Here is a 98490-nt window from a genome sequence, read left to right on the forward strand (position 1 = left end):
AGCGGAAAAACCGTCAAGGCCGAAGAAGCGTTGAAGGGGTAACCGCTAGAACAAAAAGTTTGGTGCGAAACTGCTACAACTATGACTGTCCAAGGTGATGGACCTTTAAGTATGAAAACACGTGAATTTTAATCGCCATCGGCAACCACTGTCAATTTCGGCTCGCCGGGAAATCGTTAAATTTGGCTGTAAAGCTGGTAGCCGTTGCGCCCGGACTCCTTGGCACGATACATTGCCGTATCCGCATTTTTCATCAGCGTCTGGGTTTCCTCGCCATCTCTCGGGTACAGCGCGATCCCGACGCTGGTGGTGATGTGCAACTCATAGGAGCCGATCGAGAGTGGGAGGTTCACCGCCTCGATCACCTTGCGCGCCACGATCTCAGCATCGCCTGCTTTCGCCGTTTCCGGCAGCAGGATCACGAACTCGTCGCCGCCCATGCGCGCCACGGTGTCTGCCTCGCGTACGCATTCCACCAGTCGGGCGGCGACGGCCTTGAGCAGTTCATCCCCGACATCGTGCCCAAGCGTGTCGTTGATCTGCTTGAAATGGTCCAAGTCGAGAAAGATCAGCGTTAGCAACCGGCCGTAGCGCCTCGCCTGGGCCAGCGCAAGTACTAGTCGGTCGGCCAGCAAAATCCGGTTCGGCAGACCGGTCAGCATGTCGTGGTGCGCCATGTGATGGATGCGCGCCTCGGCCTGCTTGCGCTCGGTGATGTCCTGGAACGCTGCCACCGAACCGGTGATCTCGCCGCCGCGGTGCAGAGGCGCCGCAACGAAGGAAACCGGGAACAGCGTGCCATCCTTGCGGGTAAAATAATCCTCCAGGATACGGTAGGTTTCGCCCGAGTGCATGGACTGGTACACCGGACAATCACACACCGGAACATGGCTGCCGTCCGGCTTCTGGTAATGGAACACCTCGTGGGCGTTCTGGCCGAGCAGTTCGGCCTCGGTCCAGCCGAGCAGGTGCTCTGCCGCCTTGTTCATGAAGGTTAGCTGGCCGTTGCGGTTGAGCACGTAGACGCCGTCGCCAAGTTCCGAGGTGATCTCGCGCAGCTTGGCCTCGCTCTCGCGCAGCGCGGCCTCGGCCAGTTTGCGCTCGGTAATATCGCGGGCGATCGACAGTACGACCGGCCGGCCCTTCAATTCAAACAGGTGCGCGTTGATTTCGACCGGGATTCTTCGCCTGTCGCGGGCGACATGCACGCTCTCGAACAGCGCATGGCCCTCGACCTCGATCTGACGGGAAATTTTTGGAATATCGATGGCGGAAACCGCGTCGTCGATATCGAGTGGCGACAATTGCTGCAGTTCCTCCCGACTATAGCCGAGGCGCCGGCAAGCGAGGTCGTTGACTTCAATGAATTTACCCGGCATTTCGCCCGGCGATATCGGATGGACCAGGATCGCGTCGTTGCCGTTGTTGAACAGCATGCGGAAACGCTCCTCGCTATCGCACAGCGCCGCCTCGATCTGCCGGCGCTCGGTCACGTCTATGCCGGTAGCGATGACAAACTCCACCTCGCCGTCGGCGTCCAGCAATGCCGTATTCGACCAGGCAATCATCCGGCGTGTGCCGTCTTTCGTCAGCCACCAGTTCTCGAATTCGCTGGGAAAATTTCCCGCCACCAGCCGGTCGAACGTTGACCTGACCGGCTGGATCTCCTCCGGTATCAACAGCCGCTCCCAGATCGGCCTGCCGATCATCTCGGCGGCGGAGTAACCGGTCAATTTTTCACACTGGCGGTTAAAGCGTATCACACGGCCATTGCGGTCGAGCACCACCACCAGGGCGCCAATCGTATCCAGTACTGCAGCGATAAAACCATGTTCGTTTTCCACGGCGCCCTCTCTAAATCTCATTGCAGCCTGCAAACGGTTTAAGGTCAAGCACATTTTATCTTAGAAACGGCTTTTGGTAATCCGTGGGCAACTGCTTTTCCAGGTTTATCCCACAACGAGCCAGGAAACGTAACACACCCGCAGATGGAAAACGTAAACGCTGTGCAGGGCCCTGACGAGCAAACTCTATGGCGCCTGTACCTGACCCATGCGCGCCAGAATGATGCCGGTTTTCCGCTCCAGACCACGTGCATTGGGATGGCTGTCGTAATAGCGCGGATTGGGTACCATCGAAGCGAGCCGGGCAGACTGCTCCGCGGACAGGCTGGACGCGCTGGACTTGTAGTAATGGCGCGCCGCCGCTTCGGCTCCGAACACACCGTTGCCCCATTCGATGACATTCAGGTAGATCTCGAGAATGCGGCGCTTGCTCATCATCTTTTCCAGCATCACCGTGATCACTGCCTCCTCTGCCTTGCGCCAGAATACCTTCCGGGAAGAGAGAAACAGATTCTTGGCCAGCTGCTGGCTGATGGTGGAACCGCCGGCGACGATCTTGCCCTTTTTCAGGTTCTTTTCGTAGGCCTTCTGGATGCCCTCCCAGTCGAAGCCTTCATGGTCGAGGAATTTGGAGTCTTCTGCGGCGATCAGGGCGCGCTTGAGATTGTTGGAGATACGGCTGTACGGCACCCACTGGTGGCGCAGTTCGGCATCCGGCTTCTTGCTTTGCAGGACTTCCAGTCGCTGCTCCATGAAGGCGCTGGCGGAGGGATTGTGGTCGACCCACCACCAGATGTGGGCGAAAATCCACAGCTGGTAGACCAGCACCACGGCGACGAACAAGGCGATGCCGCGCCACAGCCAGCGCCATAAGAAACTCAGCATGACTTCAAAAGCGTGATGACGGATAGTGTTTGTGGCCGCACGCCGCGCCACAGGAAAAACGATTCCGCCGCCTGCTCGACCAGCATGCCGAGACCGTCGGCCAGATGCGCCGCGCCGTTAGCCTGGGCGAACTGCAGAAAGGGGGTAAGCCCCTTGCCGTACATCATGTCGTAGGCCAGCGCCCCCGGCGCGAACACGCCCTGCGGCAAGGGAGGCAGGGCATCGCTCAGGCTGCTGGAAGTGGCGTTGATCACGATATCGAACAGGCCCTCCGCCAGTCGCGCATAATCGCCACCCTCGATCCGGCCATAAGCGGCGAAGTGCCGCTCCAGTTCGATGGCCTTTTCCGGTGTGCGGTTGGCAATGATCAGCCGTTCCGGCTTCTGCAGCAGCAAGGGCAGCAGCACGCCGCGGGCCGCGCCGCCTGCGCCCATCAGCAGCACGCGCTTGCCCGCCAAGGAAATCCCCAGGTTATTCCGAATATCCCGCGTCAGTCCGGCGCCATCGGTGTTGTCACCGAGTATCGTGCCGTCCGGCTCGAACTTCAGGGTATTTACCGCTTCCGCCAGACGTGCGCGATCGGTCAGGATGGTTGCCAGTTTCCAGGCCTCCTGCTTGAATGGCACCGTCACATTCAGTCCCTTGCCGCCTTCCGTCTGAAACTTCTTTACCGTACCGGCAAAGTCTTCCAGCGGCGCAAGCATCGCGGTGTAAGCCATATCCTGGTCGGTCTGGCGGGCAAACTCGGCGTGAATTAGCGGGGACTTGCTATGGGCGATGGGGTTGCCGACAACGGCATAACGATCGGTCATGAGTATTCTGCATTTTAAGGACGTCGAATTATAAGGCAAAAGCCCTCTGATTTGCGTATCATAACGTCCCGAACCTATTGCTTCTTAATCCGAATATTCCCGATGCCCCACCACTCTGCCAAACCACACACTGAAATCCACCCAGACCGGATCGGACGCTTTCAAGCCGCACAAAAAGTGACCTGGATCAGCGTCGCGGTGAACGTGGTACTGACCGTACTGCAGATCGTTGTCGGCCTGATCGGAAAATCCCAGGCCCTGGTCGCCGACGGTTTGCATTCCCTGTCCGACTTGCTGTGTGATTTCCTGGTGCTGTTCGCCAACCGCCACGGCGCGCGTGACGCGGATGAGGAGCATCCCTACGGCCATGCCCGCATCGAAACCGCCACTACCCTGGCGCTCGGGCTGATTTTGCTCGGCGTCGGTGGTGCCCTGTTCTGGGGCGCGGCGATGCGCCTGCAAGATCCCTCCGCGCTGCAAAAAGTCCATGTCGCCACGCTGTGGATTGCCATTCTGACCCTGGCCGGCAAGGAAACGCTGTTCCGCTACATGCTGCACGTCGCACGCAAACTGCGCTCGCAGATGCTCGAAGCCAACGCCTGGCACGCCCGCTCCGACGCCGCCTCGTCGCTGGTGGTGGTGGCGGGCATCGGAGGCAACCTGCTCGGCTTTACATCGATGGACATCCTGGCTGCGGTACTGGTTGCCGTCATGATTATGCGCATGGGCTGGAAACAGGCATCTCAGGCGATTTCCGAATTGATCGACACCAGTCTGGACAAGAACGAAGTGGAAGCGATACGTGCCACCCTGCTCACCACCCCCGGCGTTCAGGGCGTACATGAATTGCGCACTCGCCGCATGGGCGACCGCGCACTGGTGGACGCCCATGTGCTGGTAAACCCGCATATCAGCGTCTCGGAAGGGCACTATATTGCCGAAAGCGCGCGTGCGCGCGTACTCAAACAGCACCATGCGCTCGATGTGATGGTGCATATCGACCCGGAGGATGATTCTTCTGCCAAGCTCAACCAGCACCTGCCCGATCGCGAAACCTTGATTGCCCACCTGGAACAGCTGCTAGGCCAGGCGCTGCCTAGTCATGAAAAAGTGGTATTGCATTATCTGGATGGAAAAGCGGAAGCCGAAATCTTCCTTGCCAGCGATGTCAGCCGCGAACAGGTCGGCGCACTCAAAACCGTAATCGCCGATCTGCTCCGGGACGACCCATTTTTTGTCGCTATTCATCTGCACCAACGTCATGCACCATAATGGTGCAATCAGCACCCTTTTTGCACAATTCCGGTGCGTCAAATAAGGGGTGCCGATTTATAACCAGTTATGGCACAATGCTTTTTTTATGTTTTTGCCTGGCATGTTTCATGCTAATTTGCCTCCCAGCAGCAAAAACCCAGAATTCGAAGTCATTATTTTTTGCAAACTTGTAGATAGTTAGGAGATAAACATGGCAGTCGCCGACGTTTTGAAAATGATCAAGGACAACGACGTTAAATTCGTTGACCTGCGCTTTACCGATACCCGCGGCAAGGAACAGCACGTTTCCATTCCCTCCCACGTAGTGGACGAAAACTGGTTCGAAACTGGCCACGCTTTTGACGGTTCCTCCATTGCTGGCTGGAAAGGCATTCAGGCTTCCGACATGCAGTTGATGGCTGATCCGGATACCGCCAACATGGACCCGTTCTTCGACGAATCCACCCTGATCATGTCCTGCGACGTGGTGGAGCCTTCCGATGGCAAGGGCTATGACCGCTGCCCGCGCTCCATCGCCAAGCGCGCTGAAGCCTATCTGAAATCCACCGGCATCGGCGACACCGCTTACTTCGGCCCGGAACCCGAATTCTTCATTTTTGATTCCGTCACCTGGCATGCCGACATGTCCGGTGCCTCGGTCAAGATCGAGTCCGAAGAAGCTGCCTGGTCCTCCAGCGAGAAATTCGAAGGCGGCAACGTCGGTCACCGTCCCGGTATCAAGGGCGGCTACTTCCCGGTTCCTCCGGTCGATTCCTTCCAGGACATCCGTTCCGCCATGTGTCTGGCGCTGGAAGAAATGGGCGTGCCGGTCGAAGTGCATCACCATGAAGTGGCGACTGCCGGCCAGTGCGAAATCGGCACCCGGTTCAGCACCCTGGTAAAACGCGCCGACTGGACCCAGATCCTGAAATACGTGGTGTTCAACGTCGCCCATGCCTACGGCAAGACTGCCACCTTCATGCCCAAGCCTATTGTTGGCGACAACGGTTCCGGCATGCACGTGCACCAGTCAATCTGGAAAGATGGCCAGAACCTGTTCGCCGGCAACGGCTACGGCGGCCTGTCCGAAACGGCTCTTTTCTACATCGGCGGCATCATCAAGCATGCACGTGCCCTGAATGCGATTACCAACCCCGGCACCAACTCCTACAAGCGTCTGGTACCCGGTTTCGAAGCTCCGGTGATGCTGGCCTACTCCGCCAAGAACCGCTCCGCTTCGATCCGCATTCCACACGTGGCCAATCCTAAGGGCCGCCGCATTGAGACTCGTTTCCCGGATCCTTCCGCCAACCCGTACCTGTGCTTCTCCGCTCTGCTGATGGCCGGCCTTGACGGCATCCAGAACAAGATCCACCCGGGCGAGGCGATGGACAAGAACCTGTACGACCTGCCGCCAGAAGAAGAGAAACTGATCCCGACTGTGTGCTCGTCTCTTGATCAGGCGCTGGAATACCTGGACAAGGATCGCGAGTTCCTGACCCGTGGCGGCGTGTTCTCCAACGACTGGATCGACGCCTTCATCGAACTGAAAATGGAAGAAGTTACCCGCTTCCGCATGACCACTCATCCGGTCGAGTTCGCGATGTATTACAGCCTGTAATTCTCGGTGTAGCAATTCAAAAGGGCGGGGTAACCCGCCCTTTTTTATTTTCCTGTCAGCCCATTCATCGCCGAAACGTTGATAAAATTTGACTAATCCCTTAATCTGAACCCCATCACAATTATCGAATCGCCTTATGAAAACCAAGCTGCTGATTTTTATTTCGCTATTCCTGGGGCAGGCCGCCCACGCCGACATCTACATGTCGGTGGATGAAAACGGTCGAAAAACCTATACCAACTTCCCTAAAAAGGGCGCCAAGAAGCTTAATCTCGATCCGCCCTCCACGATTGCAGCCCCCAAGCCTCGAGCCCCGACTGCAACACCGCCCGGCTTCCCTCGCGTTGACGGCGAAACCCAGAAACAGCGCGATGGAACGCGCCGCGATATTCTGGAGCAGGAGTTGGCGACAGAGCGGAACTTGCTGGACGAGGCAAAGAAAGCCCTGGCCGAAGGCGAAGCCACGCGCCTGGGCGGCGAGCGCAACTACCAGAAATACCTGGATCGGATACAGTCCCTGAAGGACAATATTTCTCTGCACGAAAAGAATGTCGAGGCGCTGAACAAGGAACTGGCCGGCGTGAGGTAACCTCCTGCTATCCCTGGCGCGACTCTTGCTTTACTCGTAGCCAACTACCCAGGGATGATGCATCCGTGACGACCCAACTCTTTGCCGGACTGGAACACCTGACTACCGCCGTGATCCTGCTCGACCAGAATCTGCGTGTCGCTTATCTCAACCCGTCCGCGGAAAATCTGTTCAAGCTTAGCCGCAAGCATGTTGCCGGTATGCCTCTGCAGCAGGTTTTTGGCGATGCCGAGTCGCTTCCCAGGGCCGTTGAATCGGCGCTACTCAACCAAGCCTGCTTCACCGAGCATGAAATTCTCCTGACAGTACCCGGCAACCATAGCCTGTCCGTCAGCTGTACCGTCACTCCGGTTAATATCGGCTCCATCAGCCTGATACTGGAATTTCACCAGATCGACAAGCAGCTGAAAATCGCACGGGAAGAGCGCATGCAGGTACAGCAGCAGGCCAACCGGGAATTGCTGCGCAATCTTGCCCACGAAATCAAGAACCCGCTGGGCGGCCTGCGCGGTGCGGCGCAACTCCTGGAACACGAGTTGCCCCGCACCGGCCTGCGCGAATACACGCAGGTGATCATCCAGGAAGCCGACCGCCTGCAGAAACTGATGGACCGGCTGCTTACCCCCAGCCATCTGCCGCATCTCCGCGCCACCAACATCCACGAGGTACTGGAACGGGTGCGCAGCCTCACTCTGGCGGAAACACCCAAAGGCATTACCATCCGGCGCGACTACGACACCAGCCTGCCGGACCTCGTGGCGGATCCGGAACAACTGATTCAGGCGGTGCTCAACATCGTGCGCAACGCGGTGCAATCCATGCAGGGAAAAGGAGAAATCATCCTGCGCACCCGCATCGCACGCCAGGTCACGCTGGTGAAAAAACGCTACCGTCAGGCCATCCAGGTACAAATCATCGACAACGGCCCCGGCGTTCCCGATGCCATCCGCGAAAAAATCTTTTACCCATTGGTTTCCGGACGAGAGGGGGGCAGTGGCATGGGGCTGACCCTAGCGCAAACCCTGATCAACCAGCATCAGGGTACGATTGAATGTGACAGCCGACCCGGTCACACCTGCTTTACGCTGCTGCTGCCGCTTACCAATACCGAAGGAGCTTACAAATGAAAGCCGTCTGGGTCATCGACGATGACCATTCCATCCGCTGGGTGTTCGAAAAGGCGCTAGCGCGGGAACAAATCGAGTTCCGCTCCTTCTCCACCGCCCAGGATGCCCTGTCCGCGTTGGAAACTGACACCCCGCAAGTGGTGGTGAGCGACATCCGCATGCCCGGTACCTCCGGACTGGAGCTGCTACAACAGATCAAGGAACGCCTGCCGGAGGTGCCGGTGATCATCATGACAGCCTACTCCGATCTGGACAGTGCCGTTTCGGCCTTCCAGGGTGGCGCCTTCGACTACCTGCCCAAACCCTTCGATGTTGACCATGCCGTGACGCTGATTCGTCGCGCCCTGGACGAGAGTGTTCGCCAGGCAGCCAAGCCGGAAACCGCGGAATCCGTCACCGAAATCCTCGGCCAGGCGCCGGCGATGCAGGAGATTTTTCGCGCCATCGGCCGCTTGTCCCAATCGCATGTCACCGTACTGATCAACGGCGAATCGGGTACCGGCAAGGAACTGGTGGCGCGCGCCCTGCACCGCCACAGCCCGCGTGCCGACATGCCGTTTATCGCCCTCAACACCGCAGCCATTCCGAAGGATCTGCTCGAATCCGAGCTGTTCGGCCATGAGCGCGGCGCCTTTACCGGTGCGCAGGCCCTGCGCCGCGGGCGCTTCGAACAAGCCGACGGCGGCACCTTGTTCCTAGACGAAATCGGCGACATGCCGCCCGATCTGCAGACCCGGTTGCTGCGCGTGCTCTCCGATGGCCAGTTCTACCGTGTTGGCGGCCACCAGCCGGTCAAAGTCAATGTGCGCGTCATCGCCGCCACCCACCAGAACCTGGAGCAGCATGTCAGGCAGGGGCTGTTCCGCGAAGATCTGTTCCACCGTCTGAATGTCATTCGTCTGCGCCTGCCCCCCTTGCGTGAACGTGGTGAGGACATTCCGCTCCTTGCCAAATATTTTCTGCAAAAAAGTGCACGCGAACTGGGGGTTGAACCGAAAATGTTGTCACCGGCCGCGATGCGTTATCTGAGCACGCTCAGCTGGAGCGGCAACGTGCGCCAACTGGAGAACGTCTGCCACTGGCTGACGGTAATGGCGCCAGGACAGAACATTGAAATCGCCGACCTGCCGCCGGATCTGCGTGAAGATCAGGCGGCAAGCGTCGAGAGAAGCTGGCAGGAAGCTCTAGGACGCGAAGCGGACAAGGAATTCAACCGCGGCGAGCGGGGCGTGATGGACAAGTTCTCCCGCGATTTCGAGAAAATATTGATCACCTGTGCGCTGAAACACACTGCGGGCAGGCGCATCGAAGCCGCCACCCTGCTGGGCCTGGGACGCAACACGCTGACACGCAAGATTCAGGAACTGGGGCTGGAACAGGGCGGGATGGTTGAATAACCGTGCTTATCCGTGGCAAGCGGCAAGACAGCGCAATGCGTCAAGATCCTTCAGCAATATGGTGTCGTTATGCGTTTCGATCATGCCGTCGCTGCGCAGGCGCGCCATGATGCGCGAAAAAGTCTCGGGCTGAATGCCGAGGCGGGAGGCAATCACCAGCTTGGGCACCAGCAGGCGTATGCAGGATGATTGCATCACGCCTTCGGGCACCTGTTCAAGCAGATATTCGGCAAGGCGCTGCGTGCCGCTGTGCAGGGTGAGGCGGTCGATTTCGTTGATCATGCCATTCAGACAATGGCTCATGCTCGACATCAGGATGAAGCACAACTCGTTGTTGTTCTTCAGCAGGGCAATGAAATTCATGCAATCGAAAGCAAACACCGTCGATGGCTCGATTGCCGCGGCATGGAGAGGGTACTTGCCGGTGAACATCACCGCTTCGGCAAACAACTGCTTCGGGGCGGCCAGGTCCATGACCTTTTCCGTGCCATCCACCGAGAGCCGGTAGAGCTTGATCATGCCGCGCTGCACCAGGTAGAACTGGTGGCAGGATTCGCCCTGGGAAAAAATTATTTGGCCCGCATTCAGTTCCACCAAATGCCCATGACTGGCGACCTGCTTCAACTCCGCGTCGGAGAGTGGCGCAAAAAGCGTGCATTGCCTGATTTGCTCGATGTGCTGTTGGGTTAAAGCCATGGCCGAATTATATGTGATATTTGACATACATCAAGGCACCTAAATTTATAGGAACCGATAATTTCAGGTTCATGAGGAGCGTCACATGCATAAACGCAACCGCCTGTTTGTCTCCATAGCCCTGGTCTATGGACTGCTCGGCGGCCTGATTGCCATTGTCCGACTGATAGACCCTAGCCTGATCCCTGGCAACGTGCCCCGCGCCCATGGCCACATCATGCTGCTTGGGTTCATCCTGATGACAATTTATGGCATTGCCCTGCACGTTTTGCCACGCTTCGGCGGCTTCCCCCTGTATTCCGAACAGATGGCCGACTGGCAGCTGTATTTGGCCAATGCCGGTCTGCCATTGATGATTGCAGGATGGCTGGGCTGGCGCGACATGCTGGTAATGGCCGGGGGAGTGCTTACTTACGGCGCAATCGTGCTGTTCGGCCTGAACATGATTCTCACCGTCCGTGCCGGAGGGCGGGGCAGAGCTCTTCACGTGCAATGAAAATCGAATTGATCGTTTCCGGCTCCTGTCCGTTCTGCCTGGAAGCGGAAAAAGTCTGGCGTGCCGCGGCAGCCGATCACGGTTTCGAATTTTCTGTAGTGGATATTGTTCAACCGGAAGGCGCAGCGCTGGCGCAGCGTCTCAATCTGCAAACCGTCCCGGCGCTGCTGATCGGCGGCAAACTGCGGGCAGTCGGCGTGCAAAGTCCAGAGGAAGCACTCACTCTGCTCCTGCCCGCCCGCCAGGAAGCGCACGACCGGATGCAGCAGATGGGGTTCGCCTTTTCCCGGGACAACCGCTGGTTTATCCTGGCAGCTCAGGCTTACCTGATGCTTGCCGGTCTGGGACTGCTGATGAACGGCAGCTTCCTCAGCGACAATGCCGCCCGCCCGGCATTCCTGCACCTGTTTACCCTCGGCTTTATGCTGTTTATGATTTACGGCCTTGCCAGTCACATGCTGCCACGCTTCACCGGTAACCCGATCCGCGAGGGCGCCTGGCCCTGGCTACAGATGGGTCTGGCTCATTGTGGGGTAATCGGCTATGTCGTTGGCTATCTAGCCGGCCGACACACTCTGATTGTCGTGGGGGCAGTGCTAACGTGGCTGTCGCTGGCGACATTCACGTTCAGGGTCTGGCCGGTGCTGTGGCCAGAAGAAGCCTAGAGCTCGACCACCACCGGGGCATGATCGGAGGGACGTTCCGCCTTGCGCGCCTCCTTGTCGATCGTGCAGGACTTGCAGGTTGCAGCCATCGGAGGGCTCAGCAGGATGTGGTCTATGCGCAACCCCATGTTGCGTCGGAAAGCGTTCATGCGGTAATCCCACCAGGAATAGATCTTTTCCGGTTGTTCGAACAAGCGAAAACTGTCAGCCAGTCCTAAATCCACCAGATGCCGAAACGCCTCGCGCTCAGGCCGGCTGAACAACACCTGACCCTCCCAAGCCTTGGGGTCATGGACATCACGTTCATCCGGCGCGATGTTGAAATCGCCCAACAGCGCCAGTCTGGGGTGACGCTCCAGTTCATCGGCCAGCCAAGCCGTCAGGGCCTCCAGCCAGCCCAGCTTGTACTGGTACTTGTCGGAATCCACGCTCTGGCCGTTAGGAATGTAGAGGTTGATGACCCGTACGCCATCGATGGTCGCAGCCAGCACGCGTTTTTGCACGTCAGCAAAATTCGGGATACCGGTCACTACATCAATGGCTGGCGTCTTGCTCAGTATCGCCACGCCGTTGTAGGTTTTTTGTCCGCTGAACTGGACCTGATACCCGGCCGCTGCGATCTCTGCAACGGGGAAATTCATATCCTCCAGCTTGGTTTCCTGCAGACATAGCACTTCCGGCTGATGTGCCGCCAGCCAGTCCAGGACTTGGGGAAGACGAACCTTGAGGGAATTAACGTTCCAGGTAACCAGTTTCATGGAGATTTACGGTTTGCCCTCAGCGCCCACCGTTGCAGGTTTCTGCTCGCTTTTGACGTCGGTTATTGCTGGTTCTTTCGGCTTGGGCCGCAGGAATGGGACGCTCTTGGGGTAGCCGGCCTCGTCCAGCGCCGCATTCCAGGCTCCAGGCTCGTACCCTTTCAGGCGGGTTACCGTGCCAACCACCAGTACCGGCACTTCCAGTGCGCCAATCAGCTTCTTCAGCTCAGCCTGAACCTCCAGCGTGCCGGCGTCTTTTTCGTTGAACGGAACGCCGCGCTTGGTCAGATGTTCACGCGCCTTGGTGCAGGCATCGCCACACCCGGAATTATACAAGGTGACTGGGAAATTCTTTGCCGCCCGGCGGGAAGCATAGGGGAGCTGGCCGTCATCCGCCGGTTGGGTACCGATGTCCTTTTCCTCGATTACCCTGGCCGCAGACGGTGGCGGGGGCTGTTCGGTGTAATGCACCTTGCCCTCGGTGTCCACCCACCGGTAAAGGGAGGCGGATTGCGCTGAATACACTGCAAACATGCAGAGAAGGCAGAAAAAGACAGCGAGTTTCATATTCGAAGTCCATGCAAACGTTTATGGTAGTAAGCCCTGAGAGCCAGGATACCGATCACTACTCCGCCGGCAAAGGCGCTGAAGACCAACAGCAGCAGAAAGGAAGTCGGCACGCTGCCTCCTGGTTGATTATGCTGTTGCTCCACCTCGTGCTGCAGATTCGCCAACTCCACCCGTGCAGTTGCCAGCTCTTTTTGTGCGGCTTCAAGTTCGGCCTGGTTTTGGCTGGAGTTTTCGGCCTCCTTCTTGCGGGTAGCCAGGAATTTGCGTAGCACCCAGCCAGTCTCTCCGTCAGCGGCTTTGACTTTCGCGTAATCCTGATCGATTTCGATCACTTGCACTTCAGTGAGCGGAGGCAACACCCTGATGATGCGGTAATTCTCTGCCTTGCCGCTACGCATGTTGACATTGGCGGTATCGACCACCAACGCCGTTTGCGCCGTTGCCATCCCGCCCCACATCAGCATCGTCAGAAACAGAAAAAGCTTCATCTGCTCAACTTGTTATATGAATATGTTTAAGTAATATCACAGATAAAAGCAATAAATCAAGTTTTTTTTGGGTTGTTTAACCCCCAGCTCAAATCCCGCTCATGCCGTTATGCCTTAACAGCGCATCGATATTTGGTTCACGGCCCCGGAATGCGGTGAACGATTCCAGCGCCGAGCGGCTGCCTCCCACGCCGAGAATCTCGCTCCAGAAACGGTGGCCGGCCTCCGGACTGAGCACGCCGCTTTCTTCGAACAGACTGTAAGCGTCCGCCGATAGTACTTCCGCCCACTTGTAGCTGTAGTAGCCCGCGCCATAGCCGCCGGCGAAAATGTGCGAGAAATTGTTGGGAAAGCGGTTGTAGTCGGGCGGGAACATTACCGCGACGCGGCGGCGGATTTCGTCCAGCAGTTGCAATGCCGTCTTGCCGCTATCCGGGTCGAAATCGTAGTGCAGATGCATGTCGAACAGCGAGAACTCGATCTGGCGCACGGTCTGCATGCCGCTCTGGAAATTTTTGGCGTCTATCATCTTGTCGAACAGCGGCCGCGGCAAAACCGCTCCCGTATCCACATGCTTCGTCATGTGACGCACCACCTCCCACTCCCAACAGAAATTCTCCATGAACTGGCTGGGCAATTCCACCGCATCCCACTCCACTCCGCTGATGCCGGATACGCCCAGATCCTCGATACGGGTGAGCAGATGGTGCAGGCCGTGGCCGAACTCGTGGAACAGGGTGATCACTTCGTCGTGGGTGAACAGCGCCGGCTTGCCGCCGACCGGAGCGGAAAAATTGCAATTCAGATAGGCTACCGGCACCTGAACCGCACCGTCTTTCCTGCGCCGGGTGATGGCATCGTCCATCCAGGCGCCACCACGCTTGTGGTTGCGGGCGTAGAGGTCGAGGTAGAACTGGCCGACCGGCTCACCTTTGCTGTCGCTCAGGGTGTAGAAACGCACATCGCCGTGCCACACTGGCGCAGAGGTTTGCTTGATGCTCAGGCCGTAGAGCGTTTCCACCACCTTGAACATACCAGGCAAAACGACGGTTTCCGGGAAATACTGCTTTACCTCGTTATCTGAGAAGGCATAGCGCTTGAGGCGCAATTTTTCTGCCGCATAGGCCGCGTCCCATGCCTGCAGTTCGACCAAGCCCAGCTCGTCGCGGGAGAATTCCATCAGCTCTCTGAAATCCCGTTCGGCGTAGGGTTTTGCCCGCGTGGCCAGATCATCGAGAAAATCCAGCACCTGCTGCGGCGACTGCGCCATCTTGGTGGAGAGCGAAACATCGGCGTAATGATCGAAGCCAAGCAGTTGCGCCGCCTCCCGGCGCCGCCTGAGGATATCTGCTATCAGCCCGGTGTTGTCCCACTCGGCCTTGCCGAACTCGGAAGCGCGCGTCACATAGGCACGGTAGATCTGCTCACGCAGGCCACGGTTTTCCGCGTACTGCATCACCGGCATATAGGACGGCGCATGCAGGGTGAACTTCCATCCCGGCTTGTCGTCCTTCTGTGCCGTTTCGCGCGCCGCCTGCAATGCATCGGCGGGAATGCCGGACAGCTCGGACTTGTTTTCAACAAACAGGCCGAAATCATTGGTCGCATCGAGCAGGTTTTCCTCGAACCTGGCGGACAGCGCCGACAGCTCCTCCTGGATCGCCTTGAAGCGCGGCTTCTTGTCCTCGGCCAGTTCCGCGCCGCCCAGACGGAAATCGCGCACTTCGTTGTCGATAATCTTCTTGCGCGGGGCGGACAGCGCCTCGAATTCCGGGGCGCTGCGCAACGCCTTGAATTTCCCGAACAGCGCCAGGTTCTGCGACAAGTCGGCGTAGTAGGCGGTGATCTTTGGCAGATTCTCGTTGTACACCTCGCGCAGCTCCGGGCTGTTCACCACCGCATTCAAGTGGGAAACCTGGCCCCAGGCGCGAGACAGACGCTCGTTGGCATCTTCCAGCGGCTGCACGAAACTGTCCCAGCCCGGCGCACTGGCTTCTGCCGCCAGCCTGTCCACCAAAGCGCGGTTTTCCGCCAGCAGGGCGTCCACTGCAGGAGTGACGTGTTCGGGTTTGATTTCAGGGAAACGGGGCAGGCCGGAGAAGTCGAGCAAAGGATTCATGGGTAAGGTCTCTGGTTAGGCGAAACGGGAACGGATTATACTATGGGCATTCACCCCATATTGGCCCGGTATCATGCAAAATCAAGTCGGCTCCAACATCGCGCCCTATCAGGGCAGCACCCCAAAAATCGCAGCCTCGGCCTGGATCCACCCCAGCGCTCAGGTCATCGGCGACGTGGCCATCGGCGAACGCGCCTCGGTGTGGTGCAATACGGTCGTGCGCGGTGACGTCAATTTCATCCGCATCGGCAACGAGACCAACATCCAGGATCTGTGTACCCTGCACGTCAGCCACCGCCGTGCGGACAGCCCCGGCAGCGGCGCAGCGCTGATCCTCGGCGAGCGGGTAACCGTGGGCCACAATGTCATCCTCCACGGCTGCGAGATCGGCGACGAATGCCTGATCGGCATGGGCTCGATTGTGATGGACAAGGTCGTGCTGCAGCCGCAGGTGCTGCTCGGCGCGGGCAGCCTGGTGCCGGAGGGAAAAATACTGGAAAGCGGTTATTTATATCTGGGCCGCCCAGCGAAACAGTTGCGACCGCTGACCGCAGAAGAACTGGCCCACTTTGCCTATTCCGCCGCCCACTATGTCAGGCTGGCGAACAACCACCGCCAGGGCTGATCCCGGAATTTCGCTCGAACCAACAAGGAAAAAATCATGAGCATCAAGACCATCGCCACCACCCCGTTCACCGACCAGAAGCCCGGCACCTCTGGCTTGCGCAAAAAAGTCACAGTTTTCCAGTCGGCGCACTACCTGGAAAACTTCGTCCAGGCGATTTTCGACACCATCTCCGCACCGGCCGGCAGCACGTTGGTACTGGGCGGCGACGGCCGCTACTACAACCGTGAAGCCATCCAGATCATCCTCAAAATGGCGACGGCGAACGGCTTCGGCAAAGTACTGGTGGGCCAGGGTGGCATCCTGTCCACTCCGGCTGCCTCCGCCGTGATTCGCAAATACTCGACCTACGGCGGCATCATACTGTCAGCCAGCCACAACCCAGGAGGGCCTGACGGCGATTTCGGCATCAAGTACAACACCGCCAACGGTGGCCCCGCACCGGAGAAAATCACCGAGGCGATCTATGCCCGCAGCAAGACCCTGACCAGCTATAAGTTGATTGAGGCACCCGATATGGCGCTCGACCAGCCCGGCTCGTTCACCCTCGGCGAGATGCAAGTCGAAGTCATCGACCCGGTAGCCGACTACGCCGAGCTGATGGAATCCCTGTTCGACTTCGCAGCCATTCGCGCCCTGCTCGGCGGCGGCTTTCGCCTGTGCTTCGGCGCCATGCACGCGGTCACTGGCCCCTACGCCCGCGAGATTCTCGAACGCCGTCTTGGCGCACCGAACGGCAGCGTCATCAACGGCGTACCGCTGCCTGATTTCGGGGGCGGCCACCCCGATCCCAACCTGACTTACGCCCATGAACTGGTGGAAATCATGTACGGCGCCGAAGCGCCCGATTTCGGCGCGGCCTCCGACGGCGACGGTGACCGCAACATGATTCTGGGGCGTAAGTTCTTCGTCAACCCGTCCGACAGCCTCGCCATCATCGCCGCCAACGCTGCGCTGGCTCCCGGCTATGCCGCCGGACTGGCAGGCGTGGCGCGCTCCATGCCGACTAGTGCCGCCGCCGACCGGGTCGCCGCCAAGCTCGGCATCCCCTGCTATGAAACGCCCACCGGCTGGAAATTTTTCGGCAACCTGATGGATGCAGGCAAGGTCACCCTGTGCGGCGAAGAAAGCTTCGGCACCGGTTCCAGCCACGTGCGCGAAAAGGACGGCCTGTGGGCGGTGCTGTTCTGGCTGAACATCCTCGCAAAACGCGGCCTTCCGGTGGAAGAAATCGTCTATCGCCACTGGGCGGAATACGGCCGCAACGTCTACTCGCGCCACGACTACGAAGGCCTGCCGTCCGATGCTGCCAACGCCCTGATGGCCCACCTCAAGGCCCAGTTCGAAGCACTGCCGGGCCAGCGCTTCGGCAGCTATCAGGTGAAATTCTGCGACGACTTCAGCTACACCGACCCGATCGACGGTAGCCTAAGCACCGGTCAGGGTCTGCGTATCGGCTTCGAAGACGGTTCGCGCATCGTCTTCCGCCTCTCCGGCACCGGCACCGAAGGAGCCACCCTGCGGATATATCTCGAAGCATTCGAACCTGACCCTGCCAAGCATGGGGAGGATGCTCAGCAGGCGCTGGCCGAACTGATATTAATCGCGAACGAGTTGTCGGAGTTGAAATTGCGGACGGGTCGCGAACAGCCAACAGTGATTACTTGAGCCATTTTACTGCTCCCTCGCCCTATGGGGCTGGGGTGAGAGGGAAAAGTCAGTGCGCTGCGCGCGATTTATTGGATGCCGGGGGCAGCCATACCGGGCAGTTAGAGTTGAAATTCATTTGGGCTACCCTTGATCTCTTCCCGCTGAATGACTGCACCACCCAGTTCAATGCCGCTACATGCCAAATTGCGATGTACTCGCTTCTCTTCACCTTGGATACATGTAAAAAACTATGAGCTCGCCTCAGCCTTAATCATAGGGGGCCGAGCTGAACCGGCCTCTTGCTTAAGTTACATTATCAGTCTCTTCAGTCTCTTTATCTGCCGGATACTGATTGTAGATCGCAACAAACTCATCGATATCGGCGAGAAACATATCCACCAGCCGTGGATCGAAGTGTATGCTGCGCTGTTCACCAAGCCATTCAACCACTTTCTCGAGTGACCACGCTTCTTTATAAACACGTGGTGAATAGAGCGCATCAAAAACGTCAGCCAGCGCCACGATGCGACCAAAGATATGGATGTTTTCACCGGCCAATCCCTGCGGATAGCCGCTGCCATCCCACTTCTCCTGGTGCTGGTAAGCAATAATGCCGGCTGCAACCAGAATATCACGCCGCGAGTGCCGCAACATGGCGTAACCGATAGCAGGGTGGTTCATCATGATATGCCGCTCTTCATCGGTGAAGCGTCCGGGCTTCAGCAATACCTCATCGGGAATCCCAAGTTTGCCGATATCATGCAGTGGTGACGCAGCGGTGATTAACTCCACCTCTCTCGGCGTCAACTGTGACTTCTGCGCCAGCAACTGACTGTAGAGCGAAACACGCCGGGTATGATTAGCGGTCTCCTGGGATCGCTTCTCTTCGATAACGCCCATGGTGTAGATCGTTTCGCGCAGCGTGCTTTCGATTTCGTCATTGAGGGACAGCAGCTCCTCATTCTTTTTCTTAAGCATGTCCTGATGGGCAAGGATCTCAGTATTGAAGAGGTTGATCTCATCGGCGACGTTGGCAAATTCGCGACTATTGAATTGCTCGGAACTTACCGGCTGATGCTGCCTGTAGGCAGTCATGGCGTGATCAATGAGCGTCTCCAGCGGCTGCTGAACATGATTCTTGATGGTGCGAGCGGTATTCACGAAGACCAGAGCAAAAGCCACTATGGACAACACCACCAGCCCCAGCATTACCCAGAGGGCATGATTTCGATACTCTTTGACATCAAGCTCAATATCTATCGCACCAAGCACTGTCCCCTCGGTAACTTTATGGCATGTGAGGCAGTTGAGTCCTCCCTGTCGGGATGCAATATAGGGAATGATGACGCGAACGGTTGGCTGGAGTGAAAACTCATTAAGGATGAATACCGGTTTTTTGGCATCGAAGGCCTGTTTGGTGATTGGATCCGCGACCCGCTCCCTGGCCTTGCCCGGGCCAAACTGCTGCGTAACCGCATCACCACGAATAATATTCAGGGCATTAACATGGTGCAGCTCTTTGATCTCATCCAGATAGTAATCACGCCGATCCATAATGCCCGCCTTCATGTGGGCGGTCAGGCCAGCTTTGACCAGTTCGGCATGTGCCAGTGCCTGATTCTCGATGGCTTGTGTGGAGAGAGAACGGAAATTAAGGCCTGTGATCAGCAGCAATGCCAGCGCCAGAATCGACAGGACATTGATCAGACTTTTAACGGTGATGGTTTTTATACTTGGTTTTTTTATCATCAACGACTACCTCACGCTCAATATCTGGAAGCGCGTATCTCACATGCAGGCATTGCATTATCCAGCAGGGAAAATTCGCGTCCAGAAATTTAATGGACGCGCACATCATAGACCACAAAGATGTTTAATAGGCAACAAACAGAGGGACTTAGTAGCAGATGCCGGAGGTATTTCCTGTCTTCACCTGGCAGGTGGCTGCCAGCTGTGACCAGTATCACTCAAAACAGGGGGGCAGGAATGGGTCGAAAATGGGAGCTCCCGTTCTGAAGGTGCTTGCCAAATCAAGTCTGAATTCTACAGATCAAACTTCTTAAGCCCCATCGTTTTTCGCCTCTACAGCATTTCAATCACCCATTTTGTGACCGTGCCGGTCGCATGGGCGCACTGTTTACCGCGGGCATCATCGAACGCCTTGTATTCTTCGGCATTCCACATGTCGTAAGTACGGCCGGTGAATTGTTGCTGGAGTTCCGCACAGGTTATTCCGCCAAACTCCGCGCTGAAGCGCTCTACCAGTTCCTTGCTTTTTTTGAAGTTATTGATGCAGCGCCCTTTGTCGAGCTTGTCCCGGTCGCGGCCGAATTTGGCGCTGAGCGCCATCAGTCCACCGGTCAAGGCGCCACAGGTTCCTTGCGCCATCAGGCCGCCCCCGCCGGAGAGTCCGTGGCTGGCCTTGATGGTGCTGTCGTCGATGATCCCGACGGTTTCCTGCACGGTGGCGAGCACGCATTGCGGGCAACAGCCGTAATCCAGCTCGTATTGTTGCGCTTTCTCATAGGCCTGCTCGGCCAGCGCACGTTTTTCTTCCGGAGTCATATTGAGCCTCTCATTTCACCGGCCATGCCGGCACTTGCGACAGGTGCCAGATGTCGCGGTTGTAGTCTAGGATGGTGCGGTCGCTGGAGAATTTGCCGCTGGCGGCGGTATTGAGGATGCTCATGCGTGTCCAGTTTTCCTGATCGCGGTAAGCTCGCGCCACTTGCTGCTGCGCATCGACATATCCACGGAAATCCGCTGCTGTCAGCCACGGGTCGTGAGGGCTGGTCACAGCGTGGATGATGGGGTCGAAGATGCCCGGCTCGAACAGATTGAAATGGCCGCTTTCCAGCAATTGCATCACACGGCGCAGGTCTTCGTCGGCAGCGATGATCGCGGCGGGATTGTAATTTGGTCTGGTGGCGTCCACCTCTTCGGCGGTGAGGCCGAACAGGAAGAAGTTTTCCTCGCCTGCTTCCTCGCGGATTTCGATGTTGGCGCCATCCAGCGTGCCGATGGTGAGCGCCCCGTTCATCATGAACTTCATGTTACCGGTGCCGGAGGCTTCCTTGCCGGCAGTGGAAATCTGCTCCGACAGGTCGGTGCCGGGGCAGATCACCTCCATCGCCGACACCCGGTAATCAGGGAAGAATGCCAGTTTCAGCAAGCCCTGCGCGGCGGGATCTTCGTTGATCACTTTTGCCACCGAGGACACCAATTTGATGATGCACTTGGCGATCATGTAGCCGGGGGCGGCCTTGCCGCCGATCAGCACGCAGCGCGGCGTCCAGTCTGCCGTGTCACCACGCTTGATGCGGTCGTAGAGGTGAATCACGTGCAGCACGTTTAGCAACTGCCTCTTGTATTCGTGGATGCGTTTCACCTGTACATCGAACAGTGCCTCCGTATCGAAGGCGATGCCGCAGTCGCGCTGCACCATCTCTGCCAGCCGCACCTTGTTAGCCTGCTTGACGGCGCGCCACTCGGCGCGAAATTTCGCCTTGTCAGCATGGGGGGCAAGTTTTTTCAACCGGGTCAGGTCGGTAACCCAGCCGTCGCCGATGGTGCGGGCAATCAGGTCGTTCAGGCCGGGGTTGCTCCAGGCTATCCAGCGGCGCGGCGTGACGCCGTTGGTCTTGTTGTTGAACTTGCTCGGCCACATTTCGTAGAAATCATGGAATAGATGTTGCTGCAGCAGGTGCGAGTGCAGTTCGGCCACACCGTTGACCGATGCGCTCGACACTACGGCCAGATAGGCCATGCGTATCTGGGCTTCGTCCCCTTCCTCGATAATCGACATGCGCCGCTGCCGGGCGGTATCTCCCGGCCAGCGTTGCGCCACTTCAGCCAGGAAGCGGGCATTGATTTCGTGAATGATGTCGAGCAGGCGCGGCAGCAGTCGGCCGAACATACTCACTGGCCAGCGTTCCAGCGCTTCCGGCAGCAGAGTATGGTTAGTGTAGGCGACGGTGCTGCGGGTGATGGCCCAGGCTTGATCCCAGTCCAGAAAGTGTTTGTCCATCAGCAGCCGCATCAGTTCCGGCACCGCACAGGTAGGGTGGGTGTCGTTGAGCTGGAAACAGTTCTTTTCGGCGAAGTTTTCAAAATTGCTGCCATGGATGTTGACCCAGTTGCGTAGCACGTCCTGGAGGCTGGCGGACGCCAGGAAGTACTGCTGGCGCAAGCGCAGCTCCTTGCCGTTTTCGCTGGCGTCGTTGGGATAGAGCACCATGGTGATGTTTTCGGCGCCGTTCTTCGCTGCTACCGCTTCGGTGTAGCTGCCGGCATTGAATTCGGACAGGTCGAATTCGTCGGTGGCCGCCGCCGACCACAGGCGCAATGTATTGACAGTGCCGTTGCGGTAGCCGGGGATGGGAACGTCGTAAGGCACGGCCACCACGTCCTGGGAATCTGTCCAGCGGGCGTGCAGGCGGCCGTCTCGGTGATAGTATCTGGTGTAGCCGCCGAATTTGACCCGGACGGTGCGCTCGGGACGCTCTATTTCCCATGGATTGCCATCGCGGAGCCAGTGGTCAGGTTCTTCCAGCTGGCGACCGTTGTCGATTTTCTGGCGGAACATACCGTACTCGTAGCGGATGCCATAACCCACTACCGGCAATTGCAGTGTCGCACAGCTGTCCAGGAAACAGGCCGCGAGGCGGCCCAGGCCCCCGTTCCCCAAACCCGCATCGTGCTCCTGGTCGGCGATTTCCTCCAGCATCAGGCCCAGGTTCCTGAGCGCCTCCTCGGTCGGCTTGTCCACGTCGAGGTTCAGCATGGCATTACCCAAGGCGCGGCCCATCAGGAATTCCAGCGACAGGTAATAGGTACGCTTGCAGTTTTGTTCTTCGTAGGCGTACTGGGTGTTCTTCCAGCGCTCCACCAGGCGGTCGCGCAACGACATCGAAAGTGAAGTGTAAACCTGGTAGGCCGCCAGACACATCTTGTCCTGCCCCAGTGTATGACTGAAGTAGCGGATGAAATCGTTGACGATGCTGTTGGCGTCCATGCCCAAGGCGGGCAGATCGGCAATGCCCTGCACAGGCTTGCTGATGATTAGTGGTACGGTATGAATGATAGTTTCTCCCTGGCGGGTAATGGGTTGTCGCAACGAATACGGGAAAGAAGCAGATTATTCCAGTCTGCGTTCAGTGCGCAATAATTCGTGTGACTCAGGCGAAGAGGTTTATATGGTATTTTACTAATATTCATCAATTGGATACAACCTAATTGCGGTTAATTTATCAAAAACGGATAAATAACTTTCTGGTTAGTCCAGGACAAGATGGCGGAATGTGCTGCACAGCGTTATTCTTCGGGGTGTCGCGGAGGGAATCTATAGTGAATCGGAACGCAACTGCTCTTATATTTCTTTTTCTGGGCATGCTGGTTTATGGCTGTGCTAAGCAAGAACAGGCCGCGGAGGGCGTTCGGCCGGCGCGGGTGGTGAAGGTGGCGCTGGGCGTGCAATCGCATCAGGCTAACTATTCCGGCGAGGTGCGCGCGCGCTTTGAAACCGCGCTGGCATTTCGCGTCGGTGGCAAGATCGCCAAACGCCACGTCGAGGTGGGCAGTCTGGTAAAGGCAGGCCAGGTGCTGGCCGAACTCGACTCTCAGGATCTCCGGCTGGCCGAAGCGGCAAGCCGCGCCCAGTTTGCCGCCGCGCAGGCGGATTCCGCGCTGGCCGAGCGCGACCTCAGGCGTTACACCGATCTGCTGGAAAAGAAATTCATCAGCCCCGCCGATTACGAACGCCGCAAGAACCTGTTCGACACTGCCAGGGCGCGGCTTGCCCAGGTTAAGGCGCAGCATGAGGTTAGCGCCAATCAGGCTGATTATGGCCAGTTGCGCGCGGACCACGATGGCGTGATCGTGAGTATCGAAGCCGAGGCTGGCCAGGTGGTGGCAGCGGGCCAGCCGGTGATGCGCCTGGCCCGGCCAGAGGAAAAAGAGGTGGCCGTCAGCGTGCCGGAAAATCGCCTGACCGAGCTGCGCGCCACGCAGGACATCCGCATCAGTCTGTGGGCCGAACCGGGCAAGTTGTATCGCGGCAAGGTTAGAGAAATTTCGCCCGCCGCCGACCCGGTGACGCGCACCTACACGGCCAAGGTGACCGTACTGGATGCCGCGCCGGCCATGCAGCTCGGCATGACTGCCAATGTCCTGCTGGGGGGTAGTGCAGCCTCACCGGCGGCGGAGTTGCCGTTAACCGCGCTGTACCAGCAGGCCGGTGGGCCGGCCGTCTGGCTGGTTGAACCGGCCAGCGGCAAGGTGCGGCTCATGCTGGTCCGGGTGGGGGAATATCGGGAGAAATCTTTTACCGTGCTGTCCGGCCTGAAGGATGGCGATAGCGTGGTGAGCGCCGGCGTGCACAAGCTGGTGCCGGGCCAGCAGGTGCGGGTGGTTCAGTGATAAAAATACACAAGCCACAGAGATGGTGAGATTTCAAACATGAACCGCTTCAATCTTTCCGAATGGTCGCTTAAACATCAGTCGCTGGTGCTGTACCTGCTCATCGTCCTGATGATCGCCGGTTCCTTCGCCTACACTAAACTGGGCCGCGCGGAAGACCCCAACTTCACATTCAAGATCATGGTAATGCGGGTCTATTGGCCCGGAGCCACGGCACACGAGGTGGAGCAGCAGGTCACCGACAGACTGGAAAAGAAGCTGCAGGAAGTGCCCTGGCTCGATTTCTTGCGCAGCTATTCCAAGCCCGGCGAGGCGCTGATTTTCGTCGTGCTGCGCGATTACACGCCGCCCAGGGAAGTGCCGGAGGTTTGGTACCAGGTGCGCAAGAAGATCGGCGATATCCGCGATAGCCTGCCGAAAGGTGTGCGTGGGCCGTATTTCAACGACGAATTCGGCGATACTTTCGGCAATATCTACGCATTTACCGCCGACGGCTACACCCATGCCGAGCTGCGCGACTACGTCGAGCAGGCACGCCAGGATGTCCTGAGCGTGCCCGGCGTGGGCAAGGCGGAGCTGCTGGGCGTGCAGCCGGAGAAAGTCTACATCGAGGTCTCGCACAAGAAACTCGCCAGCCTGGGCATTGATCCGATGCTGATCGCCGCCACCCTGGAAAAGCAGAACACCCTGAGCCCGGCCGGCAGCATCGAAACCGACAGCGACCGCATCAACCTGCGCGTGTCAGGCGATTTCGAGTCGGTGGAGAGCATCCGCGACATCGGCCTGCGTGCCAATGGCCGGCTGCTCCGTCTCGGCGATATCGCACGGGTTTACCGAGACTATGCCGATCCGCCGTCACCGAAGGTGCGCTTCATGGGCCAGGAGGCCATCGCGCTGGGGGTGTCGATGGAAAAAGGCGGCAACGTGATGGACCTGGGCGCAGGACTGGATGGCGCCGTCGCGCGCATTCAGGCGCGCCTGCCGGTGGGCATCGAAGTGCATCGGGTGTCCGACCAGCCGGGGGTGGTGAAGCGTTCCATCAACGAATTCATGAAGTCGCTGCTGGAGGCAGTGGCAATCGTTCTGGCCGTGAGCTTTCTCAGCCTGGGATTCCGCACCGGCCTGGTGGTGGCGCTGAGCATCCCGCTCACGCTGGCGATTACCTTCCTGTTGATGAAAGCGTTCGGCATCGACCTGCAGCGGATTTCGCTGGGTGCGCTGATCATCGCGCTGGGCCTGATGGTGGACGATGCCATCATCGCGGTGGAAATGATGGCGGTGAAGATGGAGCAAGGCTGGGAAAGGACCAAGGCAGCGTCCTTCACTTACACCTCGACGGCTTTCCCGATGCTGACCGGCACCCTGATTACCGCCGCCGGTTTCATGCCGGTGGGCTTCGCCAAGTCGGCTGCGGGTGAGTACACCTTTTCGATTTTCGCCGTGGTGGGGATTGCCCTGATCGTGTCCTGGATAGTGGCAGTGGTGTTCACGCCCTATCTCGGCTACAAGCTGCTGCCGGATTTCAAGGCGCATCCCACGCATGGCCACAATGTTTATCAGAAGCCTTTCTATGTGCGCTTCCGCAGGCTGGTGACCTGGTGCGTGGATCGCCGCAAGACGGTGATCGTCGCTACGCTGGCAATTTTCATCCTGGCCCTTTTCGGCTTCCGTTTCGTCGACCAGCAGTTCTTCCCCTCTTCCAACCGGCCCGAATTGCTGGTCGATCTGTGGCTGCCTGAGGGCGCTTCGCTCAAGGCCACCGAAGAGGAAGTAAAAAAACTGGAGAAGCACCTTGCCGGTGACAAGAATATCGTCAATTTCGTCAGCTACGTCGGCAACGGCTCGCCGCGCTTCTACCTGCCGCTGGACCAGCAGATGGCCCATGCCAATTTTGCCCAGTTCGTGGTGATGACCCAGGACAAGGAGGTACGCGAAGTGGTACGGACCCGGTTGCTCACGCTGTTTCAGACCGATTTCCTGTCGCTGCGCGGGCGCGTCAGCCGCCTTGAGAACGGCCCGCCGGTCGGCTTCCCGGTTCAGTTCCGGGTTCTCGGTCCCGATCCCGCAGTGCTGCGCATGATTAGTGCCGAGGTGGCGGCGGTGATGCGCGCCAATCCGCACGCCAAGGATGTGCATCCCGACTGGAACGAGATGGTCAAGGTGGTGAAGCTCGATGTCGACCAGGACAAAGCGCGCGCCCTGGGCATCAGCTCGCAGGAATTATCCAACTTCCTCAATTCGATTCTGTCCGGCTACAGCGTGACCTACTATCGCGAGCGCGACCAGTTGATCGAGGTGCTGGCGCGGGCTGAGGCGATTGAGCGTCTCAACCCCGCAGCACTCAAGGACATCAATATTTACACCCACGATGGCCGGCATGTGCCACTGGCCCAGATCGCCCATATCAATTACGACTTCGAGGAAGGCATCATCTGGCGACGCGATCGGGTGCCGGTTATTTCAGTGCGTTCCGACGTGGTCGGCAACTATCAGGCGCCCGCGGTGACCAAGGAAATCGAACCGAAACTGGCGTCTATCCGCAGCAAGCTACCACCGGGCTATAGCCTGGAAACCGGCGGCACAGTGGAGGAAAGCGGCAAGGCTGAAGCATCGATCAAGGCGGTAGTGCCGATGATGCTGCTTACCGTGATGACGCTGCTGATGATCCAGATGAAGAGCTTCCGCCGCATGGCGCTGGTGCTGCTCACGGCGCCCCTGGGCCTGATCGGCGTGGCGCTGGCGCTGCTGGTATTCCAGCTGCCGTTCGGCTTCGTCGCCAACCTCGGCTTCATCGCCCTGGGGGGCATGATCATGCGCAATTCGGTGATCCTGGTGGACCAGATCGACCAGGATATTATTGCCGGGCATCCACCCCGGGAAGCGATCATCGAGTCGGCTGTACGCCGCTTCCGGCCCATCATGCTGACTGCGGCAGCGGCGATCCTGGCCATGATCCCGCTCACCTTCAGCACCTTCTGGGGGCCGATGGCGGCGGCCATCATGGGCGGGCTGTTCGTTGCCACGATGCTGACCTTGCTGTTTGTGCCGGCGTTGTATGCGGTTTGGTTTAAGGTGCCGCGGGCGGGTTAAGCTGATTTAGTTGGTTTTGTGCGCTTCGCGCGAATATTTAGGTACCGGGGCTGCCCGGCGGCAGGTCACTTTTCTTGCTTCGCCAAGAAAAGCTAACCAAAAGAAGGCGACCCAACTCTGCCGCCCTTCGCTACGCTACGGGTTCCCTGCGCTGCTCGCCGAACCGGGCGGCTGCGGAACTCGCGCAAGCGCTCAGACAGTCCTCGCCGACTGCCCCCGGCCCGGCTGTGCTGCTCGGCGGCTGAGCAATGGGAAGCCAAACAAAACACCCCATCCCCATCCTGGCCTTCCCCTTGAAAAGGAAGGAATCACAACAACACACAACCACCACAACACCATCCCCTCGCCCCACCGGGGAGAGGGCTAGGGAGAGGGGGAGCAGCGGCGAGACCTCGCCCACAAAACCCAAATCCCCTTCTGCACCGCTTCGGTTTGACGGCCAAATTGGGATGAAGGCGAGCACTGTTCGAGCTCCGCGGTGGGGTGCGGAGTGTGCACCCCGCTAGGGCGAGTTCCCCACAAGGGGATTCCGACTTTCTATCCGCTAAAGCGGATGAAAGATCGTATACCGCAGCCGCCCAATTTGGCCGTCAAACCGAAGGTAGCCCGCAGGGCCGGTGCGGCAGGGTGTCTTTTTGTTTGGTTACTTGTATTTTGGACAAGCAAAATAAAGTAACCTGCCGCCGGGCAGCCCCCGGCATTTAATCATTTTCGCGCAGCGCACCTTAATGCAGTACCTTTTTCCCCGGATTCCATTTCACTCCATCCGGGCACTGCTCTCCTCTAATTCGGATGGTGCTTGTCAAAATGACAAATAAATCGTCTAATCCAATCTAGATATAGCTGTTCAGCACGGGTTATGTAATGCTTTAAACGAATTTTTCCGCGCACCTGATCCAACAAGTGCAGCGAAGCAAACAAGACGGTAGCATCAGTCATTTTTAGGATGCCCACGTTACGTTAGCAGTCAATACATAGGAGCCTCTATGCCAACTCGCTTATTACTGATTGTGTTTTCAATTGTGGCCTTACTGGCAGGCTGCGAGCAAGAATCCAACTTGGATGCGCCAAGGAAGTTCTTTAGCAAAAACAAAATTGGCGGTTCTGCTGATTACGCGGTGATCAAGTGGAACAACCCGGATGATCACGTTGCCACAGTTCACGGGTTCATGGATGACATGAAAAGTTGTTTGATTTTTGCTGAAGCACTTAACAAGGATGCGTGCAACGAAACAGGCGGCCGGGGTTGTCACAATCCATTCTCATGCCAGCCACTCAACAAGTGACCGCTAACCCTACGCTCAAGTGGGACTGCGCAAAAGCGCGCAGCCCCTTAGCTCCACTTCGTTAGCAATCACATATGACACCGGATGACGAAGCCGAAATTCTGGCCCTCATGCGGGCCGCGAGAGCACGGTCGCGCGGATACGCAGATTTCTTTGGTTGGGCTACGGACAGAGATCTCGAAGAGTTGGGCGTAATATCGGCGTTAGCTGAATCACTTGAGGCTGATGGTGCTTCCTTCTTTTCCGGCCTCAAACGGCGCGGGCGGCCGAACGATCCACCCGATTGTGAAGCCCTCAATCCGAATGACTCACGAATTGCCATCGAAGTTACGGAACTCGTGGACGGTGAGGCGATTCGAGCCTTCAAAGAGGGGCGCGTCTACGACTGGGCAGAATGGAGCAAAGATAAGTTCCTGTCAGCGCTTGCTGAGCGCGTAGCTGTGAAGGACAAACGCTTCCCGCACTTAAAGGAACCACCGTACGACGGCGGCTACATAGTGGTCGTTCATACTGACGAACCGGAACTATCACGGCCCACGGTTGAGGGCTTCTTGAATGGCCACCGTCTTGTGAGGCCTACCTACATTGCTAGGGCTTTTCTTGTCCTCTCGTACGACCCTGCGATTGGCCGTTGCCCGTACTTTGAGTTGGCGTTCAATGGCTAACCCATCCATCACACGGACGCAAACGATAAAGCCGCTTGCGCCGGTTATGTCACACGTAATGCGTCATGTAAGGAGTGAACACACATGAAGCCACGCATCAGCATGATCACCCTCGGGGTTCGAGATCTCGCAACAGCGGTCAAATTCTACGAGGCCGGACTGGGCTTCCCGCGCATGGAATCGCCGCCCGAGGTTGCGTTCTTCACACTTAATGGCAGCTGGCTGGGTCTGTATTCTCGTAACGCTCTTGCCGAAGACGCCACTGTTCCGCCTGAAGGAAATGGGTTCGAAGGGTTCACGCTTTCCCACAATGTTTCTTCGGAAGAAGAAGTGGAAAAAGTCATGGGCCAGGCGCTTGCAGCTGGAGCAACGCTCGTCAAGACTGCACAGAAGGTCTTTTGGGGCGGATACTCCGGCTATTTCAAAGACCCGGACGGTCATCTTTGGGAAATTGCACACAACCCTCATTTCTGGGTAGGCCCCCGCGACGATGAAGCATAACCAGCCCGCGCAGGGCGCTTACCCCCTGGTTGATCCAATGGCCTGTTGATTACTACGGTGTGAATGAAAACAGGAGCACAGTAAAATGAGCAGGAGACTGAAATCATGGTTTATTGCCCTTGTGTTTGCCGTCACACCTCTCGCTGCAACCGCTGAAAATAGCGATGCCGTGACTGGTGACAAGGCCACGGATATGGTGGTGGATCTGGTGGTGGTGCGGCCACTGGGATTGGCTGCCACTGTGATTGGAACTGTGATGACGGTGGTGGCACTGCCCTTTACCCTCCCCAGCGGCAGTGTAGAAAGTTCGGCTCGGGAGCTGATTGTCAGGCCAGCTGAATATACCTTCAATCGGCCCCTTGGCGAGTTCCACCGATGCGGAGCGGATCGTCACCCCTGCGGCATGTCTGACCGCTAGCATTCCCGATGCGTGTCTTAATGGATGAATTATTAAACGATGTCATCGAATAGCGTACACGCCCGAACGGTGGCGGTCATCGGCGGCGGCCCTGCCGGACTGATGGCGGCTGAAATATTGAGTCAGAACGGCGTGCATGTCGATCTCTACGACGCCATGCCCTCTGTGGGGCGCAAGTTTCTGCTGGCCGGCAAGGGTGGTCTGAACCTCACCCATTCTGAAACGTCCGAGCTATTCCTGTCACGCTACGGCGCGCGCCGGGCACAAATCGAACCCTGGCTAGCAGCTTTCGGACCAGAAGCCCTGCGGCTATGGGCGCACGGGCTCGGCGTCGAAACCTATGTCGGCACCTCCGGTCGCGTGTTTCCCACCGAGATGAAGGCGGCGCCGCTGTTGCGCGCATGGCTGCACCGCTTGCGTGTAGCCGGGGTGCGCTTCCACATGCGGCACCGCTGGCACGGCTGGAGCGAGGATGGTGCGCTGCGCTTCTCAACACCGGAGGGAGGGAAGTCGGTACACAGCGATGCTGTGGTGCTGGCGCTGGGGGGCGGCAGCTGGGCGCGCCTCGGCTCGAATGGCGCGTGGGTGCCGCTGCTTGAACAGCGCGGGATTTCTGTAGCTGCGCTGCGACCTTCCAATTGCGGTTTTGATGTCGGCTGGAGCGAGCACTTTCAAACCCGCTTCGCCGGCCATCCCTTGAAGTCGGTAGTTGCGACTTTCACGGATAAGGAAGGCGTCACGATTCGCAAGCAGGGCGAATTCATGGTCACGGCAACCGGTGTCGAGGGCAGCCTGATCTATGCGCTGTCTGCGCCTCTGCGCGACGAGATCGAGAGCGCAGGCGCCGCGGTAATTTATCTCGATCTGCTTCCCGACAGGGAACTGTCATACGTGATCGCAGAACTGGCGCGACCGAGGGGTTCGCGGTCGATGGCCAGCCACCTGCAAAGCCGGCTGGGGATCAAGGGAGTGAAAGCCGGCCTGCTGCGTGAGTGCGTGCCGGCGCAAGATTTCTCAGATCCTGCCCGCCTGGGAGCGGCGATCAAGGCGCTGACGGTGCGGCTGATCGCGCCGCGCCCTCTTGATGAGGCGATCAGCAGTGCGGGTGGCGTTACGTTCGAGGAGCTCGACGAGCGCTTGATGATCCGCTCCTTGCCGGGTGTGTTCTGTGCGGGTGAGATGCTGGACTGGGAGGCGCCGACCGGGGGCTATCTGCTTACCGCCTGTTTAGCGAGTGGTCGTGCCGCAGGCTTGGGGGTGTTGGCTTGGAAAGCTGAAAACAATTAGCCACAGAGAACACAGAGAACACAGAGAACACAGAGAACACAGAGAACACAGAGAACACAGAGGCGTCACATGTAGGTTGGGTAGCGGCAGATCGAAACAAGCGCCCTTCACCATTGCCCCCTCTCCCGCTTGCGGGAGAGGGTTGGGGTGAGGGCTGGCGTAACCCAACAAACCCCATTTTCCTTCTAAATGTTGGTTTCGCCTAGAGGCGCCTACTTTTGGTGATGTTTGGGTTTGTTGGGTTACGGCGCAAAAAACCGCGCCTAACCCAACCTACATGTCTAGGATAAACGACGCAGGTAAAGCGAGTTAGTAGGATTCGGGCAACAACAGGCTGAGCCACGGCAGCAACTGTCCCAGCAGGACCAGTGCCAGCAATACGGCAATCACCATCATCCAGCGCCGTTCGCGCGCGTCCCGCGCGCGCAATTCTTCGCGCAGTTGCTGAACCTCGCTATTCCCTTCGCGGCTCAAGGCGCGGTGCACCAGGCGCGGCAGCTGCGGTAGCAGGGTTCCCCATTGCGGTGCTTCGGTCTTGATGGTCCTGATCAGGCCGCGCCAGCCCAGCTGCTCGCTCATCCAGCGTTCCAGGAAAGGCATGGCGGTTTGCCACAGGTCGAGGTCAGGATCGAGTTGGCGACCCAGGCCTTCGATGTTGAGGAAGGTTTTCTGCAGCATGACCAGTTGCGGCTGGATCACTACGCCGAAGCGGCGCGAGGTCTGGAACAGGCGCAGCAGGAAGCGGCCGAAGGAAATTTCCTTGAGCGGACGGTCGAAGATCGGCTCGCACACCGCGCGGATCGCCGCCTCGAACTCGTCCACACGGGTCTGCGGAGGAGCCCAGCCGGATTCGATGTGAGCCAGGGCAACGCGCTTGTAATCGCGCTTGAAGAAGGCGAGGAAGTTCTGCGCAAGGTAGTTCTTGTCGCTGTCGGTAAGGGTGCTCATGATGCCGAAGTCGAGCGCGATGTAGCGCCCTTCCGGGCTGACCAGGATGTTGCCGGGGTGCATGTCGGCGTGGAAGAAGCCGTCGCGGAACACCTGGGTGAAGAAGATCGTCACCCCCTCCCTGGCGAGCTTGGGGATGTCTATGCCCTGTGCGCGCAAAGCATCGACCTGGCTGATCGGCGTGCCAGCCATGCGTTCCATCACCATCACGCTGGTGTGGCACCAGTCCCAATAGATTTCCGGCGCCAGCAGCAGGTCGGAATCCTGGAAATTGCGCCGTAGCTGGCTGCCGTTGGCGGCCTCGCGCATCAGATCGAGTTCGTCTTCAAGGTGCTTTTCGAATTCTGCCACCACCTCGCGCGGGCGCAGGCGCTTGCCGTCCTCCCACAGGGACTCGACCAGGCTGGCACCGGCATAGAGCAGCGCGACGTCGTGGGCGATGACGTGGGCGATGGCAGGGCGCAGGATTTTTACTGCCGCCTCGCGGCCATCCTGAAGCCGGGCGAAGTGAACCTGGGCGACGGACGCGGAAGCCACCGGCACTGGGTCGAATTCGGCGAACACCTCACTGGCGGGCTTACCGTAAGCTTTCTCTATCGCCGCCAGGGCGATTTCAGGCGCGAACGGCGGTACCCGGTCCTGAAGTCTGGCGAGCTCGTCGGCGATGTCGGCAGGAATCAGGTCGCGCCGGGTCGAGAGCACCTGGCCGAACTTGACGAATATCGGCCCGAGCGCTTCGAGAGCCTGGCGCAGCCTTACCGCGCGCGGCTCTTCGAGCGGTCGCCAGAATAGGGCGACCACGACCAGCGGCCTTAGCCAGCGGAAGCGCTCATGGCCGAGGATGAATTCTTCCAGGCCGAAGCGCAGGGTGACATAAACAATTTTGGCGAGACGCAGGAGTTTCATTACTTGGCTGAGAGTTGTTTTATTTTTTGTTCCAGTTGTTCCACCCGGTCATGCATTTCACCCACTTCCTTGAAGAAGGCATGCACCTGCTCGGGTTGGGCCAGCATTGGGCTTTCTTCCTGCCAGTGCTCGGCCCAGGACTTGGCGATGGTTTCGGCGGCGTTCCTGTGCCACTCGAGTACATCGGCTGCGGTGGAAACCAGCTTGTGCGCGGCAATATCGCCGAGCACGCGGCTCAGGTCTTCTTCTGCGTCCCAGCGCATTTTGCCCAGGGTTTCAGCGAGCTCCTTGGCCAGAGCAGTGTCTTCCCCGTCGGCGATGAAGCGTGCATCCGAGGAGATCAGCCAAGCCAGGGGGTTGGGGATCAGCGTGGCATCTACCCGTGCGCCCGGCACGGCGAGTGTGAAGCTGCCATCGTCCTGGATGGTAAAAGAGGCAGATGTCAGCGGCAGTCGCAGTTGCAGGGTTTTACCGGCATGCGGGCGCAGACGCACCATGGCCCAGGAGTGCTGGCTGAGGAGATGATTGAGAAGCCCGGCCAGCGCAGTTTCGGGCAAGGCCGAAACTGCGCTGCCGGGCTGTTTGCTCGGCGTTTCAGGAATCAATTGGATCAAAACAAGCGTCTTTCTCGTTTGCCTCCTCTCCCGCCTGCGGGAGAGGATTGAGGAGAGGGGTTAAACCTGCTGTATGCCCGAGATGAACCAGGTGGCGTTGGGCAGCGACTGGGATTTCTGGATGTGCCAGATTTCGCTGAAGGCTTCAGCCGGGCCGTTGACTTCTTCGCGGATCATGCCGGAGTAGCGCACGCTGGCGATCACCAGGTCGCCTTCAGTGACCACATCGGCGATGTCGGCGTTGAGGGTGACCACTTCAGTTTTATTTACCCGGCCGTTGCGTTCCTGAATTTGCATACTGATTTCGGCATACATTTCCGGCGTGACGTACTCGCGGATGTCGTTGATGTCGCCGCGGTCGTTGGCATCCTGCAGGCGGAGGAACTGCTTCTTGGCTTCGCGCAGGAAGGGTTCGTCCTCGAACCAGGCTGGACGCGTGCTGCTTGCCTGCATCGCTGCGGCGGGCACGGAAGAACCGCTAAGCGTAGCAGAACCGTTAGGCGCGGCCATGTCGGTCACGGCAGTCCGTTCCGTGTGGCCGGCGTACTGCACCGGCTGCGGCTGTGGCTTCTTCAGCATGCGGAAAATGAAGAATGCGCCGCCAACCAGAGCGAGGATCATCAGGATATTGCCCATGCCACCAGCAAGGCCGCCCATGCCGCCGCCCATGAACATGGAGGCGAGCAAGCCGCCCGCTGCCAAACCTGCCAGGGGTCCGAGCCATTTGTTGCCGCCAGCCGGGGCCGGCGCCGGCGCCGCTGCAGGGGCTTGCGCCGGCTTTGGCGGCGTTGCCGTCTGCTGGGATGTGGTCGAGCGCTGCTTGCCGATACTGCTGCCGCCACCCAGGCGCCTGGCGTCGGCATCATGGGCGGTCAGGCCGAAGCTGATCAGCGCAACGAAAAACAGGGTGAAAAATTTGCTCATGGAAACCTCTTGTAATTTGGCTGTTAGCTGAAAGGTTATTTTCTTAAAACTTGAAGCCTTTGTGCAGGGCGACAACGCCCGCGCTCAGGTTAAAATATTCGACACGCTCGAAGCCCGCTTGTTCCATCATCTGCTTCAGCTCTTCCTGTCCGGGGTGCATGCGGATGGATTCGGCGAGGTAGCGGTAGCTCTCTTCGTCGTCCGCCACCAGCTTGCCCATCACCGGCAGCGCCTTGAATGAATAGACATCATACAGGGGTTGCAGCGGTTTCCATATTTTGGAGAATTCCAGCACCAGGAGTCGCCCGCCGGGGCGCAGGACGCGATACATCTCCTTCAGCGCTGCATCCTTGTGGGTCATGTTGCGCAGGCCGAAGGCGACGGTGACACAGTCAAAATGGTTGCTAGGGAACGGCAGCTTTTCGCCGTCGCACTGTGCCGCCAGGGGAACGATGCCATCGTCCAGCAGCCGGTCGCGGCCGACCCCGAGCATCGAGCTGTTGATATCGGTGAGGATTACCTGTCCGCTGTTGCCGACGCGCTTGGCGAAGGCGCGTGCCAAGTCGCCGCTGCCGCCGGCGATGTCGAGTACCCGGCTGCCCTCCCGGGTGCCGCTTTGTTCGATGGTGAAATGCTTCCACAGCCGGTGCAGCCCGGCCGACATCAGATCGTTCATCAGGTCGTAGCGCTCTGCCACGGAATGAAACACTTCCGCGACCTTCTTCGCCTTTTGCGATTCCTCGACGGTCTGAAAACCGAAATGGGTGGTTTTTTCCATGCTGTTCAGGGGGCGCGGCTTGTTAATTGTAAAGTGGAAATCATAACCGACTTAAGGTAAAACATAAACCGGCCTGAGGCAAGTCACGACGGTCGCCGATTTTTTGTCATCAAACTGTCATAATGGCGACATAATATCTGCAATTTTATTCGATCGGTTACGCAGGAATATCTATGTCGGCAATGATACTGGTGGTGGAAGACGAGCCCGCGATTCGGGAACTGGTGGTGCTCAATCTGCAACAGGCAGGGCATCGCCCCATGGTCGCCGATAGCGCCGAGCAGGCGCTGGCCTTGGTGCGCGAGTCGCTGCCCGACATGATTCTGCTCGACTGGATGCTTCCGGGCATGAGCGGGGTGGAGTTGGCCCGGCGTCTCAAGGCCGACAGCCGTACCCGGGGCGTGCCTATCATCATGCTGACGGCGCGGGGCGATGAGCAGGACAAGATCACCGGCCTGGAAACCGGCGCCGATGACTACATCACCAAGCCATTCAGCCCGCGCGAGATGAACGCCCGCATCAAGGCGGTGCTGCGCCGCCGTGCGCCGCAAATGGCGGGCGATGCGGTGGAAGTGACAGGCTTGCGCCTCGACCCTGCGACGCACCGGGTAACCGGCAACGACAGGCCGATCGAACTGGGACCGACGGAATTCCGCCTGCTGCATTTCCTCATGGCCCATCCCGAGCGGGTGTATTCCCGGGCGCAACTGCTCGACCAGGTTTGGGGTAACCATGTGTTTGTCGAAGACCGCACGGTTGACGTACATATCCGCCGTTTGCGCTGTGCGCTCGAAGTGACCGGGCACGACGGCCTGGTCCAGACCGTGCGGGGCTCCGGCTACCGGTTGTCGGTGCATCCCGAGGGATGACGCGTTTTAAGTTGTCAGCACGAAGTTTTTACTGAAAACTGACGGCTGATAACTGAAAACTCATCTAAAATACCCTCGTTCCCATGTTCAGATTCCACACCATCCCTCATGCTTAGTTTCTGGTGGCGCTCATTAATGACGCTAGGCCTGATGGCGGTCGCTCCGCTCGTCCTGTGGGCGGCGGTCGGCGCGGTTCCAGCCTTGATCCTGATGGTCATCCTGCTGTTGTTTTACCTTCTTCATCATTTGCGCAATCTGAACGCACTGGATGGCTGGTTGTGCAAGCCCGATGTCGGAACGGTGCCGCACGGATCCGGGCTGTGGGAAGAAGCCTTTTCCGTGCTTTACCAGCTGGAGCGGCGGCAATCCGATAGCCAGCACAATCTTTCCAATGCGCTGGAGCGTTTCCAGCAGGCTGGCGAGGCGATGCCAGACGGCGTCGTGATGATGAACAGCAGCGGCCAGATCGAGTGGTGCAATCCGGTGGCCGAGACGCAGTTCGGCATCAATCTCGAGCGCGACCGCGGGCAGTGGATGACCTATCTGATCCGACAGGCCCAGTTTACCGATTACCTGGCGGCGCAGAACTATCGCGAACCGCTGATATTCAAATCCACCCGCAACCGCGAACTGGTGCTGTCGATTCAGTTGATCCCTTTTGGAGACGAACAGAAGCTCCTGATCAGCCGTGACATTACCCAGATCGAACGGGTCGAGACCATGCGCCGCGATTTCGTCGCCAACGTTTCCCATGAACTGAGCACGCCGCTGACAGTTGTTGGCGGCTTTCTCGAAACGCTGGTGGACATGGAGCATCTGGACGAAACCCAGACCCGGCACTACCTGAACCTGATGTTCGACCAGACCAACCGCATGCAGCATCTGGTCAAGGATCTGTTAATGCTGTCGAAGCTGGAAAGCACCCATACTGCCCATCGGGAAGAAAAAGTCGACGTGCCACGCCTGCTGCGGGATCTGTTGAGAGATGCCCTTTCCTTGAGCGCTGGACGGCATCGGCTGCGGCTTAACCTGGCTTCGGAGTGCTGGCTACTGGGCAACGAGGACGAATTGCGCAGCGCCTTTGGCAACTTGGTCAGCAATGCCATTCGGTACACGCCGGACGGTGGCGAGATCGTGCTGCAATGGGAAGAGTGGGAGGGGGAAGGAGTATTCAGCGTGCAGGATAGTGGTGTCGGGATCGAGCCGCAACACATACCGCGTCTCACCGAGCGTTTTTACCGGGTGGACCGCAGTCGCTCGCGTGAAACCGGCGGAACCGGCCTGGGACTGGCTATCGCAAAGCATGCCCTGACACGCCATCAAGCTCGGCTCGAAATCGAAAGCACGCCGGGCAAGGGCAGTACCTTCAGCGCCTGTTTTCCAGCGCGACGTTTAATTGCTGGCGAAGCGACCAATTAAGAGATTGTGGAAAATAGCGCTTACCGATCTGGCGTAACCCTGACAAACCCCACCCGTTCATAATCGCTGCCTTTTTCAATCAGGCTGTTCAGCTTGACGGTCATGGACTCTTCGCCGGTACGGATTTCCACCAGTCTGCCCGGAGCGAACCAGCCTGGCGGCAGCACCAGGCTGGTGGTTTCTTTCAGCACAGGCATGTCCGGGAGCAGAAAGGCCTGGACGAACTTGCTGGTGGCGTTCGTCATCAGCGACACTGGACGTACTGCGATGGCGAGTGGTGCGCCGGGCAGGACACGAACGCCGATATTAAGCCCATCGCTCGAGGGAAAGATCAGCCATTTTATAACGCCCAGCGCATAGGTGTTGCTGTCTGCCGGACGTATGGCGATGGGCTGTTTCAGGCTGCTGCGTATGCCACCCTTGTCTGACCGGGCCAGGCGGAAGCCGAGCGCGCCTTCATCCTGAATCTGCCAGGTTTCCAGACCGAATCCCAGCTGTGAAATATTCATTTTTTCCGTCTGATCGCTGATGCGGCCAAAGAATTGCAGATCCTCGATTTCGCGCTTGCTGAGCTTTTCTGTTTCACCCGGCTGCTTGAAAGGTTTTTCTCCGCCCAGGAAAAAGTGGATTGCCGCCATGCCGAGCGCGACTTGCGCCTTGTCCGCACCCGGCCGACGGGTAAAGTTCCTGCGTTTCGGCGCGGCCTCGCACCAGTGCTGGTAGAGTACGGTCAGCAGGGCTTCGCAGTCGGGCTGCACGCAGTCTTCGCCCAGTCCCAGCGCGAAGGGATCTTCATTCTTTCTGAGCCGCTTGATGCGCCGGCGGAAAGAGCTGGCGAGCCGTTCGGTGTCGAGATAGCGAGGGTTGGCCAGTTTCACGTCATCGCGCACAACGACGGGAGGCGCTGACGAGGCGAGATCCACTCCAATCAGAGACAATGAAGAATCTTTCGGCGGAGTGGTAGTGATCGTTACGCGCCCCCCCCATTTGTCCAGCCACCTGTCTACCAATAAGAGCTGTTTAGACGACAAACGGTAAGGGTCGGCCAGGTGGGTGAGCAGAATCTGGGCATAGGAGGCCGCGCAGGTGGCGCTATCGGTTTGCTTGTTCAGGCTGTCTCTCACCGCATCCATGGCGTATCCCCGCTGTTCGGCGAGAGCATACAACTCGTGCGCCTGTTGCCACAAGCGCTTATCGACTTCGCGGTAGATGCGGTAATATTCCAACAACTGCAGGCCCGTGTAGCGCAGGCAACGCTGGGTGATCAGGGCGGAGTGCGCGGCGACGCTGGAATCACCTTCCAGGCAGGCCTGGAGGGAAAGTCGGTAGGCTGCGCCCAGCGCAGCCCAAAGACCGACTACGCTATTCCAGTTATTGAGCTGGACGATCTCGAGTGGCAGGGGCTTGCCGAGGTATTTCCTGGCCATCTCCAGCTGTACAAAGGCGATCGGCTCACGCAGCAGCTCGCTGATCTTGAGACGTTCCAGGGGAGTGAAGGAAGTCCGGTTGAGCAACTCCATCTGGGCGGTGAGGGCGGCGTGTGCCAAGGGTGCATTGGTCAGCGGCAGCGTTTTCAGCCATTGCTTGCAGGTAATGGCGTCGCTGAACTGGGGCGATAGCGCCGGTTCAGGAAGCACAGGTGAGTTCATGGAAGCCTCCTTAGATTCGATCAGCCTGAGGCGGGATGCATTGCCTCATGGATTACAGTACGCAAGCCTTCCGCCAGATTCTCGGGCGTTGCTGGCTGCGCATCACGCTGCATTTCACCCCAGATCGGGCTGGGGAAATGCCGGTCGCCACGCCAGCGCGGAATAACGTGCCAGTGGAGATGCGGAGTCAGGTTTCCCAGGCTGGCCAGATTGATTTTGTCCGGTTGCAGCATCTGCCGAACCGCACTCTCCACTACGAATACCACATCCATCAGGTGCCGGCGCTCCACTACTGGCAGGTCGGTCATCTCCTTGACATGGTTCATCCAGATGACGCGACAGAAGCCGGGGTAGTCACGATCTTCGACCAGCACCACTCGGCACAGTGCATCCTGCCACAGGGGTGTTCCGCCCACATTTTCACACAGCTCGCACATGAATGGCTTGTCTACAGCAACACCCGTTCGATACCACCGTTGTTCGCATTGGTGATGTAGTCTTCCATCCAGGTCGACCCGAGAAGATGCCGCGCCATTTCCACTACGATGTAATCGGCCTCAATGCCCGTATCATCATTGTAGCGGTGTAATCCCTGCAAACAAGAGGGGCAAGATGTCAATAATTTAATCTTCGGGTTTTCATCAGACCCGGTTTCCCGGTTTATTTCGGCTGCTACCTTAATGATTTCCTCCTGCTTGCGGGAGCGGATCTGGGTGGAGATGTCGGGCCGCGTTACTGCCAGCGTGCCGGATTCGCCGCAGCAGCGGTCGGACAACTTGACGCCGCCGCCGAGCAGATCATTGGCTACCTTGAGCGGGTTGTAGGTCTTCATCGGGGTGTGGCAGGGGTCGTGGTACATGTAGCGTGTACCAGTCACGCCTTCCAGTTTCAGCCCTTTTTCCATCAGGTATTCGTGTATGTCGAGCAGGCGGCAGCCGGGAAAGATCTTGTCGAACTGGTATTTCAGCAGCTGATCCATGCAGGTGCCGCAGGACACGATCACGGTCTTGATGTCGAGGTAGTTCAGGGTATTGGCGACGCGGTGGAACAGCACGCGGTTGGCGGTGGTGATGGCCTGTCCCTTGTCGTCGTTGCCGGCCGAGGTCTGCGGGTAGCCGCAGCACAGGTAACCCGGCGGCAGCACGGTCTGCGCGCCGAGATGAAACAGCATTGCCTGGGTGGCGAGCCCCACTTGGCCGAACAGCCGTTCCGAACCGCAACCGGGGAAGTAGAACACCGCATCGGAATCCTCGTTGAGCTTGGCGGGGTCACGGATCACCGGCACGATGGCGGCATCTTCCAATCCGAGCAGGGCGCGCGAGGTTTTCTTCGGCAGGTTGCCCGGCATCGGCTTGTTGATCATGTGGATGATCTGCGCCTTGAGCGGAGGCTTGCCGACGGTGGCGGGCGGGTTCCGGGTCTGTCCGCCGATCAGGCCGAAGCGCTTCGCCAGCTGGTAACCCAGGCGCTGTGCGGCGTAGCCCCACTCGATCATGACTTTGCGGATTGCTTTGATGGTGGTCGGATCGGTCGCGTTGAGGAACAGCATCGCGGCGTAGCTGCCGGGATTGAATTTCTTCTTGCCCTGCTTGCGCAGAAAGTTGCGCATGGCGATCGAGACGTTGCCGAAATCGATGTCCACCGGACAGGGAGCGAGGCATTTGTGACAGACCGTGCAATGGTCGGCAACGTCGTTGAATTCGTCGAAATGCTTGAGGGAAATCCCGCGCCGGGTCTGCTCCTCGTACAGAAAGGCCTCGATTAGCAGGCTGGTGGCGAGGATCTTGTTGCGCGGGCTGTACAGCAGGTTGGCGCGCGGGATATGGGTATTGCACACCGGTTTGCACTTGCCGCAGCGCAGGCAGTCCTTGATCGAGTCGGCAATCTCGCCAATCTCGCTCTGCTCCATGATCAGCGATTCGACTTCGAGCAGGCTGAAGCTGGGAGTGTATGCATTGCGCAGGTCTGCCCCCGGCAGCAGCTTGCCGCGGTTGAAATGGCCATTCGGGTCGACTTTGGCCATGTAGGCGGCGAAGGTTGCTATCGCCTCGGGCTCGAGGAACTCCAGCTTGGTGATGCCGATGCCGTGTTCGCCCGAAATCACCCCGCCCAGATCGATGGCCAGCCGCATGATGCGCGCCACCGCCTGATTCGCTGCCTGAAGCATCTCGTAATCATCGGAGTTGACCGGGATGTTGGTATGCACGTTGCCGTCGCCGGCATGCATGTGCAGCGCCACGAACACCCTGCTCTTCAGTACTTTCTGGTGGATAGCATCGCAGCGCTCCAGGATCGGCAGGTACTCGCGCCCGGTAAAAATGCGGTGCAACTCGGCGCGCACTTCCTTTTTCCATGAGATACGCAGGGTGTGATCCTGCAGCGCATGGAAAACGGATTCGAGTTCGGGATTGGGCGCCTCCGGCTCGAAACCGGAGCCGGCGTAGGGTGCGTCCAGGTTTTCCAGCAGCCACTGCCAACGCTTGCGGGTGTCGCGCAGCAGCGCCAGGGCGGTTTCACGCCGTGTGACTAGCAGTTCGGCGTCAGGCAGCGCTTCTTCGTCGCGGTGCAGCGGCAGATCGCCGCGAATGAATTCTTCCAGCGCATCCAGCAGCTTGAGCTTGTTGCGTGTCGAAAGCTCGATATTGATGCGCTCGACGCCATCGCTGTAATCCGCCAGGCGCGGCAGGGGAATGACCACATCTTCGTTGATCTTGAAGGCATTGGTATGGGTGGCGATGGCGGCAGTGCGGGCACGATCGAGCCAGAATTTTTTGCGGGCTTCGTCGCTGACCGCGATGAAGCCTTCGCCGCCGCGGGCGTTGGCGAGCCGTACGATGTGCGATGCCGCTTCGCCCACTGCGGCTTCGTCGTCGCTGGCGATATCGGCCAGCAGCAACATTTTCGGACGTTCCGCCCGGTTTGCCTTGGTGGCGTAGCCGACCGCCTTGATGTAGCGTTCGTCGAGATGCTCCAGTCCGGCCAGTATGGTTAGAGGGTGGGCATCCAGATAGCTCTTGATCTCGACGATGGCCGGCACGGCCCGGTGTAGCTGGCCGAAGAATTCCAGGCACACGGTGCGGATGTGTTTGGGCATGGTGTGCAGGATGAAACGAGCCGAGGTGATGATGCCGTCGCAGCCCTCCTTCTGAATGCCAGGCAAGCCGGAGAGGAACTTGTCGGTAACATCCTTGCCCAGCCCGGTTTTGCGAAAATGACTGCCGGGAATCTCGAGGATCTCTTCGGGTTTGGCGGATTTGCCGTCCGCACCGAGGCGGTTGATGCGAAAGCGCGCTGTTTCGACGTCGTGGATCTTGCCGAGGTTGTGGTCGAGGCGGGTAATCTCCAGCCAGTTGCCATCGGGGTCGACCATCCGCCACGAGGCCAGGTTGTCGAGCGCGGTACCCCACAAGACCGCCTTCTTGCCACCTGCATTCATGGCCACATTGCCGCCGATGCAGCAGGCATCCGCCGAGGTCGGGTCGACTGCGAATACATGGCCGGCGTCATCCGCCGCCTCCATCACGCGCCGAGTGACGACGCCCGCGCCGCAACGGATGGTGGGCACGGGTTCCGCCACGCCGGGCAGACTAAGCATTTCCACGCCGTTGTGGTAGTCGAGTTTCTCGGTGTTGATCACCGCCGACATTTTGTCGAGCGGCACTGCGCCGCCGGTGTAGCCGGTGCCGCCGCCACGCGGGATCAGGGTCAGGCCGAGCTTGATGCAGGCGCGCACCAGCGGCGCGATTTCATCCTCGGTGTCGGGGTTGAGCACGACGAAGGGATATTCGACGCGCCAGTCGGTGGCGTCGGTGACGTGCGACACCCTCGCCAGGCCATCGAACTGGATATTGTCGCGGCGGGTGTGGGGCAGCAGCAGCTTCAGCACCTTGCGGCGCAGGCGCGCGGTATGCTCGAAATCCGTTTCGAATGTATCAACCGCACGGGCTGTGCGTGCTAGCAGCTGCCTGACTGCCTCGTTGTCCTGGCGGCGCGCCTCGATTGCCCGCAGGCGATGGCGTAGCGCCTCGACCAGCGCCTTGCGGCGCTTGATGTTGGCGAGCAGATCGTCCTGCAGGTAGGGGTTGCGCGAAACCACCCAGATGTCGCCGAGCACTTCGAATAGCATGCGCGCCGAGCGTCCGGTCTTGCGTTCGGCGCGCAGCGTGTTGAGGATTTCCCAGGCTTCCTCGCCGAGCAGGCGAATGATGATTTCGCGGTCGGAAAACGAGGTGTAGTTGTAAGGAATTTCTCTGAGGCGTGCTGTCGTCATGGTCGGTCAGTGCTGCCGTAAAGGGCAAATTCTAGCGCAATTCTGGGTTGAAGTCTTATGTCTGACCAATGCGCTGTAACCGGGTTCACTGAGTGCCCACAAAAGACAGGTCAGCCACAGAGGACACAGAGGGGAACTAAAAGTAGGCGTCTCCAGGCGACAATCGGTTTTAGTAAGCTGACCCTGGGTCTGCATGCCGGCCATCAGAAAGTCAATAACTGCTCCGCATGCAGCTATAGCGACTACAAATCCAGATTGAACAAGGAACTACCGAAAGAATTCTTTGGCCTGAACGGTCGGCCTAGCGTATAGCGATACCAATGCCAACAAAGAAGCGTGGACGATCCGGGGACAATTACCTCGTTAACAAGGCATGGATCCTGTCAGTTAACAAAACCTTCTAAAGCCATTGATCTCTTACGGACCGCCAGTCGTTTCGCCATTCAGAAGGACTCACTCATGAAACTGGTCACTACAATCAACGCACCATTTGGGTAGGGGTGGTGTCAACCGCCATTTTATGACTCATCAGAATTCTGCTGCACATATTTGGTGCAATTTGATACGGTATGCACCACTTTTGCATGAACCCGTTCCAGTCAGACTCCTAATGTGTCTATATCTATATGATTTACATAAATTGACAAGGCTGGCACGGTAAATGCTCTTACTTCTAAACAGAGAGGTGCAGCTTTCACTGCATTTTATGGCGGCTAGGGTTCCGATCCCATTCAGGGATGTCTGGTCCGAGAGCTGCCAGGCCCGCGCTGTTGGTCGGGCTCCACGGAGGGATAAAAGCCCGGGAGGTCGCGCTCAGTAGTCGCTGCGCCCTCTCGATTGTTTTTAACTTTCCAGAAGGAGCTATGACTATGAACCTCAAACATTTTCTCGGGCATTCACTCGCCGCAATTACACTTTCTGTCGGTCTGCTAAGTAGCGCCCACGCAGCACAGCCTTTGAAGATCGGTTACAGCGATTGGCCTGGCTGGGTGGCATGGCAGGTGGCAATCGACAAGAATTGGTTCAAGGAAGCGGGCGTTGCTGTCAATTTCGAGTGGTTCGACTATTCGGCATCGATGGACGCTTTCGCTGCCGGCAAGATTGACGCAGTAACCATGACCAACGGTGATGCTCTGGTAACCGGAGCCAGCGGGGGCAAAAGCGTGATGATCATGTTGACCGACTACTCCAACGGCAACGACATGATCGTTGCCAAGCCCGGTATAAAAAGCCTGAAGGATCTCAAGGGCAAAAAAGTGTCAGTCGAAGTCGGCCTGGTAGAACATCTGTTACTGTTGAACGGGCTGAAGAAGGCCGGCATGAAGGAGTCTGACGTCACCTTGGTCAACGCCAAGACCAACGAGATGCCGCAAATGCTGGCGTCTGCCGACGTGTCTGCGATTGGCGCATGGCAGCCTGTTGCCGGGCAAGCGATGACGGCGTTTCCCGGTGCTCGCCCGATCTACACTTCTGCTGACGAACCCGGTCTGATCTACGATGTGCTCGCAGTGAACCCGACCAGCGCCAAGGCCAATCGCGCCGAGTGGCTCAAGGTCGTTAAGGTGTGGGATCGCGTGGTCAAGTACATCAACGACCCGAAAACCCAGCCAGATGCGGTCAAGATCATGGCGGCCCGTGTCGGCATCACGCCGGAAGCCTATTTGCCGCTACTGAAAGGCACCAAGCTGCTGGATCTCAGCGAAGGCAAGAAAATTTACGTCAAGGCTGCAGGCTTCAAATCCCTGTATGGATCGTCCAAAACGGCGGATGACTTCAACGTCAAGAATGCGGTTTACAAGACAGCCCAAGACCTCAACAGCTACATTGACCCTTCCTTCACCAACGCCAAGTAATTGTTTCTCTCAAGAGCAAACGGAGCAAGAATGAGCAAGATATCCAAATGGTTTGCGGTGCGTGCCGAGTTGGCTTCACGCAAGCGCACACTCCTCGGGATCGGCTCGTTCCTGCTGCCTTTGCTGGTTTGGAGCATCATCAGCTACACCCCCTTCATCTGGCATCCGAAGATTCAGGTCGAGGATCCAGGTGGAGTGGATTATTTCCAGGTCGGCATGCTGGTCGACAAGTCGGTATTCCAGGACGAATTCACCAGCATGCAGGCGCAAAAACTGGCCCTGCCGCGCGGCGAGCCAGCCAACCCAATCTACCTGCCGGCACCACATCAGGTAGCCAAGGCTTGCTATACGGCATTCACCACGGCGCCAGAGCAGAAGGACTTGCCCTGGCTGCATGAAAGCCTGTGGCACAGCATCCAGGTGATATTCTGGGGATTCGTGATCTCTTCGATAGTTGGCGTTCCACTCGGCATTCTCGCAGGTACTTACGCCGCCCTTGGCCGCCTCAGCGAGCCCTTCGTTGAATTCTTCCGCTACCTGCCGGCACCCGCTTTCGGTGCCTTGGCGGTGGCAGTGCTGGGCATCTATGACGGCCCCAAGATCGCCATCATCGTCATCGGCACCTTCTTCCAGCAGGTGCTGATTATTGCCAACACCACACGTAAACTCGACGCCACCATCATTGAGGCGGCGCTGACCTTGGGCACGCGGCGTCTTCAACTGCTGACGCGGGTGGTGGTGCCGGGAATCATGCCCGACCTGTTTCGTGACCTGCGCATCCTGCTTGGCTGGGCTTGGACCTACCTGATCGTCGCGGAGCTGATCGGCACCAGCACCGGCATCACCTGGTTCATTACCCAGCAAGCCCGCTACCAGCATTTCGACAAGGTCTACGCGGCCATCATGATCATCGGCATCATTGGCTTCGGCACGGACCTGGTGTTGGCCAGGCTCGAACGCCATCTGTTCCCATGGGACCGCGGCTTGCGCCGGACCTAGAGCGCAAGTACGAAAGGACACATCAATGAACCGTGAACATAATCTTCCCGACTACCTGCAGCAATCGGAAGTCGTACGCGCTCGTTTTGACAGCCTCAAGCAACGTGAAAAGATTCTCGAAGTGCGTCATCTCGGCAAGCGCTACACCTCGACCCAGGGCGAGGTGGAAGCGTTACGCGACGTCAGCTTCAGTGTGCACCGGCGCGAATTCGTCTGCGTGATCGGACCCTCCGGCTGCGGCAAGTCCACGTTGATCCGCATCCTTGCCGGGCTGGAAAACCATAACGCAGGAGATGTGCTGCTCGACGGCAAGCCGGTCGCCGGCCCTGGGTACGACCGCGGCATGGTGTTTCAGGGCTATTCCCTGTTCCCCTGGCTGACAGTCAAGAAAAACGTGATGTTCGGCCCGGAAGTGAATGGCAGAGGCCGTTACGAGGCGGAACGGGATGCCTTGATGTGGCTCGATTTGGTGGGGCTTACAAAGTTCGCGGACAACTATCCCCATCAACTCTCCGGCGGCATGCGCCAGCGCGTCGCTATCGCCCGGGCGCTGGTCAACGAGCCGCGCATACTACTCATGGACGAGCCCTTCGGTGCACTGGACGCACAGACCAGGGTAAAGATGCAGACGCACCTGATCGACATCTGGAGAAACATCGACATCACCATGCTCTTCATCACCCACGATCTGGATGAAGCAATCTTTCTCGCCGACCGCATTCTGGTACTCAAGGCGCATCCGGGCGAAGTGCAGGAACTGATCGAGGTGCCCGTTCCACGGCCGCGCACACCTGCGCAGTTCATGTCGCCGGAATTCCGTGCCACCAAGGCGCGCCTGGAAGAGCTGATCCACCCTGCCCCGCTTCCAGAGACCGAGGAAGAGCTAGCGGTCAAACCGCACATGATTCGCTTCACCAATGTGGCCGACAATGTTGAATAAGGAAACGCCCATGCGCTGGTCCGAGCTAACCTGGTCAGAAATTCCTGCGGTGCTGGCCAAGGCTGGACAGGCCGCCATCCTGCCGGTGGGCGCCACCGAGCAGCATGGCCCCCACCTTGGCTGCGGCGTGGATACCGTGATCGCGGAGGACCTATGTGCTGCCGTATCCGCCGGTACCGGCGTGCCGATGCTGCCCACGCTGCCTTATGGCTGCTCCCTCGGGCATAGCCGGCGCTGGCCTGGGACCCTAGCCTTGCAGCCGGTCACCTTGATCGAACTGGTCAAACAGATCGGTGACTGGGCTTATCACAGCGGCATCCGCCGTCTGTTCATCGTCAATGCCCACGTAACCAACGCGGCACCGCTGCGTTGCGCCCTGGAGATGTTGCGCGCCGAGCACGATGACCTGATGGTAGCGGTGCTGAATACTGCCACCATCAGCGAACGGGTGCGCCACTTCCATTTCGCCGATGCGGACGACTGGCACGCCAATGATGCCGAAACTTCCCTGATGCTTGCCATTGCCCCGCAAGTGGTTCGCCCTGACAGACTGGCGCAGGTGGACGACCCTGACCGCACCGGCGGTTGCATCTTCGCTCATCCGGTAAACCGCACTAGCCTGAATGGCGTCACCGGCAGCCCGAGCCTCGCCAGCGCCGACAAGGGCAAGCTCTGGTTCGACTGGCTGGTGGAAGACCTCAGCGCGCTGATTCTCAATGGGATCAGTGAAACTCCACCATTGAGCCACTCTTATTTCGGAGACAGTGCCTGAACACTGCCCCCACCAACCCCAACGCATGACTCAAACAACAAGGAACTGCCATGAACTCAACTGAAGAAATCGCCGTATTGGAAAAAAAGCTGTCCGATCTGGGAGTACAACCATCCCCCGGTCAGCCTGTTCCCGGCATCAAGGGAACAACCGTAAGCTACTCGGCGGATGAAGTCGCCCGCCTGCAGAAGGAATTATCCGACAAGGGCGTGAAATACTGCATCGGCGCCTACGTGGATATTCACGGCGTGCCCAAGGCCAAGGTTGTGCCCATCCACCATCTGGGGCATATGGCCAAGGGATCGGAACGCTATACCGGCTATGCGCTGGATGGCCTCGGCCAGGCACCCAACGACGACGAAATCACCTCGGTACCGGATTTCAGCCGCCTCATCCAGTTACCCTGGGAGCCGAAAATCGCCTGGATACCCGCCGACAATCACTTTCAGGGCAAGCCCTATGCGCTGAACACCCGTGTCGCGCTGCAGAACCAGTTAGCCAAGGCGGCGGAAATGGGCTTTGGTCTGAATCTCGGCATCGAGTGCGAAATCTTTCTGCTACGGCAGAACGAGGACGGCAGCCTTACGGTGCCCGATGCCGAGGACAAGTTGACCAAGTCCTGCTACGACGTGCGCGGCTTCACCAACAGCTTCAGCTGGCTGGACAAGATGGCCAGCGCCATCAACGGCCTGGGCTGGGACCTGTATTCCTTCGACCACGAAGACGCCAATGGCCAATTCGAGTTCGATTTCAACTACGCCGACGCCCTCACCACCTGCGACCGACTCACCTTTTTCCGCTTCATGGCCAAGCACTACGCCAAGGAGGAAGGCCTGCTCGCCACCATGATGCCCAAGCCCTTTGCCGACAAGACCGGCAATGGCGCTCATTTCAACATGTCGCTCTACGACCTGGATGGTGGAAGCAACCTGTTCGCTTGCGACCCCAAGGACGATCCGCGCGGCATCGGCCTCACCCCGCTAGGCTACAGCTTCATCGCCGGCATTCTCAAGCACGGCCGCGCTTTGTGCGCCGTGTTTGCGCCGACCGTCAACAGCTATAAACGACTTGTGCGGCGCGGCGCGATGAGCTACTTCTCATGGGCGCCGGTGTTCAATTCCTACGGCTCCAACAACCGCACCAATTCGGTACGCGTTCCTGCCGGCGGTGGCCGCTGCGAATCGCGCAATGCCGACGGCGCAGTGAATCCCTACCTCGCCGCCACGCTGGTGCTGGCTGCCGGCCTCGAGGGTATTCGCGAGCAACTGGATCCGGGCAACCCCAACGAAGACAACCTGTACGCCATCAGCGACGACGAGCGGCGCGCCCGCGGTATCGAATTCCTGCCGCAGACATTGCAGGAAGCAGTGGCAGACTTCGCAGCGGATCCTCTGGTGGCAAGCGCGCTCGGCAAGGAGCTGCGCGACGAGTTCATCCGCTACAAGACCGAGGAATGGGAGACATACCACCTTTCCGTCAGCAAATGGGAAGTGGAACGCTATAGCTACATGTTCTAAGAGACAGATTGCCAAGGAACCACCATGGAAAAACTCGACATGACAATAACTGATCCTCTATCCAACCCGCCACTGGCCGACCCGGTCGACACGCCGCCCCACTGGCGCCGCTTCGCCCCAGATCTGGCGGAAGACAAAGTGCTGTTCTCCGAACTGGTGCCCGGCGGCGGGCATTGGTCTTACTCGCTGCCGCGCGGTACGACCCTGCGTATGACCGCCTTGGAGAATGGCGCCAACCTGAGCCTGGTGCTGTATTCAGCGCGGGAAAAACTGGAACGCTACAACATGCCCGACTCACTCAAGGCTCAGCACACTGCCCACTACACCCGGGGCCATGTATTGATGAGCGACATGGGCCGGTCCATGGCATCCATCACCGCCGACAGCCTGGGCTGGCACGACTCACTCGGGCTGCTGCTGGACAGTCGGCTGCTGCATGAGAAATACGGCGATCACTCCTACCAGAACCACCGCAACGGCATGTACCGCTCGGGCCGTGACGGCCTGCTGATCGAGATCGGCAAGTATGGTCTGGCCAAGCGCGACCTGGTAGCGCCGGTGAATTTTTTCTCCAAGGTCAGCGTCGATGAGGAAGGTCGCTTCAACTTCGTGCCTGATCATGCCAAAGTCGGTGACTACGTCGACCTGCGCATGGACATGGACGTTCTAGTCGCCTTCTCCACCGCGCCGCATCCGCTTAACCCGTCGACGACTTATTCGGCAAAGAAGGTTGGCCTGGCCGCATGGCGTTCCGGCCCAGCGGGCAAGGACGATTATTGCCGCCATTTCCGCCCAGAGAACGCGCGCGCCATTCATAACGCCGACATGCTCTACCTGGTTTAGGAGACAGGACATGACCGCTACCGCCATACGTATCCAGGAAAGCAATTTGAATCCGGCTACTGCCGTGCTTGATCATACGCTGTCTGCTGGCGAACCTTACCTGCTGGAAATTCAGCAGGGGCAGACGCTGCGCATCATCGATGTGGCAGGCAATCAGGCCGTCGACGTAATCTTCTACAACCGTAACGATGGTGCCGAGCACTATAGCGCGACGCAAACCCTGCTCCGTCAGGGCGGCATCTATCTGACTACAGGTTCGGTTCTCTACAGCGACGATGGCAACCCCATGCTCACCATCGTCGCCGACACCTGCGGTCGGCACGACACCCTCGGTGGAGCCTGCGCCGCCGAAAGCAACATGGTTCGCTATGCTCTGCAGAAAAAGTTCATGCACAGTTGCCGCGACAACTACTTGTCCGTGCTACAGCATGCCGACATCGGTTTGGGCAAGCGTGATCTGGTGCCCAACGTAAATTTTTTCATGAACGTGCCGGTCACCGCCGACGGTGAATTGACGTTTGCCGATGGTGTGTCGGCGCCGGGCAAATACGTCGAGCTGCGCGCCGAGATGGATCTGTGGATGCTGGTCTCGAATTGTCCCCAGCTCAACAACCCCTGCAACGCCTACAACCCAACACCAGCCAGGTTTTTGTTGTGGGAGTAATACCAACCCATCGCGGGACGACCCGCGATGTCGCAACAAGAACGTGGGACGTCCCTATAGGAAAGCTATGTTCAACAAAGTCCTGATCGCCAACCGCGGCGCCATCGCCTGCCGTATCATCCGTACCCTGAAAAAGCTGGGTATCAAATCGGTGGCGGTGTATTCAGAGGCCGACGCGCACTCGTTGCATGTCGTGCAAGCCGATGAAGCCGTGTGCATTGGCCCTGCGCCTGCTGCAGAAAGTTACCTGCGTGCCGAAAAGATTCTGGAAGTCGCCAAGCAAACTGGTGCTCAAGCCATCCATCCCGGTTACGGCTTTCTTTCGGAAAACGCCGACTTTGCTGCCGCCTGTGCCGAGGCCGGGATCGCCTTCATCGGCCCGACACCCCAGCAGATGTTAGCCTTTGGCCTCAAGCACACGGCGCGCGAACTGGCACAACAGAACAATGTGCCGCTGTTGCCCGGTAGTGGCCTGCTGGCCGATGTGGGCCACGCCCAAGCCGAAGCGGCGCGCATCGGCTTCCCGGTGATGTTAAAAAGTACCGCCGGTGGCGGCGGCATCGGCATGCGTTTGATCTGGAGCGCGGACGAACTGGTGGAAGCATTTCAATCAGTGGAACGCCTGGCGCGCGCCAACTTCAAGGACGCTGGCATCTTCCTTGAAAAATACGTAGAAGAGGCGCGCCACATCGAAGTGCAGATCTTCGGCGATGGGAAAGGCCAGGTGGTAGCGTTGGGCGAACGTGACTGTTCGGTTCAGCGCCGCAACCAGAAAGTGATCGAGGAAACCCCTGCGCCTGGCCTCAGCGACTCGCAACGTCAGAAGCTGCTGGAAACTGCCGTACGTCTGGGTCAGGCGGTGAACTACCAGTCCGCCGGCACGGTGGAATTCGTCTATGACGCAAGCAACGGCGAATTTTACTTCCTCGAAGTGAACACTCGATTACAGGTAGAGCATGGCGTCACCGAACAGGTTACCGGCATCGACCTGGTCGAATGGATGGTGCGCCAGGCATCAGGTGATTTGTCGCCACTTGACAGTTTTTCCATTGCACCTCAAGGCGCATCGATCCAGGTGCGGCTGTACGCGGAAGATCCGGGCAAGAACTTCCAGCCCTCCAGCGGCGTGCTCACGGCAGCCGAGTTTCCTCCAGACATCCGCGTGGATACCTGGGTGGAGCGTGGATCCGCCATCCCGCCGTTCTACGACCCGATGGTGGCCAAGCTGATCGTCACTGCCGAGACCCGAGCAGCAGCCCTGGAAAAGATGCATGCGGCACTCGAGGAAACCCGTATCGCCGGTATTGAAACCAATCTGGATTACCTGCGCCAGGTACTGCGTGATCAGGTATTTACCGAAGGCCGCCAGACCACCCGCTACCTCAACGCTTTCCACTATCAGCCTGCCACCATGGATGTACTGGAGCCGGGTGTGCAGAGCAGCATTCAGGATTATCCCGGACGTGTCGGCTACTGGAATGTGGGAGTGCCGCCATCGGGGCCGATGGATGGCTTGGCCTTTCGTTTGGGCAATCGCCTGCTGGGTAATCCGGAACGGGCCGCAGGTCTGGAACTCACTGTGGCCGGACCGACCCTGCGCTTCAATTCGAATACAGTGATCGCCCTGACCGGTGCACCCATGACTGCTGAACTGGATGGTTCCCCAGTTAGCTTCTGGCAGGCTGTGCCGGTAAAAGCCGGCAGCGTGCTGCGCCTGGGCAGCATACAGGGCAACGGCTGCCGCAGCTATCTGGCCATAACGGGCGGGTTTGACGTGCCGGATTACCTCGGCAGCAAATCCACCTTTACCCTCGGCCAGTTCGGCGGCCATGCAGGCCGTACGTTCAGGGTAGGCGACGTGCTCCATCTGAGCTCTGCATCTCCTGCGCAAAACGGCCAAATAATCAGCCCGGCACTGATCCCCCAATATCCGAACCACTGGGAAATCGGCGTGCTGTATGGCCCTCACGGCGCGCCGGATTTTTTCACTGACGCTGACATCGAGATGTTCTTTTCCACGGATTGGGAAGTGCATTACAATTCCAGCCGTACCGGGGTTAGGCTGATCGGACCCAAACCGGAGTGGGCGCGCAGCGATGGTGGCGAAGCCGGCCTGCATCCGTCCAACATCCACGACAACGCCTACGCCATCGGCGCGGTAGATTTTACCGGCGACATGCCTGTGATTCTCGGCCCGGACGGACCCAGCCTGGGCGGTTTCGTTTGCCCGGCCACCATCGTGCAAGCCGAACTATGGAAGATGGGCCAGTTGCGCCCCGGCAACACGGTACGATTCTGCCGCATCAGTCTGGCGCAGGCAGAAGCGATGGAAACGGCGCAAGAAGCCACCATTACCACGCTTGAGCCGCTGGAAAACGAAACAGCGCTGACTGCTGGAGTTAATCATTCCTCAGCCAGTCCGGTGTTGCACTGCGTTCCGGCGTCTCAGCAGAGCGTGGCCGTCACCTATCGCCCTGCCGGCGACAAGTACCTGTTGGTGGAATACGGTCCGCTGGTGCTCGATCTCAACCTGCGCTTCCGCGTGCATGCATTGATGGAATGGCTCCAGCAACAACAACTGCCGGGCATTCTCGACCTCACTCCGGGTATCCGCTCCTTGCAGGTGCATTACGACAACCGGGTGTTGCCGCTCAATAACTTGATGACTGCGCTGCAAGCTGCCGAGTCCGAATTGCCTGCCATCGAAGACATGACGGTGCCGACCCGCATCGTGCATCTGCCGCTTTCCTGGGATGACCCTTCTACCCGGCTGGCGATTGAAAAATACATGCAGTCGGTGCGCAAGGATGCCCCCTGGTGCCCGAGCAACATCGAGTTCATCCGCCGCATCAACGGTCTGGATAACATCGAGCAGGTGAAGGACATCGTGTTCAACGCCAGCTACCTGGTGATGGGCCTGGGCGACGTATACCTGGGCGCACCAGTGGCCACACCGCTGGATCCACGTCACCGTTTAGTGACCACCAAATACAACCCGGCGCGCACCTGGACGCCGGAAAACGCGGTTGGCATCGGCGGCGCCTATATGTGTGTGTACGGCATGGAAGGCCCCGGCGGCTACCAGTTCGTCGGCCGCACCATCCAGATGTGGAACCGCTACAAGCAGACCGCCGAATTCAAGGACGGAAAACCTTGGCTACTGCGCTTCTTCGACCAGATTCGATTCTTTCCGGTGTCAGAAAGCGAACTGCTCAAGCTGCGCGAGGATTTCGTCGCCGGGCGCTTCCAACTGAAAGTCGAGGAAACCACGTTCAGCTTGCGCGAATACAACGCCTTCCTGAACGCCAATGCGAGCGAGATCACCGCGTTCAAGGACAAGCAACAGGCATCCTTCGACGCCGAGCGAGAACGTTGGAAAGCCAGTGGCCAGGCCGATTACGCCTCCGATGCCACCGTCGCGGAAGCTGCCACGGACAGCGAACTGGATTTGCCACCCAACAGCCGCGCCGTGGCCAGCCACGTGGCCGGGAATATCTGGAAAATCGAAGTGGCAGAAGGTGACACCGTGCGGGAAGGGGATACCCTGCTGATCATCGAATCCATGAAAATGGAAATCAACGTCACCGCCCCGTCTGCAGGCAAGGTGTTGCGCCTGTTCTGCAAGGAGAGCAGCCAGGTCTCGGCTGGACAGGATCTGCTGATAATTCAGGGGGAATAGGCCATGGACAAATTTTCCCTCGACATCACCACCCTGCGCCGTCTCTACCTGAATGGCGAACTCACCCCGCGCAAGCTGGTGGACAACCTGCTGGCGCAGCATGACGATAGCGACAACCCGATCTGGATTCATCGCCTCTCCCCGGCGGAACTATACCGCTACGCCGATGCCCTGGTGGGCAAGGACATGGCGACCCTGCCCCTGTATGGCATTCCCTTCGCCATCAAGGATAACGTCGACCTGGCCGACGCGCCCACCACGGCAGCCTGCCCTGAGTTCGCCTTTCTGCCGGAACGTAGCGCCAGCGTTGTTCAGCGCCTGATCGACGCAGGAGCGATCCCACTCGGCAAAACCAATCTCGACCAGTTCGCCACCGGCCTCAATGGTACCCGCTCGCCCTACGGTGCCTGCCGCAACGCCTTCAACCCGGACTATATCTCGGGTGGATCGAGTTCAGGTTCCGCAGTAGCGGTCGCCACCGGGCAGGCAAGTTTTTCCTTGGGCACCGACACTGCCGGCTCCGGCCGGGTGCCGGCAGCCTTCAACAACCTGGTTGGCCACAAGCCCACCCTGGGTTACCTGTCTTCAAGTGGCCTGCTACCGGCCTGCCGCTCGCTGGACACGATTTCCATTTTTGCCTTGACAGCCGAGGATGCAGAGCAGGTGCTGGCGGTTGCTGCAGGTTTTGATGAGGCTGACCCTTATTCCCGTTCCGTGCAGGGCCATGGCTTCGATTTTGGCCGGGCGAAGGCATTCCATTTTGGTGTGCCACGTGCGGAGCAACTGCAATTCTTTGGCAACGAAGAGACCAAACGCCTGTTCGGCGAGGCGGTATCACGGCTGCAGGCGCTGGGGGGCGAGGCGCTTGAAATCGACTTTGCTCCTTTTCTGGAAGCCGCCCGCCTGCTCTATGAAGGGCCATGGGTGGCGGAGCGTTACGTTGCCCTCAAGGATTTTTTCGATAACCAGGCAGACCAAATTTTCCCCCCGGTGCGCGACATCATCGCTGGAGCCAGCCGCTTTTCCGCCGCTGATGCCTTCGCCGGGCAATACCGTCTGCGCGCGCTAAAGCAGAAGGCTGACCGGGTATGGGACACGATCGATTGTCTGATCACACCCACCGCCGGTACCCTCTATCCCATCGCCGCCATGCAGGCCGATCCGATTCGGCTGAATTCCAACCTGGGTTATTACACCAACTTCATGAACCTGCTGGATTATGCAGCGACCGCCGTACCCGCCGGATTCCAGGCTGACGGCCTGCCTTTCGGGATTACTTTGGCGGCGCCTGCCCATCAGGATGCCCCGCTGCTCCACTTGGCGGCGCGCATGCAGGCAGCTGCCGCAACACCCTTGGGCGCTACCGGCCTGCCTCAGCCCGAACATGCTGCGCTCAACCCTCTGCCATCCGGCCAGGTGCAAATCGCGGTAGTGGGCGCCCACCTCAGTGGTCTGCCACTGAACTGGCAACTCACAAGCCGCAAGGGACGCCTGATCAGAAGCACCTGTACCGCACCCTGTTATCGCTTCTACGCGCTCCCCGACGGCAAGCGCCCGGGACTGATCCGGATGGAAGAAGGTGGCGCAGCCATCAAATGTGAAGTCTGGGAACTGCCGGCCAGCGAATTCGGCTCCTTCGTAGCCGGCATCCCCGCACCTCTGGGTATCGGCAAACTGGAGCTAGTCGATGGTAGCACGGTGAACGGCTTCATCTGCGAAGGCATCGGTATAACGGGTGCACGGGACATCACCGGGTTTGGAGGATGGCAGGCGTATCTTCAGCAGAAGGCAGGCAACTGACAACCCTACCATTCCAGTGCCTGAACTTTACACCGCCGTCCAGGCAATCACCAGATAGCGCGCCAGCTTGCCGACAGCCATGAACAGCGCGACGTAAACGGCGTTGATCCGTAACCAGCCCGCTGCAACACACAGCGCATCGCCGATCAGCGGCGCCCAAGCCAACAGCAGCGCCGGGCTGCCGTAGCGATGCACGAAAGCCAGCCATTTCGTCGGTTTGCGCTCAGGCAGAATGCGCCCGAGCAGGTAGGAACTCATGCCGCCCAAAGTGTTGCCCAGCGTCGCCAAGGCCAGCGCCGGCCACAACAAGCCGGGATTGAACTTGAGAACGCCGAACAGCACCGCCTCGGAGCCGCCCGGCAGCAGGGTGGCGGCGAGGAAGCTGCTGAGAAACAGGCCGCCGAGGCTGAGTTCGTCGCTAATCAAGGGGCATTCCCTGCGGGGGTGACAAGGCGGGTGAAAATCCAGACAATATCGGCAGTCATCATTAAGAATTTAAAATTCAGGAATACCGGATTTCGCCCAGCGCCATGCCTTGATCGAAAGCGCACTGTAATTCGCGATCAGCGGACCGCGAGACGCCAGAGCGACGTTACCTCCGCTGCGCGCGCAGCATGGAGCGGGTCTGCGGCGTCGGAAGCGCGGGGGTGGGTCGGCCGGGCATCCAGCCGGCCCACGACCTTCAAGCCCGCCCCGTCGAAGAGAGCAAGCAACTCGGCCCGCGTGCGCAAGCCCAGATGCTCGGCCAAGTCCGAGAGCACCAGCCAGCCCTCCCCTCCCGGCTCCAGATGTTCGGCCAGCCCGCTTATGAATCCGCGCAGCATGCGGCTCTCGGGATCATAAACCGCGTGTTCGATGGGGGCGTTTGCCCGCGCTGGAACCCACGGCGGATTGCAGACCACGAGCGGAGCCCGTCCTTCGGGGAAGAGATCCGCCTGCACGACCTCTACCTGCTCGGTCAACCCCAGTCGCGCCAGATTCTCGCGGGCGCACGCCAGCGCGCGCGGGTCCTGGTCGGTGGCCACGACATGCGCGACGCCCCGGCGAGCGAGCACCGCAGCCAGCACTCCGGTGCCGGTGCCGATATCGAAGGCCAGCGCCCGCGAGGGCAGCGGCGCCTCGGCCACCAGCCCCACATACTCGCCGCGGACTGGGGAGAATACGCCATAGTGCGGGTGGATGCGATCTCCGAGCGCCGGGATCTCAACGCCCTTCTTGCGCCACTCGTGGGCGCCGATCAGTCCCAGCAACTCGCGCAGCGAGACCACCGAGGGGGCTTCACCCAGACCGTAAGCCTCCGCGCAGGCTTGCCGCACGTCGGGCGCACGTCGCAGGGGGATGCCATAGTCTTCCTCTAACGGCAGCAGCAACAACCCCAACGCGCGTGCGCGCTGGGCCTGAGTCATGCGATGCAGATGGAATGCCTCGGCAGGCGTCGCGGATGTCTTGAGGGGCTTGCGGTCGGCGCGCCGCGCCATCGACTGCAGCAACTGGCGTGCATTCTGGAAATCACCGCGCCACAGCAGCGCAGTGCCATCGCAGGCCAAACGATAGGCGGTGTCGGCCGTCATGCGGTCATCGGCAATGACCACACGTGTGGGCGGTGCCATCCCGCTCTCCGAGCGCCACAGGGCGGAGCGGGTCTCGCCGGCTTCGGTCCAGGTCACAACCGGGTGGCCGCTCACAGCAACCCCTTCGGTTTGCAGGAACAGGTCTGGAGTTGCGCCATGGGCTCCTCGATAAGCAGGAAAAGTACCACTATGCCATCACCAGCTGATTGCGGCCCCGGTGTTTGGCCTTGTACATGGCGGAATCGGCTTTGGCAATGAGTTCGTCGCTGTCGAGATCCTGATCGGGAAACAGGGCAATGCCGATGCTGGCGCTGATGTGTAACTGCTTGCCCGCCACCTCGAAAGGTGCAGCCAGTAAAGCACAGATTTTTTCGCCGACCAGACGGGCTTCTGCTTCAGCCTCGGCGCGGGCCTGGCTCAGGCGCGGCAGCAAAATAATGAATTCGTCCCCGCCGATGCGCGAAACACTATCCTCAGCACGCAACAGCTGTTGCATGCGTCGTGCCACCTCGACCAGCAAACGGTCTCCCACGTTATGGCCATGGTTATCATTAATGGGCTTGAATTCGTCCAGATCGACAAACAGTAACGCCCCCAACTGGTCGCGCCGCTGGTTGGTCGCGTTGCTGTGTTGCAGCATGTCGAGCAGGCTGCGGCGGTTGGGCAGACCGGTGAGTTGATCCATCATGGCGATTTGGGCGATTTTTTCCTGATGTGAACGCGTTTCGGTGATGTCGCGCATGGTGCCTTCAACACCAGTCACTGCACCATCCGGAGCAAAGGTGTAATGGGTATTGACGGACACCCAGCGCGCTTCCCTCTGTTTGTTGAAAACCTTGATTTCATAGTTGTGCAAGGTGCCGCCTGATTCCTTCAGCGCATTGAATAAATCATTCGCCGAATAGGGCGGCACGAAATAGTCCGCCATTTGCGTGCCGATGACCTCCTTCGGGGTGTAGCCAAAGATGCCCTCAGCGGAGGGCGATATTTGCAACAAGGAGCCATGGGTGTCCGCACGATAGTAAACATCCTGCAGGTTTTCAATGATGCTGCGAAAGTGTTGCTCCGACTGTATCAACAGATGCTCGGCCTCGCGGCTGTGAGCAATCTCGCGCGCCAGGCGCTGATTGAACCGCCACAGGATGAACGCGACCAGACCCGCCAGCACAAACAGGATGGCACTCACGCTGACAGCCTGCCAGAAAGTCGACAAGGCAATTTTTGGATTGGGATCATAGATAAAATCGTCCAGCTTGCGGCCTGCAGCAACCACCTTGAATTGCACCAAGGTGTCGGCCATGCGCTGGAAACGACCGGGATTGATGTTTCCAATCGGGATGAGGGTGGGCTGAATCAGCGATTCCATGGCAGCCGCTTCAAATTCCAGATGGGCGCGGCTTTTTTTCGGACGATAGTGTTTCTCGATCAGATCGATAATTTCCTGCTTGTGCTGCATGGCGTATTCCCAGCCGCGTAACGAAGCTTCGCGGAAGGCTTTAACCTGCTCCGGGTGCTGCCGAATTTCATGCTGTGTGGTAAACAGGATGTCACTGTAAAAGTCCACGCCGTAATTGATGGGCTGGATGGCACGGCCTTCGACATGGTGCTCCCGCAGAAAGTACGGCTCATTGGTGAGATAGGCATTAAAAACATCGGTTTTTCCGTTGATCAGATCATTAATATCGTAGCTGCTGGGCAATATCCGGAGTTTTTTGGGATCCACACCTTCATTGGATAGCATGGCGAGAAAATCTACATCCTCCGTGCCACCGACCATCATGATCTGTTTGCCGATCAAATCCTGTGGAGTCCGAATCCCGCTATCCTTGCGCGTCAGCAGCACCGAGGGCGAATGCTGAAAAATGGCTGCAAGTGCCACCAACGGTTCGCCCTTGAGGTAATGGAATAGCAGTTCGCTATTGGCTTCGCCATATTGTGCCCGCCCTGCCAGCACTTCTTCCACCGGACGACGATCGGGAGCGCCCGCAACGATGGTGACATCCAGTCCTTTTTCTCGATAGTAGCCCTTGTGCAAAGCAGCGTAGTAGCCGGCAAACTGGAATTGGTGCAGCCAGCGAATCTGCATGGTCACTGGCGTAAGGGGTTTGTCGAGTGCAACCGCATTCGCGGCGTGGAGCGCCGGTACTGAAAACAGTAACAGGCTGGCAACGGCTACTATGGCGATGATTCGGGTGAAACACCTCATTCATTTCCCTTATCTGGAACAAACGGTAAATCAGGCTTGGTATTCGATGATGGCCGGACGAGACATAGACCTGTTCTAAAAGGGCTTTATATCAGAAAACCAGCTGTCTCGGGGCGTTTTTGCTGGCCATCTTCGACAGTGGATTCCGGACCCTAATAAAAAAGGGGTGCCCGCAGGCACCCCAGAATCCTACTCAGGATAGTTATCGTTATTCGACGTGCTCGCCGTGCAGGGCAACGTCCAGTCCTTCACGCTCTTCTTCTTCGGAGACGCGCAGACCGATGGCGATGTCGATCACCTTGAGAATGATGAAGGTCATCACCAGACTGTAGGCTACCGTGGCGCCGACGCCCAGCAACTGGGTGACAACCTGACCGCCGTTACCTTCCAGCAGGCCGGCGGTTCCGCCGATTTCCTTGACGGCGAATACGCCAGTCAGGATTGCGCCGACGATGCCGCCTACGCCGTGCACACCGAAGGCGTCGAGCGAGTCATCATAGCCGAGCATTTTCTTGAGGCTGGTTGCGCCCCAGAAACATGATACGCCAGCGACCAGGCCGATGATCAGCGCGCCCATCGGACCGACGAAGCCGGATGCGGGGGTGATGGCGACCAGGCCGGCGACTGCACCGGAAGCGATGCCCAGCACGCTAGGCTTACCCTTGCCAATCCACTCCGCGAACATCCAGGAGAGCGCGGCAGCAGCTGCACCGATCTGGGTCACCGCCATGGCCATGCCGGCACGACCGTCAGCAGCCACCGCAGAGCCGGCGTTGAAGCCGAACCAGCCTACCCACAGCATGGCGGCGCCGACGACGGTCAGTACCAGGTTGTGCGGCGCCATCGGCTCACGGCCGTAGCCAAGGCGCTTGCCGAGGACGATCGCTGTCACCAGGCCGGCGATACCGGCGTTGATGTGCACCACGGTGCCGCCGGCGTAGTCAAGCACGCCCTTGGTGACGAGCCAGCCTTGAATCGCCGGGTCGGAGCTCGTGCCCCACACCCAGTGAGCGATTGGGGCATACACTGCCAACGACCAGATAGCCATGAACCACAGCATCGCCGAGAACTTCATGCGATCGGCAAAGGCGCCGGTGATCAGGGCTGGGGTGATGATGGCGAAGGTCATCTGGAACATCATGAACACGGATTCGGGGATGTTCTGCCCGTCAGTGCCAGCCATTCCATTCAGCCCCATTCCGTTAAGAAAAAGTCGGTCGAGGCCGCCGAGCCACGGTCCGCCATCTCGGAAGGCAATGCTGTAGCCCGCGATCATCCATATTACCGTGATCAGTGCGGTGATCGAGAAGCTTTGCATCAGCGTGGCGAGCACGTTCTTCTTGCGCACCATACCACCGTAGAACAGCGCCAGACCAGGAATGGTCATGAACAGCACCAGCGCCGTGGAGGTCAGCATCCAAGCGGTGTTGCCGCTATCCAGTTTCTGTGCCACCGGAGCGGGTGCAGCCGCCGGTTCCGTTGCCGGGGCTACAGCCGGTTCTGCGGCAGGTGCGGCAGCTTCAGGTGCAGTTACAGCCGGCTTGGCGTCAACCGGAGCGGCCACTTCCTCGGCCAGGGTCAGGCCGGAGAATCCCAGCATCCCCAGTAGGGCGAGCATACTCAACAATCTTTTCATTATGGCTTGCTCCTTTTAAAGCGCATCCGGGCCGGATTCACCGGTGCGGATGCGAACCACTTGTTCCAGATTGAAGACGAAAACCTTGCCGTCACCGATTTTGCCGGTCTTGGCGGATTTTTCGATGGCCTCGATCACCTGGTCGACCATGTCTTCCTTGATCGCTGCCTCGATTTTGACTTTAGGCAGGAAATCGACGACATACTCCGCACCCCGGTACAGCTCGGTGTGACCCTTTTGCCGACCAAAGCCCTTGACCTCAGTGACGGTAATGCCCTGTACGCCTATGGCGGACAGCGCTTCACGCACCTCGTCGAGCTTGAACGGCTTGATGATTGCGGTTACTAGTTTCATGTTGGCTCCTTGAGGTTCACGCAGCGGGCAAGCCCGCTGTGGGGATTAGAAGGTCTTGAGGAATGACAGGGCTAAACGTCCGTCAGCAACATTCTTGGGTGTGCCGGTGCCAAATATGTAGACATTGTTACCGCCAGCGTCGTGCAGCTTGCCGTTTGTATCGGTGTAGGCCAGAGTTACGGTGCCGTAACCCATATCTTTGCTGACGCCAAGTTTCCAGTCCGTGTAGGAGGCGTCGGTGTAGTTTTTGATTTTCTGATGGCCGGCATGAGCCAGGATAGTCCAGCCCTCTGCCACAGGATAGTTCACCGACAGGTCGAGGTAATCGCTGCCCTTGGTCTTCTGGTTGGCGCTTACACCAAAACCGCTAGGCCCACCCCAGCCAATGAAGTAGTCGGATACGGCACGGCTGTACTTCAGTGACACATATTTCCAGCTCCCGCTTAAATAAACCTCAGTGGTATCAGGATCGGTTGCACCCGCGACTTGGTCGCCGGGGTAGTAGTAAGTGATGACGCCAAGATCATAGCCGAAATCACCCACGGAGGCTTTGTAGCCGCCATACAGATCGACTTCCAGGCTGCTGTTGTTCTTGAAGCCGTTCTCTTTCACCCAGCTCACATTGGAAAGCCAGGTTCCCACGTAGAGGCCGCTAGCGTGGCTGTAGTCGAAACCGCCCTGGACAGCCGGCGTGTGTTGGGTTTGGGTTACGCCGCGAAAAATGTAATCGGTGGTCAGACCAAAATTGCCGGTAAAGGGAGAAGCGGCTGCCGGTGCATCCTCCGCGCTAGCGGTCGGAGTGAACAGAAGGGAAGCCGGCAGTGCGACAACACCTGCCAAGACCAGTGCTTGAGAAATTTTACGCATGATATTTTCCTTTCAATTGAAATGAGATAAGCCTCGTGATTTACCTTAGCATTTGTCGTGCCAGAATAATAATTATTAGTATATTCAAGATGATATAATTTTATTGAGTGGCTTGCAGGTGGGCCAGGCACCGCTTTGAGTCAACCAGGCGTTTAAGTGCACCAAAAAAGTGCGTATGTTCGGATAGTCTCATTTTGGTACACTGAGAAAATTCAAGTTCATACAAGGGGTGATTCATGATGTTGGGCCAAAAGATGTTTGAAGAAATCAGCGGCAAACTTGGCCAGGCGCTGGCCGACAGTCCGGCCAAGGATCTGGAAAAAAACTTGCGTGCCGTGCTGCAGGGCGTGTTCGCCAAGCTGGATCTGGTGACGCGCGAGGAATTCGACGTGCAGCAGGCGGTGCTGCTCAAGACCCGCGAAAAACTGGAAGCACTGGAAGCCAAGGTCGCCGAGCTCGAAGCCCGGCACGGCGGCGAGGCTAGCGAGGAATCAGGGAACCTGGCTCTGTGAGGCTCGTTCCCGCAGCATTTCGCATGATTTTCCGCTGACGCGGATGGCACTGGCCGTTCTCTATAGCCGGGCATTGACTGGCATGGAAGCGCCGCTGGTGACGGTCGAGGTGCACCTGTCGAATGGGCTGCCCAGTTTCAATCTGGTCGGATTGCCCGAGATCGAGGTGAAGGAGAGCAAGGACAGGGTGCGCTCTGCCCTGCTCAATGCCCAGTTCGAATTTCCCGCCCGCCGCATTACCGTTAATCTTGCACCCGCCGACTTGCCCAAGGAAAGCGGCCGTTTCGACCTGCCGATTGCGCTTGGCATCCTGGCAGCGTCGGGGCAGATTCCCTTAAATGATCTGGCTCAGTACGAGTTTGCCGGCGAGCTTGCCCTGACGGGCGCACTGCGCCCGATACGCGGGGCGCTGGCGATGACTTGCAAAGCCAGCCAGGACGGGCGCGCTTTCGTTCTCCCCACCGAGAATGCCGCCGAAGCTGCCTTGGTGGAAGAAGCGATAATTTATCCAGCCAGTTCTCTGCTCGAAGTCTGCGCTCATTTGACTGGCCGGCAGTTGCTTGCCCGATGGCAAGAGGTTCCCGAGGCAAGTCAGCGGAGCTATCCCGATTTCAGCGAGGTGAAGGGGCAGACCCATGCCAAGCGCGCTCTCGAGATCGCTGCCGCCGGAGGGCATAGCATTTTGATGGCGGGACCGCCAGGCACTGGCAAGACCATGCTGGCAGCAAGACTGCCCGGCATTCTGCCCGGCATGACCGAGATCCAGGCGCTGGAATCCGCGGCGATTCAATCGCTGAACGGAGGGTTCAAAATCGAGCACTGGAAGCAGCGGGCTTTTCGCTCGCCGCACCATTCCGCTTCCGGTCCGGCGCTGGTGGGAGGCGGCGGCAACCCACGCCCCGGCGAGATTTCCCTGGCGCACCACGGGGTGTTGTTCCTCGACGAATTGCCGGAGTTTGCGCGCCCTGTGCTGGAGGCGCTGCGCGAACCGCTTGAATCGGGGCGCATCACCATTTCCCGCGCCGCTCGCCAAGCCGATTTCCCGGCCCGCTTTCAACTGGTGGCAGCGATGAATCCCTGCCCCTGCGGCTATCTCGGCCACCCTGGCGGGAAATGTCGCTGCACCCCGGACCAGGTGGCACGCTATCGTGGAAAAATCTCCGGCCCGTTGCTCGATCGCATCGACTTGCAAATCGAGGTCCCTGCCTTGTCGGAGAGCGATCTTACCCGCCAGGGAGCGGGCGAGCCCAGTGCGGCGATTCAGGCCCGAGTGGAAGCCGCCTATGGCAGGCAGCTGGCGCGGCAGGGCAAAGCCAATGCCCTGTTGACCACGCAGGAGATCGACCAGTTCTGTCGGCCCGATGCGGCTGGGGAAGGATTGCTGAAGCAGGCGATTGCGCGTTTGAATCTCTCGGCCCGTGCCTATCACCGCGTGCTCAAGGTGGCGCGGACCATCGCTGACCTTGCAGACAGCGAGGGTGTCAGCAGCGGACACATTGCCGAGGCAATCCAGTACCGGCGTTTCGCGCAGGGATAGTCAAAAACCATCTGCTACAGAGACACGTCTATCATGTAGGTTGGTTTACGCGGAAAAAGCCGCGCCTAGCCCAACCTATGTTCATCTGCGTAACCGGTAGAAAGTGACGCCGTGGCCAGGTTTTTTGCACGATCCCTAAGTGCCTGCCGGATGCTGGCGGCTGCTACAGGTTCGGTATTTTGGGCGAGCATCCGGGCTGCGCCTGAAACTCTGGGTTGTCTATACCATTAACGGCAATCCTCGATTCCCAGGGGGAAACCGTAAAGCTGATCGACCGCTTCCCGTCTTTGACCCCGAAGCTATACGAACTTGACCGTTCCATGCCGTAACGGGCGGCAATCTTTTGCTGGAGTTCCTTGACGCCCTCTGCCGAAAGAAACGGATCGAATTTCACGGTGATGCTGCTGATGCGGAAATATTTCTCGGGCTGGGCATTCGGGCTGCCCGGGTCGGCAAGCAGGTAGATGACCCCTTGTGTGCCATTTCTGAATTTAACATCCCGCAGATACACCGAGGCATCCGAACTGTTGCAGATGGGAATCTTCTTGTAACGGGCCGCTTTTCTTAATGCTTCGCCTATCTTCAGCTCAGGGTGGTCTGCGTCCGCTTCGCCAAGACAGATATCCCCCAGGCAGTATTTTTTTAACAAGCCGAAACCGAGCGGCTCACCAGCCAGGATGGCCGTTGTCCAGACAAGACCGAGAGCTAAAATGAGGAATTTGAGCTGTTTCATATTTTATAATTTATCGGCATATCCTGATTTTCGCAACTCAACCCCTGTGGCGAAGAGTAAGCCCTTTCAGGAAAATCGCACACAACAACGATGGGTATCGTTGCGCTCCATCTATCCTGATTTTGGCTCCGGCTCGTCTGGCTTAGGTGAATGCTCAAATGCTTCTGTTTTGCGAGTTGGGGGATAAAACCGCCCATTCTTGCGAGCTCCATTTCTCGATACCTCTGCGGTTAAGCAATAGCTGTTTTATTTGTCGGCGTCGAACTTGAAGTCGCCGAAATTGGACACCGTGCCCGCGTCGACCGGCGATCCTGCGGTAACGACGGGTTCCGCCGGGTCCCGTCTTTCGTTGTTGATCAGCCAGGACAGATTGGTGCGGGAGTCGGCATTGGCGAGTGCCTCGTCCAGGCTGATTTTCCCCTCCCGGTAGAGGGCGAACAGCGCCTGTTCGAAAGTTTGCGAGCCGGCCGTGAGGCTTTGCTCCATCGCTTCCTTGATTTTGTCGGTTTCCCCGCTCTTGATCAGCTCTGAAACATAGGGCGAGTTCACCAGAATTTCCATCGCCGGCACGCGCTTGCCGTTTACCCCCCGCACCAGCCGCTGGGAAATCACCGCCTTCAGGCTGATCGAGAGATCGTGCAGCAGATGGTTGCGCGCTTCGTGGGGAAACAGGTTGATGATGCGGTTCAGGGTGTGATAGCTGTTGTTGGCGTGCAGGGTGGACATCATCAGGTGCCCGGTTTCAGCGTAGATCATCGCCTGCTGCATGGTGTCGCGGTCGCGGATCTCACCGATCATCAGCACGTCCGGCGCTTCGCGCACGGCGTTGAGCAGGGCCGTGGAGTAGGAGTTGGTGTCGAGTCCCACCTCGCGCTGGTTGACGATGGATTTCTTGTAAGCATGCAGGTACTCGATGGGGTCTTCGATCAGCAGGATGTGCCCGGTCCTGTTGGTGTTGCGGTAATCGATCATCGACGCCAAGGTGGTGGATTTGCCCGACCCTGCCTGGCCTACCACCAGGATCAGGCCACGTTTTTCCATCACCAGCTCTTTCAGGATCGGCGGCAGGCCGAGCGATTCTATCGAGGGAATCTGGTTGCGGACAAAGCGTGCGACCAGGGCAACATCGCCGCGCTGGTGAAAGACATTGATGCGGAACTTGCCGGTATTTTCCACCAGGAAGCCGAAGTTCATCTCGTGTTCAGCTTCAAACGCCTTGATTTCATCCGGGGTCATCAATGAGTAGGCGATTTTCTTGGCTATTTCTGCATCCAGTATCTGGCTGTTGAGGGGCAGGGTTTCGCCCTCAATTTTCATCAGCACCGGCGCACCGGCGGAAATGTACATGTCGGAGGCCTGTTTTTCAGCCATGAATTTGAATAGCTGAGTGAGATCCATTATTGCGTCGTCCTTTGCCAGCCGGAAATGTCCAGGGCGGTTTCGAATGCCGGAATTTCATGTATGAACTGCGCCAAGGCAAAGGCGGCAGTAGGTTGCATATGGATACACACCATCCTGACGTTGATTGCGATTGCGGTGCCCGCCAGCGCGTTGAGCCAGGCGTAGTAAACCGGATCTATGATCGCCTGTTCGGAAAGGTCGTAATACAGGCGCGACGCACGCGCCTGCAGCAGGCGCGCGGCGATGCGTTCGATCAGTTTGTCCCGATCGCAGATATTCAGGCTGCGCGACGGTTCCAGCAGAAAATCGCCGCTGCCGATCTGGGTCAGGTGCAGACCAGGGATGGACATGCCGGGATTAGGGCGGCGCCCTAAATGGCCTTGTGGCTGACCTGGATGCCCATGCGGCGGAATGCTTCCTTCAGCCCGTCGGACAGACTGGCGCGGGTGGTGACGCCGCTCAAGTCGATGTTCAGGCTGGTCAGGGCACGGGCGATTTCAGGGCGGATGCCAGTGATAATCGCATCGGAGCCCATTAACTGTACGGCGCGCACCATCTGGATCAGGTGATGGGAAACCTGCGAGTCGATGTTCTTTACGCCGGTCAGGTCCATCACCACGGCGCTGGCGTGCTCCTTGGCGATGCGGTTAAGCAGCGCCTCCATCACCAGCATGGTGCGATTGGAGTCAAGCGTGCCGATGATAGGCAGGGTGAGCACGCCGTCCCAGATTTCGGTGATGGGCGTGGCGGTCTCACGCAGCTCCGCTTCCTGCGCGTTGATGGTGCGCTCCTTTTCATCGAGGTAGGCCTGGAATACCGCCAGGATCAGTTCGTTGAAGGTGCTGGAGAGAAACAGCAGGGCATCCCGCGTGTCGTCGACCGTGATGTTCTTTTTATCATGGGCCAACGCTTCGATCAGGGTGCGTTGCATGAACTGGATGTAGCGCACCAGGTCTTCCACCCGGCCGCCGCGCACCAGGATTTGCTTCGACAAACTATTGAAGAACATTTCCAGTGCGTGGAATTGGGGCGAGCCATCGTTGTGAGGATCCCTGGATTCGAGCAAGGCAACCAGGAGTTGTAAAAACTCGATGCAGAAGTCGGTAATCTCGTCGGTGCCGAGCAGATTATTGCTGCCACCGAAAATGGTGCGGCCTTCTTTTTCGATGGTCTCCGAAATGCTGCCGACCTGGAGCTTGAGCAGTTCCGTCAATTTGGTGCTGGCGGAACTGGATTTTTCTTGTGCCATTGTTTTTCCTCCGTTCAAGGTGATGCTTAATTATTTTTAATTAGTTGATGCTGGCTACGCAAAGCGATTGGTCGTCAGAGATTCTGCCCATGATATTCCCCAGCGTATAGGCAATCAACTGAGGGTGCTGGTGGAACAGGCCGGGGAAGTTGGAGGTGTCCCAGTTTCGGCGGATGCCGTCGGTACAGGTGATCACCAGGCAACGCTTGCCGAAGCCGAGGTGAAACAGGTCGGGTTTCTGGTGCTCCTTGCCCAGTACGCCGGGCGCAAACGACAGGTTGTGCATTTCCTCTCCGTCCATAATGTGGGCGTGCATGTCCCCGACACCGAGGATATTCAGTGCCTGTCCGGACAGGCCGAGCTCGCCGGTAATGGCCACCGCGCCTCGCGTGCCCTTGAGCTGGCGATCGACGGCCGCCAGAATCGAACCGGCGCAGTCGCAGTGGGACAGGTGCGCGGCGAGATTGGCGGTAGCTTCATGAGCCAGCTGGCCGTGACCCAGGCCATCCAGGTGCAACCAGCGCAGGGTGTCGCCGGTCTGCTGCAAATAAATGCGGTCGCCGTTATAACGATCATCAGACAGCGAGCGGGAAAACAGGCCTATTTCCAGCCCTGAAGCTGGGCTCTTGCCAGAATCGAAGTCCCGTTGAGGGGCAGATTTGCGGCCGGGGTGGAAGCGCGACAAAAAGACGGTCCCGCTCCATTTTTTTACCGGGGCAATGCTTTCCTGCTGGGTATACACGAACGATTCATCGCTGAGGCGGTAGATGCTGCCCAGACCCTTGCCCAGGGTGTTTACGGAAGAGTAGCCGTCCTGCTGGGCCTGGGAAAGGGAGGAAATGCCCGGGCCGAAATCCAGCGCGACGATGTCAAGAATCGGCCCGGGCTGCTGCCAAACCTGGAACAGGCCGCGTCCGTTGGCATGCTTGACCTGATTGCTGACCATTTCCGAGGCGACCAGCAGCATGTTTTCCCGCTTTCCGTCTGGAAAGCCAAGGCGCTGCGCGATTGCCGACAGCCTCGAGCGTAGCAGGATGAGCGCACTTTCGTTCTGCACCGGGCTGTTGTAAAGCAACCGGCAATCCGTTGCGCTGTCGTAAACCTTAGCCATGGTTGGAATTTGCCAGTTTCATGCAGGGGAATTGGCACTCGCCGCTGTCTGGTGTAGAGCAGAGGTCGACCACGGCCCGCCCGCGCCCGGAATTTTTTGCCTCATACAATGCATTGTCGGCGTGGAGGATGAATTCCTCCACGGTGAAACTGTCCGGGGTGCTCGGGTTGATGGTGCTGATGCCGATGCTGACCTTGGTTTCCATCAAACGCAGGACTTGCGTTGCCTTATTGCAGGCTTGGGGGTAGTCGGCAAACAGGACCATGGCAAATTCATCCCCGCCGATTCGGAAGGCGAAATCCACATCTTCGCGGATGACGTGTGTCAGCGTGTGCGCCATCTTGCTGAGATAGGCGTCGCCGAACTGATGTCCGAAGTGATCGTTGATGTCCTTGAAATGATCAAGGTCGAGCATGATCAGCGACAGCGGCGAGACTTTTTGCCGCATGATGTGGCGGAAGGCCTGGCCAAGTTTTTCATCGAAGGCGCGCCGGTTGAGAAGGCCGGTGAGCGGATCTGTTTCAGCCTGACGCAGGGATTCGTGCAGTTCGCTCTGGCGTTTCGCCAGGCTTTGCTGAAGAGTTTCCAGCTCTTTTTCGGTACGGGCGCGGGTCTCGTTGAAGTGGCGTGTCATTTCCGCATTGCGCTGGAACAGGAGGGCTGGGTCCGCAGACTCGGTCGAATTCAGCAAATGTTGGCGCAATTGTTCAATGATTTCGGCTTGCGGCGGTTGAGCGAGAGTGGCCAGCGGGGCGTGCGATTTCGGGTCTTCTCCCCACTGTACCCCCAGTTGCCTGCCCTGAAGCAGCAAGCTGGCCGACAGGGGGTAGCCAGTGCCGGCACCGGCACCGCGCAACTTCTGCAACAGGTTGAGCGCAGCGATGGAGGCGGCAAAGGGATTGCCACCGAGCCGGGTTACGCTTTCCAGAACAAAGCCGATAAAGTTCTGCAGATCGGGTTCGATCGCCAAGTTCTGTTTCAGAAGTTCCGCAGGTTCCACTGAGTCACGCAATTATTATAGCCAAGCGGAGCATTATGCATTTGTTCGGCAAAAATATAAATCGGATTCGAGGTGGCGCCTTATTGGGCAGGCAAAGCCGCGGAGGGCGGCTAGATCCGCCATTGCCCGTGTGCCGTGCGGAAATGTTCCATGAACCAGGTGACTTTTTTGCTGCTCAGCACTTCGTCAGGTTTGCGCCCAAGGCAGGCCGTCGAAGCGCCAGCCATTGTGGGAGTTGCGGTGGTGATGTTCGTCCAGATCACCCTCGAAGCCGTGGAGCACGTTGTACACTTCCTGGATTCCGGCTTTTTCCAGCGCCGCTCCGGCATCCACCGAGCGCCGGCCGGAGCGGCAAATGAGCACCACCGGGCGGTTCACGCTGGCGGCCTTTTTCACATGGCCGACGAAATTAGGGTCGATTCCCCAGTCGGGGCCATCGACCCATGGAATCAGCATCGAACCCTCTGGATGGCCGACGAACAGGTATTCCATTTCGCTGCGCACGTCGACGAACACTGCTTCGGGATTGGCCTGCAGGAATTCGTGCGTCTGTTTAGGTGTCATGTGTTGCATGTTGTGCTCCTTGATCTTTACGGGTTTCCCTCACCTCAATCCTCTCGATCATGGCCAGCGCCTTTTACCATTGCCCCTTCTCCCCTTGGGGAGAAGGTTGGGATGAGGGCAGCCCTCACCTCAATCCTCTCCCCAAGGGGAGAGGAGGCAAACGTGAAAGGCGCTTGTTTTGATCGGCGCTTGTTTCGATCTGCTGATGTTATTATAGGCATTATCACCATACCAAGACATCTTTTGCCATGAGCCACCAATACCGCACCGCACTGCTCCACGCCCAACTCAGACAGCGCATCCTGATCCTGGATGGCGCCATGGGCACCATGATCCAGACCTACAAGCTGACGGAGGCGGATTACCGCGGCGAACGCTTCGCCGGTTACGGCAGCGACCTGAAGGGCAACAACGATCTGCTGGTACTGACCCAGCCGCAAATCATCCGCGAGATTCATTCTGCTTATCTGGAAGCGGGGGCGGACATCCTCGAGACCAACACTTTCAACGCTACTTCCATCGCCATGGCGGATTACCACATGGAAGGGCTGGTGTACGAGATCAACCTCGCAGCGGCCAAACTGGCGCGCGACGCGGCGGACGAATTCGAGGCGAAGAACCCGGCCAAACCGCGCTTTGTTGCCGGCGTACTCGGCCCGACCAACCGCACCGCCTCAATCTCTCCCGAGGTCAATGATCCCGGTTTCCGCAACACCAGCTTCGATCAGTTAGTAGAGGCCTACACTCAGGCAATCGCCGGTCTGGTCAATGGCGGTTCCGACATCCTGATGGTCGAAACAATCTTCGATACACTTAACGCCAAAGCTGCGTTATTTGCTATTGAACTGTATTTCGAGACCCATCAAATTCAGCTGCCGGTGATGATCTCCGGCACCATCACTGACCTGTCCGGACGCCTGCTTTCGGGGCAGACCGCCGAAGCATTCTGGAACTCGGTAAGCCACGTCAAACCGCTGTCGATCGGCCTGAACTGCGCGCTCGGCGCGAAAGATTTGCGCCAGTACGTAGAAGAGCTGTCGAATATTGCCAACACCTATGTGAGCGCCCACCCCAACGCCGGCCTGCCCAACCCCTTGTCGGAAACCGGTTACGACGAAACGCCCGAGGCGATTGCGACAGACTTGCGCGAATGGGCGGCTAGCGGCTTGCTGAACATCGTGGGCGGCTGCTGCGGCACCACGCCCCCGCATATCAAGGCCATTGCCGAAGCGGTTAAAGACTTGCCGCCGCGCGTCATTCCCGAAATCGAGAAAAAGCTGCGCCTGTCCGGCCTGGAGGCGCTCAACATCGGTGAGGACTCGCTCTTCGTCAACGTCGGCGAACGCGCCAACGTCACCGGTTCGAAGATGTTCGCCCGCCTGATCATCAACGGCGAATACGACAAGGCGCTGGAAGTAGCCAAGGCCCAGGTGGAAAACGGCGCCCAGATCATCGACATCAACATGGATGAGGCGATGCTGGATTCCGAGGCGGCGATGGTGAAATTCCTCAACCTGATCGCTTCCGAGCCGGACATTTGCAAAGTGCCGGTGATGATCGACTCTTCAAAGTGGTCGGTGATCGAGGCCGGGTTGAAATGCGTACAGGGCAAGTCCATTGTCAACTCCATCAGCATGAAAGAAGGCGAAGCCGAATTCATCGAGCGCGCAAAACTGTGTCGCCGCTACGGCGCAGCGGCAGTGGTCATGGCTTTCGACGAGCAGGGCCAGGCCGACACCCAAGCGCGCAAGATCGAGATCTGCACCCGTTCGTACAAACTCCTCACCGAGCAGGTCGGCTTCCCGGCCGAGGACATCATCTTCGACCCGAACATCTTTGCGGTGGCCACTGGCATCGAAGAACACAACAACTACGCGGTGGATTTCATCGAAGCCACGCGCATCATCAAGCAGACCCTGCCTTACGCCCAAGTAAGTGGAGGCGTGTCCAACGTGTCCTTCTCCTTCCGCGGCAACGAGCCGGTGCGCGAAGCGATCCACACCGCATTCCTCTACCATGCGATCAAGGCGGGCATGGACATGGGCATCGTCAATGCCGGCCAGCTCGGCGTCTACGAGGAAATTCCGAAAGACCTGCTGGAGCGGGTCGAGGACGTATTGCTGAATCGCCGACCTGACGCGACCGAACGCCTGGTGGAGTTCGCCGAATCCTTCAAGGGCGCGACCAAAAGCCTGGTCGAAGACCTCTCCTGGCGCGAAGTGCCGGTGGGCCAGAGACTGGCCCATGCCATGGTCAGGGGCATCACCACCTATATTGTTGAAGACACCGAAGAAGCGCGGCAGCAAGCGGAGCGCCCGATCCACGTGATCGAGGGGCCGCTGATGGACGGCATGAACATCGTCGGCGACCTGTTCGGCGCTGGCAAGATGTTCCTGCCCCAAGTGGTAAAGTCCGCTCGCGTGATGAAGCTGGCAGTGGCGCATCTGGTACCGTACATCGAGGCCGAGAAGGCCGCCACCGGCCAGGCTGCTCAGGCCAAGGGCAAAATCATCATGGCCACGGTCAAGGGTGACGTCCACGACATCGGCAAGAACATCGTCGGCGTGGTGCTGCAGTGCAACAACTACGACGTGGTCGATCTGGGGGTGATGGTGCCCGCGGCCAGAATTCTGCAGGCAGCAATCGATGAAAAGGCCGACATCATCGGCCTGTCTGGCCTGATCACGCCGTCGCTGGAAGAAATGTCGCACGTCGCCAAGGAAATGGAACGGCTGGGGATGAAGCTGCCGCTGCTGATCGGCGGTGCCACCACTTCGCCCGCCCATACCGCGGTAAAAATCGAGCCGCACTACACGGGTCCGGTGATTTATGTGAAAGACGCTTCGCGCGCCGTCGGGGTATGCTCCAACCTGTTGAGCGACGACCTGCGCGCCGCTTATGTCCAGGGCATCGCCGATGAATATGTGGCGATCCGCGAACGCCACCAGAATCGCTCCAATGAAACCAAACGCCTGACTCTGGCCGAAGCGCGCGCCAATGCGCTCAAGCCGGATTGGGCCGCCTATGTACCGCCGGCGCCGACTTTTATCGGCCTCAAGGAATTTAATGACTATCCGCTGGCGGAAATCGCCGAGCGCATCGACTGGACGCCGTTCTTTATGGCCTGGGAACTCCACGGGCGCTATCCGAAAATCCTTACCGACGTGGTCGTGGGCGAAGAGGCGACAAAGCTGTTTGCTGACGCAAAGGCGATGCTGAAGCGCATCATCGATGAAAAATGGCTGGAAGCGCGCGCCGTGATCGGCCTGTTCCCCGCCAACAGCATCGGCGACGACATCGAAATTTACACCGATGAAAGTCGCAGCAAGGTGACGATGACCTACCATACCCTGCGCCAGCAGGCCGTGAAATCGCCGGGCAAGTCCAACCTGGCCCTGGCCGATTTTGTCGCACCCAAAGCGTCGGGAGCGAAGGATTACCTCGGCGGTTTCGCGGTAACGGCTGGCATCGGCATCGACACGCACGTGGCCGCATTCGAGAAAAGTCACGACGATTACAGCGCGATCATGCTCAAGGCCCTGGCCGACCGCCTCGCCGAAGCCTTTGCCGAGCTGATGCATGAGCGCGTGCGGCGCGAATTCTGGGGTTATGCGAAAGACGAGGCACTCTCCAACGAAGACATGATCGCGGAGAAATATCGCGGCATCCGCCCCGCCCAAGGCTACCCCGCCTGCCCGGAGCACAGCGAGAAAGGCCCGCTGTTCGAACTGCTGCAGGCACCGGAGAAGGCCGGCATCACCATCACCGAAAGTTTTGCCATGCTGCCCACGGCAGCGGTGAGTGGCTTCTATTTCGCCCACCCGGAATCGACCTATTTCGCCCTCGGAAAAATAGGCCGCGACCAGGTTGAGGATTACGCCAAACGCAAGGGTTGGGACATGGCGACGGCGGAGAGGTGGCTGGCGCCGGTGCTGGGGTATTAACCCGATGCGATGTAAAAAGCTTGGCGTGTCGGTTCGGCCTATTGACCGACAATATTACTGCGGCATTCCCCCGCTTTGAACTAAACGGTACAATCGGCGCAAACAGTTAAAACTTGGAGGTTATATGCTGTTGCGCCCTCTTGCCGACGAGGATCGTAGCACTTACTCCCACATGCTGCATCGTGCCTTCAACACCTGGTGCGGTGCGCGTGGCTGGCCCTCGGATTATTTCGGCTGCACGCCGGAGCAGGCCGGCATCTTTCTCGACATCTATGGCGATATCAGCCCCGGCCGCAGCGTGGCCGCCTTCATGCTCAGGTGTTCGAGAACCGCGATGGTTCCCTCGAAGGTTTCATGATCTTGATCCAGTGCCCCGCTCTCAATATGCTCGGCCCCTCCGTGGCACGCAGCGAGAGAAGGCCACGCTGGCGCTGCTGCTGGAAGCGACCGAGGGCTTCCGCGGCCAGGTACCGCTGTTCGTGATCCCGATGGACAAGCGCGAACTGGTTGAAACCCTCTATAGATTGGGGCGCGCGCAACGTGGAAACACATATGTTCCAGGTCCGGGGTCAATTCCAGCTGTTCAACGGGGTGAGCCTGCCGAGTTTCCTGCCGGAAACGGGTTGATACGGCAAGGGAAATAGTGGCAATTACCACTTAGATAAAGTGGTTAAGGCGGTGCAATAATACAAATTTAGGGTAAAGTTTTGAAAACTTAACTTAATATGACAAATCAACCGCCCATGAAATTCAACCGGATATTTCTCGCAGGGCGGGTGCTGATGGTCATCCTGGTCTCTTATCTCCTCATCACCTGGTGGCGACAATCGGTTGTCGTGCCGAACATCAAAATCGGTGTGCTGCATTCCCTTACCGGCACCATGGCGACCAGCGAGAAACCGCTGGTGGATGCGCTCCAGCTCGCCATCGAGGAAGCCAATGCGGCGGGCGGCATCAAGGGGCGAAAAATCGAAGCGCTGGTGGCGGATTGCCGTTCCGACGCGAATTATTGCGCCCAGCAGGCCGAGCGCCTGATCACTGAAGAAAAGGTCAGCGCCCTGTTCGGCTGCTGGACCTCCACCTGCCGCAAGGCGGTCAAGCCGGTAGTCGAAAAGCACCAGAACCTGCTGTTCTACCCGGTGCAGTATGAAGGCATGGAGATCTCGCCCAACATCATTTACACCGGCACGGTACCCAACCAGCAGATCATCCCCGGTGTGAGCTGGGCGCTGGAGAAGCTGGGCAAGCGCGCCTATCTGGTGGGTTCAGATTATGTTTTCCCGCGCATGGCCAATATCATCATCAAGGACATGCTGACCGCGCAAGGCGGTGTAGTGGCCGGAGAACGCTATCTGCCCCTGGGGAGCGCCGCCTTGGGGGAAGTGGTGGCAGACATCGCCAGGCAGCGGCCGGATGTGGTGCTGAACACCCTCAATGGCGACAGCAACCGAGCTTTCTTCGCAGCACTGGAAAAAGCCGGCTTGACACATCTGCCGCTGGTTTCTTTTAGCGTGGCGGAAACCGGGATGAAGGCGTGGGGTGGCGCCAGGCTCGGTCAACACTATGCGGTGTGGAGTTACTTGCAGTCCCTGCCGGGGGAAAAAAACCGTCACTTCGTCGCCGCATTTCAGTCCCGCTTCGGCGCTGACCGGATGACCGACGACCCGATGGAAGCCGCCTATATAGGCCTGCATCTGTGGGTGCAGGCGGCGCGTGAAGCCGGTTCCGCAGAAACCGCCCGGGTGCAGCGCACGATATTGCGCCAGACCCTGCTCGCACCTGAAGGAATGGTTGCCATCGACCCGGATACCCGCCATCTGTGGAAAACCCCGCGCATCGGCAAGGTCAGGCCTGATGGCCAGTTCAACATCGTCTGGGATGCCGGGCAAGCACAGAAGCCGATCCCCTTCCCCTCCTATCGCTTCCATGATGAATGGCCGCCGCTGCTAAAATCCGCCGAGGGGGTGCGGCCATGAGATTTGCCTCCATCACCCAGCGTTTGGTGGCCTGGTTCCTGTTGATCTCGCTGCTGCCATTACTGTTGGTTGGCTACATCCTGCTGCAAACTTTTGAACAGGAACTGCAGCAGACAGTAGCCCAGCAAATCTCGACTATCGCCGACAAAAAAGCGGATCAGATCGACAGCTACCTGAGCGAACGTACCCATGATGCCTTGGTCCAGGCGCAGGGGAATACCACGCGCCAAGCTGTAATCGAGTTCGCCCAGGTGTTGGTTCGGAACGGAGTGGAATCCGACGCCTATCGCCGGCTGGATGCCAGCTACCGCGACTATTTCAAGCGCTTCGTCACCAGCGCCGGCTATTACGACCTGTTCCTGATTTCCCCGCAGGGTACGGTAGTGTATTCCCATGCGCATGAAGCCGACTTTGCCACCAATCTGTTCACCGGCCCCTATCGCAACAGCGGCTTGGCCAAGGTCGCCCGCAATGCGCTGAACACACTGGAAAGCAGCATCTCGGAGTTTGAATTTTATGCGCCCTCGGGCAATGCCCTCGCCGCCTTTGTCGCCGTGCCGATCATGGATCAGGGCAAGGTTACAGGGGTGCTGGCGCTGCAGATCGACAACACCCGCGTGTTTCAGGTGCTGCTCGACAGGACCGGGTTGGGGAATAGCGGCGAAACCGTGGTGGCGCGCCGGGAGGACGAACACACCGCACTGGTGGTAGCGCCGCTGACTTCCAATCCCGATGCAGCGATGAAGGAAAAACTCCCGCTTACCGGTCGACATCGCGTAGAGCCCATAGCGCGCGCGCTGCATGGCGAGCGCGGCAGCGGCTACGAGATTGATTACCGCGGGCGGCCCGTGGTGGCAGCGTGGCGCTATCTTCCCCGCATGAGATGGGGCATGGTGGCCAAGATGGATGCCGCAGAGGCGCTTGCCCCGCTTTACCGGGTGCGCACCTTCGCCCTGGTGGTTGTCGTGCTGGCCCTTTTTGCCGCCCTCATCGGCGCCCTCCTGCTCGCGCGCCGTTTCGCCGCCCCGTTGAAAGACCTCAGTATCAGCGCTCAGGAGATCGCCGCCGGCAAGCTCGATCAGCGCGTGTCGGTGGTCGGGCGGGACGAAATGGGCTACCTCGCCTCCTCCTTCAACATCATGGCTGAGCGTTTGCAGTCTTCCCACGCAGAACTTGAGGAGAAGGTCGAGCAGCGTACCGCCGAACTGACACAAAGCCTGGAAAATCTGCGCATCAAGGATGCCGCCATTGCGTCCTCGATCAACGCCATCGTCATCACTGGCCTGGACGGCAAAATTTCTTATGTGAACCAGGCATTCGTTGACCTGTGGCGCCTGCAGGGGCCGGAGGATGCTATCGGGCGCTCGATGATCGAATTCTGGGTTGCGCCTGAAGAAGCACAAGCAGTGATGGAAGCTCTGCAACATCAGGGCCACTGGCAGGGCGAATTGCGCGCCCGCCTGCATGACGGCGCGCTGGCCGATCTGCAGTTGTCGGGTCACTCAGTGACGGATGAGGCCGGCAAGCCCGTCTGCATGATGGGTTCATTCGTGGATATCACGGTGCGCAAGCAGGCTGAGCTTGAAATTCTGGCCACGCGTAGCCAGTTGGAAGCCACCATCGATGCCATTCCGGATCTTCTGTTTGAGCTGGGGCTGGACGGGACTTACCATGATATCCATGCTCAGAGCCCTGATTTACTGGCCGCCCCGGCAGAAAAACTGCTCGGGCAAAAGGTATCCGACATGCTCACGCCCGAGGCGGCAGATATTGTCATGCAGGCATTGCATGAAGCTCAGAGAAATGGCCAGTCACATGGCAAGCAGTTCGAGTTGAGCGTTCCGGGAGGCAATTCGTGGTTTGAGCTTTCCGTCTCCCGCAAAAAAACCGCTCCCGGGGAGGAGCTTCGCTTCGTCGTGTTGTCACGCGACATCACGGCGCGCAAGCAGATGGAGCAGGCCTTGCAGTACGAGCGCGACTTTGCCTCCAGCCTGCTCAATACTGTGCCAGTGATCGTCCTGCTACTCGACGCCCAGGGCACCATCGAGTACGTCAATCCCTATTTCGAACAGCTCAGTGGCTACCGGATGGACGAGATCAGGGGCAAGGACTGGTTCCGCACCTTCCTGCCTGCGCGCGACCAGGACAAAATCCGCGCCTTGTTCCTGAAAGCGGCCCACGATGAGCCAACACGCGGAAACATCAACCCCATCGTCACGCGCAGTGGTGAGAAGCGCGAAATCGAATGGTACGACCAGGTCATGCGCGATGCACAAGGCAAGGTCGTTTCGGTGCTCGCCACAGGTCAGGATGTGACTGCGCGCAGGTCCATGGAACTGGCGCTGAACATCAGCGTAGAACGGTTGAACGAAGCGCAGCGCATCGCCCAGCTGGGCAGCTGGGAACTGGATATGCGGAAGGGTGAGCTGATCTGGTCAGACGAAGTCTTCCGCCTGTTCGAGGTCGACCGGAGCCAGTTCGGCGCCACCTACGAAGCCTTCCTCGACGCCGTCCACCCCGACGACCGCGACCGGGTGAATCAGGCCTATACCCACTCGCTCGAGACCCGCTCGCCTTACGAGATCACCCACCGGCTGCGCATGAGCGATGGCCGCATCAAGTGGGTACACGAGCACGGCGTGTCGGACTTCGATGCGAAAGGCAAGCCGCTTCGATCGATAGGTACAGTCCAGGATATTACCGAGCGCATGCAGTCCGAGATGGAATATCAGACTATCCTGAAAACCACCATGGATTGTTTCTGGATCTGTGACATGCAGGGGCGATTCCTGGATGTAAACGATGCCTATTGCAAGTTGATCGGCTATAGCCGGGAAGAGTTGCTGACGATGGCGATGCCCGATGTGGAAGCCATCGAAACACCGGAGAAAACCAAGGCCCATCTGGAGAAGGTGATCAACACAGGTTCGGACAGATTCGAGACCATACATAGGTGCAAGGATGGTACGCAGATGAGTTTCGAAGTGAGCGCGAATTTCATGCCCGAAGCTGGCGGCAGAATGGTCGTCTTCCTGCGTGACATTACCCTGCGCAAGCTGGAAGAAGAAGCCTTGATTGAAGCCAAGCAGGCCGCCGAAGCCGCCAGCCGGGCCAAATCGGAATTCCTGGCCAACATGAGCCATGAAATCCGCACGCCGATGAATGCCATCCTCGGCCTCACCCAGCTGGTACTGGACACCGAGTTGCCCCCCCGGCAGCAGGATTTCCTGAAAAAAGCCCATTCCTCTGCCCGTGCGCTGCTCAGCATCCTCAACGAAACCCTCGACTACTCCAAGATCGAGGCCGGACACATGAACATCGAGCAGGTTCCGTTCCGCCTTGAGGACAGCCTGGAACATGTGGCCGATCTGTTCGGTGCCCGGATCGAAGAAAAGGGGGCGGAACTGTTTTTCGAGGTCGCCCCCGATGTGCCAGCCGAAATTCTCGGCGACCCTCTGCGCCTTGCCCAGGTGCTGACTAACCTGGTGGGCAATGCAGTTAAATTCACCGAGCACGGCGAGATACACATCAAGGTTGAGGTGACGGAGCGCAACGCCACCACCCAGCGGCTACGCTTCTCAGTCTGCGACACCGGAATCGGTTTGTCCGGTACGCAAGTGGAGCGCCTGTTCCAGCCCTTTACCCAAGCCGACAGCTCAACGACCCGTAAATATGGTGGGACCGGGCTAGGCTTGGCTATCTGCAAGCAACTGGTGGAGCTGATGGGCGGCGAAATCTCCGTCTCCAGCGTCGAAGGCCAGGGTTCTACTTTCGTCTTCACGATTCAGGCCGGCGTCGCTTCATCCCGCAGCGAGGTACAGCCGCTGGCTCAGGCAGGCGCCTCCTCCGATACGGTCGCATTCCAGCAGAGCCTGCAGGGGGTGCGCGTCCTGCTGGTGGAGGATAACTCGCTCAACCGGCTGATGGCAGCCGAGTTTCTAGAACGGCGTGGAGCATCTCTAACCCTGGCCGGGCATGGCGGCGAAGCGGTGGAGCGGGTCAAAGGCGAAACCTTCGACGCCGTGCTGATGGACTTACATATGCCCGTCATGGATGGCCTGGAGGCTGCCCGGCTAATCCGCGAACTGCCCCAGGGCAAGGCGCTGCCGATTGTCGCCATGACGGCAGCGGTGCTGCAGGAGGATAGAGATCGATGTGCCGCCGTCGGGATGGAGGACTTCATCGCCAAACCCGTCGATCCAGAGGACATGATCAGGGTGCTGCTGAAGTGGGTAAAAACCGGCAGGCAGCCCTCCCGGGGTGGGGCTGAGAACGTCATAGAATCGGCTGGTGGCGTTCTTCCTGCATTCTTGCCAGGTTTCAATCTTGAAATGGCGCTGCACCGGCTGGACGGAAATCGCAACCTGCTGGCCCGACTGCTCCTCGGTTTTGCCGGGGAACAGTCGGGGACGTTGGCGCAACTGGATGCGCTGGTGCAGGCGGGTGACAGTGCGCAGGCGATGATTTTGCTTCACACCCTCAAGGGCGTCGCGGCCAATCTGGGGGCGGAAGAGCTTGCCGAGGCGGCCCGGCAACTGGAAGAGGAACTCAAGGCGGGCGGCGTGCAGGTTTCTCGCCTAAGCTTCGCGGACGCCCTCAACGCTGCGCTGGACGCCATCAATACCCATATCACGCCAGCGCAATCTGCTGTCGGAGAACCCGCCGTAGACCGGGAGGTGCTGGCCCAGGTACTGAACCGCCTGGTGCCCTACCTGCAGGAACAGGAGTTAATCCCGGTCGGGCTGATAGAATTCCTGCATGGCCTCGTCCGCCCGGATTTCCCTGATAAAGCTCTTGCACGATTGATTCGGCAGATAGACCATTTCGATCATGACGGGGCACTTGCCAGCGTGGTACAACTGGCGGCCATTCATGGGATAACATTGGGGGGCGAGGATGCGTAGCCGGATGACCTATGATGTTTGCTAAAAACGGCAATTCACCGCGTCCTCCGCGGTTCGCTGGTTTTTTCCGGGGTTATTGAAATGACGACACCACATGAAAAACCGCTGATCCTGCTGGTGGACGACATGCCTGCCAACCTGCACGTGCTGGTGGCGGCACTGCGCGAGACTTACCGCATTAAGACCGCCACCAGCGGTGCGGCGGCGCTCGAACTGTCGGCGCGGGATGATCGTCCCGACTTGATCCTGCTGGATGTGATGATGCCGGGCATGAGCGGTATCGAGGTCTTGCGGCGCTTGCGCGAGCAACCCGAGGTTTGCGACATCCCGGTGATCTTCGTCACTGCCGACACCTCCGAGCAAAGCCAGCTCGAAGGCTTGGGCCGGGGGGCGGACGATTACCTTGCCAAGCCGGTGACGACGACGGTATTGCTGGCCCGGGTGCGTAACATTCTCCTGCGCAAGCGCGCCGAGGCAGAACTTCAGCAACTCAACGATGAACTTGAACGGCGGGTGGAGCGGCGCACCGCATTGCTGCTCGAGGCGAAAGACGAAGCTGAACGGGCCAACAGCGCCAAGTCCGAATTCCTCGCGCGCATGAGCCACGAGCTGCGTACGCCGATGAACGCCATCCTCGGCTTTGGGCAATTGCTCGAATACGAGCTAACGACCTCGCCCGACAAGGAGCAGGCGGATTACGTCAACGAGATACTGGCCGCTGGTCACCACCTGCTGGAGCTGATCACCGAAGTGCTGGATATGACCAGCATCGAGAGCGGACAGATGGAGCTGGCGCTGGAGCCGGTAGATGTCGCGCCAATAGTCCGGGAATGCATGGACTTGATGCAGCCGCTGGCTGTGCAGCGCCATGTCGAACTGATCTCCCAAGCCAATTGCGGCTGCGCCGTCCAGGCCGACCGGCTGCGGCTGCGCCAGATACTGCTTCATCTGTTGTCCAATGCCATCAAGTACAATCAGTATGGTGGCAGTGCGCAGATCGAATGCCACCCGGCCCCGGATGGGCGGTACAGAATCACGGTGCGCGATAGCGGGCGAGGCATATCGGCCGATGCCCTGCCGCGCCTGTTCAAGCCCTTCGAGCACATGGAATCGGCTTATAATGGAATCGACGGTATCGGCCTCGGTCTGGCACTCTCCAAAAAGCTGGCGGTAGCCATGGGCGGCAGCATCGGCGTGGAGAGCGTTGCCGGTCAGGGCAGTACATTCTGGGTCGAGTTTCCCCTGCCTGGCCGATAGATTGCCGGGATCGGGCAAAATGGAGGCGGCTCGCTCTGCAGCTAGCGACGGAAGGATGGGTTGCTAAATGACATTGACTAGAGAAGTGACGACGACACAGGAAAAACCGCTGATCCTGCTGGTGGACGACATGCCCGCCAACCTGCACGTGCTGGCGGCGGCACTACGCGACGATCACCGCATCAAGACTGCCACCAGCGGTGCGGCAGCGCTCGATCTGGCCGAAGGGGAGGATCGTCCGCAGCTGATCCTGCTGGATGTGGTGATGCAGGATATGAGCGGTCTCGATGTCTTGCGGCGCTTGCGCGAGAATCCCGAGACCCGCGACATTCCGGTGATTATCGTCAGCGCCGATACGTCCGAGCAAAGCCAGCTCGAAGGCCTCGACTTGGGGGCGGACGACTATATCACCAAGCCGGTGGTGGCGACGGTATTGCTCGTTCGGGTGCGCAACCTCCTCCAGCGCAAACGTACCGAAGCTCGGCTGCGCCTTGCTGCTCATGTTTTCGAGTACGGCGGCGAGGCGATCCTGATCACCGACGGCGACAACTGCATCGTCGAAGTGAACCCGGCCTTTACCCGCATGACCGGCTATACGCCAGAAGAAATATGCGGCCAGAATCCGAAAATTCTGTCTGCGGGCCGTGCTACGCCTGAAGAATACCAGGCCATGTGGCACGCCATCTGCGAACAGGGTTTCTGGCAAGGTGAAATGTGGGATAGGCGCAAGAATGGCGAGATCTATCCCAAATTGCTCACCATCTCGGTGGTGCGTAATGCCCAGGGCGACATAGATTTTCATATCGGCAGTTTTACCGATCTCAGCGAACAAAAGGCCACCGAAGAGAAAATTCGCCATGTCGCCCACCATGACGCACTGACCGGCCTGCCCAATCGTTTGCATCTGCAAATCAGTCTTGGGCAGGTCATTGCCGCGGCCAAACGGGAAAATGAAGAAGTCGCCGTGATGTTCATCGATCTGGACCGCTTCAAGATTATCAACGACACGCTGGGACACAATATCGGCGATGGTCTGCTGGTGGAAGTGGCGCAGCGCCTCAGGGGGCACGTGCGCGAAAGCGACCTGCTGGCGCGCCTGGGCGGAGACGAGTTCGTAGTAGCTCTGGAGGGTGACGATGTGGTCAATGCGGTCGCCCAGGTGGCGGAAAAAATCCTCGGCAGCCTCTCCCAGCCCTACCAGATCGATGGCCACGTTCTGCATAGCACGACCAGCATAGGCATCAGTCTCTATCCGCACGACGGCGACAGCATTGAGTCCCTGATGAAAAATGCCGACACCGCCATGTACCATGCCAAGTCGATGGGCCGCAACAACTTCCAGTTCTTCAGCCCGAAAATGAACCAGTCCAGCAACGAGCGCCTGCTGCTGGAAAACAGCCTGCACCGCGCTCTGGAATGCGACGAGTTCACTGTTCATTACCAGCCCCAGGCCGACCTTGCCTCTGGCCGGCTGGTGGGCGCGGAAGCCCTGATCCGCTGGCATCATCCCGAGCGCGGAATGGTTTCGCCCCTCGATTTCATCCCGCTGGCGGAAGAAAACGGCATGATTCTGCCTATCGGCACCTGGGTGCTGCGCGAAGTCTGTCGCCAGATCAAAGTCTGGCGCGAACTGGGACTGACCGACTTGCGCTTTGCCGTGAACCTTTCTCCCCGGCAGTTCCATCAAGAAAACCTGGTAGGCAAGATCATCGGAATTTTGCGGGAGTTCGATGTCCCGGCATCCGCCCTGGAACTGGAAATCACCGAAAGTTCCGTCATGGAAAATCCCGATGCCGCCGTGAGCCTGCTCAATCAGCTGAACCAGCACGGCCTGAGCATCGCCATCGACGATTTCGGCACGGGCTATTCCTCCCTCGGTTACCTCAAGCGCTTCCCGGTGAGCAAGCTCAAGATCGACCGCTCTTTCGTGATGGATATTCCCGGTGATCCGGACGACAGCGCAATTGCCATCGCGGTGATCCAGCTCGGCCGGAGCCTGGGGTTAAAAGTGGTTGCGGAAGGTGTGGAAACTGCGGAACAACGGCAGTTCCTCAGCGACCAGGGCTGCGATATGCTGCAAGGCTACTGGTACAGCAAACCCCTGGATGCGGCATCCTTCGAAGCGTTCGCGCTGCACGCTGAAAAGCGTTAAGGTTGAGCTTAACGGCGATACAATGATGTATTTTATTTAACTGCGGCATGAAGCCCTCTCCCCAACCCTCCCCCGCGAGCGGGGGAGGGAGCAAACGAGAAGGCGCTTGTTATGAATTGGCAGAGCTTTCAGCAATCCCGATGAATCAGGAAAAACAACCCTCACACATCCTGGAACGTTATCCGACCCGCGTGATCGCCATCAGCTTCGGTCTGGTTATGGTGCTGATGCTGACCCTGCTCGTTTTCAGTCTATCCCGTCTGTCCGCAATCAGCTCGGCGCTCGACGCTGTCGCCGAGGAGCACAACAACCATGCCGCTTTGGCCTACACGATGTACAACTCATCGCGGGAAAGAGCCTTCCTGCTTAACAACATCACGTTCGATGCCGATCCGGCTAACCGGGCTGAAAAAATACGGCAGTTTTACGATTTGGGTACGACATTCGGCAATGCACGCACAAAACTGCGTGAGTACAATCTGGTGCCGGCAGAAGAATCCATGCTGGAAGACCAAAGTATATTCACTGCGGTTGCCCTGAACTTGCAACAGGAGGTAATAAACCTGGTGGCAGCCGACCGGATGAAAGAGGCGAGCCGGCTGTTGCAGGAAAAGGCCTTACCGGCGCAGGAACGCGAGTTTGAGGTGATCAACGCCTTTATCCAGTTTCAGGTCGAGGAAACACGAAACAGTGTGGCCGCTGCCTCCAGGTTGCACGCTAGCGCGGAGGCGACTCTGATTACGGGCGGGGGTGCCGCGATTGTATTGGCGTTCCTGATTGCCATATTTGTCAGCCGCAGCATGTCGGATCTGATGCTGCGGCTGAGCAGGACGAAAGCCAGGCTTGAAGAAAGCGTCAGGGATCTCGAATTCCAGAAGCAGGCTCTGGACGAGCACGCGATCGTCAGCATTACCGATGCTTTGGGGCGGATCACTTACGTCAATGAAAAGTTTTGTCAGGTCTCTCAATATTCCGTCGAAGACCTGCTTGGACAGGATCACCGGATTTTGAATTCAGGTGTCCATCCCAAAGAGTTTTTTTCTGGGTTGTGGAAAACCATCACCAGCGGCAAGGTCTGGCATGGAGAAGTCTGCAACCGCAAGAAGAATGGCAGTTTTTATTGGGTAGAAACCACAATCAGGCCGGTCCTGGATGCTGGCGGGAAGCCTTGTCAGTACGTGACGATCCGGACGGAGATCACCCGCATCAAGGAAGCGGAGCAGGTGCTCCAGCGTGGCAAGGAGGAGCTGGAGAACCTGGTGAGCGAGCGTACTGCCGAGCTCAGGGAGCGAGAGGAATTGCTCAGTCTCATTACCAGTTCTGCGCATGATGCCATTGTGATGGTCGACGATAGCGGCGCGCTGACCTATTGGAACGAAGCTGCAGACAAGATTTTCGGTTACAACCGCGAAGAGGCGATGGGCAGGAATTTTCTTGCCTTGATCGTCCCCCCGCAATCCCGCTACCGGGAAAAGTATGAAACCGGTTTGAAGCAGCTTGCGACCACGGAAAGCGGACATGCCGGGGAAGCCGTGGAGCTGGAAATTATGCGCAAGGATGGCTCCGAATGCTTTGTCGAGCTGTCCCTTTCCTCAGTGCAGATCAGGGGAAGGTGGCACGGCATCGGGATTGCGCGCGACATCACTGACCGCAAGCTGGCCGAGGACAAACTCAAATTACAGGCCACGACGGACACCCTCACCGGCATCGCCAACCGAAGGCTGTTTAATTCCTTCCTTGAAACAGAGATGCGCAGGGCAGCGCGCCATCATTTGCCGCTTGCCGTCATGCTCATGGACATTGACCATTTCAAGCAGATCAACGATGGTTACGGCCATCAGGTCGGCGATGACGTTCTGGTGGAACTGACACGGCTGGTTTCCAACATAATCAGGGAACACGATTTTTTTGCCCGCTGGGGCGGCGAGGAATTTGTCATTCTTTCGCCTAATTGTGATGTGGAGAGCATGCGGCTTTTGGCGGAAAAATTGAGAGCCGCTGTGGAAACTCACTCCTTTTCCGATATCAGTCGCGTGACTTGCAGTTTCGGACTGACTGAATATCGTGCCGGGGACTCGGCCGAAGATTTCATTGGACGAGCTGATGCAGGATTGTATCGGGCCAAGGAGAGCGGCAGGAACCGCGTCGAGATGGCATGAGCGCCCATTTGGAGATACAGAAAATTGTTGTAACCCATTTATTCCTCTGTGGTTAAGCAATTACCGTTTTTAGGATTATTTTTATAAGGAGCGTTTCATGAGTTCAACCGATTTGACTGCCCTCAACAGCCGTTTCGCCATTCCCGGCCATGTCCAGTTCAAGGAAGGTCCTGGCGGTCTGATCGTAGCCGAAATCGCCAACAGCCTCGCCGAATCCACCATCGCCCTGCAGGGTGCCCATGTGATGACATGGCTGCCGCGTGCCCAGGAGCCGGTGCTGTGGCTTTCCCGCTTCGGCAAGTTTGCGCCGGGCAAGTCGATACGCGGCGGCGTGCCGATCTGCTGGCCGTGGTTCGGCCCTCATGCCGAGGATGCTAAATTGCCGGGCCACGGTTTTGCCCGTACGGTGATGTGGGAGGTCCTGGAAACCAGGGTGCAGCCTGATGGCGCAACTTTCATCAGCTTTGGCCTGATTGAAACCGATGCTACTCGCGCCCAGTGGCCCCACTCTTCGAGCGCGCAACTACGGGTCACGGTCGGTGCCGAGCTGAAAGTCGAACTGGCGACTCGCAACACCGGCAGCTCGCCTTTCCAGATCGGCGAGGCGCTCCACACCTATTTCCACATCAGCGATGTGGCTGACATGGAAATCAAGGGGCTGGAAGGCTGCACCTACCTGGATAAAGTGGGCGGCACCACCAGCAAGACCCAGCAGGGAGCCATCGTGATCGAGAGCGAAGTCGACCGGGTATATCTCGACACCGAAGTCGATTGCCTGATCGAAGACCGCGGCCTCAAGCGGCAGATCCGCATCTCCACGCGCGGCAGCCATTCCACCGTGGTATGGAATCCCTGGATCGAGAAGGCGGAGAAAATGGGCGATTTCGGCCCGGAAGGCTATCGCGGCATGGTCTGCGTGGAATCCGCCAATGCCGTAAACAACGTAGTGACGGTGCTGCCCGGCGCGGAGCATATTCTGCAGGCCGTGATCAGCGTCGAAGCGCTGGCTTGATGAAAAAAGGCTGACGAGGAGATCAGACGACCATGATAGACAGGCAGTTGGGCCTGAACGCCTGGGGGATTTATCTCGATCAGGCGCAGTTGCCGGTATTGCGCCGCACGGTGACGGAGCTTGCTCGGCTCCAGGAAAAGGAGGATGACCTCAATGGCCGCGAATTGGCGGCCGTGATCCTGCACGATCCGATCATGACGGTGAAAGTACTGCGCTATCTGGAGTCGCATCGCGGCAGAAGCCAGATTACCGACATCACCACCATCGACCGGGCCATCATGATGATAGGCACGACCCCATTTTTCAAACAGTTCGCTGATCAGCCCATTATTGAAGATAGCCTGGCCGACTATCCCCTGGCTCTCGAAGGCATGATGCAGGTGATGAGTCGGGCGCGCCATGCGGCCATGTACGCCCTGGACTGGTCGATACTGCGTCATGACGTCACCACCGACGAGGTGGTCGTTGCCGCGCTGCTGCGCGATCTGGCGGAAATGCTGCTGTGGTGCTTTGCGCCCGGGCAGATGCTGGAGATCCGCGACCGGATGCGGCGCGACCCGACATTGCGCAGCGCCGCGACACAACAGGAAGTGCTGAGTTTCCGCATGATTGAACTGCAGATTAACCTGGCATCGACCTGGCATTTGCCCAAGCTGCTGTTGTCGCTGATGGATGAATCCCATGCCGAGTTGCCGCGAACCAAATGTGTCGCGCTTGCGGTGGCGCTGGCACGGCATTCAGCCAATGGCTGGTCCGACGCCGCGTTGCCCGATGATTTTGCGGCGATAAGGGATTTCCTCAAAATCTCTCCGGATGAAGTCTGGGAGCGAGTCCGCCATACGGCCTTGCAGACAGCCCAGGGCTGGGAATGGTATGGCGTCCATCCCGCGGCGGCCTGGCTGCCGATGCAAACCGCCAATTAAAACAAGTGCCGATCAAAACAAGCGCCCTTCACGTTTGCCTCCTCTCCCCTTGGGGAGAGGATTGAGGTGAGGGCAGCCCTCATCCCAACCTTCTCCCCAAGGGGAGAAGGAGCAATGGTAAAAGGCGCTGGCCATGATCGAGAGGATTGAGGTGAGGGAAACGCTCATGGCGATTCATCATGAGCGTCAAAAAGCTTTATAATGGGCGGTTAATCAATCCATTCCGTCGCTATTCATGCATATTCACATTCTCGGTATCTGCGGTACTTTCATGGGGGGCATCGCGGTGCTGGCCAAGCAGGCCGGGCACAAGGTCACCGGCTGCGACGCCGGCGTCTATCCACCCATGAGTACCCAACTGGAAGCCCAGGGCATCGCCCTGACCGAAGGCTTCGACCCGGCGCAGATCAGGCTGGAACCCGACATATTCGTGATCGGCAACGTGGTGTCGCGCGGCAATCCGCTGATGGAGGAAATCCTCAACCGCGGCCTGCCCTACGTATCCGGCCCGCAGTGGCTGGCCGAGCATGTACTGAAGGACAAGTGGACGCTGGCGATAGCCGGCACCCACGGCAAGACCACCACCTCGGCGATGCTGGCGTGGATCCTGGAATATGCGGGTTTGCAGCCGGGCTTCCTGATCGGCGGCGTGCCGCAAAATTTCGGCGTCTCCGCCCGGCTTACCGACTCCCCGTTTTTCGTGGTGGAAGCGGACGAGTACGACACCGCCTTTTTCGACAAACGTTCCAAGTTTGTCCATTACCACCCGCGCACCGCCGTGCTCAACAATCTCGAATTCGACCATGCCGACATCTTCCCTGATCTGGCCGCGATCGAGACCCAGTTTCACCATCTGGTTCGTACCGTGCCCGGCAACGGACTGGTTGTCGCCAACGGGCGCGAGGAAAGCCTGGACCGGGTGCTGGCACGGGGCTGCTGGACCCCGGTGGAACGTTTCGGCACGGCGCAGGGCTGGACCATCGGTGCCGCCGGTGCGGTGGCCTTCAAGGAAGAGTTCCAGGGCATGCTGAACTGGCCGCTGCTCGGCGAGCATAACCGCATGAACGCCCTGGCGGCGATTGCCGCCGCGCGCCACGCCGGTGTGCCCGCCAGTTTCGGCATCGAGGCGCTGGCGAAATTCGAGAACGTGAAGCGCCGCATGGAAGTGCGCGGCGTAGTCAACGGCATCACGGTTTACGACGACTTCGCCCACCATCCCACCGCGATCGCAACCACCGTCGCCGGCCTGCGCCACAAGGTCGACGGCGCGCGTATCCTGGCGGTGCTGGAGCCGCGTTCCAACACCATGAAGCTGGGCGTAATGAAGGATGCGCTGCCCGGCAGCCTGAAAGACGCCGACCAGGTGTTCTGCTACGGCGCCAACCTGGGCTGGGATGCGGCCGCCGCGCTGGCCCCGCTGGGCGACAAGGCGCAGACTTTCGACGATCTCGACAGCCTGGTGGCCGCTGTGACTGCCGTCGCCCGCCCCGGCGACCATGTGCTGGTGATGAGCAATGGCGGCTTTGGAGGCGTGCACGAAAAGTTGCTGACGGCGCTCGCCCGGTGATCCTCTACATCCACGGTTTCAATAGCTCCTCCGCTTCCTTCAAGGCCGGCATCCTGCGGCAGAAGCTGGAGGGAACCGACCAGAAATTTGCCGCGCCCGACCTGCCGCACTGGCCGAAGGAAGCAGTTGGCAAGCTGGAAGCGCTGATCGAGACAGCGGGGTGCACTCCGGTTACCCTGGTGGGCAGCTCCCTTGGTGGCTACTATGCCACCTGGCTGGCTGAGAAGTATGGTCTCAAGGCGGTGCTGGTCAACCCGGCGGTCCGGCCTTATGAACTTTTGCCGGCCTTTCTGGGACAAAACCGCAACCTGTATACAGGCGAGGAATATGAGCTGACGCAGGGACACATCGAGCAGTTGCGACAGCTGGAAGTGCCGGCGATCACTCGACCGGAGCGCTATCTTCTGATTGTGGGAACGCAGGACGAGGTGCTGGATTATCGTGATGCCCTGGCGAAATATGCCGGGGCGCAGAAAATCATCATCGAGGGTGGCGATCACGGTTTGACGAATTTTGCCGAGCATGTCGGCAGCATTATGGATTTTGCATCTTTATGAATGTTTTGTATGAAGAAGATGGCGCCATCAAGGTAGCCAGCGTCATGGCCGACAACACCTCCTCCTTGCAGGTGGAAACGCCGCATGGCAAGCGCTCCAAGATCAAGGCCGCCAACGTGCTGTTGCGCTTCGAGACACCGGCCATCGCCGGATTCATGGAAGCGGCCGAAACAGCTGCAGCGGAACTCGATCCGATTTTCCTGTGGGAATGTTGTGGAGTCGAGGAGTTCGCCTTCGCCGACTTGGGACGAGAATACTACGGCCATGCGCCTTCCCCGGTCGAGGCGGCGGCGGTGGCGCTGAAGTTGCATGGCGCGCCGATGTATTTCTACAAGAAAGGCAAAGGCCACTACAAGGCCGCGCCGGAGGAAAATCTCAAGGCAGCGCTGGCTTCCGAGGAGAAAAAACGCAAGCAGGCAGAAACCATCGCAGCGCATGTGGCTGAAATGGTGGCGGGACGCCTGCCAGAAATGTTCACGCCGCAAATCGTGGAAGCCCTGCTTTACGCGCCGGACAAGAACACGCTCGAATTCAAGGCGCTCGACAAGGCCTGCGCTGAAACCAATCTCAGTCCGGTGAAGTTGCTGGACACGTGTGGCGCGATCCCTTCTGCTCATGCTTACCACCTGAACCGCTTTCTGCGCGAGCATTTTCCCGAAGGCACGGGTTTCCCCGAAGTCGAAATTCTTCACCCCCAGGGCGACCCCGCGCATTCGGATGCACAGGCCTTCAGCATCGACGATGCTGCCACTACCGAGATCGACGATGCCTTCTCGATCAAGCGCCTGGATAACGGCAACTGGCGTATCGGCGTCCATATCGCCGCGCCAGGCCTGGGCTTCGCGCCGGGCGATCGTCTCGATGAAATCGCATCGCGGCGGTTATCCACGGTGTACATGCCGGGTCAGAAGATCACCATGCTGCCGGAGAAACTGGTGGAGCGCTACACGCTGGCTGAAGGTCGTCGTTGCCCCGCGCTGTCGCTATATTTGGAGGTCACGCCGGAATTTGCCGTAGTCGGCCAGGAAAGCGCGCTGGATCACGTCGAAATTGCCGCCAACCTGCGCCACGAGGCCCTGGAGCCGGTATTCAACGGCGCGACCGTGCTCAGCCGGGAGGGCGATTACGCCTGGAAGGACGAGCTCCTGCTGTTATGGGATTTCACCACCAAGCTCAAGGAAGGCCGGGGCAAGGGCGAAAGCAGCAGGAATTTCCCGGATTACAATTTCGCGGTAGTGGATGACCGCGTTTCGATTACCGAGCGCCACCGCGACACCCCTATCGACAGGGTGGTGTCGGAGCTGATGATTCATACCAACGCCACCTGGGGCAAGGAGCTGGCGGAAGCCGACTATGCCGGCATTTACCGCAACCAGGAAGGCGGCAAGGTGCGCATGAGCGTGTCGCCGGGCGCGCACCAGGGCTTGGGCGTGACGCACTACATGTGGTCAAGTTCGCCGTTGCGCCGCTACGTCGACCTGGTCAACCAGCGCCAGCTGATCGCCCGGCTGGAAGGCATGCCGGCACCCTATGGCAACCGCGATGAGCGGCTGTTGATCGCCATGCGCGATTTCGATCTGGCCTACGAAGCTTACGGCAACATCCAGGACCAGATGGAGCGCTACTGGTGTTTGCGCTGGCTGCAACAGGAGCAGGTCAGCGAAACCGGCGCGGTGGTGGTGAAGGAAAACCTGGTCAAGCTCGACCACCTGCCGCTGTTCACCCGCGTACCGTCGCTGCCCGAAGTGCCGCCAGGCAGCCGGGTGTTGATCGAAGTGTCGAAAGTGGACCTGCTCGAGGTGGCGTGCCAATGTCGCTATGTGGGTCCCCTGGAGCAATGATTTGGCAGGTTATTTCTGCTAAACTGGCTGCGCCTTGAACACTCCTCGTGCTCCCATTTCTCTGGGCCGCTACACGCGGCTGAACCAGTCCGATCGCCTCGGACTGGTGCTGCTGATCTCCATCACCCTGCATTTGCTGGCGGTATTCGGCGTGACCTTCAAGGCGCCGGAGATGAAAAAATCGGCGATCGCCACCTCCCTCGAAGTGGTGCTGGTCAACAGCAAATCCGCCTCCCGGCCAGTCAAGGCCGATGCCTTGGCGCAGGCCAATCTCGACGGCGGTGGCAACACTGATGCCGAGCGTCTGGCTAAAAGCCCGCTGCCGGTGCTGGATCGGCCCCAGCAGGAATCGGAAGCCGCGCAGAAACAGCAGCAAGTCAGCCAGATGGAGCAGCAGGCACGGCTCCTGATGACCCAGGTCAAAGCAACGCAGCATGTCGAGCCGACTCCGGCCAAGGTCAAGCCATCCGAAACGCCGGCAGAAAAGCCGGGCTCCGATCTGGCGATGCGCAGCCTTGAGGCTGCTCGCCTGGAAGCGCAGATTTCGCGGGATTGGGACGCCTACCAGAAAAAACCCAAGCGCAACTTCGTCGGCGCGCGCACCCAGGAATACCGCTTCGCCCGCTACGCCGAAGATTGGCGAATCAAGGTGGAAAAAGTCGGCAACCTGAATTACCCTGAAGAAGCGAAGCGGCAAAAAATCTACGGCAGCCTGCAGCTCATCGTCAACATCAAGGCGGATGGCAGCGTCGAGCGCGTCGAGGTGAGGCGTTCCTCGGGCCATAAGGTGCTGGATGAGGCGGCCATCCGCATTGTCAACCTGGCGGCGCCCTATGCGGCCTTCCCCGATGACATTCGTAAGGACACCGATATTCTCGGCATCGTGCGCACCTGGACTTTTACCCGCGCCGACCAGTTGGACACAGCAGCTTTTGCCGACTAGGGCCAATCGAAACCAGCGCTCTTTCGCGTGCGTTGTTCCGCTTCAGCGGAATACAACCACGGTGAAGACCCTTGCGATCTTACGTTTGCCCCCTCTCCCTGCACCCGCAAGGGGTGTCCCCGCCGAGAGCGGCAGCAAAGCTGCTCGCACTGGCGAGACGGGAGAGGGTTGGGGAGAGGGAATTATTTCCGCGTGGGCTACCCGCCTACCAGACTTTTCTCTGTGTTCTCTGTGGCTAATGGTTTTTTGTAGGATAATTGCAGCATGAAAAACGTCAACCTGACCGACCATTTCCTGATCGCCATGCCAGCCATGACCGATCCCTATTTCGCCAAATCCCTTACCTATGTCTGCGAACACACCGACCAGGGGGCGCTGGGCGTGGTGATCAACAAGCCGATCGAGATGACCCTGAAGATGCTGCTCGACCAGGTCGGCATTGAACTTGAATCTGAAGAGCATGCGGAGGAGCTGGTGCATTTCGGCGGCCCGGTGCAGATGGACCGCGGCTTCGTCCTGCACCAGCCGGTCGGAGAGTGGCTGTCGACCATGGCGGTGAACGAGAACGTCGCCCTGACCACTTCGAAAGACATTCTGGAAGCGGTTGGTCGCGGACAAGGCCCGTACAAGCTGCTGGTGTCATTGGGCTATGCCGGCTGGGCGGCGGGGCAATTGGAACAGGAGCTGGCACAAAATGCCTGGCTCACCGTACCGGCTTCGGCGGCCATCATTTTCGACCTGCCCTGGGAGCAGCGCCTGCCCGCCGCAATGCAACTGCTGGGCGTCGATCTCGCCAGCCTGGCCGATGAGGCGGGGCATGCTTGATATCAGTGAGGAGTGAGGAGTGAAGAGTGAGGAAAAGCGGTTATCGAGCGGCGAGGTTTTGCCCCCTGACTCCTCACCCCTCACTTCTCACCCGGTGCGAGGCACCGTACTCGGCTTCGATTTCGGCATCAAGCGCATTGGCGTGGCGGTGGGCGAGCTGGAGCTGGGGCTGGCACATCCCTTGACGACGGTACTGGGGGAAAGCAACGACCAGCGCTTCGGTGCCATCGAGGCGCTGCTCAAGGAATGGCGGCCGGCGCTGGTGGTGGTTGGGTTACCCGCCCACACGGACGGCGAGGAGCACGAAATGAGCGCGCGCTGCCGGCGCTTCGCGCACCAGTTGGAAGGCCGCTTCGGCCTCAAGGTGGTGCTGGTTGACGAGCGCCACAGTTCCACCGCGGCGAGCGAGGATCTGAACGAAGCCGGAGTACGCGGACGCAAGCAGAAGGCGGTGCTGGACCAAGTCGCAGCGCAACGGATATTGCAGTCTTATCTGGATGGTCAATAACATGAAAAACAATCCCCAACTCAACAAGAACGGCGAACTGCAGCATCTGCTCACCATCGAGGGCTTGCCTGCAGCGACCTTGCGGCACATTCTCGACACCGCTTCATCCTTCCTCAACATCGCCGAGCGCGAGGTGAAGAAGGTGCCGCTGCTGCAGGGCAAGGCAATCTTCAACCTGTTCTTCGAGCCCAGCACGCGCACCCGCACCACCTTCGAGATCGCCGCCAAGAAGCTGTCGGCCGACGTGATCAACCTCAACGTCGGCGCGTCCAGCACCAGCAAGGGCGAAACCCTGCTCGACACCGTCGACAACCTGGCGGCGATGCAGGCGGACATGTTCATCGTGCGCCATTCCCAGTCCGGCGCGCCGCATCTGATCGCGCAGCATGTCGCACCGCACATCAATGTCGTCAATGCCGGCGACGGGCGCCATGCCCACCCCACCCAGGGGTTGCTGGACATGTTTACCATCCGCCATTACAAAAAGGATCTGACCAGCCTGCGCGTGGCCATCGTCGGCGACATGCTGCACTCGCGCGTGGCGCGTTCGCAGATCCATGCGCTGACCACGCTGGGCGTGCCGGAAGTGCGCGTGATCGCTCCCAAGACCCTGATCCCGGCCTGTGCCGAGCGCATGGGGGTGCAGATTTACCACGACATGGCGCAGGGGCTGAAGGATGTCGACGTGGTCATCATGTTGCGCCTGCAGAACGAGCGCATGCGTGGCGCGCTGCTGCCTTCAGCGCAGGAGTACTTCAAGTATTATGGGCTGACCGCCGAGAAGCTGGCGCTGGCGCGGCCAGACGCGATCGTCATGCATCCTGGCCCGATGAATCGCGGCGTGGAAATCGAATCCTCCGTTGCCGACGGAGTGCAGTCGGTAATCCTGTCCCAGGTAACATTCGGCATCGCAGTGCGGATGGCGGTGATGAGCATACTGGCGGGGAAGAATTAATATGAAAATCCACATCAAGAACGGCCGATTTATCGACCCGAAAAACAACATCGACACAGGGCAGGACGTGTTCATTGCCGCCGGTAAAATGGTCGCTGTCGGCGCCATGCCCGAACGCTTTAATGCCAATCGCACGATCGACGCAACCGGCCTGGTGGTCTGCCCCGGCCTGGTCGACCTGTCTGCCCGGTTGCGCGAGCCGGGTTACGAATACAAGGCCACTCTCGAATCCGAGATGCTGGCGGCGGTGGCAGGCGGCGTCACCAGCCTGGTCTGCCCGCCTGACACCGACCCACCGCTGGACGAGCCTGGCCTGGTGGAAATGCTCAAGCATCGCGCCAAGAGCCTGAATCAGGCGCGGGTCTATCCGCTTGGCGCGCTCACCCAGAAGCTGGCCGGCGAGCGCCTGACCGAAATGGCCGAACTCCATGACGCCGGCTGCATCGCTTTCTCCCACGCCGATGTGCCGCTCACCGACACCAACGTGCTGCTGCACGCCATGCAGTATGCGGCCACTTTCGGATTCACCGTCTGGCTGCGGCCGCAGGACGCCTTCCTCGCTCGCGACGGCGTCGCCCATGATGGCGAAGTCGCCACCCGGCTCGGCTTGGCGGCGATTCCTTCCTGCGCCGAAACCATCGCCCTTGCCGGCATTCTTGCCTTGGCCCGAGAAACCGGTGCGCGCATCCACATCTGCCGCCTCTCCAGCCGCGAAGGCGTGGCCCTGATCCGCGCAGCCAAAGCGGAAGGCCTGCCGGTGACCTGCGACGTCGCCATCCACCATGCCCACCTGAGCGAAATGGACATCGGCTTTTTCGACGCCAATTGCCACCTTATTCCGCCGCTCAGAAGTCAGCGCGACCGCGACGCCCTGCGCGAGGCTCTCGCCGACGGAACGGTCGATGCCCTGTGCTCCGATCACGCCCCGGTGGATGACGACGCCAAACTGCTGCCCTTCGCCGAAGCCGAACCCGGCGCCACCGGCCTGGAGCTGCTGCTGCCGCTGACGCTGAAATGGGCGAATGAGATGGGGGTGTCTTTGTCCGCTGCGATCGCTAAAATCAGCGCCGAACCGTCGCGGATACTGGCTTTGAACAACGGTCACCTGGGGGCGGGACAGTCAGCCGATGTGTGCATCTTCGACCCGGAGAAGTACTGGAAGGTTGAGCCGCGCTCGCTCAAGAGCCAAGGGAGGAATACGCCGTTTTTGGGGATGGAGTTACAGGGGAAGGTTAGATATACGTTGGTGGAGGGGCATGTGGTTTATGAGGCCAACGTGTAAAAGTTCAGATCTAACCTGACATTGTCTGTCAGATTGCCTAAGGTTAAATAGCTTAAATTGACACGTTTGCGACTAGGGCCAACCGGCAGAAAACGACACACAAGAGACATATGCACCATAGGCCGATTACTGACCGCTATTGCCCGAATTCTGTTGAAAAACCCCACCCTTTAGCCCCCTGTTTGTGATATGATATAGACATATTATGGATACAAGGAATCACGCCATGATGGGTCATCA

General features: G+C 58.8%; 78 protein-coding genes and 1 riboswitch. Of the genes, 46 read left to right on the forward strand and 32 right to left on the reverse strand.

Features of this window, described 5'->3' with window-relative positions; all coding sequences use genetic code 11:
- Positions 1 to 176 precede the first annotated feature (176 nt).
- From SCT_RS11490 to aroE, 3 genes are all read right to left on the reverse strand, one after another.
- A complete protein-coding gene (locus SCT_RS11490; protein WP_159107902.1) occupies positions 177 to 1865 on the reverse strand; it encodes a bifunctional diguanylate cyclase/phosphodiesterase in 1689 nt (562 codons plus the stop codon).
- Between the two features lie 165 nt (positions 1866 to 2030).
- Positions 2031 to 2729 (reverse strand): monofunctional biosynthetic peptidoglycan transglycosylase, encoded by a 699-nt coding sequence (gene mtgA / locus SCT_RS11495; RefSeq protein ID WP_059423128.1) that lies wholly within the window; start codon positions 2727 to 2729, stop codon positions 2031 to 2033.
- The gene (gene aroE / locus SCT_RS11500; protein WP_059423130.1) at positions 2723 to 3541 is read right to left on the reverse strand and encodes a shikimate dehydrogenase; all 819 of its coding nucleotides are present in this window, start codon (positions 3539 to 3541) and stop codon (positions 2723 to 2725) included. The genes mtgA and aroE overlap by 7 nt, the downstream gene beginning before the upstream one ends.
- A 102-nt stretch (positions 3542 to 3643) precedes the next feature.
- On the opposite strand from aroE, the gene SCT_RS11505 reads away from it, so the two are divergent.
- The 5 genes from SCT_RS11505 to ntrC all read left to right on the forward strand — a co-directional run bounded on the left by SCT_RS11505 (position 3644) and on the right by ntrC (position 9529).
- Entirely contained in the window at positions 3644 to 4813 is a 1170-nt protein-coding gene (locus tag SCT_RS11505) for a cation diffusion facilitator family transporter (protein WP_059423132.1), read from the forward strand.
- A gap of 193 nt (positions 4814 to 5006) precedes the next feature.
- Positions 5007 to 6416, forward strand: coding sequence for a glutamate--ammonia ligase (gene glnA / locus SCT_RS11510; protein WP_059423134.1), 1410 nt, complete (start codon positions 5007 to 5009; stop codon positions 6414 to 6416).
- A 136-nt stretch (positions 6417 to 6552) separates the two neighbouring features.
- The gene (locus tag SCT_RS11515; RefSeq protein ID WP_059423136.1) at positions 6553 to 7005 is read left to right on the forward strand and encodes a DUF4124 domain-containing protein; all 453 of its coding nucleotides are present in this window, start codon (positions 6553 to 6555) and stop codon (positions 7003 to 7005) included.
- Between the two features lie 65 nt (positions 7006 to 7070).
- The gene (gene glnL, locus SCT_RS11520; RefSeq protein ID WP_059423137.1) at positions 7071 to 8132 is read left to right on the forward strand and encodes a nitrogen regulation protein NR(II); all 1062 of its coding nucleotides are present in this window, start codon (positions 7071 to 7073) and stop codon (positions 8130 to 8132) included.
- Positions 8129 to 9529 carry a nitrogen regulation protein NR(I) gene (gene ntrC, locus SCT_RS11525; protein ID WP_059423139.1) on the forward strand — a complete coding sequence of 467 codons (1401 nt, stop codon included), beginning with the start codon at positions 8129 to 8131 and terminating at the stop codon, positions 9527 to 9529. Before glnL ends, ntrC begins: the two co-directional genes overlap by 4 nt.
- Before the next feature lie 6 nt (positions 9530 to 9535).
- Here the strand turns inward: ntrC and SCT_RS11530 are convergent, their stop codons facing one another.
- The gene (locus SCT_RS11530) at positions 9536 to 10225 is read right to left on the reverse strand and encodes a Crp/Fnr family transcriptional regulator (RefSeq protein ID WP_159107903.1); all 690 of its coding nucleotides are present in this window, start codon (positions 10223 to 10225) and stop codon (positions 9536 to 9538) included.
- An 85-nt stretch (positions 10226 to 10310) separates the two neighbouring features.
- Here SCT_RS11530 and SCT_RS11535 point away from each other — a divergent pair, with 85 nt between their 5' ends.
- Complete coding sequence (locus SCT_RS11535) at positions 10311 to 10721, forward strand: hypothetical protein (protein ID WP_059423142.1); 411 nt, start codon at positions 10311 to 10313, stop codon at positions 10719 to 10721.
- Positions 10718 to 11386: a thioredoxin family protein gene (locus tag SCT_RS11540; protein WP_059423144.1), complete on the forward strand. Its 669-nt coding sequence runs from the start codon at positions 10718 to 10720 to the stop codon at positions 11384 to 11386. The genes SCT_RS11535 and SCT_RS11540 overlap by 4 nt, the downstream gene beginning before the upstream one ends.
- Here the strand turns inward: SCT_RS11540 and xth are convergent.
- The 4 genes from xth to SCT_RS11560 all read right to left on the reverse strand — a co-directional run bounded on the left by xth (position 11383) and on the right by SCT_RS11560 (position 15321).
- Positions 11383 to 12144: an exodeoxyribonuclease III gene (xth, locus tag SCT_RS11545; protein WP_059423146.1), complete on the reverse strand. Its 762-nt coding sequence runs from the start codon at positions 12142 to 12144 to the stop codon at positions 11383 to 11385. The two genes, SCT_RS11540 and xth, sit on opposite strands and share 4 nt — an antisense overlap.
- A gap of 6 nt (positions 12145 to 12150) precedes the next feature.
- A complete protein-coding gene (locus SCT_RS11550; RefSeq protein WP_059423148.1) occupies positions 12151 to 12711 on the reverse strand; it encodes a glutaredoxin family protein in 561 nt (186 codons plus the stop codon).
- Positions 12708 to 13202 (reverse strand): TIGR04211 family SH3 domain-containing protein, encoded by a 495-nt coding sequence (locus tag SCT_RS11555; RefSeq protein WP_059423150.1) that lies wholly within the window; start codon positions 13200 to 13202, stop codon positions 12708 to 12710. Before SCT_RS11555 ends, SCT_RS11550 begins: the two co-directional genes overlap by 4 nt.
- 88 nt (positions 13203 to 13290) lie before the next feature.
- Positions 13291 to 15321, reverse strand: a complete 2031-nt coding sequence (locus SCT_RS11560; protein ID WP_059423152.1) for a M3 family metallopeptidase — start codon at positions 15319 to 15321, stop codon at positions 13291 to 13293.
- Positions 15322 to 15394: 73 nt separating this feature from the next.
- On the opposite strand from SCT_RS11560, the gene SCT_RS11565 reads away from it, so the two are divergent.
- Positions 15395 to 15946, forward strand: a complete 552-nt coding sequence (locus SCT_RS11565; protein WP_059423154.1) for a gamma carbonic anhydrase family protein — start codon at positions 15395 to 15397, stop codon at positions 15944 to 15946.
- Between the two features lie 36 nt (positions 15947 to 15982).
- Entirely contained in the window at positions 15983 to 17614 is a 1632-nt protein-coding gene (locus SCT_RS11570) for an alpha-D-glucose phosphate-specific phosphoglucomutase (protein WP_059423156.1), read from the forward strand.
- Between the two features lie 285 nt (positions 17615 to 17899).
- Here the strand turns inward: SCT_RS11570 and SCT_RS11575 are convergent, their stop codons facing one another.
- From SCT_RS11575 to SCT_RS11585, 3 genes are all read right to left on the reverse strand, one after another.
- Entirely contained in the window at positions 17900 to 19345 is a 1446-nt protein-coding gene (locus SCT_RS11575) for an HD-GYP domain-containing protein (protein ID WP_059423158.1), read from the reverse strand.
- Positions 19346 to 19678: 333 nt separating this feature from the next.
- Entirely contained in the window at positions 19679 to 20161 is a 483-nt protein-coding gene (locus tag SCT_RS11580; RefSeq protein WP_059423160.1) for a C-GCAxxG-C-C family protein, read from the reverse strand.
- A 10-nt stretch (positions 20162 to 20171) separates the two neighbouring features.
- Complete coding sequence (locus SCT_RS11585; RefSeq protein ID WP_371257744.1) at positions 20172 to 22610, reverse strand: glycogen/starch/alpha-glucan phosphorylase; 2439 nt, start codon at positions 22608 to 22610, stop codon at positions 20172 to 20174.
- Between the two features lie 332 nt (positions 22611 to 22942).
- Here SCT_RS11585 and SCT_RS11590 point away from each other — a divergent pair, with 332 nt between their 5' ends.
- Both SCT_RS11590 and SCT_RS11595 read left to right on the forward strand, forming a co-directional pair.
- Complete coding sequence (locus SCT_RS11590) at positions 22943 to 24013, forward strand: efflux RND transporter periplasmic adaptor subunit (protein ID WP_159107904.1); 1071 nt, start codon at positions 22943 to 22945, stop codon at positions 24011 to 24013.
- A gap of 39 nt (positions 24014 to 24052) precedes the next feature.
- A complete protein-coding gene (locus SCT_RS11595; protein ID WP_059423165.1) occupies positions 24053 to 27103 on the forward strand; it encodes an efflux RND transporter permease subunit in 3051 nt (1016 codons plus the stop codon).
- A gap of 783 nt (positions 27104 to 27886) precedes the next feature.
- Here the strand turns inward: SCT_RS11595 and SCT_RS17925 are convergent.
- The gene (locus SCT_RS17925; protein ID WP_371257742.1) at positions 27887 to 28042 is read right to left on the reverse strand and encodes a phage integrase N-terminal SAM-like domain-containing protein; all 156 of its coding nucleotides are present in this window, start codon (positions 28040 to 28042) and stop codon (positions 27887 to 27889) included.
- Positions 28043 to 28089: 47 nt separating this feature from the next.
- Between SCT_RS17925 and SCT_RS11600 the strand changes: the two genes are divergently transcribed.
- The 5 genes from SCT_RS11600 to SCT_RS11620 all read left to right on the forward strand — a co-directional run bounded on the left by SCT_RS11600 (position 28090) and on the right by SCT_RS11620 (position 31260).
- A complete protein-coding gene (locus SCT_RS11600) occupies positions 28090 to 28389 on the forward strand; it encodes a hypothetical protein (RefSeq protein ID WP_059423167.1) in 300 nt (99 codons plus the stop codon).
- Between the two features lie 74 nt (positions 28390 to 28463).
- The gene (locus SCT_RS11605) at positions 28464 to 29054 is read left to right on the forward strand and encodes a hypothetical protein (protein ID WP_059423168.1); all 591 of its coding nucleotides are present in this window, start codon (positions 28464 to 28466) and stop codon (positions 29052 to 29054) included.
- An 84-nt stretch (positions 29055 to 29138) separates the two neighbouring features.
- Entirely contained in the window at positions 29139 to 29555 is a 417-nt protein-coding gene (locus SCT_RS11610) for a VOC family protein (RefSeq protein WP_059423170.1), read from the forward strand.
- 85 nt (positions 29556 to 29640) lie between these two features.
- Positions 29641 to 29973: a hypothetical protein gene (locus SCT_RS11615; protein ID WP_189799660.1), complete on the forward strand. Its 333-nt coding sequence runs from the start codon at positions 29641 to 29643 to the stop codon at positions 29971 to 29973.
- A gap of 39 nt (positions 29974 to 30012) precedes the next feature.
- Complete coding sequence (locus tag SCT_RS11620; protein WP_059423171.1) at positions 30013 to 31260, forward strand: TIGR03862 family flavoprotein; 1248 nt, start codon at positions 30013 to 30015, stop codon at positions 31258 to 31260.
- Positions 31261 to 31569: 309 nt separating this feature from the next.
- Here the strand turns inward: SCT_RS11620 and ubiB are convergent, their stop codons facing one another.
- From ubiB to ubiE, 4 genes are read right to left on the reverse strand one after another with little or no spacing between them, the layout of a single operon-like run.
- Positions 31570 to 33114, reverse strand: a complete 1545-nt coding sequence (gene ubiB / locus SCT_RS11625; RefSeq protein WP_059423173.1) for a ubiquinone biosynthesis regulatory protein kinase UbiB — start codon at positions 33112 to 33114, stop codon at positions 31570 to 31572.
- Positions 33114 to 33728, reverse strand: coding sequence for an SCP2 domain-containing protein (locus SCT_RS11630; RefSeq protein ID WP_059423175.1), 615 nt, complete (start codon positions 33726 to 33728; stop codon positions 33114 to 33116). The genes ubiB and SCT_RS11630 overlap by 1 nt, the downstream gene beginning before the upstream one ends.
- Positions 33729 to 33788: 60 nt before the next feature.
- Positions 33789 to 34652, reverse strand: a complete 864-nt coding sequence (locus SCT_RS11635) for a Tim44 domain-containing protein (protein WP_059423177.1) — start codon at positions 34650 to 34652, stop codon at positions 33789 to 33791.
- 43 nt (positions 34653 to 34695) lie between these two features.
- The gene (ubiE, locus tag SCT_RS11640; protein WP_059423178.1) at positions 34696 to 35430 is read right to left on the reverse strand and encodes a bifunctional demethylmenaquinone methyltransferase/2-methoxy-6-polyprenyl-1,4-benzoquinol methylase UbiE; all 735 of its coding nucleotides are present in this window, start codon (positions 35428 to 35430) and stop codon (positions 34696 to 34698) included.
- Positions 35431 to 35603: 173 nt separating this feature from the next.
- Between ubiE and phoB the strand changes: the two genes are divergently transcribed.
- Together phoB and phoR are read left to right on the forward strand one after the other, a co-directional pair.
- Entirely contained in the window at positions 35604 to 36299 is a 696-nt protein-coding gene (gene phoB, locus SCT_RS11645) for a phosphate regulon transcriptional regulator PhoB (protein WP_059423180.1), read from the forward strand.
- Positions 36300 to 36407: 108 nt separating this feature from the next.
- Positions 36408 to 37718, forward strand: a complete 1311-nt coding sequence (phoR, locus tag SCT_RS11650; RefSeq protein ID WP_059423182.1) for a phosphate regulon sensor histidine kinase PhoR — start codon at positions 36408 to 36410, stop codon at positions 37716 to 37718.
- Between the two features lie 20 nt (positions 37719 to 37738).
- Here phoR and SCT_RS11655 read toward each other — a convergent pair whose 3' ends face one another.
- Genes SCT_RS11655 through SCT_RS11665 form a run of 3 tightly spaced genes read right to left on the reverse strand, consistent with a single transcriptional unit; the run spans position 37739 to position 43637 of the window.
- On the reverse strand, positions 37739 to 39367 hold the full coding sequence (locus SCT_RS11655; protein ID WP_059423184.1) for a hypothetical protein: 1629 nt from the start codon (positions 39365 to 39367) through the stop codon (positions 37739 to 37741).
- 20 nt (positions 39368 to 39387) lie between these two features.
- Positions 39388 to 39804 (reverse strand): HIT family protein, encoded by a 417-nt coding sequence (locus tag SCT_RS11660; RefSeq protein WP_059423187.1) that lies wholly within the window; start codon positions 39802 to 39804, stop codon positions 39388 to 39390.
- An 11-nt stretch (positions 39805 to 39815) separates the two neighbouring features.
- Complete coding sequence (locus tag SCT_RS11665) at positions 39816 to 43637, reverse strand: DUF3683 domain-containing protein (protein WP_059423189.1); 3822 nt, start codon at positions 43635 to 43637, stop codon at positions 39816 to 39818.
- A gap of 702 nt (positions 43638 to 44339) precedes the next feature.
- Positions 44340 to 44445: riboswitch (guanidine-I (ykkC/yxkD leader) on the forward strand.
- A gap of 61 nt (positions 44446 to 44506) precedes the next feature.
- Between SCT_RS11665 and SCT_RS11670 the strand changes: the two genes are divergently transcribed.
- The 9 genes from SCT_RS11670 to atzF all read left to right on the forward strand — a co-directional run bounded on the left by SCT_RS11670 (position 44507) and on the right by atzF (position 56704).
- Entirely contained in the window at positions 44507 to 45490 is a 984-nt protein-coding gene (locus tag SCT_RS11670) for an ABC transporter substrate-binding protein (RefSeq protein WP_371257743.1), read from the forward strand.
- A gap of 30 nt (positions 45491 to 45520) precedes the next feature.
- A complete protein-coding gene (locus SCT_RS11675) occupies positions 45521 to 46489 on the forward strand; it encodes an ABC transporter permease (RefSeq protein ID WP_059423193.1) in 969 nt (322 codons plus the stop codon).
- Positions 46490 to 46514: 25 nt separating this feature from the next.
- Positions 46515 to 47429, forward strand: a complete 915-nt coding sequence (locus SCT_RS11680; protein ID WP_059423195.1) for an ABC transporter ATP-binding protein — start codon at positions 46515 to 46517, stop codon at positions 47427 to 47429.
- Positions 47430 to 47439: 10 nt separating this feature from the next.
- Complete coding sequence (locus SCT_RS11685) at positions 47440 to 48201, forward strand: creatininase family protein (protein WP_082098321.1); 762 nt, start codon at positions 47440 to 47442, stop codon at positions 48199 to 48201.
- A gap of 50 nt (positions 48202 to 48251) precedes the next feature.
- Positions 48252 to 49718: a type III glutamate--ammonia ligase gene (gene glnT, locus SCT_RS11690; RefSeq protein ID WP_082098322.1), complete on the forward strand. Its 1467-nt coding sequence runs from the start codon at positions 48252 to 48254 to the stop codon at positions 49716 to 49718.
- A 24-nt stretch (positions 49719 to 49742) separates the two neighbouring features.
- Complete coding sequence (locus SCT_RS11695) at positions 49743 to 50561, forward strand: urea amidolyase associated protein UAAP1 (RefSeq protein WP_082098323.1); 819 nt, start codon at positions 49743 to 49745, stop codon at positions 50559 to 50561.
- A gap of 10 nt (positions 50562 to 50571) precedes the next feature.
- A complete protein-coding gene (locus SCT_RS11700; RefSeq protein ID WP_059423199.1) occupies positions 50572 to 51225 on the forward strand; it encodes an urea amidolyase associated protein UAAP2 in 654 nt (217 codons plus the stop codon).
- Positions 51226 to 51292: 67 nt separating this feature from the next.
- Positions 51293 to 54904, forward strand: coding sequence for an urea carboxylase (uca, locus tag SCT_RS11705; protein WP_059423201.1), 3612 nt, complete (start codon positions 51293 to 51295; stop codon positions 54902 to 54904).
- A gap of 3 nt (positions 54905 to 54907) precedes the next feature.
- Positions 54908 to 56704, forward strand: coding sequence for an allophanate hydrolase (gene atzF, locus SCT_RS11710; RefSeq protein WP_059423203.1), 1797 nt, complete (start codon positions 54908 to 54910; stop codon positions 56702 to 56704).
- Between the two features lie 27 nt (positions 56705 to 56731).
- Here the strand turns inward: atzF and SCT_RS11715 are convergent, their stop codons facing one another.
- From SCT_RS11715 to SCT_RS11740, 6 genes are all read right to left on the reverse strand, one after another.
- Positions 56732 to 57127 carry a YqaA family protein gene (locus tag SCT_RS11715; protein ID WP_059423284.1) on the reverse strand — a complete coding sequence of 132 codons (396 nt, stop codon included), beginning with the start codon at positions 57125 to 57127 and terminating at the stop codon, positions 56732 to 56734.
- Between the two features lie 140 nt (positions 57128 to 57267).
- Entirely contained in the window at positions 57268 to 58314 is a 1047-nt protein-coding gene (locus SCT_RS11720; protein ID WP_237759677.1) for a class I SAM-dependent methyltransferase, read from the reverse strand.
- Positions 58315 to 58462: 148 nt separating this feature from the next.
- Complete coding sequence (locus tag SCT_RS11725; RefSeq protein ID WP_059423207.1) at positions 58463 to 60481, reverse strand: ABC transporter substrate-binding protein; 2019 nt, start codon at positions 60479 to 60481, stop codon at positions 58463 to 58465.
- A gap of 208 nt (positions 60482 to 60689) precedes the next feature.
- On the reverse strand, positions 60690 to 62117 hold the full coding sequence (locus SCT_RS11730) for an ammonium transporter (protein WP_059423209.1): 1428 nt from the start codon (positions 62115 to 62117) through the stop codon (positions 60690 to 60692).
- A 15-nt stretch (positions 62118 to 62132) separates the two neighbouring features.
- Positions 62133 to 62471: a P-II family nitrogen regulator gene (gene glnK, locus SCT_RS11735; RefSeq protein WP_009206938.1), complete on the reverse strand. Its 339-nt coding sequence runs from the start codon at positions 62469 to 62471 to the stop codon at positions 62133 to 62135.
- A gap of 45 nt (positions 62472 to 62516) precedes the next feature.
- On the reverse strand, positions 62517 to 63338 hold the full coding sequence (locus SCT_RS11740) for a TorF family putative porin (protein WP_059423211.1): 822 nt from the start codon (positions 63336 to 63338) through the stop codon (positions 62517 to 62519).
- Between the two features lie 236 nt (positions 63339 to 63574).
- Between SCT_RS11740 and SCT_RS11745 the strand changes: the two genes are divergently transcribed.
- Complete coding sequence (locus SCT_RS11745; protein ID WP_082098324.1) at positions 63575 to 63850, forward strand: accessory factor UbiK family protein; 276 nt, start codon at positions 63575 to 63577, stop codon at positions 63848 to 63850.
- A 43-nt stretch (positions 63851 to 63893) separates the two neighbouring features.
- Entirely contained in the window at positions 63894 to 65387 is a 1494-nt protein-coding gene (locus SCT_RS11750) for a YifB family Mg chelatase-like AAA ATPase (RefSeq protein WP_059423213.1), read from the forward strand.
- A 163-nt stretch (positions 65388 to 65550) separates the two neighbouring features.
- Here the strand turns inward: SCT_RS11750 and SCT_RS11755 are convergent, their stop codons facing one another.
- The 7 genes from SCT_RS11755 to SCT_RS11785 form a co-directional block, all read right to left on the reverse strand.
- Positions 65551 to 66120, reverse strand: coding sequence for a hypothetical protein (locus SCT_RS11755; RefSeq protein ID WP_059423215.1), 570 nt, complete (start codon positions 66118 to 66120; stop codon positions 65551 to 65553).
- Between the two features lie 246 nt (positions 66121 to 66366).
- Positions 66367 to 67518, reverse strand: coding sequence for a PilT/PilU family type 4a pilus ATPase (locus SCT_RS11760; protein ID WP_059423217.1), 1152 nt, complete (start codon positions 67516 to 67518; stop codon positions 66367 to 66369).
- Positions 67518 to 67871 (reverse strand): hypothetical protein, encoded by a 354-nt coding sequence (locus tag SCT_RS11765; RefSeq protein WP_059423219.1) that lies wholly within the window; start codon positions 67869 to 67871, stop codon positions 67518 to 67520. Before SCT_RS11765 ends, SCT_RS11760 begins: the two co-directional genes overlap by 1 nt.
- 20 nt (positions 67872 to 67891) lie before the next feature.
- Positions 67892 to 68770 (reverse strand): STAS domain-containing protein, encoded by an 879-nt coding sequence (locus SCT_RS11770; RefSeq protein ID WP_059423221.1) that lies wholly within the window; start codon positions 68768 to 68770, stop codon positions 67892 to 67894.
- Between the two features lie 40 nt (positions 68771 to 68810).
- On the reverse strand, positions 68811 to 69881 hold the full coding sequence (locus SCT_RS11775; RefSeq protein WP_059423222.1) for an ATP-binding protein: 1071 nt from the start codon (positions 69879 to 69881) through the stop codon (positions 68811 to 68813).
- Positions 69874 to 70893, reverse strand: coding sequence for a GGDEF domain-containing protein (locus SCT_RS11780; RefSeq protein ID WP_059423224.1), 1020 nt, complete (start codon positions 70891 to 70893; stop codon positions 69874 to 69876). Before SCT_RS11780 ends, SCT_RS11775 begins: the two co-directional genes overlap by 8 nt.
- 174 nt (positions 70894 to 71067) lie before the next feature.
- A complete protein-coding gene (locus SCT_RS11785; protein WP_059423227.1) occupies positions 71068 to 71454 on the reverse strand; it encodes a rhodanese-like domain-containing protein in 387 nt (128 codons plus the stop codon).
- A 239-nt stretch (positions 71455 to 71693) separates the two neighbouring features.
- Between SCT_RS11785 and metH the strand changes: the two genes are divergently transcribed.
- The 17 genes from metH to SCT_RS11870 all read left to right on the forward strand — a co-directional run bounded on the left by metH (position 71694) and on the right by SCT_RS11870 (position 98250).
- A complete protein-coding gene (gene metH / locus SCT_RS11790; protein WP_059423229.1) occupies positions 71694 to 75389 on the forward strand; it encodes a methionine synthase in 3696 nt (1231 codons plus the stop codon).
- 124 nt (positions 75390 to 75513) lie between these two features.
- Complete coding sequence (locus SCT_RS11795) at positions 75514 to 75747, forward strand: hypothetical protein (protein WP_059423231.1); 234 nt, start codon at positions 75514 to 75516, stop codon at positions 75745 to 75747.
- A 385-nt stretch (positions 75748 to 76132) separates the two neighbouring features.
- Complete coding sequence (locus tag SCT_RS11800; RefSeq protein ID WP_059423232.1) at positions 76133 to 77365, forward strand: ABC transporter substrate-binding protein; 1233 nt, start codon at positions 76133 to 76135, stop codon at positions 77363 to 77365.
- A complete protein-coding gene (locus SCT_RS11805; RefSeq protein WP_059423234.1) occupies positions 77362 to 82269 on the forward strand; it encodes a PAS domain S-box protein in 4908 nt (1635 codons plus the stop codon). The genes SCT_RS11800 and SCT_RS11805 overlap by 4 nt, the downstream gene beginning before the upstream one ends.
- 81 nt (positions 82270 to 82350) lie before the next feature.
- Positions 82351 to 83526 carry an ATP-binding protein gene (locus SCT_RS11810; RefSeq protein ID WP_144408267.1) on the forward strand — a complete coding sequence of 392 codons (1176 nt, stop codon included), beginning with the start codon at positions 82351 to 82353 and terminating at the stop codon, positions 83524 to 83526.
- Positions 83527 to 83593: 67 nt separating this feature from the next.
- Positions 83594 to 85678 carry a bifunctional diguanylate cyclase/phosphodiesterase gene (locus SCT_RS11815; RefSeq protein WP_237759678.1) on the forward strand — a complete coding sequence of 695 codons (2085 nt, stop codon included), beginning with the start codon at positions 83594 to 83596 and terminating at the stop codon, positions 85676 to 85678.
- Between the two features lie 140 nt (positions 85679 to 85818).
- Positions 85819 to 87837 carry a diguanylate cyclase domain-containing protein gene (locus SCT_RS11820; RefSeq protein WP_059423241.1) on the forward strand — a complete coding sequence of 673 codons (2019 nt, stop codon included), beginning with the start codon at positions 85819 to 85821 and terminating at the stop codon, positions 87835 to 87837.
- A gap of 97 nt (positions 87838 to 87934) precedes the next feature.
- Positions 87935 to 88849, forward strand: a complete 915-nt coding sequence (locus SCT_RS11825; protein ID WP_059423243.1) for a D-hexose-6-phosphate mutarotase — start codon at positions 87935 to 87937, stop codon at positions 88847 to 88849.
- A gap of 32 nt (positions 88850 to 88881) precedes the next feature.
- Positions 88882 to 89772, forward strand: coding sequence for an HDOD domain-containing protein (locus SCT_RS11830; RefSeq protein WP_059423244.1), 891 nt, complete (start codon positions 88882 to 88884; stop codon positions 89770 to 89772).
- 235 nt (positions 89773 to 90007) lie between these two features.
- Complete coding sequence (mpl, locus tag SCT_RS11835) at positions 90008 to 91339, forward strand: UDP-N-acetylmuramate:L-alanyl-gamma-D-glutamyl-meso-diaminopimelate ligase (protein WP_059423246.1); 1332 nt, start codon at positions 90008 to 90010, stop codon at positions 91337 to 91339.
- Positions 91336 to 91896, forward strand: a complete 561-nt coding sequence (locus SCT_RS11840) for a YqiA/YcfP family alpha/beta fold hydrolase (RefSeq protein ID WP_059423248.1) — start codon at positions 91336 to 91338, stop codon at positions 91894 to 91896. The genes mpl and SCT_RS11840 overlap by 4 nt, the downstream gene beginning before the upstream one ends.
- Positions 91893 to 93737, forward strand: coding sequence for a ribonuclease catalytic domain-containing protein (locus tag SCT_RS11845; protein ID WP_059423250.1), 1845 nt, complete (start codon positions 91893 to 91895; stop codon positions 93735 to 93737). Before SCT_RS11840 ends, SCT_RS11845 begins: the two co-directional genes overlap by 4 nt.
- A 34-nt stretch (positions 93738 to 93771) precedes the next feature.
- Positions 93772 to 94680, forward strand: coding sequence for an energy transducer TonB (locus SCT_RS11850; protein WP_082098327.1), 909 nt, complete (start codon positions 93772 to 93774; stop codon positions 94678 to 94680).
- Between the two features lie 264 nt (positions 94681 to 94944).
- A complete protein-coding gene (locus SCT_RS11855; protein ID WP_059423252.1) occupies positions 94945 to 95505 on the forward strand; it encodes a YqgE/AlgH family protein in 561 nt (186 codons plus the stop codon).
- 58 nt (positions 95506 to 95563) lie between these two features.
- Positions 95564 to 96013: a Holliday junction resolvase RuvX gene (gene ruvX, locus SCT_RS11860; RefSeq protein WP_189799662.1), complete on the forward strand. Its 450-nt coding sequence runs from the start codon at positions 95564 to 95566 to the stop codon at positions 96011 to 96013.
- A 1-nt stretch (position 96014) separates the two neighbouring features.
- Entirely contained in the window at positions 96015 to 96968 is a 954-nt protein-coding gene (locus SCT_RS11865) for an aspartate carbamoyltransferase catalytic subunit (RefSeq protein WP_059423255.1), read from the forward strand.
- A gap of 1 nt (position 96969) precedes the next feature.
- On the forward strand, positions 96970 to 98250 hold the full coding sequence (locus tag SCT_RS11870; protein ID WP_059423256.1) for a dihydroorotase: 1281 nt from the start codon (positions 96970 to 96972) through the stop codon (positions 98248 to 98250).
- The last annotated feature ends 240 nt before the right edge of the window (positions 98251 to 98490 follow it).

Source organism: Sulfuricella sp. T08 (genome assembly GCF_000971475.1).
GTDB lineage: Bacteria > Pseudomonadota > Gammaproteobacteria > Burkholderiales > Sulfuricellaceae > Sulfuricella.

Coding starts and splice junctions, on each gene's coding strand:
- SCT_RS11490 (WP_159107902.1), bottom strand. CDS start 1,865: ATGAGATTTAGAGAGGGCGCCGTGGAAAACGAACATGGTTTTATCGCT.
- mtgA (WP_059423128.1), bottom strand. CDS start 2,729: ATGCTGAGTTTCTTATGGCGCTGGCTGTGGCGCGGCATCGCCTTGTTC.
- aroE (WP_059423130.1), bottom strand. CDS start 3,541: ATGACCGATCGTTATGCCGTTGTCGGCAACCCCATCGCCCATAGCAAG.
- SCT_RS11505 (WP_059423132.1), top strand. CDS start 3,644: ATGCCCCACCACTCTGCCAAACCACACACTGAAATCCACCCAGACCGG.
- glnA (WP_059423134.1), top strand. CDS start 5,007: ATGGCAGTCGCCGACGTTTTGAAAATGATCAAGGACAACGACGTTAAA.
- SCT_RS11515 (WP_059423136.1), top strand. CDS start 6,553: ATGAAAACCAAGCTGCTGATTTTTATTTCGCTATTCCTGGGGCAGGCC.
- ntrC (WP_059423139.1), top strand. CDS start 8,129: ATGAAAGCCGTCTGGGTCATCGACGATGACCATTCCATCCGCTGGGTG.
- SCT_RS11530 (WP_159107903.1), bottom strand. CDS start 10,225: ATGGCTTTAACCCAACAGCACATCGAGCAAATCAGGCAATGCACGCTT.
- SCT_RS11535 (WP_059423142.1), top strand. CDS start 10,311: ATGCATAAACGCAACCGCCTGTTTGTCTCCATAGCCCTGGTCTATGGA.
- SCT_RS11540 (WP_059423144.1), top strand. CDS start 10,718: ATGAAAATCGAATTGATCGTTTCCGGCTCCTGTCCGTTCTGCCTGGAA.
- xth (WP_059423146.1), bottom strand. CDS start 12,144: ATGAAACTGGTTACCTGGAACGTTAATTCCCTCAAGGTTCGTCTTCCC.
- SCT_RS11550 (WP_059423148.1), bottom strand. CDS start 12,711: ATGAAACTCGCTGTCTTTTTCTGCCTTCTCTGCATGTTTGCAGTGTAT.
- SCT_RS11555 (WP_059423150.1), bottom strand. CDS start 13,202: ATGAAGCTTTTTCTGTTTCTGACGATGCTGATGTGGGGCGGGATGGCA.
- SCT_RS11560 (WP_059423152.1), bottom strand. CDS start 15,321: ATGAATCCTTTGCTCGACTTCTCCGGCCTGCCCCGTTTCCCTGAAATC.
- SCT_RS11565 (WP_059423154.1), top strand. CDS start 15,395: ATGCAAAATCAAGTCGGCTCCAACATCGCGCCCTATCAGGGCAGCACC.
- SCT_RS11570 (WP_059423156.1), top strand. CDS start 15,983: ATGAGCATCAAGACCATCGCCACCACCCCGTTCACCGACCAGAAGCCC.
- SCT_RS11575 (WP_059423158.1), bottom strand. CDS start 19,345: ATGATAAAAAAACCAAGTATAAAAACCATCACCGTTAAAAGTCTGATC.
- SCT_RS11580 (WP_059423160.1), bottom strand. CDS start 20,161: ATGACTCCGGAAGAAAAACGTGCGCTGGCCGAGCAGGCCTATGAGAAA.
- SCT_RS11585 (WP_371257744.1), bottom strand. CDS start 22,610: ATGGACGCCAACAGCATCGTCAACGATTTCATCCGCTACTTCAGTCAT.
- SCT_RS11595 (WP_059423165.1), top strand. CDS start 24,053: ATGAACCGCTTCAATCTTTCCGAATGGTCGCTTAAACATCAGTCGCTG.
- SCT_RS17925 (WP_371257742.1), bottom strand. CDS start 28,042: ATGACTGATGCTACCGTCTTGTTTGCTTCGCTGCACTTGTTGGATCAG.
- SCT_RS11600 (WP_059423167.1), top strand. CDS start 28,090: ATGCCAACTCGCTTATTACTGATTGTGTTTTCAATTGTGGCCTTACTG.
- SCT_RS11605 (WP_059423168.1), top strand. CDS start 28,464: ATGACACCGGATGACGAAGCCGAAATTCTGGCCCTCATGCGGGCCGCG.
- SCT_RS11610 (WP_059423170.1), top strand. CDS start 29,139: ATGAAGCCACGCATCAGCATGATCACCCTCGGGGTTCGAGATCTCGCA.
- SCT_RS11615 (WP_189799660.1), top strand. CDS start 29,641: ATGAGCAGGAGACTGAAATCATGGTTTATTGCCCTTGTGTTTGCCGTC.
- SCT_RS11620 (WP_059423171.1), top strand. CDS start 30,013: ATGTCATCGAATAGCGTACACGCCCGAACGGTGGCGGTCATCGGCGGC.
- ubiB (WP_059423173.1), bottom strand. CDS start 33,114: ATGAAACTCCTGCGTCTCGCCAAAATTGTTTATGTCACCCTGCGCTTC.
- SCT_RS11635 (WP_059423177.1), bottom strand. CDS start 34,652: ATGAGCAAATTTTTCACCCTGTTTTTCGTTGCGCTGATCAGCTTCGGC.
- ubiE (WP_059423178.1), bottom strand. CDS start 35,430: ATGGAAAAAACCACCCATTTCGGTTTTCAGACCGTCGAGGAATCGCAA.
- phoB (WP_059423180.1), top strand. CDS start 35,604: ATGTCGGCAATGATACTGGTGGTGGAAGACGAGCCCGCGATTCGGGAA.
- phoR (WP_059423182.1), top strand. CDS start 36,408: ATGCTTAGTTTCTGGTGGCGCTCATTAATGACGCTAGGCCTGATGGCG.
- SCT_RS11655 (WP_059423184.1), bottom strand. CDS start 39,367: ATGAACTCACCTGTGCTTCCTGAACCGGCGCTATCGCCCCAGTTCAGC.
- SCT_RS11660 (WP_059423187.1), bottom strand. CDS start 39,804: ATGTGCGAGCTGTGTGAAAATGTGGGCGGAACACCCCTGTGGCAGGAT.
- SCT_RS11665 (WP_059423189.1), bottom strand. CDS start 43,637: ATGACGACAGCACGCCTCAGAGAAATTCCTTACAACTACACCTCGTTT.
- SCT_RS11670 (WP_371257743.1), top strand. CDS start 44,507: ATGAACCTCAAACATTTTCTCGGGCATTCACTCGCCGCAATTACACTT.
- SCT_RS11675 (WP_059423193.1), top strand. CDS start 45,521: ATGAGCAAGATATCCAAATGGTTTGCGGTGCGTGCCGAGTTGGCTTCA.
- SCT_RS11680 (WP_059423195.1), top strand. CDS start 46,515: ATGAACCGTGAACATAATCTTCCCGACTACCTGCAGCAATCGGAAGTC.
- SCT_RS11685 (WP_082098321.1), top strand. CDS start 47,440: ATGCGCTGGTCCGAGCTAACCTGGTCAGAAATTCCTGCGGTGCTGGCC.
- glnT (WP_082098322.1), top strand. CDS start 48,252: ATGAACTCAACTGAAGAAATCGCCGTATTGGAAAAAAAGCTGTCCGAT.
- SCT_RS11695 (WP_082098323.1), top strand. CDS start 49,743: ATGGAAAAACTCGACATGACAATAACTGATCCTCTATCCAACCCGCCA.
- SCT_RS11700 (WP_059423199.1), top strand. CDS start 50,572: ATGACCGCTACCGCCATACGTATCCAGGAAAGCAATTTGAATCCGGCT.
- uca (WP_059423201.1), top strand. CDS start 51,293: ATGTTCAACAAAGTCCTGATCGCCAACCGCGGCGCCATCGCCTGCCGT.
- atzF (WP_059423203.1), top strand. CDS start 54,908: ATGGACAAATTTTCCCTCGACATCACCACCCTGCGCCGTCTCTACCTG.
- SCT_RS11720 (WP_237759677.1), bottom strand. CDS start 58,314: ATGGCACCGCCCACACGTGTGGTCATTGCCGATGACCGCATGACGGCC.
- SCT_RS11725 (WP_059423207.1), bottom strand. CDS start 60,481: ATGAGGTGTTTCACCCGAATCATCGCCATAGTAGCCGTTGCCAGCCTG.
- SCT_RS11730 (WP_059423209.1), bottom strand. CDS start 62,117: ATGAAAAGATTGTTGAGTATGCTCGCCCTACTGGGGATGCTGGGATTC.
- glnK (WP_009206938.1), bottom strand. CDS start 62,471: ATGAAACTAGTAACCGCAATCATCAAGCCGTTCAAGCTCGACGAGGTG.
- SCT_RS11740 (WP_059423211.1), bottom strand. CDS start 63,338: ATGCGTAAAATTTCTCAAGCACTGGTCTTGGCAGGTGTTGTCGCACTG.
- SCT_RS11745 (WP_082098324.1), top strand. CDS start 63,575: ATGATGTTGGGCCAAAAGATGTTTGAAGAAATCAGCGGCAAACTTGGC.
- SCT_RS11750 (WP_059423213.1), top strand. CDS start 63,894: ATGGCACTGGCCGTTCTCTATAGCCGGGCATTGACTGGCATGGAAGCG.
- SCT_RS11755 (WP_059423215.1), bottom strand. CDS start 66,120: ATGAAACAGCTCAAATTCCTCATTTTAGCTCTCGGTCTTGTCTGGACA.
- SCT_RS11760 (WP_059423217.1), bottom strand. CDS start 67,518: ATGGATCTCACTCAGCTATTCAAATTCATGGCTGAAAAACAGGCCTCC.
- SCT_RS11765 (WP_059423219.1), bottom strand. CDS start 67,871: ATGTCCATCCCTGGTCTGCACCTGACCCAGATCGGCAGCGGCGATTTT.
- SCT_RS11770 (WP_059423221.1), bottom strand. CDS start 68,770: ATGGCACAAGAAAAATCCAGTTCCGCCAGCACCAAATTGACGGAACTG.
- SCT_RS11775 (WP_059423222.1), bottom strand. CDS start 69,881: ATGGCTAAGGTTTACGACAGCGCAACGGATTGCCGGTTGCTTTACAAC.
- SCT_RS11785 (WP_059423227.1), bottom strand. CDS start 71,454: ATGCAACACATGACACCTAAACAGACGCACGAATTCCTGCAGGCCAAT.
- metH (WP_059423229.1), top strand. CDS start 71,694: ATGAGCCACCAATACCGCACCGCACTGCTCCACGCCCAACTCAGACAG.
- SCT_RS11795 (WP_059423231.1), top strand. CDS start 75,514: ATGCTGTTGCGCCCTCTTGCCGACGAGGATCGTAGCACTTACTCCCAC.
- SCT_RS11800 (WP_059423232.1), top strand. CDS start 76,133: ATGAAATTCAACCGGATATTTCTCGCAGGGCGGGTGCTGATGGTCATC.
- SCT_RS11805 (WP_059423234.1), top strand. CDS start 77,362: ATGAGATTTGCCTCCATCACCCAGCGTTTGGTGGCCTGGTTCCTGTTG.
- SCT_RS11810 (WP_144408267.1), top strand. CDS start 82,351: ATGACGACACCACATGAAAAACCGCTGATCCTGCTGGTGGACGACATG.
- SCT_RS11815 (WP_237759678.1), top strand. CDS start 83,594: ATGACATTGACTAGAGAAGTGACGACGACACAGGAAAAACCGCTGATC.
- SCT_RS11820 (WP_059423241.1), top strand. CDS start 85,819: ATGAATCAGGAAAAACAACCCTCACACATCCTGGAACGTTATCCGACC.
- SCT_RS11825 (WP_059423243.1), top strand. CDS start 87,935: ATGAGTTCAACCGATTTGACTGCCCTCAACAGCCGTTTCGCCATTCCC.
- SCT_RS11830 (WP_059423244.1), top strand. CDS start 88,882: ATGATAGACAGGCAGTTGGGCCTGAACGCCTGGGGGATTTATCTCGAT.
- mpl (WP_059423246.1), top strand. CDS start 90,008: ATGCATATTCACATTCTCGGTATCTGCGGTACTTTCATGGGGGGCATC.
- SCT_RS11845 (WP_059423250.1), top strand. CDS start 91,893: ATGAATGTTTTGTATGAAGAAGATGGCGCCATCAAGGTAGCCAGCGTC.
- SCT_RS11855 (WP_059423252.1), top strand. CDS start 94,945: ATGAAAAACGTCAACCTGACCGACCATTTCCTGATCGCCATGCCAGCC.
- SCT_RS11865 (WP_059423255.1), top strand. CDS start 96,015: ATGAAAAACAATCCCCAACTCAACAAGAACGGCGAACTGCAGCATCTG.
- SCT_RS11870 (WP_059423256.1), top strand. CDS start 96,970: ATGAAAATCCACATCAAGAACGGCCGATTTATCGACCCGAAAAACAAC.